This window comes from Bradyrhizobium sp. 956_D2_N1_4 (assembly GCF_052076025.1).
GTDB lineage: Bacteria > Pseudomonadota > Alphaproteobacteria > Rhizobiales > Xanthobacteraceae > Bradyrhizobium > Bradyrhizobium barranii.
In genome coordinates this window covers 2,973,591-3,082,338 of record NZ_CP197237.1, presented here as the reverse complement: position 1 = coordinate 3,082,338, position 108,748 = coordinate 2,973,591, and the positions used below count along the sequence as shown (strand labels likewise).

The 108,748-nt window shown below is 64.4% G+C and carries 119 protein-coding genes, 3 tRNA genes and 1 pseudogene (1 of these 123 running past the window's edge); 54 read left to right on the top strand and 69 right to left on the bottom strand.

Annotation, left to right across the window (positions count from 1 at the left end; translation table 11 throughout):
• The 4 genes in view from AB7535_RS14240 to AB7535_RS14225 are tightly spaced (at most 36 nt apart) and all read right to left on the bottom strand, a layout consistent with a single transcriptional unit that may run on beyond the window.
• Positions 1 to 385, bottom strand: partial view of an efflux RND transporter permease subunit gene (locus tag AB7535_RS14240; RefSeq protein ID WP_354265826.1) — the 5' end (the start) only. 2,720 nt of this gene lie to the left of the window's left edge; 385 of the gene's 3,105 nt are visible here — the first part of the coding sequence; it begins with the start codon at positions 383 to 385; its stop codon lies beyond the left edge, outside the window.
• Positions 385 to 3,534 (bottom strand): efflux RND transporter permease subunit, encoded by a 3,150-nt coding sequence (locus AB7535_RS14235; protein WP_354265825.1) that lies wholly within the window; start codon positions 3,532 to 3,534, stop codon positions 385 to 387. Before AB7535_RS14235 ends, AB7535_RS14240 begins: the two co-directional genes overlap by 1 nt.
• 36 nt (positions 3,535 to 3,570) lie before the next feature.
• Positions 3,571 to 4,971, bottom strand: a complete 1,401-nt coding sequence (locus AB7535_RS14230; protein ID WP_439036522.1) for an efflux RND transporter periplasmic adaptor subunit — start codon at positions 4,969 to 4,971, stop codon at positions 3,571 to 3,573.
• Positions 4,961 to 6,412, bottom strand: coding sequence for an efflux transporter outer membrane subunit (locus AB7535_RS14225; RefSeq protein ID WP_354265824.1), 1,452 nt, complete (start codon positions 6,410 to 6,412; stop codon positions 4,961 to 4,963). The genes AB7535_RS14230 and AB7535_RS14225 overlap by 11 nt, the downstream gene beginning before the upstream one ends.
• A 648-nt stretch (positions 6,413 to 7,060) precedes the next feature.
• On the opposite strand from AB7535_RS14225, the gene AB7535_RS14220 reads away from it, so the two are divergent.
• Positions 7,061 to 8,290 carry a cyclopropane-fatty-acyl-phospholipid synthase family protein gene (locus AB7535_RS14220; RefSeq protein WP_354265823.1) on the top strand — a complete coding sequence of 410 codons (1,230 nt, stop codon included), beginning with the start codon at positions 7,061 to 7,063 and terminating at the stop codon, positions 8,288 to 8,290.
• A 109-nt stretch (positions 8,291 to 8,399) separates the two neighbouring features.
• Positions 8,400 to 9,434, top strand: coding sequence for a cysteine synthase A (locus tag AB7535_RS14215; RefSeq protein WP_028161359.1), 1,035 nt, complete (start codon positions 8,400 to 8,402; stop codon positions 9,432 to 9,434).
• A 167-nt stretch (positions 9,435 to 9,601) separates the two neighbouring features.
• On the opposite strand, the gene AB7535_RS14210 is transcribed toward AB7535_RS14215, so the two are convergent.
• The 4 genes from AB7535_RS14210 to AB7535_RS14195 are packed head-to-tail and all read right to left on the bottom strand — an operon-like array spanning position 9,602 to position 14,109.
• Positions 9,602 to 10,339 (bottom strand): amino acid ABC transporter ATP-binding protein, encoded by a 738-nt coding sequence (locus AB7535_RS14210; protein ID WP_063983419.1) that lies wholly within the window; start codon positions 10,337 to 10,339, stop codon positions 9,602 to 9,604.
• 11 nt (positions 10,340 to 10,350) lie between these two features.
• Positions 10,351 to 11,871, bottom strand: coding sequence for an amino acid ABC transporter permease (locus AB7535_RS14205; RefSeq protein WP_439036521.1), 1,521 nt, complete (start codon positions 11,869 to 11,871; stop codon positions 10,351 to 10,353).
• Positions 11,868 to 13,073, bottom strand: a complete 1,206-nt coding sequence (locus tag AB7535_RS14200; RefSeq protein ID WP_247310409.1) for an amino acid ABC transporter permease — start codon at positions 13,071 to 13,073, stop codon at positions 11,868 to 11,870. The genes AB7535_RS14205 and AB7535_RS14200 overlap by 4 nt, the downstream gene beginning before the upstream one ends.
• Positions 13,074 to 13,092: 19 nt before the next feature.
• On the bottom strand, positions 13,093 to 14,109 hold the full coding sequence (locus AB7535_RS14195) for an amino acid ABC transporter substrate-binding protein (RefSeq protein ID WP_085401451.1): 1,017 nt from the start codon (positions 14,107 to 14,109) through the stop codon (positions 13,093 to 13,095).
• A gap of 394 nt (positions 14,110 to 14,503) precedes the next feature.
• On the opposite strand from AB7535_RS14195, the gene metC reads away from it, so the two are divergent.
• On the top strand, positions 14,504 to 15,688 hold the full coding sequence (gene metC / locus AB7535_RS14190; RefSeq protein ID WP_135213582.1) for a cystathionine beta-lyase: 1,185 nt from the start codon (positions 14,504 to 14,506) through the stop codon (positions 15,686 to 15,688).
• Positions 15,689 to 15,867: 179 nt separating this feature from the next.
• The gene (locus AB7535_RS14185) at positions 15,868 to 17,556 is read left to right on the top strand and encodes a Na/Pi cotransporter family protein (protein ID WP_439036520.1); all 1,689 of its coding nucleotides are present in this window, start codon (positions 15,868 to 15,870) and stop codon (positions 17,554 to 17,556) included.
• 9 nt (positions 17,557 to 17,565) lie between these two features.
• Here the strand turns inward: AB7535_RS14185 and AB7535_RS14180 are convergent, their stop codons facing one another.
• The 7 genes from AB7535_RS14180 to AB7535_RS14150 all read right to left on the bottom strand — a co-directional run bounded on the left by AB7535_RS14180 (position 17,566) and on the right by AB7535_RS14150 (position 28,990).
• Positions 17,566 to 17,904: a lipid-A-disaccharide synthase N-terminal domain-containing protein gene (locus tag AB7535_RS14180; protein WP_071914138.1), complete on the bottom strand. Its 339-nt coding sequence runs from the start codon at positions 17,902 to 17,904 to the stop codon at positions 17,566 to 17,568.
• Positions 17,901 to 18,638 (bottom strand): glycosyltransferase family 2 protein, encoded by a 738-nt coding sequence (locus AB7535_RS14175; RefSeq protein WP_085401448.1) that lies wholly within the window; start codon positions 18,636 to 18,638, stop codon positions 17,901 to 17,903. Before AB7535_RS14175 ends, AB7535_RS14180 begins: the two co-directional genes overlap by 4 nt.
• A 65-nt stretch (positions 18,639 to 18,703) precedes the next feature.
• The gene (locus AB7535_RS14170; protein ID WP_439036519.1) at positions 18,704 to 19,549 is read right to left on the bottom strand and encodes a phosphatase PAP2 family protein; all 846 of its coding nucleotides are present in this window, start codon (positions 19,547 to 19,549) and stop codon (positions 18,704 to 18,706) included.
• A complete protein-coding gene (locus tag AB7535_RS14165) occupies positions 19,550 to 21,292 on the bottom strand; it encodes an ArnT family glycosyltransferase (protein ID WP_439036518.1) in 1,743 nt (580 codons plus the stop codon).
• Between the two features lie 50 nt (positions 21,293 to 21,342).
• Positions 21,343 to 23,451 carry a penicillin-binding protein 1C gene (pbpC, locus tag AB7535_RS14160; RefSeq protein WP_439036517.1) on the bottom strand — a complete coding sequence of 703 codons (2,109 nt, stop codon included), beginning with the start codon at positions 23,449 to 23,451 and terminating at the stop codon, positions 21,343 to 21,345.
• Between the two features lie 95 nt (positions 23,452 to 23,546).
• Positions 23,547 to 28,751, bottom strand: coding sequence for an alpha-2-macroglobulin family protein (locus tag AB7535_RS14155; protein ID WP_439036516.1), 5,205 nt, complete (start codon positions 28,749 to 28,751; stop codon positions 23,547 to 23,549).
• On the bottom strand, positions 28,748 to 28,990 hold the full coding sequence (locus AB7535_RS14150) for a hypothetical protein (protein ID WP_166341529.1): 243 nt from the start codon (positions 28,988 to 28,990) through the stop codon (positions 28,748 to 28,750). Before AB7535_RS14150 ends, AB7535_RS14155 begins: the two co-directional genes overlap by 4 nt.
• 161 nt (positions 28,991 to 29,151) lie before the next feature.
• Here AB7535_RS14150 and AB7535_RS14145 point away from each other — a divergent pair.
• A tRNA-Arg gene (locus AB7535_RS14145) sits at positions 29,152 to 29,228 on the top strand.
• A 162-nt stretch (positions 29,229 to 29,390) separates the two neighbouring features.
• Here the strand turns inward: AB7535_RS14145 and AB7535_RS14140 are convergent.
• Positions 29,391 to 29,816, bottom strand: coding sequence for a hypothetical protein (locus AB7535_RS14140; protein WP_439036515.1), 426 nt, complete (start codon positions 29,814 to 29,816; stop codon positions 29,391 to 29,393).
• 150 nt (positions 29,817 to 29,966) lie between these two features.
• Here AB7535_RS14140 and AB7535_RS14135 point away from each other — a divergent pair, with 150 nt between their 5' ends.
• A complete protein-coding gene (locus AB7535_RS14135; protein ID WP_439036514.1) occupies positions 29,967 to 30,638 on the top strand; it encodes a DUF4145 domain-containing protein in 672 nt (223 codons plus the stop codon).
• 672 nt (positions 30,639 to 31,310) lie between these two features.
• The gene (locus tag AB7535_RS14130; RefSeq protein WP_228411358.1) at positions 31,311 to 31,565 is read left to right on the top strand and encodes a hypothetical protein; all 255 of its coding nucleotides are present in this window, start codon (positions 31,311 to 31,313) and stop codon (positions 31,563 to 31,565) included.
• 147 nt (positions 31,566 to 31,712) lie between these two features.
• On the opposite strand, the gene AB7535_RS14125 is transcribed toward AB7535_RS14130, so the two are convergent.
• Positions 31,713 to 31,931: a hypothetical protein gene (locus AB7535_RS14125; RefSeq protein ID WP_166341428.1), complete on the bottom strand. Its 219-nt coding sequence runs from the start codon at positions 31,929 to 31,931 to the stop codon at positions 31,713 to 31,715.
• 267 nt (positions 31,932 to 32,198) lie between these two features.
• Positions 32,199 to 32,351 carry a hypothetical protein gene (locus AB7535_RS14120; RefSeq protein ID WP_014495428.1) on the bottom strand — a complete coding sequence of 51 codons (153 nt, stop codon included), beginning with the start codon at positions 32,349 to 32,351 and terminating at the stop codon, positions 32,199 to 32,201.
• A gap of 188 nt (positions 32,352 to 32,539) precedes the next feature.
• On the opposite strand from AB7535_RS14120, the gene AB7535_RS14115 reads away from it, so the two are divergent.
• Complete coding sequence (locus tag AB7535_RS14115) at positions 32,540 to 32,698, top strand: hypothetical protein (protein ID WP_028161343.1); 159 nt, start codon at positions 32,540 to 32,542, stop codon at positions 32,696 to 32,698.
• Between the two features lie 100 nt (positions 32,699 to 32,798).
• Here the strand turns inward: AB7535_RS14115 and AB7535_RS14110 are convergent, their stop codons facing one another.
• The 3 genes from AB7535_RS14110 to AB7535_RS14100 form a co-directional block, all read right to left on the bottom strand.
• Positions 32,799 to 33,581 carry a hypothetical protein gene (locus AB7535_RS14110; RefSeq protein WP_247310434.1) on the bottom strand — a complete coding sequence of 261 codons (783 nt, stop codon included), beginning with the start codon at positions 33,579 to 33,581 and terminating at the stop codon, positions 32,799 to 32,801.
• A gap of 174 nt (positions 33,582 to 33,755) precedes the next feature.
• Positions 33,756 to 33,992, bottom strand: coding sequence for a hypothetical protein (locus tag AB7535_RS14105; RefSeq protein WP_085401256.1), 237 nt, complete (start codon positions 33,990 to 33,992; stop codon positions 33,756 to 33,758).
• Between the two features lie 71 nt (positions 33,993 to 34,063).
• A complete protein-coding gene (locus tag AB7535_RS14100; RefSeq protein WP_028150973.1) occupies positions 34,064 to 34,291 on the bottom strand; it encodes a hypothetical protein in 228 nt (75 codons plus the stop codon).
• A gap of 263 nt (positions 34,292 to 34,554) precedes the next feature.
• On the opposite strand from AB7535_RS14100, the gene AB7535_RS14095 reads away from it, so the two are divergent.
• Positions 34,555 to 34,902 carry a DUF6481 family protein gene (locus AB7535_RS14095; protein ID WP_071914157.1) on the top strand — a complete coding sequence of 116 codons (348 nt, stop codon included), beginning with the start codon at positions 34,555 to 34,557 and terminating at the stop codon, positions 34,900 to 34,902.
• A gap of 137 nt (positions 34,903 to 35,039) precedes the next feature.
• Here the strand turns inward: AB7535_RS14095 and AB7535_RS14090 are convergent, their stop codons facing one another.
• Positions 35,040 to 35,282: a pentapeptide MXKDX repeat protein gene (locus AB7535_RS14090; protein ID WP_028150975.1), complete on the bottom strand. Its 243-nt coding sequence runs from the start codon at positions 35,280 to 35,282 to the stop codon at positions 35,040 to 35,042.
• 297 nt (positions 35,283 to 35,579) lie between these two features.
• Here AB7535_RS14090 and AB7535_RS14085 point away from each other — a divergent pair, with 297 nt between their 5' ends.
• The 3 genes from AB7535_RS14085 to AB7535_RS14075 are packed head-to-tail and all read left to right on the top strand — an operon-like array spanning position 35,580 to position 38,508.
• The gene (locus tag AB7535_RS14085; RefSeq protein WP_439036513.1) at positions 35,580 to 36,602 is read left to right on the top strand and encodes a TRAP transporter substrate-binding protein; all 1,023 of its coding nucleotides are present in this window, start codon (positions 35,580 to 35,582) and stop codon (positions 36,600 to 36,602) included.
• On the top strand, positions 36,599 to 37,153 hold the full coding sequence (locus AB7535_RS14080; RefSeq protein WP_063983436.1) for a TRAP transporter small permease: 555 nt from the start codon (positions 36,599 to 36,601) through the stop codon (positions 37,151 to 37,153). Before AB7535_RS14085 ends, AB7535_RS14080 begins: the two co-directional genes overlap by 4 nt.
• On the top strand, positions 37,150 to 38,508 hold the full coding sequence (locus AB7535_RS14075) for a TRAP transporter large permease (RefSeq protein WP_063983437.1): 1,359 nt from the start codon (positions 37,150 to 37,152) through the stop codon (positions 38,506 to 38,508). The genes AB7535_RS14080 and AB7535_RS14075 overlap by 4 nt, the downstream gene beginning before the upstream one ends.
• Before the next feature lie 126 nt (positions 38,509 to 38,634).
• On the opposite strand, the gene AB7535_RS14070 is transcribed toward AB7535_RS14075, so the two are convergent.
• Positions 38,635 to 39,327 carry a GntR family transcriptional regulator gene (locus AB7535_RS14070; protein WP_166096503.1) on the bottom strand — a complete coding sequence of 231 codons (693 nt, stop codon included), beginning with the start codon at positions 39,325 to 39,327 and terminating at the stop codon, positions 38,635 to 38,637.
• Positions 39,328 to 39,558: 231 nt separating this feature from the next.
• On the opposite strand from AB7535_RS14070, the gene AB7535_RS14065 reads away from it, so the two are divergent.
• From AB7535_RS14065 to AB7535_RS14050, 4 genes are all read left to right on the top strand, one after another.
• On the top strand, positions 39,559 to 40,167 hold the full coding sequence (locus AB7535_RS14065; protein ID WP_135213851.1) for a TRAP transporter small permease: 609 nt from the start codon (positions 39,559 to 39,561) through the stop codon (positions 40,165 to 40,167).
• Entirely contained in the window at positions 40,167 to 41,432 is a 1,266-nt protein-coding gene (locus AB7535_RS14060) for a TRAP transporter large permease (protein WP_439036512.1), read from the top strand. The genes AB7535_RS14065 and AB7535_RS14060 overlap by 1 nt, the downstream gene beginning before the upstream one ends.
• A 24-nt stretch (positions 41,433 to 41,456) precedes the next feature.
• Positions 41,457 to 42,440, top strand: coding sequence for a TRAP transporter substrate-binding protein (locus AB7535_RS14055; protein ID WP_038936090.1), 984 nt, complete (start codon positions 41,457 to 41,459; stop codon positions 42,438 to 42,440).
• A gap of 73 nt (positions 42,441 to 42,513) precedes the next feature.
• Entirely contained in the window at positions 42,514 to 43,440 is a 927-nt protein-coding gene (locus AB7535_RS14050) for a dihydrodipicolinate synthase family protein (protein ID WP_166096502.1), read from the top strand.
• A gap of 108 nt (positions 43,441 to 43,548) precedes the next feature.
• Here AB7535_RS14050 and AB7535_RS14045 read toward each other — a convergent pair whose 3' ends face one another.
• The 4 genes from AB7535_RS14045 to AB7535_RS14030 are packed head-to-tail and all read right to left on the bottom strand — an operon-like array spanning position 43,549 to position 49,226.
• A complete protein-coding gene (locus AB7535_RS14045) occupies positions 43,549 to 44,460 on the bottom strand; it encodes a hydroxymethylglutaryl-CoA lyase (RefSeq protein ID WP_439036511.1) in 912 nt (303 codons plus the stop codon).
• A gap of 1 nt (position 44,461) precedes the next feature.
• Positions 44,462 to 46,465: an acetyl/propionyl/methylcrotonyl-CoA carboxylase subunit alpha gene (locus AB7535_RS14040; protein WP_439036510.1), complete on the bottom strand. Its 2,004-nt coding sequence runs from the start codon at positions 46,463 to 46,465 to the stop codon at positions 44,462 to 44,464.
• A gap of 4 nt (positions 46,466 to 46,469) precedes the next feature.
• Complete coding sequence (locus AB7535_RS14035) at positions 46,470 to 48,074, bottom strand: carboxyl transferase domain-containing protein (RefSeq protein ID WP_166096500.1); 1,605 nt, start codon at positions 48,072 to 48,074, stop codon at positions 46,470 to 46,472.
• A gap of 24 nt (positions 48,075 to 48,098) precedes the next feature.
• On the bottom strand, positions 48,099 to 49,226 hold the full coding sequence (locus AB7535_RS14030) for an isovaleryl-CoA dehydrogenase (RefSeq protein WP_135213850.1): 1,128 nt from the start codon (positions 49,224 to 49,226) through the stop codon (positions 48,099 to 48,101).
• Positions 49,227 to 49,373: 147 nt separating this feature from the next.
• Here AB7535_RS14030 and AB7535_RS14025 point away from each other — a divergent pair, with 147 nt between their 5' ends.
• Entirely contained in the window at positions 49,374 to 50,402 is a 1,029-nt protein-coding gene (locus tag AB7535_RS14025; RefSeq protein ID WP_439036509.1) for an AraC family transcriptional regulator, read from the top strand.
• Between the two features lie 91 nt (positions 50,403 to 50,493).
• Here AB7535_RS14025 and AB7535_RS14020 read toward each other — a convergent pair whose 3' ends face one another.
• The 3 genes from AB7535_RS14020 to AB7535_RS14010 form a co-directional block, all read right to left on the bottom strand.
• On the bottom strand, positions 50,494 to 50,781 hold the full coding sequence (locus tag AB7535_RS14020; RefSeq protein ID WP_439036508.1) for a DUF3551 domain-containing protein: 288 nt from the start codon (positions 50,779 to 50,781) through the stop codon (positions 50,494 to 50,496).
• 241 nt (positions 50,782 to 51,022) lie between these two features.
• Positions 51,023 to 51,514 carry an Lrp/AsnC family transcriptional regulator gene (locus AB7535_RS14015; protein ID WP_439036507.1) on the bottom strand — a complete coding sequence of 164 codons (492 nt, stop codon included), beginning with the start codon at positions 51,512 to 51,514 and terminating at the stop codon, positions 51,023 to 51,025.
• Positions 51,515 to 51,825: 311 nt separating this feature from the next.
• Positions 51,826 to 52,131, bottom strand: coding sequence for an ETC complex I subunit (locus tag AB7535_RS14010; RefSeq protein WP_014495449.1), 306 nt, complete (start codon positions 52,129 to 52,131; stop codon positions 51,826 to 51,828).
• A gap of 258 nt (positions 52,132 to 52,389) precedes the next feature.
• On the opposite strand from AB7535_RS14010, the gene opgC reads away from it, so the two are divergent.
• Positions 52,390 to 53,568 (top strand): OpgC domain-containing protein, encoded by a 1,179-nt coding sequence (gene opgC, locus AB7535_RS14005; protein ID WP_439036506.1) that lies wholly within the window; start codon positions 52,390 to 52,392, stop codon positions 53,566 to 53,568.
• Positions 53,569 to 53,634: 66 nt separating this feature from the next.
• On the opposite strand, the gene AB7535_RS14000 is transcribed toward opgC, so the two are convergent.
• Positions 53,635 to 53,826 (bottom strand): hypothetical protein, encoded by a 192-nt coding sequence (locus AB7535_RS14000; RefSeq protein WP_063983450.1) that lies wholly within the window; start codon positions 53,824 to 53,826, stop codon positions 53,635 to 53,637.
• 1,019 nt (positions 53,827 to 54,845) lie between these two features.
• Between AB7535_RS14000 and AB7535_RS13995 the strand changes: the two genes are divergently transcribed.
• Positions 54,846 to 55,007, top strand: coding sequence for an RNA-binding protein (locus AB7535_RS13995; protein ID WP_439036505.1), 162 nt, complete (start codon positions 54,846 to 54,848; stop codon positions 55,005 to 55,007).
• Positions 55,008 to 55,160: 153 nt separating this feature from the next.
• Here the strand turns inward: AB7535_RS13995 and AB7535_RS13990 are convergent.
• The 4 genes from AB7535_RS13990 to AB7535_RS13975 form a co-directional block, all read right to left on the bottom strand.
• Positions 55,161 to 55,237 (bottom strand) — tRNA-Pro (locus tag AB7535_RS13990).
• A gap of 92 nt (positions 55,238 to 55,329) precedes the next feature.
• Positions 55,330 to 55,812, bottom strand: a complete 483-nt coding sequence (locus AB7535_RS13985) for a DUF192 domain-containing protein (RefSeq protein WP_038959501.1) — start codon at positions 55,810 to 55,812, stop codon at positions 55,330 to 55,332.
• Positions 55,813 to 55,935: 123 nt separating this feature from the next.
• Positions 55,936 to 56,568, bottom strand: coding sequence for a cold-shock protein (locus AB7535_RS13980; protein ID WP_028150990.1), 633 nt, complete (start codon positions 56,566 to 56,568; stop codon positions 55,936 to 55,938).
• Between the two features lie 199 nt (positions 56,569 to 56,767).
• Positions 56,768 to 57,529 carry an SIR2 family NAD-dependent protein deacylase gene (locus tag AB7535_RS13975; protein ID WP_439036504.1) on the bottom strand — a complete coding sequence of 254 codons (762 nt, stop codon included), beginning with the start codon at positions 57,527 to 57,529 and terminating at the stop codon, positions 56,768 to 56,770.
• Between the two features lie 284 nt (positions 57,530 to 57,813).
• On the opposite strand from AB7535_RS13975, the gene AB7535_RS13970 reads away from it, so the two are divergent.
• On the top strand, positions 57,814 to 57,978 hold the full coding sequence (locus AB7535_RS13970) for a hypothetical protein (protein WP_439036503.1): 165 nt from the start codon (positions 57,814 to 57,816) through the stop codon (positions 57,976 to 57,978).
• A gap of 69 nt (positions 57,979 to 58,047) precedes the next feature.
• Here AB7535_RS13970 and AB7535_RS13965 read toward each other — a convergent pair whose 3' ends face one another.
• Complete coding sequence (locus AB7535_RS13965) at positions 58,048 to 58,335, bottom strand: hypothetical protein (RefSeq protein ID WP_439036502.1); 288 nt, start codon at positions 58,333 to 58,335, stop codon at positions 58,048 to 58,050.
• A 243-nt stretch (positions 58,336 to 58,578) separates the two neighbouring features.
• On the opposite strand from AB7535_RS13965, the gene AB7535_RS13960 reads away from it, so the two are divergent.
• Positions 58,579 to 58,845 carry a hypothetical protein gene (locus tag AB7535_RS13960; protein WP_175627352.1) on the top strand — a complete coding sequence of 89 codons (267 nt, stop codon included), beginning with the start codon at positions 58,579 to 58,581 and terminating at the stop codon, positions 58,843 to 58,845.
• A gap of 78 nt (positions 58,846 to 58,923) precedes the next feature.
• Positions 58,924 to 59,052 carry a hypothetical protein gene (locus AB7535_RS13955; RefSeq protein WP_439036501.1) on the top strand — a complete coding sequence of 43 codons (129 nt, stop codon included), beginning with the start codon at positions 58,924 to 58,926 and terminating at the stop codon, positions 59,050 to 59,052.
• Here AB7535_RS13955 and AB7535_RS13950 read toward each other — a convergent pair.
• The 3 genes from AB7535_RS13950 to AB7535_RS13940 all read right to left on the bottom strand — a co-directional run bounded on the left by AB7535_RS13950 (position 59,049) and on the right by AB7535_RS13940 (position 60,163).
• Positions 59,049 to 59,246: a hypothetical protein gene (locus AB7535_RS13950; RefSeq protein ID WP_248883244.1), complete on the bottom strand. Its 198-nt coding sequence runs from the start codon at positions 59,244 to 59,246 to the stop codon at positions 59,049 to 59,051. The genes AB7535_RS13955 and AB7535_RS13950 overlap by 4 nt on opposite strands.
• A 369-nt stretch (positions 59,247 to 59,615) precedes the next feature.
• Positions 59,616 to 59,744: a hypothetical protein gene (locus AB7535_RS13945; RefSeq protein ID WP_439036500.1), complete on the bottom strand. Its 129-nt coding sequence runs from the start codon at positions 59,742 to 59,744 to the stop codon at positions 59,616 to 59,618.
• 281 nt (positions 59,745 to 60,025) lie between these two features.
• Entirely contained in the window at positions 60,026 to 60,163 is a 138-nt protein-coding gene (locus AB7535_RS13940) for a hypothetical protein (RefSeq protein WP_166096469.1), read from the bottom strand.
• 344 nt (positions 60,164 to 60,507) lie between these two features.
• Here AB7535_RS13940 and AB7535_RS13935 point away from each other — a divergent pair, with 344 nt between their 5' ends.
• The gene (locus AB7535_RS13935; RefSeq protein WP_063983455.1) at positions 60,508 to 60,735 is read left to right on the top strand and encodes a hypothetical protein; all 228 of its coding nucleotides are present in this window, start codon (positions 60,508 to 60,510) and stop codon (positions 60,733 to 60,735) included.
• Between the two features lie 294 nt (positions 60,736 to 61,029).
• Here the strand turns inward: AB7535_RS13935 and AB7535_RS13930 are convergent, their stop codons facing one another.
• Positions 61,030 to 61,206, bottom strand: a complete 177-nt coding sequence (locus tag AB7535_RS13930; RefSeq protein WP_071914188.1) for a DUF2934 domain-containing protein — start codon at positions 61,204 to 61,206, stop codon at positions 61,030 to 61,032.
• 128 nt (positions 61,207 to 61,334) lie between these two features.
• On the bottom strand, positions 61,335 to 61,631 hold the full coding sequence (locus tag AB7535_RS13925; RefSeq protein WP_071914190.1) for an HU family DNA-binding protein: 297 nt from the start codon (positions 61,629 to 61,631) through the stop codon (positions 61,335 to 61,337).
• A 350-nt stretch (positions 61,632 to 61,981) separates the two neighbouring features.
• Here AB7535_RS13925 and AB7535_RS13920 point away from each other — a divergent pair, with 350 nt between their 5' ends.
• The 3 genes from AB7535_RS13920 to AB7535_RS13910 all read left to right on the top strand — a co-directional run bounded on the left by AB7535_RS13920 (position 61,982) and on the right by AB7535_RS13910 (position 63,211).
• A complete protein-coding gene (locus AB7535_RS13920; protein ID WP_085401245.1) occupies positions 61,982 to 62,476 on the top strand; it encodes a hypothetical protein in 495 nt (164 codons plus the stop codon).
• A 163-nt stretch (positions 62,477 to 62,639) separates the two neighbouring features.
• Positions 62,640 to 62,942 carry a hypothetical protein gene (locus AB7535_RS13915; protein WP_028150997.1) on the top strand — a complete coding sequence of 101 codons (303 nt, stop codon included), beginning with the start codon at positions 62,640 to 62,642 and terminating at the stop codon, positions 62,940 to 62,942.
• Positions 62,943 to 63,034: 92 nt separating this feature from the next.
• Entirely contained in the window at positions 63,035 to 63,211 is a 177-nt protein-coding gene (locus AB7535_RS13910; RefSeq protein WP_014495468.1) for a hypothetical protein, read from the top strand.
• Positions 63,212 to 63,677: 466 nt separating this feature from the next.
• Here AB7535_RS13910 and AB7535_RS13905 read toward each other — a convergent pair whose 3' ends face one another.
• From AB7535_RS13905 to AB7535_RS13895, 3 genes are all read right to left on the bottom strand, one after another.
• Positions 63,678 to 63,956, bottom strand: coding sequence for a hypothetical protein (locus AB7535_RS13905; protein ID WP_439036499.1), 279 nt, complete (start codon positions 63,954 to 63,956; stop codon positions 63,678 to 63,680).
• The gene (locus AB7535_RS13900) at positions 63,956 to 64,156 is read right to left on the bottom strand and encodes a hypothetical protein (RefSeq protein WP_439036498.1); all 201 of its coding nucleotides are present in this window, start codon (positions 64,154 to 64,156) and stop codon (positions 63,956 to 63,958) included. The genes AB7535_RS13905 and AB7535_RS13900 overlap by 1 nt, the downstream gene beginning before the upstream one ends.
• Positions 64,157 to 64,254: 98 nt before the next feature.
• A complete protein-coding gene (locus tag AB7535_RS13895) occupies positions 64,255 to 64,989 on the bottom strand; it encodes a hypothetical protein (protein WP_439036497.1) in 735 nt (244 codons plus the stop codon).
• Positions 64,990 to 65,803: 814 nt separating this feature from the next.
• Between AB7535_RS13895 and AB7535_RS13890 the strand changes: the two genes are divergently transcribed.
• Positions 65,804 to 65,989: a hypothetical protein gene (locus tag AB7535_RS13890; protein WP_439036496.1), complete on the top strand. Its 186-nt coding sequence runs from the start codon at positions 65,804 to 65,806 to the stop codon at positions 65,987 to 65,989.
• Between the two features lie 807 nt (positions 65,990 to 66,796).
• Here the strand turns inward: AB7535_RS13890 and AB7535_RS13885 are convergent.
• Both AB7535_RS13885 and AB7535_RS13880 read right to left on the bottom strand, forming a co-directional pair.
• On the bottom strand, positions 66,797 to 67,510 hold the full coding sequence (locus AB7535_RS13885) for a hypothetical protein (RefSeq protein WP_439036495.1): 714 nt from the start codon (positions 67,508 to 67,510) through the stop codon (positions 66,797 to 66,799).
• A 5-nt stretch (positions 67,511 to 67,515) separates the two neighbouring features.
• Positions 67,516 to 67,722: a hypothetical protein gene (locus tag AB7535_RS13880; protein ID WP_439036494.1), complete on the bottom strand. Its 207-nt coding sequence runs from the start codon at positions 67,720 to 67,722 to the stop codon at positions 67,516 to 67,518.
• Positions 67,723 to 68,024: 302 nt separating this feature from the next.
• On the opposite strand from AB7535_RS13880, the gene AB7535_RS13875 reads away from it, so the two are divergent.
• Positions 68,025 to 68,477 carry a VOC family protein gene (locus tag AB7535_RS13875; protein WP_439036493.1) on the top strand — a complete coding sequence of 151 codons (453 nt, stop codon included), beginning with the start codon at positions 68,025 to 68,027 and terminating at the stop codon, positions 68,475 to 68,477.
• Positions 68,478 to 68,818: 341 nt separating this feature from the next.
• Positions 68,819 to 69,457, top strand: a complete 639-nt coding sequence (locus AB7535_RS13870) for a glutathione S-transferase family protein (protein WP_439036492.1) — start codon at positions 68,819 to 68,821, stop codon at positions 69,455 to 69,457.
• 131 nt (positions 69,458 to 69,588) lie between these two features.
• Here AB7535_RS13870 and AB7535_RS13865 read toward each other — a convergent pair whose 3' ends face one another.
• From AB7535_RS13865 to AB7535_RS13855, 3 genes are read right to left on the bottom strand one after another with little or no spacing between them, the layout of a single operon-like run.
• Positions 69,589 to 69,756 (bottom strand): hypothetical protein, encoded by a 168-nt coding sequence (locus AB7535_RS13865; protein ID WP_014495480.1) that lies wholly within the window; start codon positions 69,754 to 69,756, stop codon positions 69,589 to 69,591.
• A gap of 5 nt (positions 69,757 to 69,761) precedes the next feature.
• A complete protein-coding gene (locus tag AB7535_RS13860; RefSeq protein WP_283016370.1) occupies positions 69,762 to 70,007 on the bottom strand; it encodes a hypothetical protein in 246 nt (81 codons plus the stop codon).
• A 56-nt stretch (positions 70,008 to 70,063) separates the two neighbouring features.
• Positions 70,064 to 70,318, bottom strand: coding sequence for a PilZ domain-containing protein (locus AB7535_RS13855; protein ID WP_071914215.1), 255 nt, complete (start codon positions 70,316 to 70,318; stop codon positions 70,064 to 70,066).
• A 225-nt stretch (positions 70,319 to 70,543) separates the two neighbouring features.
• Between AB7535_RS13855 and AB7535_RS13850 the strand changes: the two genes are divergently transcribed.
• From AB7535_RS13850 to AB7535_RS13810, 9 genes are all read left to right on the top strand, one after another.
• A tRNA-Glu gene (locus AB7535_RS13850) sits at positions 70,544 to 70,618 on the top strand.
• Positions 70,619 to 71,362: 744 nt separating this feature from the next.
• On the top strand, positions 71,363 to 71,593 hold the full coding sequence (locus AB7535_RS13845; RefSeq protein ID WP_081369264.1) for a photosystem reaction center subunit H: 231 nt from the start codon (positions 71,363 to 71,365) through the stop codon (positions 71,591 to 71,593).
• A gap of 1,217 nt (positions 71,594 to 72,810) precedes the next feature.
• Entirely contained in the window at positions 72,811 to 73,470 is a 660-nt protein-coding gene (locus tag AB7535_RS13840) for a hypothetical protein (protein ID WP_439036491.1), read from the top strand.
• Positions 73,471 to 73,611: 141 nt separating this feature from the next.
• Positions 73,612 to 74,238, top strand: coding sequence for a PilZ domain-containing protein (locus AB7535_RS13835; protein WP_282519402.1), 627 nt, complete (start codon positions 73,612 to 73,614; stop codon positions 74,236 to 74,238).
• A gap of 122 nt (positions 74,239 to 74,360) precedes the next feature.
• Positions 74,361 to 75,368: an acyl-CoA desaturase gene (locus tag AB7535_RS13830; protein WP_135213544.1), complete on the top strand. Its 1,008-nt coding sequence runs from the start codon at positions 74,361 to 74,363 to the stop codon at positions 75,366 to 75,368.
• A 138-nt stretch (positions 75,369 to 75,506) separates the two neighbouring features.
• Positions 75,507 to 75,764 (top strand): hypothetical protein, encoded by a 258-nt coding sequence (locus AB7535_RS13825; protein ID WP_063983473.1) that lies wholly within the window; start codon positions 75,507 to 75,509, stop codon positions 75,762 to 75,764.
• A 578-nt stretch (positions 75,765 to 76,342) separates the two neighbouring features.
• On the top strand, positions 76,343 to 77,383 hold the full coding sequence (locus AB7535_RS13820) for a PrsW family glutamic-type intramembrane protease (protein WP_439036490.1): 1,041 nt from the start codon (positions 76,343 to 76,345) through the stop codon (positions 77,381 to 77,383).
• A 69-nt stretch (positions 77,384 to 77,452) separates the two neighbouring features.
• Positions 77,453 to 78,031, top strand: a complete 579-nt coding sequence (locus AB7535_RS13815; RefSeq protein WP_063983474.1) for an HdeD family acid-resistance protein — start codon at positions 77,453 to 77,455, stop codon at positions 78,029 to 78,031.
• A 232-nt stretch (positions 78,032 to 78,263) separates the two neighbouring features.
• On the top strand, positions 78,264 to 79,349 hold the full coding sequence (locus AB7535_RS13810) for a 3-deoxy-7-phosphoheptulonate synthase (RefSeq protein ID WP_135213543.1): 1,086 nt from the start codon (positions 78,264 to 78,266) through the stop codon (positions 79,347 to 79,349).
• A gap of 58 nt (positions 79,350 to 79,407) precedes the next feature.
• Here the strand turns inward: AB7535_RS13810 and AB7535_RS13805 are convergent, their stop codons facing one another.
• The 3 genes from AB7535_RS13805 to epmA are packed head-to-tail and all read right to left on the bottom strand — an operon-like array spanning position 79,408 to position 81,864.
• Positions 79,408 to 79,665, bottom strand: coding sequence for a hypothetical protein (locus AB7535_RS13805; RefSeq protein ID WP_085401231.1), 258 nt, complete (start codon positions 79,663 to 79,665; stop codon positions 79,408 to 79,410).
• 43 nt (positions 79,666 to 79,708) lie between these two features.
• Positions 79,709 to 80,803 carry a lysine-2,3-aminomutase-like protein gene (locus AB7535_RS13800; RefSeq protein ID WP_135213542.1) on the bottom strand — a complete coding sequence of 365 codons (1,095 nt, stop codon included), beginning with the start codon at positions 80,801 to 80,803 and terminating at the stop codon, positions 79,709 to 79,711.
• Positions 80,800 to 81,864: an EF-P lysine aminoacylase EpmA gene (epmA, locus tag AB7535_RS13795; protein WP_439036489.1), complete on the bottom strand. Its 1,065-nt coding sequence runs from the start codon at positions 81,862 to 81,864 to the stop codon at positions 80,800 to 80,802. Before epmA ends, AB7535_RS13800 begins: the two co-directional genes overlap by 4 nt.
• Before the next feature lie 162 nt (positions 81,865 to 82,026).
• Here epmA and efp point away from each other — a divergent pair, with 162 nt between their 5' ends.
• Positions 82,027 to 82,593: an elongation factor P gene (gene efp / locus AB7535_RS13790; protein WP_063983478.1), complete on the top strand. Its 567-nt coding sequence runs from the start codon at positions 82,027 to 82,029 to the stop codon at positions 82,591 to 82,593.
• Positions 82,594 to 82,610: 17 nt separating this feature from the next.
• Entirely contained in the window at positions 82,611 to 84,233 is a 1,623-nt protein-coding gene (locus tag AB7535_RS13785) for a M23 family peptidase (RefSeq protein ID WP_439036488.1), read from the top strand.
• A 31-nt stretch (positions 84,234 to 84,264) separates the two neighbouring features.
• On the opposite strand, the gene AB7535_RS13780 is transcribed toward AB7535_RS13785, so the two are convergent.
• On the bottom strand, positions 84,265 to 84,768 hold the full coding sequence (locus AB7535_RS13780) for a cupin domain-containing protein (RefSeq protein WP_439036487.1): 504 nt from the start codon (positions 84,766 to 84,768) through the stop codon (positions 84,265 to 84,267).
• A gap of 32 nt (positions 84,769 to 84,800) precedes the next feature.
• The gene (locus AB7535_RS13775) at positions 84,801 to 85,280 is read right to left on the bottom strand and encodes a carboxymuconolactone decarboxylase family protein (protein WP_439036486.1); all 480 of its coding nucleotides are present in this window, start codon (positions 85,278 to 85,280) and stop codon (positions 84,801 to 84,803) included.
• A 53-nt stretch (positions 85,281 to 85,333) separates the two neighbouring features.
• Between AB7535_RS13775 and AB7535_RS13770 the strand changes: the two genes are divergently transcribed.
• Complete coding sequence (locus tag AB7535_RS13770; protein ID WP_439036485.1) at positions 85,334 to 85,864, top strand: MarR family winged helix-turn-helix transcriptional regulator; 531 nt, start codon at positions 85,334 to 85,336, stop codon at positions 85,862 to 85,864.
• Positions 85,865 to 85,870: 6 nt separating this feature from the next.
• Here the strand turns inward: AB7535_RS13770 and AB7535_RS13765 are convergent, their stop codons facing one another.
• The 3 genes from AB7535_RS13765 to AB7535_RS13755 form a co-directional block, all read right to left on the bottom strand.
• Positions 85,871 to 86,059, bottom strand: coding sequence for a hypothetical protein (locus tag AB7535_RS13765; protein ID WP_439036484.1), 189 nt, complete (start codon positions 86,057 to 86,059; stop codon positions 85,871 to 85,873).
• Positions 86,060 to 86,143: 84 nt separating this feature from the next.
• The gene (locus AB7535_RS13760; RefSeq protein ID WP_439036483.1) at positions 86,144 to 86,395 is read right to left on the bottom strand and encodes a hypothetical protein; all 252 of its coding nucleotides are present in this window, start codon (positions 86,393 to 86,395) and stop codon (positions 86,144 to 86,146) included.
• Positions 86,396 to 86,468: 73 nt separating this feature from the next.
• A complete protein-coding gene (locus AB7535_RS13755; RefSeq protein ID WP_439036482.1) occupies positions 86,469 to 86,729 on the bottom strand; it encodes a hypothetical protein in 261 nt (86 codons plus the stop codon).
• A gap of 127 nt (positions 86,730 to 86,856) precedes the next feature.
• On the opposite strand from AB7535_RS13755, the gene AB7535_RS13750 reads away from it, so the two are divergent.
• Positions 86,857 to 88,086 carry a lytic murein transglycosylase gene (locus AB7535_RS13750; RefSeq protein WP_439036481.1) on the top strand — a complete coding sequence of 410 codons (1,230 nt, stop codon included), beginning with the start codon at positions 86,857 to 86,859 and terminating at the stop codon, positions 88,084 to 88,086.
• A 70-nt stretch (positions 88,087 to 88,156) separates the two neighbouring features.
• On the opposite strand, the gene AB7535_RS13745 is transcribed toward AB7535_RS13750, so the two are convergent.
• From AB7535_RS13745 to recJ, 3 genes are all read right to left on the bottom strand, one after another.
• The gene (locus AB7535_RS13745; RefSeq protein ID WP_439036480.1) at positions 88,157 to 88,954 is read right to left on the bottom strand and encodes an aldolase; all 798 of its coding nucleotides are present in this window, start codon (positions 88,952 to 88,954) and stop codon (positions 88,157 to 88,159) included.
• A gap of 108 nt (positions 88,955 to 89,062) precedes the next feature.
• Entirely contained in the window at positions 89,063 to 89,872 is an 810-nt protein-coding gene (locus tag AB7535_RS13740; RefSeq protein ID WP_439036479.1) for an SDR family NAD(P)-dependent oxidoreductase, read from the bottom strand.
• A 91-nt stretch (positions 89,873 to 89,963) separates the two neighbouring features.
• Entirely contained in the window at positions 89,964 to 91,805 is a 1,842-nt protein-coding gene (gene recJ, locus AB7535_RS13735) for a single-stranded-DNA-specific exonuclease RecJ (protein WP_439036478.1), read from the bottom strand.
• A 283-nt stretch (positions 91,806 to 92,088) separates the two neighbouring features.
• Here recJ and AB7535_RS13730 point away from each other — a divergent pair, with 283 nt between their 5' ends.
• The gene (locus AB7535_RS13730; RefSeq protein ID WP_439036477.1) at positions 92,089 to 93,165 is read left to right on the top strand and encodes a methyl-accepting chemotaxis protein; all 1,077 of its coding nucleotides are present in this window, start codon (positions 92,089 to 92,091) and stop codon (positions 93,163 to 93,165) included.
• A gap of 80 nt (positions 93,166 to 93,245) precedes the next feature.
• Here the strand turns inward: AB7535_RS13730 and AB7535_RS13725 are convergent, their stop codons facing one another.
• Together AB7535_RS13725 and AB7535_RS13720 are read right to left on the bottom strand one after the other, a co-directional pair.
• Positions 93,246 to 94,004 carry a sulfite exporter TauE/SafE family protein gene (locus AB7535_RS13725; protein ID WP_439036476.1) on the bottom strand — a complete coding sequence of 253 codons (759 nt, stop codon included), beginning with the start codon at positions 94,002 to 94,004 and terminating at the stop codon, positions 93,246 to 93,248.
• Positions 94,005 to 94,077: 73 nt separating this feature from the next.
• Positions 94,078 to 94,251, bottom strand: a complete 174-nt coding sequence (locus AB7535_RS13720; RefSeq protein ID WP_166096445.1) for a hypothetical protein — start codon at positions 94,249 to 94,251, stop codon at positions 94,078 to 94,080.
• 353 nt (positions 94,252 to 94,604) lie between these two features.
• Between AB7535_RS13720 and AB7535_RS13715 the strand changes: the two genes are divergently transcribed.
• Positions 94,605 to 95,348 carry an SDR family oxidoreductase gene (locus tag AB7535_RS13715; protein ID WP_028161286.1) on the top strand — a complete coding sequence of 248 codons (744 nt, stop codon included), beginning with the start codon at positions 94,605 to 94,607 and terminating at the stop codon, positions 95,346 to 95,348.
• A gap of 50 nt (positions 95,349 to 95,398) precedes the next feature.
• Positions 95,399 to 95,812, top strand: a complete 414-nt coding sequence (locus AB7535_RS13710) for a cupin domain-containing protein (protein WP_071914269.1) — start codon at positions 95,399 to 95,401, stop codon at positions 95,810 to 95,812.
• Between the two features lie 10 nt (positions 95,813 to 95,822).
• Here AB7535_RS13710 and AB7535_RS13705 read toward each other — a convergent pair.
• Positions 95,823 to 95,960, bottom strand: a pseudogene (locus AB7535_RS13705) (4-hydroxythreonine-4-phosphate dehydrogenase PdxA); the annotation flags it as partial.
• Between AB7535_RS13705 and AB7535_RS13700 the strand changes: the two are divergent.
• From AB7535_RS13700 to AB7535_RS13670, 7 genes are all read left to right on the top strand, one after another.
• A complete protein-coding gene (locus tag AB7535_RS13700; RefSeq protein WP_439036475.1) occupies positions 95,920 to 96,399 on the top strand; it encodes a GntR family transcriptional regulator in 480 nt (159 codons plus the stop codon). The pseudogene AB7535_RS13705 and the gene AB7535_RS13700 sit on opposite strands and share 41 nt — an antisense overlap.
• A 105-nt stretch (positions 96,400 to 96,504) precedes the next feature.
• Positions 96,505 to 96,987, top strand: a complete 483-nt coding sequence (locus tag AB7535_RS13695) for a bleomycin resistance protein (protein ID WP_439036474.1) — start codon at positions 96,505 to 96,507, stop codon at positions 96,985 to 96,987.
• A gap of 276 nt (positions 96,988 to 97,263) precedes the next feature.
• Positions 97,264 to 97,950 carry an alpha/beta fold hydrolase gene (locus tag AB7535_RS13690; protein WP_208071058.1) on the top strand — a complete coding sequence of 229 codons (687 nt, stop codon included), beginning with the start codon at positions 97,264 to 97,266 and terminating at the stop codon, positions 97,948 to 97,950.
• 265 nt (positions 97,951 to 98,215) lie between these two features.
• On the top strand, positions 98,216 to 99,637 hold the full coding sequence (locus tag AB7535_RS13685) for an L-lactate MFS transporter (protein WP_439036473.1): 1,422 nt from the start codon (positions 98,216 to 98,218) through the stop codon (positions 99,635 to 99,637).
• Positions 99,638 to 99,664: 27 nt separating this feature from the next.
• Complete coding sequence (locus AB7535_RS13680; protein ID WP_157790313.1) at positions 99,665 to 99,823, top strand: hypothetical protein; 159 nt, start codon at positions 99,665 to 99,667, stop codon at positions 99,821 to 99,823.
• 4 nt (positions 99,824 to 99,827) lie between these two features.
• Positions 99,828 to 99,953: an MFS transporter small subunit gene (locus tag AB7535_RS13675; protein WP_014495518.1), complete on the top strand. Its 126-nt coding sequence runs from the start codon at positions 99,828 to 99,830 to the stop codon at positions 99,951 to 99,953.
• A 21-nt stretch (positions 99,954 to 99,974) separates the two neighbouring features.
• Entirely contained in the window at positions 99,975 to 100,169 is a 195-nt protein-coding gene (locus AB7535_RS13670; protein WP_439036472.1) for a hypothetical protein, read from the top strand.
• A gap of 18 nt (positions 100,170 to 100,187) precedes the next feature.
• Here AB7535_RS13670 and AB7535_RS13665 read toward each other — a convergent pair whose 3' ends face one another.
• The 6 genes from AB7535_RS13665 to AB7535_RS13640 form a co-directional block, all read right to left on the bottom strand.
• On the bottom strand, positions 100,188 to 101,081 hold the full coding sequence (locus AB7535_RS13665) for a LysR family transcriptional regulator (RefSeq protein ID WP_439036471.1): 894 nt from the start codon (positions 101,079 to 101,081) through the stop codon (positions 100,188 to 100,190).
• Positions 101,082 to 101,158: 77 nt separating this feature from the next.
• Positions 101,159 to 101,878, bottom strand: coding sequence for a haloacid dehalogenase type II (locus AB7535_RS13660; RefSeq protein WP_439036470.1), 720 nt, complete (start codon positions 101,876 to 101,878; stop codon positions 101,159 to 101,161).
• A gap of 142 nt (positions 101,879 to 102,020) precedes the next feature.
• Complete coding sequence (gene glpX, locus AB7535_RS13655; protein ID WP_063983497.1) at positions 102,021 to 103,022, bottom strand: class II fructose-bisphosphatase; 1,002 nt, start codon at positions 103,020 to 103,022, stop codon at positions 102,021 to 102,023.
• Positions 103,023 to 103,161: 139 nt separating this feature from the next.
• Positions 103,162 to 104,478: a homoserine dehydrogenase gene (locus AB7535_RS13650; RefSeq protein ID WP_135213524.1), complete on the bottom strand. Its 1,317-nt coding sequence runs from the start codon at positions 104,476 to 104,478 to the stop codon at positions 103,162 to 103,164.
• 30 nt (positions 104,479 to 104,508) lie between these two features.
• Positions 104,509 to 105,729 carry an LL-diaminopimelate aminotransferase gene (locus AB7535_RS13645; protein WP_014495524.1) on the bottom strand — a complete coding sequence of 407 codons (1,221 nt, stop codon included), beginning with the start codon at positions 105,727 to 105,729 and terminating at the stop codon, positions 104,509 to 104,511.
• A gap of 209 nt (positions 105,730 to 105,938) precedes the next feature.
• The gene (locus AB7535_RS13640) at positions 105,939 to 106,214 is read right to left on the bottom strand and encodes a hypothetical protein (protein WP_135213523.1); all 276 of its coding nucleotides are present in this window, start codon (positions 106,212 to 106,214) and stop codon (positions 105,939 to 105,941) included.
• 253 nt (positions 106,215 to 106,467) lie between these two features.
• Here AB7535_RS13640 and AB7535_RS13635 point away from each other — a divergent pair, with 253 nt between their 5' ends.
• Positions 106,468 to 108,276 (top strand): PHA/PHB synthase family protein, encoded by a 1,809-nt coding sequence (locus AB7535_RS13635; protein WP_354234062.1) that lies wholly within the window; start codon positions 106,468 to 106,470, stop codon positions 108,274 to 108,276.
• 63 nt (positions 108,277 to 108,339) lie between these two features.
• A complete protein-coding gene (locus tag AB7535_RS13630) occupies positions 108,340 to 108,738 on the top strand; it encodes an MAPEG family protein (RefSeq protein ID WP_063983501.1) in 399 nt (132 codons plus the stop codon).
• Positions 108,739 to 108,748 lie beyond the last annotated feature (10 nt).

The window sequence follows — 108,748 nt, the reverse complement described above, 5'->3', positions numbered from 1 at the left end:
GCGGCAGCGTCGGCAGGTCGCTCGGCAGGTCGATCAGCGCCGCGTTGATCGCCGCCTGCACGTCGCGTGCGGCCTTGTCGATGTTGCGGCCGATGTCGAACTGGAGCTGGATGCTGGTCGTGCCGAGCGACGACGTCGAGGTGATCTGGTTGATGCCCGCGATCTCGCCGAGCCGGCGCTCCAGTGGCGAGGCCACCGTCGCCGCCATCACGGACGGGTCGGCGCCGGGCCGGCTGGCCGACACGAAGATGGCGGGGAAGTCGACGTTCGGGACCGAGGCGACGGGAAGGAACTCGTAGGCGACGACACCCAGCAGGAACAACCCGATCGACAGCAGCGTGGTCGCGACCGGCCGGCGGATGAAGGGCTCCGAGATCGATGCCATCACTGCATCCCCTCGGTCGCGCCCGCGACCGGCGGGCCGCCGGATTCGGCCGGCGGCAGCGCCTGCTCGAGGCGGCGATTGATGCGGTCGAGCGCCAGGTAGATCACGGGCGTGGTGTAGAGCGTCAGAAGCTGGCTCAGCAGCAGGCCGCCGATGATGGAGATACCGAGCGGAAAGCGCAGCTCGGCGCCGGTGCCGCTCTCGATTGCGAGCGGCAGCGCGCCGAACAGCGCCGCCAGCGTCGTCATCATGATCGGACGGAAGCGCAAGAGACAGGCCTGCACGATCGCCTCGTTCGGCGACATCCCCTGCCTGCGCTCGGCCTCGAGCGCGAAGTCGATCATCATGATCGCGTTCTTCTTGACGATGCCCATCAGCAGGATGATGCCGATCAGGCCGATCACCGAGAGGTCCTGACCGCACAGCATCAGTGCCAGGATCGCGCCGACGCCGGCCGAGGGCAGCGTCGACAGGATGGTGATCGGGTGGATGTAGCTCTCATAGAGCACGCCCAGCACGATGTAGATCGTGATGACGGCGGCGAGCAGCAGCCAGGGCTGGCCCGCGAGCGCCTTGGCGAATTCGGCGGCATCGCCGGCATAGACGCCGACGATGCTGTTGGGCATCTCGATCCGGGTCTCGATCGTCTTCACCGCCTCGACGGCATCGCCGAGCGCGGCGCCCGGGGCGAGGTTGAAGCTGAGCGAGATCGACGGGAATTGCGCCTGGTGCGAGATCGCGAGCGGCGCCGTGGTGCGCTTCAGGGTCGCCACGGCCGAGAGCGGCACCTGGGCGTTGGGCGCGCCCACGATGCTGCTCGCCGCGCCCGGCAGATACAGCTTCGACAGGATCGAGGGATCGCGCTGGTACATCGGCAGCGCCTCCAGCACCACGCGGTACTGGTTGGCCTGGCCGTAGATGGTCGAGATCTGCCGCTGCGCGAACGCGTCGTTGAGCGTGTCGGTGATTCCCTGCAGGCTTACGCCGAGCTGTCCGGCCCGGGTCCGGTCCACGTCGAGCTGCGCCCGCAGGCCGCCCTCCTGCGCCTCCGAGGAGACGTCGCGGAACAGCGGATCGCGCCGCATCTCGGCAACAAGCTTGCGCGCCCATTCCGACACCAGCGTCGCATCAGTGCCGGTCAGCGTGTACTGGTATTGCGAGCGGCTCGACTGGGTCGAGATCTGCACGTCCTGCACCGGCTGGAAATAGACGGTCATGCCGGGGATGGCCGACACCCGTTCCTTCAGCCGGGTCACGACCGCGCTGACGTCGTCGCGCCGCTCGCCGCGCGGCTTCAAGGTCATGACCAGGCGTCCGACATTGGTGGTCGGGTTGACCGAGCCCGCCCCGATCACCGAGACCACGCCGACCACGTCAGGGTCGGCCTTGATGGCATCGGCCGCCTCGGCCTGGCGCTTCTGCATCTCGGTGAACGACACGTCAGGTCCCGCCTCAGTCACCGCCGTGATCGAGGCGGTGTCCTGAAGCGGCAAAAAGCCCTTTGGCGCGACGACATAGAGGACGAGGGTCGCGACCAGGGTCGCAAATGTCACGAGCAGCGTGGCGCGCTGGCGTTCCAGGACCCAGAGCAGCGTCCGGTGATAGAACTCGACGGTGCTATCGATGAAGCGGCTGATCGCGGCCAATCCCGGCACCGCCAGTTCCTCATGGGCGTGCTTGAGCAGCCGCGAGCACATCATCGGCGTCAGCGTCAGCGAGACCACGGCCGAGGTCACGACCGCGATCGTCAGCGTCAACGCGAATTCGCGGAACATGCGCCCGACGAGGCCGGACATGAACAGCAGCGGGATGAACACCGCGATCAACGACACCGTCAGCGAGATCACGGTGAAGCCGATTTCGCTGGCCCCCTTCAGCGAGGCCTCCATCGCGCTGTCGCCGTTCTCCATGTGGCGGACGATGTTCTCGATCATGACGATGGCGTCGTCGACGACGAAGCCGGTGCCGATGGTGAGCGCCATCAGCGACAGATTGTCGAGGCTGAAGCCGGCGAAATACATGATGCCGAAGCTCGTGATCAGCGACAGCGGCAGCGCGACGCCCGCGATCAGCGTGGCCCGCAGCGAGCGCAGGAACAGCAGCACCACCAGCGTCACCAAGACGACGCTGAGGATCAGGGTGAACTGCACGTCGCGGACCGAGGCGCGGATCGTGACGGTGCGGTCGGAGACGATGGTGAGTTTCACGCCGGCCGGAATGGCGCGCTGGACTTTTGGGATTTCCGCCCGGATCTGGCTGACGACATCAATGACGTTGGCGCCGGGCTGGCGCTGGATGTCGATGATGACCGCCGGCGTGCCCTGGTACCAGCCGCCGGTGCGGTCGTTCTCGAGGCCATCCACGATCTGCGCGACGTCGCCGATCGTGACCGGGGAGCCGTTGCGGTAGGCGATGATAACAGGCTTGTAGGCGTCGGCAGCGGTGATCTGGTCGTTGGCGGCGATGAGGTAGGATTGCTGCGCGCCGTCGAGCGAGCCTTTTGGCCCGGAGACGTTGGCATTGGAGATCGCAGTGCGCAGATCCTCCATGGCGATGCCATAGGCGGCAAGGCGCGCCAGATCCGCCTGGATGCGCACGGCCGGCTTCAGCCCACCTAGCACCGAGACCCGGCCGACGCCGGAGATCTGGCTCAGCCGCTGCGCCAGAAGCGTGTCGGCGATGTCGCTCATCGCCCGCAGCGAGATCGTGTCGGAGCGAAGCGCCAGGGTCATCACCGGTGCGTCCGCCGGGTTCACCTTGGCGTAGGTCGGCGGATAGGGCAGCGTCTTGGGCAGCACGCCGGCCGCCGCGTTGATCGCGGCCTGCACGTCCTGAGTCGCGCCGTCGATGTCGCGGTTGAGATCGAACTGGAGCGAGATCTGGCTGACGCCGAACGAGCTCGTCGAGTTCATCGCCGTCAGCGACGGGATCTGGCCGAGCTGCCGTTCCAGCGGCGCGGTGATCAGCGAGGCGATCACGTCGGGGCTCGCGCCCGGAAGCTGCGTCGACACCTGCACGGTCGGGAAATCGACCTGCGGCAGCGCCGAGACCGGCAGCGAGAAATAGCCGAGCGCGCCCCCGATCAGCAGGGCGATGCCGAGCAGCGAGGTCGCGATCGGGCGGCGGATGAAGGGTTCGGAGACGCCCATGGGATGTGCCTGCCGCTCAGGCGGCTGTTGTCGGGATCATGGCTGCTTGGCTCCAGGTCCCGATGCCCCCGGCCCCGGTGCCGGTCCGGTCTGCCCCTTCTGGTCGCCTTCGCTGCTGCTCCGTTTGGCGCGGTGCTCGCCGTCCTTGCCCTGTCCGTCCTTTTGCCCGTCCTTGGCCTGCCCGTCCTTCTTCTGCCCATCCGGGCCCCGCGTGCGCTTGCGCGGGGCGAGATCGGCCGACGGTGTCTGGTCATCGCGGCCGACGACCACCTTGGAGCCGTCGGACAGATTGGCAAAGCCCGTCGTGACGACCTTGTCGGTCGGCGACAAGCCGTTGGCAATGACGGCGTCATGCTCGTTCTGCTGGGTCACCGTGACCGGCTTGGCCGAGACGACATTGTCCTCGCCGATGACGTAGCTGAAGGTGCCGATCGGTCCGCGCTGCACCGCCGATGTCGGCACCACCAGCGCCTGCATCAAGGTCTCGACCTTGAGGCGGACATTGACGAACTGGCCCGGCCAGAGCTGATAATTGGCGTTGGGGAATTCCGCCTTGAGCTTGAGCGTGCCCGTGGTCTGGTCGACCTGGTTGTCGATGCCGGTGAGCTTGCCGGTGTCGATCACGGTGATGCCGTCATTGCCGAACACGTCGACGGCGAGCGTGCCCTTCGACGCCGCTGCGTTGACGCGCATGATCTGCTGCTGCGGCAGGCTGAACCACACCGCGATCGGCTGCAATTGCGTGATCACCAGGAGGCCCGTGGCGTCGGCGGCGTGGATGATGTTGCCTTGGTCGACCTGGCGCAGGCCGGCGCGGCCGGAGAGCGGCGCCACGATCTTGGTGTAGCTCAACGTCGCCGCCGCATTGTCGATCGCGGCCTGGTCGGCTTTGACCAGCGCCTCGGTCTGCGCGACCGCGGCGCGCTGGGTGTCGGCCTGTTGTTTGGAGCCCGCGTTGGAGGCAGCCAACTGCTCGTAGCGCGTAAGGTCGATGCGCTGGTTGGCGAGTTGCGCCTCGTCCTGCGCTTTCTTGGCGACGGCCTGATCATACGTCGCCTGGTAGAGCGCGGGATCGATCTCGCCGAGCACGTCGCCCTTCTTGACGTCCTGGCCCTCGGTGAATTTCACGGCGATCAGCTTGCCGTCGACCTGCGAGCGCACGGTCACTGTGTTGAGCGCGCGGATCGCACCCACGCCGTCGAGATAGACCGGGACGTCCTGGATGCGGGGTGTCGCCGCCAGCACCGGCACCGGCAGATCGGGCCGCTGGTTGCGGCCATTCGCCTGCTGCGGCTGCTGGTGCCAGACGGTCCAGCCGAAATAGCCGAGCCCGCCAAGGATGGCGAGCGTGATCAGGGTCATGACGAAGCCGCGGCCGCGCGATTTCTTCGCCGTCCCTTCTTTCGCGCCTTCCTTCGTATCCGGCTTAAAGAGCATTGACCGGTTTCTCCATTCGCGGCTCCCAGCCGCCGCCGAGCGCCTGATACAGGCTGACGATGGCGAGAAGCCGTGCGAGTTGGGCCTGCCACAACGCATCTTCGGCCTGAAATAGTGTCTGCTGGACGTTCAGCACAGTCACGATGTCGGCCGTGCCGGCGCGCAATTGCTGCTCGGCGAGATCGAAGGCGCGCTTCGACGAGGTAACGACATCGCGCTGCAATTGTAGCTTGATCGTGGTCTGCTTGATCGAATACAGCGCGTTGTCGACGTCCGCAAACGACTGGATGATGGTCTTGCGGTAGGTCTGGAGCAACTCGTCCTGCCGCGCCTTGGCGAATTCGAAATTGCCGAGGATCTTGCCGCCGTCGAAGATCGGCTGCGTGGCGCTGCCGACGAGCTGGAAGAAGGCCGCATGCGGCTGGAACAGCGAGACCAGCGCCGAGCTCTGATAGCCGCCATTGCCGGTGAGCTGGATCGTCGGAAAGAACTGCGCGCGGGCATTGCCGATGTTCGCGGTCGCCGAGGCGAGCTGTGCCTCCTGGCGGCGGATGTCGGGCCGCTGCGTCAAAAGCTCCGACGGCAGGCCGGGCGTGACGCGCGGGATGGCGATCTTGTTCAGCGAGCCGCCGAGCACGCGGACGCTCTCCGGCGGCCGCGATACCAGCACGGCGAGTGCGTTGACGTTCTGGTCGAGCGTCTGGCGCAGCGGCGGCACCAGCGCCTTCTGGTTGGCGACCACGCTCTCCTGCTGGGCGACGTCGAGATCGGTCCCGGTGCCGGCCTTGCGGCGCTCGCGGATCGCATCGAGGATCCGCTGCGCGCTGGCGATATTGCTCTGGGCGGTGCGCAGCCGGTCCTGCGAGGCCAGCACCTGGAAATAGGCGTTGGCGACGCCGGCGAGCGTCGTCAGCGCGACGACGTCGCGATCGAATCGGTTGGCATTCGCCGTCTCTTCTGCGGCTTGCAGCGCATCGCGGTTCTGGCCCCAGAAGTCGAGCTGGTAGCTCGCGCTCAGCGAGGCCGAATAGTTGACGACTTCGCGGCCGCCGATGGACAGGCCCGAGGCGCTCGAACCCGAGGTGCGTGAATAGGTTTCCGATCCGCCGCCCGACAGGCTCGGCAGCAGCGCCGCGCCCGCCTGCCGCGCCTGGGCGTCGGCCTGGACGATGCGCGCGACGGCGGCGGCGATGTCGAGATTGACGATCTGCGCCTCCTCCATCAGTTGCGTCAGCTCCGCAGAGCGAAAGCCGCGCCACCAATCCAGCGACGGCGGCGCATCCGGCTTGCCCGCGTATTTGTACTGCGTGGGAACATCGAGTGCGGGATCGGGCAAATCCTGCGTCAGCACGCAGGCGCCTGAACTGGCGGCAAGGCACGCCACGGCAGCCCATCGCGCCGCGCGCGACGTCCGGAACGTAAGGCCGGGAGATCGCCTCATGGCGACCGCAGGACCATCCTGTGTCACATCCACCCCCCGCCGGGCAGATAGATCCGCCACCGCAGAGCCGGATTAACCGATTCGTGGCGGAACGGCCGGGGGCGTTTGTGTAACTCGTTCACAGCCGTGATGCTTTCTGCGGAACCTGAAGTTCATACTAGCGGGGCGCGGAACAGGGGGACAGTCCCGCACCTGCGAAATGCGGCCTCGAATGCGTCGATGTCGAACTCACGCAAATACACAATATACCTGTGTCACAGGGCTTTTTTGTATTCCAACCTCGCTCCGGGGCGCATTCAAGCTTACCAAGATTTCATGTGATATTGCTGCCACGCCGACGCCAGCGCCACCGGTCCCGGCAGGCGCTCCACCGAAACCTGCATCGCGGCGCACCGCAGCTTCCCCGGCCTTGGCTGAGCGCACGGCGCGCTTTGATCGGGTGCTGGCCTGCAATTGCGCTGTGCACACGGCGGTGGATTGCCGGAGGTACCCCGCCAGCCCCTTGGCGACCGGCGCAGCGCGCACCTATATCATTCGCATGATTCGACGCTGACCGTTTGCGGGGCGCCCTCGGGTCCAGCGATATGAGGCGTATGGGGGCGCCTGGCTCGCGGTCGGACAGTATCCGTTCAGGTGATGGATCTGCCGATGTCGCATACCATCTCGGTGACGTCAGACACCATAGACACAGTGCTCGCCGATCTGCCGCGCATCGTTCGGCTCGCACTCAGTTTTGGCGCGCGGCTGCGGCGAGGAACGCTCGACGTCACCCTGCCCGACGGACGCGTGATCCGTCTCGGCGGCCAGGAGCCGGGCCCGAATGCGGCGATGCGACTGCACAATTACGGCTTCGCGTCGCGCCTCATCAACAGCGGCGACATCGGCATCGCGGAGGCCTATCTCGCCGGCGACTGGGATACGCCGGACCTGACGCAATTCCTCTACCTGTTCTGCGTCAATCACGATCTGATCCAGGCCATGCTGAACGACAAGCCGCTGATGCGGTTCGTCCAGCTGCTGCAGCACTGGTTCAACCGCAACACCCGCCGTCAGGCGCGGCGCAACATCCATGCCCATTACGACATCGGCAACGCGTTCTATTCAGCCTGGCTCGATCCCGGCATGACCTATTCCTCGGCGCTGTTCGAGGAGAGCACCTCCGATCTCACGGCAGCCCAGACCAACAAATACCGCCGGCTCGCCGAGGCGCTCGACCTGAAGCCGGACCAGACGCTGCTCGAGATCGGCTGCGGTTGGGGCGGCTTCGCCGAGTTCGCCGCAAAGACCTTCGGCACGCGCGTAGTCGGCCTCACGATCTCGACCGAGCAGCGCGATTTTGCGCAGAAGCGCATTCACGAGGCGGGCCTTGCCGACAAGGTCGAGATCCGTCTTCAGGATTATCGCGACGAACGCGACCGCTACGACCGCATCGCCTCGATCGAGATGATCGAGGCCGTCGGCGAGCAGTTCTGGCCGAAATATTTCGCCCAGTTGCGGGACCGGCTGCTGCCCGGCGGCCTCGCCGGCATCCAGGCGATCACGATCCAGGACAGGCTGTTCCAGAGCTACCGGCGCGAGGTGGACTTCATCCAGCGCTACGTCTTTCCCGGCGGCATGCTGCCCTCGCCCGCCGTGCTCAAGTCGCTCGGTGACAGGTTCGGCCTGCCCGTCATTCGCGAGCGCATCTTCGGGCAGGATTATGCCAAGACGCTGGCCACTTGGCGGAATAACTTCCAGACGGCCTGGCCGGGCCTCGTGCCGCTCGGCTTCGACGACCGGTTCCGGCGGCTGTGGGAGTATTACCTGTCCTATTGCGAGGCCGGATTCCTGTCCGGAAATATCGACGTCCGGCAAGTCATCTTCGCAAAGCAGCAATAAGGGTTTGCGGGGTCGGCTTGCAGGGGTCGCTTGCAAGGGTCGCTTGTAAGGCCCGCCACCCTACTTTAGGGTCGCGCCCACCCTATGATCCAGCCGGTAATTGCCTGACATGACCATCAAAAATGACGTTGTCGAAGCCATCGGCAACACCCCGCTCATCAAGCTCAAGCGCGCCTCCGAACTGACCGGCTGCACCATTCTGGGCAAGGCCGAGTTCATGAATCCGGGCCAGTCGGTGAAGGACCGCGCCGGCAAATGGATGATCCTGGAGGCCGAGAAGCGCGGCGAGCTCAAGCCGGGCGGTCTCGTGGTGGAGGCGACCGCCGGCAACACCGGCATCGGCCTCGCGGTCGTGGCGAGCGCGCGCGGCTACCGCACGCTGATCGTGATCCCGGAGACGCAGAGCCAGGAGAAGAAGGATTTTCTGAAGCTGTGCGGCGCCGAGCTGATCGAGGTGCCGGCCCTGCCCTATGCCAATCCCAACAATTATCAGCATGTCGGTCGCCGGCTCGCCGACGAGCTGCGCAAGACCGAGCCCAATGGCGTGCTGTTCGCAGACCAGTGGAACAACCTCGACAATGCGAAGGCGCACTACGAGTCGACGGGCCCCGAGATCTGGGAGCAGACCGGCGGCAAGGTCGACGGCTTCGTCTGCTCGGTCGGCAGCGGCGGCACGCTCGCCGGCGTCAGCCGCTATCTGAAAGAAAAGAACAAGGACGTCCGGATCGCCTGCGCCGATCCGCATGGCGCCGGCATGTTCGAATATTTTCGGAGCGGCGACGCCAAGGCGACGCCGGGCGGCTCGATCACGGAAGGTATCGGCCTCAACCGTGCGACCGCAATCGTCGAGAGCGCGAAGGTGGATGACGCCTATCTTGTTCCCGATGCAGAAGCCGTCACGGTGATCTACGAGTTGCTCCAGCACGAAGGCCTGTGCCTCGGCGGTTCCACCGGCATCAACATCGCCGGCGCGATACGACTCGCGAAACAGCTCGGGCCCGGCAAGACCATCGTCACCGTGCTCTGCGATTCCGGCAGCCGCTATCAGTCGAAGCTGTTCAACGCGGATTTCATGCGCGCCAAGAACCTGCCGGTGCCGGAATGGCTGGAGAAGCGCAGCAACATCAAGCCGCCGTTCGTCTAGGCCGGGAGGGTTGCAGCCGCCCGGACTACGAAGTCCGGCTCAAGTTGAGGCAAGCCGCGGTGCCGTAGCCGTAGGGTGGGCAAAGCGAAGCGTGCCCACCTTGCTTGCCGGAGACTGCGGACGGATGGTGGGCACGGCGCAAAGGCGCCTTTGCTCACCCTACGGGGTCACCGCAAGATCTGGCTCAAGAACAGCTTCGTCCGCGCGTGCTGGGGAGCGGCGAAGAACTCGTTCGGCGTGTTGGCCTCGATGATCTGGCCCGCATCCATGAACACGACGCGGTTGGCGACCTCGCGGGCGAAGCCCATTTCGTGGGTAACAACCAGCATGGTCATGCCCTCCTCGGCGAGGTCGACCATGGTGTCGAGCACTTCCTTGACCATTTCGGGGTCGAGCGCCGAGGTCGGCTCGTCGAACAGCATCACCTTGGGGTTCATCGTCAGCGCGCGTGCGATCGCGACGCGCTGCTGCTGGCCGCCGGACATCTGTCCGGGAAACTTGTTGGCCTGATGCGGGATCTTGACCCGCTCCAGGAATTTCATCGCGTTGACCTCGGCGTCCCTCTTCGGGATGTTCCGCACCCAGATCGGCGCCAGCGTGCAATTCTCCAGGACAGTCAGATGCGGGAACAGGTTGAAGCTCTGGAACACCATGCCGACCTCGCGGCGGACCGCATCGACGTGCTTCAGGTTCGGCCCGAGCTCGATGCCGTCGACGACGATCTCGCCCTCCTGGAATTCCTCGAGCGCGTTGATGCAGCGGATCAAGGTCGACTTGCCCGAGCCTGAGGGGCCGCAGATCACGATGCGCTCGCCCTTCTTGACCTCGAGGTCGATGTCGCGCAGCACGTGGAACTCGCCGTACCATTTGTTGAGGCCGGAAATCTTGACGATGGGGTCGGACATGATGACCTCGATCAGTTGCGACGGTGAGCGTTGAGGCGGTGCTCGACGAAGAGCGAGTAGCGCGACATTCCAAAGCAGAAGATGAAGTAGATGATCCCGGCGAAGGCAAAGCCGGTGAACGCGGTCGACGGCGTCGACCATTTCGGATCCGAGAACGACGCCCTGAGCGAGCCCAGCAGGTCGAACAGCGCCACGATCGAGACCAGCGACGTGTCCTTGAACAGCGAGATGAAGCTGTTGACGAGGTTCGGAATGACGTGGCGCAGCGCCTGCGGCAGCACGATCAGCGAGGTCGTCTTCCACCAGGACAGGCCCAGGGCGGCGGCCGCCTCGCCCTGCCCGCGCGGGATCGCGGCCAGCCCGCCGCGGACGTTCTCGGCCTGATAGGCGCCCGTGAATAGCGAAATGCCGATCAGCGCGCGTACCAGACCGTCGACCGTAAAATTGCCCGGCAGAAACAAGGGCAGCATGTAGGTCGCGAAGAACAGCACGGTGATCAGCGGCACGCCGCGCCAGAACTCGATGAAGGCGATCGAGAAGATCCGGATCAGCGGAATGGTCGAGCGGCGGCCGAGCGCCAGCGCGATGCCGATCGGCAGCGAGGTGACGATGCCGGTCACGGAGACCACCAGCGTCACCAGAAGCCCGCCCCACAGATTTGTGGTCACGACCGGCAAGCCGCCGTGATCGAGCCCCATCAGCTTGATCACGGCCGCGATGCCGATGAAGGTGCCGACGCTGGATGTCAGAGCCCGGCCGCCGGTGCGAACGCCGCCACCGACAGCGAAGGCGATCAGGGAGACGACCGCCGCCGTGATGGCGAAATCGGCCCAGACCGACTGGCCCGTTCCCTGGAGCTGGTCACGGAGCCAGGTCAGCGGAAAGATCAGCCAGTAGATCGCGCTGCCGACCAGCACGATGAGATTGCCGGCCAGCCAGAAGAGCGGTGCGACGGCCGAGGTCTTGGCGAGACTGAGCAGAGCCTGCCCGGCGCCGATGATGCTGTCGTCGAACAATTGCAGCAGGCCGGCCGTCCAGCTCAGGCCGAACCCGGTGATGCCGCCGCCGTGCAGCAGAAAGAACGCAACCACTGGAAAGGCGAAGAAGAAGAGACTTGCGTTCAGTCCTTTCGCCGGCAGGCGCGGAATGAGCAGCGGCAGCAGCAGAGCCGCCGACAGGATCAGCGCGAGATTGACCCGCCAGCGCTCGGCCTCGGGAAAGAAGCCGTAGATCAGTTGCGGCAGCTTGGCCTGGATGAAGGGCCAGCAGGCGCCGACCGTAAAGCCGGCATTCTCGGTCAGGCACGCCGTGCGATCCTTGCCGGTCCAGACCGCATCGACCATCAGGAACTTCACGGCAGGAATGACGGTGAACCAGAGCAGCAAGGCGCCGACGATCGTGAGCAAAATGTTGGTCGGCGAATTGAACAGGCGCGTGCGCATCAGGCCGATGAAGCCCGTGGTCTTGACCGGCGCGGGACGCTCGGTGAGCAGGTCCCGGCGGACATAGGCGGACGAGATGATGTCGCTCATGCGCCCAGACTCCGGCTGACGCGCCAACCGTAGACGCTCATGACGGCGCTCGTGAGCAGCGAGATCAGGAGGTAGACGCCCATCGTCATGGCAATGATCTCGATCGCCTGCCCGGTCTGGCTCAGCGAGGTGCCGGCGAACACCGAGACGAGGTCGGGATAGCCGATCGCGACCGCCAGCGAAGAGTTCTTGGTGAGGTTGAGATACTGGTTGGTCAGCGGCGGCACGATCACGCGCATCGCCTGCGGCACGACGATCAGGCGCAACGTGGTGCCGCGGCTCAGCCCCAGCGAGGATCCCGCTTCCATCTGACCGGAGTGGACAGACAGGATGCCGGCGCGCACGATCTCGGCGATGAAGGCCGCGGTATAGGTCGACAGCGCCAGCGTCAGCGCCACGAATTCCGGGATGACTCTTGAGCCGCCGGCAAAATTGAACCCCTTGAGCTGCGGCAGCTCGAAGGTGAAGGGCAGGCCGAACACCAGCACGGCCGCGAGCGGCAGCCCGAACAGCAGGCCCAGCACATAGGGCCAGATCCGGATCATCTGACCGCGCTGAAATAGCGCCCGCCGCGCATAGAAGCGCAAAACCAGCGAAGCGACGATGCCGAGGACCAGCATCGCCAGGAACGGCTCGAAGCCGCCCTCGCCGATCGGGCGCGGAATGACGAGCCCACGGTTGCTGATGAAGGCGATGCCCAGCAGCGAAATGCTCTGCCGCGGATTGGGCAAGGCCGCGAGAACCGCCAGGTACCAGAACAGGATCTGGAACAGCACCGGCAGATTTCGGCAGATCTCGACATAGATCTCGCCGACGCGCGACAACAGCCAGTTGGGCGACAGCCGGCACAGCGCGACGATGAAGCCGATCACGGTGGCGAAGAAGATGCCCACCACCGAGACCACGAGCGTGTTCAAAAGCCCGACCACGAACACGCGCAGGAATGTGTCCGAGCCGGTGTAGGAGATCAGGGTCTGGTTGACGTCGAAGCCGGCATTGTTCCGGAGGAAGCCGAAGCCGGCGGCAATGTGCTGGTTTTCGAGGTTCGTCCGGGCGTTGGAAACGATCTCATAGCCAATCCAGCCCAGGATCGCCGCGAAGGCAAACTGGACGGCGACGCCGTTCCAGCCTGCCTTGCCGCCCAGAACACGCCTGATCTTCAGCGCGATCTGGGCCGGCGGTTTTCGAGCCTCGGTGCTCATCGCCGCGGATCAGGCGGGATCAGCGGATCGGCGGCGCGTACTGAAGACCGCCCTTATTCCAGAGATTGTTGAGGCCACGGCTGATGCCGAGCGGCGAACCGGCGCCGACGTTGCGATCGAACACCTCGCCGTAATTGCCGGTGGCCTTCACGATCCGCACCACCCAGTCCTTGGTCAGGCCGAGCTGTTCGCCGAAATTGCCGTCGCTGCCGAGCACGCGCTTCAGCTCCGGATTTTCCAGTTTCGCCTTCTCGTCGACGTTCTTCGAGGTCACGCCCAGCTCTTCGGCGGTAACCATGGCGAACAGCGTCCATTTCACGATGTCGAACCACTGGTCGTCGCCGTGACGCACCATCGGCCCGAGCGGCTCCTTCGAGATGATTTCGGGGAGCACCATATGGTCGTTGGGATTGGCAAGCTTGAGGCGGTTGGCGTACAGGCCCGACTGGTCGGTGGTGAAGACGTCGCAGCGCCCGGCTTCATAGGCCTTGACGGTCTCGTCGTTGGTGCCGAACGCGATCACCTCGTACTTCATGTTGTTGGCCTTGAAGTAGTCGGCGAGGTTCTGCTCGGTGGTGGTGCCGGTCTGGACGCAGACCGAGGCGCTGTTGAGCTCGAGCGCCGAATTCACCTTGAGCGACTTCTTCACCATGAAGCCCTGCCCGTCATAATAGGTCACGCCGGTGAAGTTGGCGCCGAGCGAGGTGTCGCGCGAGATGGTCCAGGTGGTGTTGCGCGAGAGCACGTCGATTTCGCCGGATTGCAGCGCCGTGAAACGATCCTTGGCGGACAACGGCACGTACTTGACCTTGGTCGGATCGTTGAAGATCGCGCCTGCGATCGCGCGGCAGAGGTCGACGTCAAGCCCCGTCCAGTTGCCCTTGTCGTCGGGCGAGGAGAAGCCGGGCAGGCCTTGGCTGACGCCGCAGGACAGCATGCCCCGGTCCTTGATGGTCTTGAGCGTTTGCGCATCGGCGGCCTGGGCGGAGAGGCCGGCGGCGACAGCGAGAGTGAGAGCCAGGGTTACGCGTTTCATGGGCTGAAGGCCTTTCAAAGTCGTCTCAAGGTCAGGAATGGCGTCTTTGGGATCGTCTCCGCCAGGGCTAGCCGCATCAAGACTAGCCTTGCAAGAGTCATGCTGGAAAACCTTGCCGAACACTCGCCCATCCCGGGAGGCCATACCTTAATCCCCGCCGCAGGCGTCCGCCGTTATGGCTGTGACGCAAGGTCCGGTCAGACGATGGATCGAAGGTCGCGGCAGCCCCTCAACATGCGGCGACTGAATAGCACCCGCGCATCTCAGAACGACTGGCGAGCCGGGTCAAGGGGTTGACGGGACTCTTCTGTGTTCTGTTATTAACGGCAGCGGCCTTCGGCCGGCCCGCGGGCGCGGCGCGCCCGGTGGAAACGCGCTTTTTGAAAGCAGACGCATGGATTCCTCGCATCCCGCCCAACAGCACGCCGAAACCCGGCTGGTGACCTCCGGCCGCGACACCAAGGCGCAGAAGGGGTTCGTCAATCCGCCGGTGTTTCACGGTTCGACCGTGCTCTATCCGACCGCTGAGGACCTGCACGCCCATCGCGGCGAGTTCCAGTACGGCCGCCACGGCACCCCCACCACCAGGGCGTTCCAGGAGACGCTGATGGCACTGGAGGGGCCGCAATGCGCCGGCGTCGGCATCGTGCCGTCAGGCCTGTCGGCGATCTCCACCACCCTGCTCTCGGTGCTGAAGACCGGCGACCATCTGCTCGTCTGCGACAACGTCTATCGGCCCTCGCGCAATTTCTGCAACGGCATGCTCGCGCGCCTCGGCATCGAGACCACCTATTTCGATCCGCTGATCGGCGCGAGCATCGACAAGCTGTTCAAGCCCAACACCCGCGCGGTGCTGGTGGAGGCGCCGGGCTCGCAGTCGTTCGAGATGCCTGACATCCGCGCCATCGCCGAGGTCGCGCATGCGCGCGATGCGCTCGTCATCGACGACAACACCTGGGCGACGCCGCTCTATCATCGCTCGCTCGACCAGGGTGTCGACATCAGCATGCAGGCCGCCACCAAGTATATCGGCGGCCATTCCGACATCATGTTCGGCACCATCTCGGCCAACGCCAAGGCGTGGCCGCAGATTGCCGAAGGCATCCGCCTGCTCGGCGTCTGCGCCGGCCCTGACGACGTCTTCCTGGCGCTGCGCGGCCTGCGCACGCTGTCGGTACGATTGGCGCAGCATCACCGCTCGGGGCTCGACATGGCGCGCTGGCTCGCGGCCCGCCCCGAGGTCGCGCGCGTGCTGCATCCGGCGCTCGAGACCGATCCCGGCCATGCCATCTGGAAGCGCGATTTCACCGGCGCGTCGGGCCTGTTCAGCATCGTGTTGAAGCCGGCGCCGCAGAAGGCCGTCGACACCATGCTCGACACGCTCAAGCTGTTCGGCATGGGCTTCTCCTGGGGCGGCTTCGAGAGCCTCGTGATTCCCTTCGATTGCGACGCCTATCGCACCGCCACGAAGTGGTCGCCGGGCGGCCCGACCCTGCGACTGCACATCGGCCTCGAAAGCGTCGACGATCTCAAGTCCGATCTCGATCGCGGCTTCGCTGCCCTCAAGGCGGCAATGTGAGCCTGCTCACAAGGCATCGCGCCTCGGGACGCGGCAATCGCGCGCCGGCGGACGCGCAAAACGCGCGCCGCGGGAACGCGCAACCGCCGCAAACGTTAACGCGGATGCGCCAACAAAGGGTTTGAACCGCTGACGTTTGGCGCTAGCCTCACCAATCGACTCCAATCCGGACGCGGAGCATGGGAACGTTGGTTCTGCTCGATCTGATGGGCGGCGTGGCGCTGTTGCTGTGGGGCCTGCACATGGTCCACAGCGGGATTCTGCGCGCCTTCGGCCCGGACCTGCGGCGGCTGCTCGGCAAGGCGCTCGGCAACCGATTCAACGCGTTCGCCGCCGGGCTAGGCCTTACCGCGCTGCTCCAGAGCAGCACGGCGACGGCGCTGATCACCAGCTCATTCGCGGCAGAAGGCCTCGTCAGCCTGGCCGCCGCGCTCGCCATCATGTTGGGGGCCAATGTCGGCACGACGCTGATCGTGCAGGTGCTGTCGTTCAACATCGCAGCCGTTGCGCCTGTCCTGTTCGTGCTCGGGCTCGTCGCCTTCCGCTCCGGCCCACGGTCGCGGATCAAGGATATCGGGCGCGTATTCATCGGTCTCGGCTTGATGCTGCTGTCGCTGCACATCCTGCTCGACACGCTGGCTCCGGCGGAGAACGCGCCGGGTGTTCGTGTCATGATGTCCGCGATCACGGGCGATCCCGTGCTCTGCATCGTCATCGCCGCGCTCGTCACCTGGGCGGTGCATTCGAGCGTCGCCAGCGTGCTGCTGATCATGTCGCTGGCCTATTCGCAGTTCATCACACCTTACGCGGCCCTCGCGCTGGTGTTGGGGGCCAATCTCGGCAGCGCCATCAATCCCGTGTTCGAGGGCGCCCGGCGCGACGATCCCGCAAGCTACCGCCTGCCGCTCGGCAATCTCGCCAACCGCGTGATCGGGGTCGCGCTGGTGCTGCCGTTCCTGAATGGGATCGCTGAGCACATGCACGCCTGGCAGCCTGATCTCGCCAGGATGACGGCGGCCTTCCACATCGCCTTCAACGTAGGCACGGCCGTCATCTTCATCGGTCTGCTCGACATCATGTCCCGGCTCCTGACCCGGCTGCTGCCTGATCGCGTCCGGGAAGACGATCCGGCCCGGCCGCGCTATCTCGACGAGAGCGCGCTGGAGACGCCGTCACTGGCGCTCGCCGACGCCGCGCGTGAGACCTTGCGCATGGGCGATCTGGTCGAGGTCATGCTGCGCAAGGTAATGGCGGCGATGATGACCGGCGACCGCGCGCTGGTCGACCAGGTCACGAAGATGGACAATGTCGTTGACAGCCTCGACGAAGCCATCAAGCTCTATGTGACGAAGCTGATGCGGGGCAGCCTCGACGAGAGCGAGGGCCGGCGCGCGATGGAGATCATCTCCTTCGCCATCAACCTCGAGCATATCGGCGACATCATCGACAAGAGCCTGAGCGAGCTCGCGACCAAGAAGATCAAGCGCCGCTTCCAGTTCTCGGCCGAGGGCGCCGAGGAGCTCGCCGCCTTCCACAAGCGCACGATGGACTCGCTGCGGATCGCCTTCGGCGTCTTCATGTCGGGCGATGCCAACGAAGCGCGCAAGCTGCTGGTGGAGAAGACCACGCTGAAGAACACCGAGCTCGCCGCCGTCGAGCGTCATCTCGACCGCTTGCGCGAGGGCCGCCCCGAGACCATCGAGACCACCTCGCTGCATCTCGACGTGCTGCGCGACCTACGCCGCATCCACTCGCATATCTGCTCGGTCGCCTATCCCGTGCTCGATGCCGCCGGCGAGCCTTATCGCAGGAGCGAGGCGGATGCCGCCCTGCCCGCCTCCGGCGCGGCGTCGGCGTTACCGCGCTAGCGGCGCGTCTCAGCGTTCCAGCGTCCTCGAGGCGCGGCCGCGGTTCTTGATGATCAGCATGATGTTGCGGATATAGATGATGGTCGCGAGCGCCTGTCCGAGGATGATGACGGGCTCGCGCTTCACGACGCCGTAGACCAGCGTCATCAGCCCGCCGCCCATCGAGCAGAACCAGAACGCCATCGGCACCACGCTGTTGCCGGCCCGCTCGCTCGCGATCCACTGCACCAGGAAGCGTGCGGTGAAGAACAGCTGCGCGACGAGGCCGAACGCCAGCCAGAAATCGAACTTGGCGACGAAGACGTCGTAGAGATAGTTATTCAACGCCTGACCGTATTGGATGATCATGCCTTCACCTCAGTCACATCTGGTGTCGGCTTCTTGCGGCGGATCAGCCACCACACGCCGACGAGATCCATGATGCCGATCCACAGCCGGTCGAAGAAACCATAGTTTGACACGCCGGAATGGCGCGGCCGGTCGATCACGTCGACATAGGCGATCTCGTAGCCTTCGCGGCGCACCAGCGCCGGCAGGAAGCGATGCAGCCCGTCGAAATAGGGCATCATCAGGAACACGTCGCGCCGGAACGCCTTCAGGCCGCAACCGGTATCGCGCGTTCCGTCCTTCAGGATAGCATTGCGGACGCCGTTCGCCACGCGCGACTGGAATTTCTTGAAGCCGGTATCCTTGCGTCCGACACGCTGACCGGCCGCGAGACCGACGCGCCCCGCCCCCTTCTCGACCGCCGCGATCAGGTCCGGCAGGAAGGCGGGATTGTTCTGCCCGTCGCCGTCGAGCGTCGCCACGATCGCGCCGCGCGCTGCGCGCACGCCGCTGCGCACTGCTGCCGACTGGCCGCCTGATCTGGCATGGCGAAGCTGCCGGAGATTGTCCCGCTGCTGCATGATCGCGCCGAGCCGTTCGCCGGTCGCGTCCGTCGAGCCGTCATTGACGTAGATGATTTCATAGGCCCAGCGGCCGTCGAGCGCCGCGCCGATCTCCTCGATCAGCGGCGCGATGTTGTCGGCTTCGTTGCGCACGGGAACGACGATGGAAACCGAAGGCTGGGACGACGACAAATCGAAAGCTCGTGGTTGGAATTGGCCTGCCCCGGGGAACCGGCGGTCCCGGCAGGCAGCCGCTTTTATGGGGCGGATGCCCCGTGGGCAACCCTTTTGAGGCGGCCCGAGACCGCCCCTGCAAGAGGCACAATGGTGCCGTCGGCGCGGATGGCAAAGCCGAGCCTCCGGGCCGCGAACCAGTAGCGCACTGCCATGGCGCCGACCATGCCGACCAGAGCGCCGGCGACGACGTCGCTCGGATGATGCGCGAGCAGCACCAGCCGGGTCAGCAGGATCACGATTGCGTAAGTGAACATGAACACGCGCAGGCGCGGCCACAGCGCCGAGACAGCAAACGCCAGCGCAAACGCCGTCACCGCATGACCCGACGGCAGGCTGGCATAAGCCCCCGTTCCCTCGAACGGGATGAAGTTGAACGGATCGGCCTTGCCGCTCACGAACGGACGGCCGCGGCCGATGAGATATTTCAGGATCTCGGCAACGAACACGGACAGGGCGACAGACAGAAACATGAACTGCAGCCGCGTACCGATGCCGAGCAGCAGCCCACGACGGGTGCCGTGCAATCCCGCTGCAACGAGCGCCAGGACCACCAGCGTCCCCCCGAGCACCGAGAGCACATACTCGTCCTTGCCGAAATCGGTGAGGATGCGGATCGGCCACAGGCTCGGCGTGCCACGCACCGGCATCAGCTGGATCTCGGTCTGATCGAACGCGAGCATCAGCACGATAATCAAGGCCGCACCGGCCGCGCTGAGCCACAGCGAATGCCGCGCCAGCTTTCGCGCGGCTTCGGCGCGGCGCGAATGCGAAGGCGTACGGACGAGCTGCGCCAAGGCACGGCCCGACACCGCGAGCAATTGCGCGGGATAGCCCGGGCGCGGCGTGATGTCGGCTGGCGCCGGCATCTACTCAGTGCCTTCCGAGCGGAAGATCGAGATCGAGATCGCGCGCCCTTGCGAGAAATTATAGCCGTCGATGCGCGTACCGACCTTGTAGCGCAGCCCGATCGCCTCGGCCCGCTGCACGAAGCTGCGCTCCGAGCGCTGCTCGATCAGCGCGAAGCGACAGCTCCCCTGGCGCAGGAAATCCGCCGCGCCCGAGCCGTCGGTGAGCAGCGTCTGCGTGCCCGTCAGGAACACGAGGCTCGGCTCGTGATAGCCGGCAGCGGCTGCCTTCGGCCCGACGCAGGTGACGTTGCGAAGCGCGCGTGCGATCTCGATGCTCGGGAACAGCGGGGTCAGCGACGGCAGCACGATGCCGTAGACCACGACCGCGAGCATCAGCGCTGCAACCAGTGCGTTGAGCAGCGACCGCTCGGCGCGATTGGTGTCGAACAGCCACCAGGCGAACAGACCGAAAATGAGCGAGGCCGCAATGAACGGCCAGGCCACGAACGCCGGTTGCCGCGTCAGCATGACCGCGCCGATCACGGCGATGATCGAGGCGGCAGCGGGAATCGCGAACCACCAGGCCGAGCCGCGCGCGAGCCACGAGCGCGACAGCACGTTGCGCTCCAGCGCACCGACGGTGAGGATCGCGATCGCCGGATACAGTGGCAGCACGTAATGCGGCAGCTTGGTCAGCACCGCCTCGAACACGATCCAGGACGGGATCAGCCAGGCCAGCAGGAACTGCGCGCCGGGCTCGCGCCGCGCCCGCCACACCGCCGGCGCCGCCATCGCCGCAAGCGGCGCGCCGGGCCAGAATGTGATCCAGAACAGCGCCAGATACAGTCCGGGCGGCGCACCATGGGATTCCTGGGCGCCGATTTTGCTCAGCATGTCGCCGCCGACGGAATCGGCGAAGAAGGCATCGCCCGCGCGCCAGAAGATCGCGACGAACCAGGGCAGCACCAGCACCAGCATCCACATCAGGCCCCAGAGCGGACGCAGCTTCCATAGCCACGAGGCATCGCGGTCCTGGATCGCGAGCGCGACGATGGTCAGGCCTGCGAACATCAGGATCAGCGGGCCCTTGATCAGGATGCCGACCGCGAGCGCGGTCCAGAAGATCGCGGGCCAGCTCCAGGGCGGATGCGTCTCATCCTCTGCGCGCTGCCACGACAGATAGGCGCGCGACATCGCGCCCATCGCGGCGGTCACGCAGAACAGCAGCATTGCATCGGTTTTCGCGAGGCGTGCTTCGACGCCGAGCAGCACCGAGGCGCACATCAGGAGCGCGGCGAGCACCGCGGCGCGCCGCGTGACGAAGCCGAGCGCGGCCCAATAGGTCATGAGCACGGCGCCGATTGCGCCGATCAGTGACGGCAGCCGGTACACCCAGATCCGCAATTCGGCCTTCGGCAGCTTGAGCGCGGATGCGGCTTCAACCGCGGCCGACTGCAACCAGTAGATGCCGACTGGCTTCTTGTAGCGGACGTCTTCCTGGAAGCGGATGTCGACATAATCGCCGCTCTCGACCATCTGCTTGGTGGCCTGCGCGAAGCGCGCCTCGTCGCGGTCAACGGGCGGAATCGTGAAGAAGCCCGGCAGGAATAGCAGCAGCGCACACAGCAGCAGGAAGCCGACCGCGCGGGCGTGACTGGCGGTGGCGTAGTCCAGCATAAGCACGAGCCGGCTGCCCGGATTCACGGGCGCTTTCGGCTCGCGGGGTGCTCCAAAACGGGGGCTGGGATAGGTCTCGGCCATTGGTTCCGCTTACGCTGAAACCGTCATTCGGACAACCGGTTAAGGCGGGGTCATTGAATTCGAATGACAACTGTGTCCGCGGCGCCAGTGGCGTCGATCACGGTGAGCCGCGCAAAGCCCGGACTGGGCGGATCGATCAGGCGCTGGCGGCGCCCGTCGATCTCGCCGAGCGAAGTTCCGTTAACCATGATGGTCATGGGAAGGACGCCGCCGGCGACCTTCACCGGCATGGCTGCGCTCCCCTCGCCGCCGGAACGGTCGACATCGATCCGCGAGCCGTTCAGCGGGAACTGGATATGCAGCGCCTGCTCGCTGCCGGTCCGCACCAGGTCCCCGACCGGGCGGAACCGCTTCAGCGGCAATGGCAACTTGGCGTTGCTGGCGACCAGGGTTCCCTTCGGCGGCTTCGGCAACGGGGCCAGCGTCTTGCCGGTGCGCGCGACGGCGTCGAACAGGATCGGGGCTGCGGCCACGCGGCCGATCAGCCCGGGAACCGGCGCGCCGTCGGGCCGGCCGACCCAGACGCCGATGGTCATGCGGCCGTCGAAGCCGACCGACCAAGCGTCGCGATAGCCGTAGGAGGTGCCGGTCTTGAACGCGATGCGGTTGTGGGCGGCATTTTCGGGGGGCGGCGTGCCCAGAAGCACGTTGCCGACCTGCCAGGCCGCGACCTGGTCCAGCAGCCGCAGCGGTTCCCGATCGTCCCGGCCGGTCATGAGGTCGCGCAACGGCATGGTGGTGCCGAGCCGGGCGAAACCCGTATAGAGCTGGGTGAGGTCCTGGAGTGTCACACCAACGCCGCCGAGTCCCATCGCGAGCCCCGGTGCCTCGTCCTTGGGCAGGACCAGATTGCCACCGGCCTGCCGCAGCCGCGACGACAGCCGGCTCGCGCCGACGCGGTCGAGCAGCACGATCGCCGGCACGTTCAGTGACAATTGCAGCGCCTTCTTCACCGGCACCGTGCCCTGAAACGTCATGTCGAAATTTTCCGGCGCGTAAGAGCCGAAGCGGACGGGCCGGTCGTCGATCAAGCTGTCGGGGTGGACGAAGCCGTCCTCGAAGGCGAGCCCATAGATGAAGGGTTTTAGCGTCGACCCCGGCGAGCGGACGGCGCGGGTCATGTCGACCTGCCCCGCCCGGCTCTCGTCGAAATAATCGGCCGAACCGACGCGGGCGAGCACGTCGCCGCTCTCATTGTCGACCACGATGATGCCGACCGAGATGTTGGGCCCGAGCGCAATGGCGCGGTCGCGCGCCAGCGGTTCCAGCACCTTCTGCAGATTGGCGTCGAGCGTCAGCTTGATGACCGGCGTATCCTTGACCGTCGAAAGCGCCGTGTCGGAGGCATGCGGCGCGAGGATCGGCATCGGCTTGCGCAGTTTTGGCACGGGCACGGCCTTGGCCTGCTTCGCGTCCTCGAGGCTGACCACATGTTCCTCGACCATGCGGTCCAGCACGCGGTCGCGCGCCTTGCGTGCAGCCTCGGGATAGCGATCGAGCCGGCGCGTCTCCGGCGATTGCGGCAGCGCCACCAGCAGCGCGGCCTCGGCCAGAGAGAGCCGCTTCGGCTCCTTGCCGAGATAGGCGATCGAGGCTGAGCGGATGCCTTCGAGATTGCCGCCGTAGGGCGCCAGCGCGAGATAGAGGTCCAGGATCGCATCCTTGCTCATGCTGCGCTCGATCTCGATCGCCCGCACGATCTGCCGCAGCTTTGCATAGAGCGAGCGTTGCCGCCGCGGCTCTATCAGCCGCGCCAGCTGCATCGAGATGGTCGAGCCGCCCGAGACGATGTGGCCGCGCGTGGTGAGCTGTAGTGCGGCGCGCCCGAGAGCGAGCGGGTCGAGACCGTTATGCGCGTAGAAGCGCTGGTCCTCATAGGCAAGCAGCAGCTTGAGATAGGTCGGATCGACATTGGCCTTGGCATCGACCGGCAGCCGCCAGCGGCCGTCGGCCATGGCATAAGCGCGCAGCAGCTTTCCGTTGCGATCGACGACCGTGGTGGAGACCTGGCGCGCCTCGTCGAGCGGCAGCGGGCCGAGCGCGTAGACCCAGGCGACGAAGCCGATGATGGTGAGGATCAGCGTGAGCGCGAGGCCCGAGAGGACGCGAAAGCCCCTGCCCCTTGCCCCGTCATGGCCGGGCTTGTCCCGGCCATCCACGTTCTTGGCCGCGGCACCAACGTCCGTGGATGCCCGGGACAAGCCCGGGCATGACGACGGAGCTTGAGGAGGCGCCGCGTTTCTCATCTCTCTACTCACTTCGCCGCCCGCACCTCGACGTTACCCGTCCCGGTCCGGCCGTAGCGCGAGGGATTGTACATGTCCTCGACATAGGCCTGCGGCAGCACGTATTTGCCGGGCGAGACCGCGCGCACGACGTAGGCGACGGTGAAGACCGACTTGGAGTCCGAGGCGCGATCGACCGCCGCCGTGAAGCGGTCGTCACGGAACTCGGTATCTTCAGGCTCCTCGCCGTCCTCGATCCAGTCCAGCGTGCCGCTGTCGCCCGACGACACCAGCTTCGGATTGTCGATCTCGAGGCCCGCGGGCAGATAGTCGGACACCATGATGTGGCCGTACTCAGGCTTCGCCTCGGTGATCTTCAGCACCACGGCGAAACGCTGGTTCTGCTTGACCTTGCTGATGTCGGCGGGCTTGCCGTCGAGCGTGAAGTAATTGCGCTCGATCTTGAAGCCGTTCGATGCAGCCGGCTCCGGCGTGACCGGCGAGCCCGACACCGAGACCACCGCCTGCACCGGCGCATCGCCGGTGTTGGTGATCTTCAGCGGCTTGCCCTCCAGCGTCACAGCCTTGTAGCTGCGGTACAGCGCGGTCTTGACCGGCTGGCCGTCGACTTCCATCGACAGGTTCTCCTTGGCCAACGCGCGCGCCGCCAGCACCAGCCACGCATTCTCCTGCGTCGAGGTGTAGGGCGTCAGACCGCGCGCGGTCTCGACCCGCGATACCGCCTGCGTCAGCGTCGCCTTCGGCGCATTGCCTTCGCTGGCGAGCGAGACGAGCGCGGCGGCATCGCGCAGCTGCGAGCCGTAGTCGGTGCGGCCGAACTCCAGCACCGGTTTTGGCGCAAGGCTCTCGAGCGCGGCACCGTAGACGCGTTCCGCGCGGTTGCGGTCGCCGACCAGTGCGAGCGCCGCCGCAAGCTGCGACTTCGCGATCGGCGTTGCGAGGTTGGCGAGCTTGGTGTCGGCGAGGTAGCGCAGATCGCCGATCGGCGCCGCCCCATTGCGCGCGAGCACGTAGAGGCCGTAGGCGATATCGCGCCCGCCGTCCTTCTCGGGCTCGTTGCCGTTCACGACCGAGTTGCGGATACGGTCGAGCGCGTTCTTGAACAGCACGTCCGGCACCGCAAAGCCCTTTTCGCGGGCGCGGGTCAGGAAGTCCGTCACGTAGGCGTCGAGCCAGGCGTCGTCGCCTCCGGCCGACCACAGGCCGAACGAGCCGTTGGAGCCCTGGCGCGCCAGCAGCCGCTCGATCGCATCGCGGATGCGCTGGTCGACCTCGGTGTCCATGGCCAGATGCGCGCCGGCGGCGAGCTCGTTGACATAGAGCAACGGCAAGGCACGGCTCGTGATCTGTTCCGAGCAGCCATAGGGGTAGCGGTCGAGCGCCTTCAGGATCGTTGCGGCGTCGAGCGCCGTCGACAGGCTGGCCGACACCGAGACGCTGCCGGTGCCCGGGACGAGATCGGAGAACATGTCCGAGGTCAGCGTCAGGCTTTCACCCTTCGCCAGCGTCCGGATCGAACGCCGCGCCAGCACCTGCGTTGCCGCCTTGACGTCGAGCGCATAGTGACGTGCCAGCGCAAGGCCGTTCGGACCCTTGATGTCGACGTCGAGCGTCGCCTGCCCCGCCGCGGTTGCGTCGATTGCGAGCGTAAACGCGTTGCGCTGCTTGGCGGCGAGCTTGACCGTGGTTGCGGGATTGCCGGTCATCTTCACCGGGCCGCCGGTCTTCACGTTGATGACGTAGTCGCCAGCCTGGCCCTCGACATTGTCGATCTCGAGGTTGACCGTGCCGTGGTCGCCATTGAGCAGGAAGCGCGGCAAGGTCGTGGTCAGCACCACGGGGTCGCGGATCACGACATCCGTGTTGGCACGGCCGAGTTTCGTGGCGGTCCACGCCACCGCCATGACGCGCGCGGTGCCGGCGAACTCGGGGATATCGAAGCTCACTTCGGCGGTGCCGTCGGCGGCGACCGTGACGATGCCCGAGTAGAGCGCGAGCGGCTTTTGCGCGGGCGGAGAGCCCTGCAATTCGCCGGCGCCGGCATCGCCGCCGGACTTGATCTGTCCGCGCGTGCCCGACATGCCGTCGATCAGTTGCCCATAGAGATCGCGGATCTCCGCGCTCAGGCGGCGCTGGCCGAGATAGTAATCGTCAGGCGCCGGCGGCTTGTAATTGGTGAGGTTGAGGATGCCGACATCGACCGCGGCGATCACGACCTTGGCGTCCTCACCCGGATTGAGCCCGTCGAGCTTGACCGGGATCTTCAACGTCGCATTCGGCCGGACCAGTGCCGGCGGCGTCAGCTTCACCTGGAGCGTGCGGGTCTGCTTGTCGATGCCGAACCATTTCAGGCCGATCGCCCGGCCCGGCATGCGTTGCGCAGCCGCATCGAGCGGGCGGCGCAGCGTCGCCACCACATAGGCGCCGGTGCCCCAGTCCTTGCCGACTGGCAGCCTCACCTGCGCGGTACCTTCCTTGACGTCGATGGTCTGCGTCGTCAGCAGGCGGTCGCCGAGCACGTTGACGGTGAGCTTGCCGGCGCTGCGGACGTTCACCGACACCGTCATGGTGTCGCCGGAGGCGTATTGCGGCTTGTCGATCGAGGTCTCCAGCAGGTCCGGCGTATCGGCGCTGCCGTCGGAATACCAACCGACGTCGAACTGCACCGAGGTCACCGGACCGTCGGCGTCGTTCGACTTCACATCGAGCCGGTAGCGGCCGGGCTGCGGGCTCAGCGAAATCCGCGACGGCTTGTCGGCAGCGATCGTCACGTCGCCGTCGGAAACGCGCGAGGTCGATTTGACCGGCTCGTACTCCCAGTAATTGTTCTGGCGATACCACTGGTAGCGCGACTCCATCTTCAGGAGCTCGTAGCGCAGGCCATCGCGGCGCAGCCTCTCACCTTCGGGCGAGACGAACACGAGGTCGAACTCCGCCTTGTCGCCCTCGGCGACGTTCTTGTCGCCGAACAGCGGCTTGATGCCGATCATGGCGTTGGCGGGCGCGACCGGCAGCACGATCTTGCGCTCGACGGCGCGGCCGCCGGTCTCGACCATGCGCACGAAGATCTGCGCCTCCTGCGGGCGCGTCGAGGCAGGCTGCTTGTCCAGCGTCACCGGGAAGGTGGCAACGCCATTGGCGTCGGCCTCCGGCAAATTCTCCAGCGGCGTGCGCTCGTTCGAGGTGGTCTCCTCGTCCGCGACGCCGAACTGGTAGCCGGCAAAGCCTGGGCGTTCGCTCGCGGGCGCGACCAGCATGTCGCCTTCGAGTTGGAGACCGGAGGCCGGCGCGCCATAGAGGAAATGGCCATCCGCCTTAAGCTCCACCGGAGCGTTAGCTTTGATCAGCTTGTCCTTGGCGGACAGGTCGAATTCGATCCTGTCAGGAACGTAATCCTCGACCATGAAGGTGGTTTCGCCGACCGACGAGCCCTTCGGATCGGTGAAGGCGCGGACCCGCCAGGTCCCGGTCGGGACGGCCGAATTGAGCGGCACGGACAGCGTGCGGCCGCCGGTGCCCTGGTCGGCCAGCACGGCGCGGCGGAATTCGACGCCGTCGGGGCGCTCGATCACCAGCGTCAGCGGCCCGCCGGCAACGGCGTTGCCCTGCCCGTCGCGCAAGAGCGCGGTGAGATAGACGGTCTCGCTGGAGCGATAGACGCCGCGCTCGGCATAGACGAAGGCATCGGCGCCCGATGGCACCGCCCGGCCCGAAACGCCGCGGTCGGACAGGTCGAAAGCCGAGGTCTTCAGGCTCAGGAAGGCGTAGTCGGCCTTCTCGCCCGTGACCGTCAGCATCGCCGGCGACAGGCCGCCTTCGCCGCGCGCGAGCCCCGCCTCGAACAGCACATGGCCGCTGTCGTCGGTCTTACGGGTCGCCAAAATCTCGTTGTTGCGGGCGACCAGCCGGACCTCGGCTTTGCCGACCGGGTCGGTCGACGCCAGTGAATTGACGAAGACGTGGATGCCGTCATTGCCGGAATAGGCGGTGACCCCGAGGTCGGAGACGATGAACCATTGTGTCGCGAGCTGGTAATCGTCGTCCGAGCCCGGCCCCTTGGCCGCGGCGGTCATCACGTAGACGCCGGGCTGGAGCTCGCCGAGCGCCTGGTCGACCGGGAATGCGGTGGTGACGTCCTGGTTCAGCGTCATCGCGGTCGCGAGCTCGCCGGTCCAGACCTTGACGCCGCGCTCGCCGCCGAGATCGGCGAGCTGGTAGCGCGACAGCGTCTTCTGGAAATCGCTGTCGACCACCGTATTGATCAGATTGCGGTCGCCGATCCTGAAGACGTTGACGTTGACCGCGGGCGTGTTGACGCTGACCACGGGAATGCCGCGTTGGCCGGTCCGCGGCAGCACATAGGCACGGCTGGTGAAGCGCACGAAGGGCTTGCGGTCGCGCACATAGACGTTGAACTCGGCCGATTTCGGCAGGCCCTCCTTCACGGTGGACGGCAGACCGGCGCGCAGATTGATGTTGTAGCGCTCGCCGTGCTTCAGCCCGTCGACGCAGAGCTGCTTGCCTTCGGCCGACAGCGCCGGCTTGTCCTGGCCTGCCAGCGCGAGGTACGGCGCGAAATCGGTGCGCTTGGCCAGCTCCTCCGAGAACTGGAAGCAGGCGCGTGGGCTCGCCGAATCCGAGTCCACGGTATAGTCGAGCAGCCGGAAGCCGTGCTCGTCGCGCATCTTCTCGTATTGGCCGCGGACGTCGGCGACCTCGCGCATGTCGAGCGACAGCCGCAGCGCATCCAGCGCCGGCCGCCACAGCTTGCGTTCGGCCAGCGACTTGCCGAGCACGGCGAGCGCATCCGCCTCCTCGCCCGGATTGCCGGCGCGCTGGTAGGCGATGTAGGCGGCGGTCGAGGCCCGCTCCAGCAGGAACGTCTGTTCGCTCGAGCTTTTCGGCGAGATCTGGAAGATCACCTTGGCGAGCCGCAGCCAGTTGCCGGTATCCTCCGGCGTGGTCGCGGCGATCTGGCCGAGCACCGACAGCCCGGTGCGGAAATCATTGCGCCGGAAGGCGGCGTCGGCGTCGGTGCGCAGCGTCGCGCTGGTCTTGGCGACCGGCCCCGCTTCGCTCTTGATCTGGGCCTCCAGCTTGATCGCGGAATCGGCGAGGTCGTCGCGCTTGAACGCCTTGTCGGCGGCCAGCGCGGCGCTAAGGCCGAGCGCCAGCGTGGCGCAGAGTGTGACGGCGCGAACAAGACCGATCATAATGGACTCCCGGAAATCGCGGCGAACGCCGCGTGAGCATGAAATGCGCGGAAAGGTGACGGACTCAAGGCGATGGAACCAAAGGTGCAAATCGTCGCATTCGCCATGACAAGGCAAGCCCTGAGGAGACCGATCGAGATATCACCGCGCACGCCGTCCTGATGGCGCAGCCATACCTGACCGATCGACCGGCGGCCGTGTCCCGGAAGCTGGCCAGCGTTCCCGGCGATGTAATCCATCGTCCAGTCCGCTGCCGCTCAACCCGGCACCCTGACACCCCACCGTTCCGCTTAGTCGCGGCGTTGAGGAAAACGGTTCGGTTCAGACTTGGCGGGAGCGAGGATTTTTCATATTTGGCGTGATAGAAGACCGGCAGGCGGCGGCCGAGGCCGGCCCAGACGGTCCCGTAGCTCAACTGGATAGAGCATCAGATTTCTACTCTGAGGGTTGCAGGTTCGATTCCTGCCGGGATCGCCAGTATTCGGCTCATAAGTTAATCGCCTTGGGAAGCCGGAGCCGGTTCGCACCGAACTTCGTTGAGCTGCGCCGGCGTAAGGTTCGGTGGACCGCTCTAGGAGGAACGCCGCAGGCGACGACGAGACAACCGCAGTAGCTTGCTTATGGTGTCGCGGCTTTATCCTAGATCAGCGTTACTTTCAGCGCCTTCTTCGCTTCCTTTATGGCCGACTTTCTTCCTCCACCTTCTTGCCCCAAGTTATTTGACAACTGCATTAGGGCCGTCCCTATGCCTTGCGCGTCCAACGCTAGGTGCTTCAACACAAAATGCGCCGCCCTATCCGTTTGGGCGAAGGCGTAGAACTCAGCGGACAACCGCCGATACTTCTTTTCGGCTTCGGCTAGGCGTGCTTCCGCATCGTCGGAGAGGCTTGTCGATTTTCCGCGAGAGTCAAACCTAGCCGAAACATTGGCGTAGTCGATAAGGCTCGCTCTAGCGTCGGCTGCCAATTCCAAGGCGCGGCGAATGGGTTTTGCTATGAATTCTGTTAGGAGCCATCCGACAGCTCCAGAAAAAAGGCCGACAAGTACGCTCGTAACTGTCACCATAGCCCCCCAATCGTCCCGGATCGGCGGATTGGAAGCGTCCAGGATCGCCCATGATAGGCCTGTGAATATCCGGGACAAGCGAAGGTTGTCTCCCCCACTCGCAATGAGGGTGTCATGCTTCGTGCCTGATTCGAGTTAGGGTAGGTCCGAATGAAGTGCCCGCATTGCAGCATTCACTTCCACGACAATTGGTATAACGACTATTTTCGAAGGGGCCAAAATTCCTCGAAAGGCCGCATCGGCGCCGTCGAGGGGTACTGGATGTATCGCAACAGCGTTTGTCCCAACTGCGGGGAATTGACCATCGAAGTAACTGTCGGTACTGATAAGGAACCGCTCGTTCCTTGGCGCCAAATTTTTCCGATCGGAGCGAATCGCGGCCCCGTCCCTGCTGCAGTCCTCGCCGCCATAGCCAACGACTATATCGAGGCCTGCAACGTCCTTCCAATAAGCGCAAAAGCATCGGCTGCGCTATCGCGACGCTGCTTGCAAAACATGCTGCGGGCCGGGGGTTATAAGGACAAGGATCTCGCGAAAGAAATCGACCAGCTATTAGCTGAAACCGACCCAAAAAAAGCGCTCCCGCATAAACTTCGCGAGACGATCGACGCGATTCGAAATTTCGGCAATTTTTCCGCTCACCCGATAGACGACAAGACGACCCTTCAAGTCATCGACGTCGAGCCGGAAGAGGCAGAGTGGTGCTTGGAGGTTATCGAAGAATTGTTCGACCATTTTTATGTAGGGCCAGCAGCTGCAGCCGCTAAGAAGGCCGCCCTCAATGCTAAACTCGCCGCGGGGGGAAAACCGCCAGCAAAGTAGCCGGGAGACGTTTAATGGCCGGGGAGTCCGATCAGGGTAACATCCGTTGCCTAGGGCCATCGGGTCGCAGACGGCAGACAAGCAGGCTACCGTCACAAGCAGGCTACCGTCTAGACCGGACTCGTAGCGGGGGCACAGTGTCGACCGATTTCTTTGCGCGCGTAGCTCGTGACATAGCGACCACGAAGGAAAGGCCAGCCATCTCCCTACGCAAGCACCGCGACGAGCTCCGATCCGAGTTGCAGGTAGTAGAGAGAGACATCATCACCGCAGAAAGCGCCGCAACCAGGGCCTCGATCTATCCAATCACTGCGGGCCAAAGCATGTGTCCGGTGTGCTGGATGGCTGGTAGGGATGGAGCCTACTTAGGCCCCATGGGGGGTGGTACGGACAATGCCGACTTCTTCCGCTGCAGCACCTGTGGCAATCAGTTTGAGGTCCCTTTTCGGTAGAGGCGTAACTGCGCCGCTGCTAACGTTAATTCCAATAGATGGCCGCAAGGTCTGCTAGGATCGTCAGGCGACATTCTATCGCGCCAACGTTGGCGCCGACATACGCCCCTGTAAGGTCTATCGTCCTTCACGAATACGTGGGTACCCTCGCCCCGGTCTTTGAACCGGGCAGACGAACCCTATCTATGCGCCGGGCGACGTGCGCCCGATAGGGAATTCGATGCTGCCAACCGAGTGGACGAGAATGGCTATCGCATCTGCGGTTGCCGTGATCGCGATGTCGTATTTGGCAATCGACGCTGGCGTCGTGAACTCCAGCGTGATCACACGGCGCATCGAGACGGCGCGGGCTTCCATTGCGGACGCGGCGGCCAGTCAGCATCAATTCGCCTTCGCTATTCAGGCCTGGGCGCGTCCAAGCCGCGAGAAGGCGGACTCGGAGCCACATTTGGAGCACTGCCTGGCGATCGATTGAGTCAGGCGCAGCACCAGATCAGCCGACGCCTAAGCGGCCTTTCTTTTGTTCACGGTCCGACTCCGCTTCGTTCCAAAAGCACGAATCGTCATCGCAAAAATCGGCAGCGCGCATTCATTAATGCCGCGTTTCGCTGGCTCGGTTCGTTCATGCATCCAAGGTCACGAGCACGGGCCGCAATCGGTACGCATCGATCGCGGCGTTCGACAGCAGCAGCCTGCGCCGCTCGCCGCGCAGCATCAACCGGTCGATCCTGTTCAGGATGAAGCGGGCTGAATCATTGGGCTCACCGGTGAGCAGGCCGGATTGGTCGAGATATTTCCAGGCGATCTCGAAAGACTGCGCGCGCAATTCGGGGTCTGTCATAGCCGGCCAACGTCGACGGGGAACGGATGTTCCTAACCGCGCAACGTCTGTCGCAGCGAACCACGGCGCGACGAAATGCGTAGCGCCGCGAACGAGATCACGACCAGCACGTTGGCTGCGACGAAATGGAGTGGTGCCGACCCGCCAGCCCCGGTCGGCTTTGAAGGGCCCCGTGCTTGTCCCCCCGAGCACGGGGCTTTCTCATGCAGGCCAACCAGCGTCCCGACCTCGGCCGGCCATTGGCGCGAGATCTCGCCGAGGATGCGATTAGTCCGTCTGCTCGTCGCGCCGGTCGCGGGCGAGCTGATGCCAGGCCAGAGCCAGTTGGATCAGTCTCTGCCGGTCGGCGCCGTCGGCGGACGCCGCGGCCCGCTTCATCGCCGCCTCGGCTTCGTGCTGTGGGTCGTACTTGGGGCACATGAGGCCGAACCTAACCGACCGATATGGACGGACCGATGGCAATTTCGTCCGTATGAATGCGGGGTGGCTTCGCGTCGTCCGAACCCACCCTGACGCATCTGTGAACTGCGTCACAGCCTGCAACCGGCGTCTCGGCTAAACAGAACTCAACCGCTCGCACCGCCGCGAGAGGGCATGGGTGGTCCATCATGACACAGGAAGCAGCAGCCGAGGCTCACGTCCCAACGCGACGCGCAAGGCCCGACCTGTTCGGCGCCACGTTTCTTGCCACCATCGGTATCGTGATGCTGGCCTGGATCGCAGGCCTGGTCTGGGCCGCGATCGCGTTCTTCAACTGGCTGGTGTGACGCGCGAAGCGATCAGTATCGCGTCAGCAAGCAATACGTTGCCCAGACAAAAAGAGGCGGGCCTGCGCCCGCCTCCTTGTTTCAGACCTTGCCTGAAGCCTCAGTAACACGCGCGAGGATCGGCCTGCACATACTGGCCGCTCGGATAGCGGTAGTAGCAATTGCCCTGGGCGAAATAATAGCCGGGCCGCGAGGCAGCCGTGGCGCCGGCGATCGCGCCGGTGGCGCCGCCGATCACGGCACCCGCGGCCGCGCCCGAGGCGTTGCCCGAGATCAGGCCGCCCAGCACGCCGCCGACGATGGCGCCGCCAAGTGCGCTTGCGCCGGGATCAGCCGGTGGCGGAGGCGGCGGCGGTTCGTAGGCGACGGGAGGCGGCGCCGGAGCATAGGCCACCGGCATGTCGTCGAAGTAATCCTCGGAGATGTAGGCCGGCGGGCCGGCCATCCGCTGCGGATAATAGTACCAGACGCCGCCGACGTCCCACCACCAGCCGGAGCGGCCGTTGCGGACCTCGTGGCGCCAGCGCCCGCCATCCCAGGCGCGATTGCCGCGATAGGCGTGTCCGCCCCAGTCGCGCTCCGGTGCGGGGCCCCTGGCGTAATTGCGTCCGGGCGGCGGGCCACCTGCTCCGTGTGGGCCGGGACCGGGGCCGCCGGCGTGGGGCTGGCCGCCGGGCTGTTGCGCGGGCCGGGCCGCCTGCTGCGGCGGGGGGCCCTTGCGCATGTTCTGATTGTTCTGGGGCGGCGCGCCCGCGCCGGGCCCCGCAGGCGTCTGGGCCTGGGGTCTTGGCGGCAATGAGTCCTGTGCCTGCGCCGAAAGCGCGACAAGGGACATGGCCGAAACCAAGGGAATAATGATCTTCATGCGGCTGGACGCACTCATGCGTGCTTGACCCCCTACTCTCGCGATTGCCGTGGTGCCTAGCGCGATAGACGATTCGCCTCGCGCCTGGCTGATGCCGGCGGACATAACTGACCTGCTTTGGTCGGCTAAGTCCCGTTACAAATGATTAAGATCACGGCAATTTTCGGCCCCGGGGGGCGCGGCGGAACCGTTCTAGCGCGCCGGCTCGATCACATTGCAGTTGGTCCGCCCCGACATCAGGCAGTCCTGCATCTTGCTGGCCGCGGTGAGATCGCGGGCGAGCCACCAGCCGACACCGAGGATCACGAGCGCGATGATCAATCCGGCAATCGCGCCGCGACGGTTGTCGCCGGATTGAGGTTTTGCGAGGGATTTGGGCTTTTTGCCCGGTTCGGGCTTGGATTCGGGCTTGGACTCAGACTTGGACATGACTGGCCGATCGCAGGGGTGAGCCGGCTTTACCACCTCTGCGACGTCGCGTCACATCCCGGTCGATCGTTTCAGCCCCGGGTCTGCCGGATCGCATCCTTGCGCGAGGTTTCGACCGCCGGAGTGGCCCGAGGTGCGCAGGTCGTCAGCAAGAATGCGGTCTGGGTGCATTCCCAATCCGCGCCGAGGACGGCACTTTCGATCGGCTTAGGGCGGGCGAGCAACAGTGCGACGCCAGCCAAGGCGACCACCGCGACGGCGATTGCGAGCGCCTTCGGGCTCAGTCTTGAGATCATCATGCCCGTGCTCCGTCTCGTACCGGGCGGACGCTAGGCGCCGCTCCGTGTGGTCCTCTATGAAGGACATCACAATTCGGCAGTTTTTCGGGGCTACGAGAGATCGTCGGTGGTGGCGATTTTTCGTCTACCTGATCGGCTGCGATTATGGGTGGCTTCGCGACGCGCGCCGATGTACACGCTTCTGCGTCGCGTGGTGCCTGCTATGCCCAGCCGACGTACCAACAGTCACCGATGTAGGATTGAAAGCGAGGAAGGCAAGGCCCGTGAGTGGATTTAGGGAACCCGGGTTTTCAGACCGGCAAAAGGCGGCGCAGGAAGCGCGCAAAAATCTTTTGAACAAATTCAAGTCGCAGCCCGGGCTGGATGATCCGGCGGTGGCGGCACGTCGTGCTGAGCGCGAGGCGCTCGCGGCCAAGCGCGCAGAGGCAAAGGCCGCGCGCGAAGCCGAGAAGGCCGAGCAGAAGCGTATTGCGGAAGAAGCTGCAGCGGCCGAAGCCGCTCGTATCGCCCGCGAAGCGGAAGAAGCGATCGCCAAGCAGGCTGAAGTCGAGGCCGAGCAAAAGGCCAAGCGCGACGCCCGCTACGCTGCCCGAAAGGCCAAGCGGAAGTAACGTTCGCAAGTCACGTTCAACTCACGTCGCGTTCAAGTGAAGTTGAACTGAAACATCGCTGGGGGCGGTCCATGTGACCGCCCTCGGACTTCCAAGCGCGCGTCTGCCTTCGCAGACGCCGCGACGACGGCGGAAGATCAGTTCTTCTTCATCATCCCGTCGTCTTTCTTCATCCCGTCCTTCGACATGTGGTCCTTCTTCATGCCGTCGTCCTTGGACATGGTGTCCTTCTTCATGCCGTCCTTGGACATCGTGTCCTTCTTCATCATGCCGTCGTCCTTGCCCATCTTGTCCTGGGCAAAAGCGGCCGGCGACAGCGCGAGGCCAAGCGACAGAGCGGCAGCCGAGACGCCGAGCACGATGCGGGTGCGAATGGTCATGAGTGATTTCCCTTCGAGATGGTGTTTGTCAGCGACGGACGCCGCTATCTGATCTCGACGGATTGCCCGCTGGCGTTGTTACGCGCCCACTGACAAAATTTCTGCGGGCCGGCTGCGAGGATGTTCCGTGTGCACTGCAGCAAGGCCGGCACTTGCCCCGGCATTCGGTCTCGAACTATCAGATGAGAGAATATTGGGTGAGAGACCGGCTAGGATGGACCTATGCGCTGGTCTCAAGGACCCAGCCCACCTCACACCAAACAAGAACCGGCCAAGGGCCGTCCAAGGGGATACACCATGCTCACGCGCCGTCATCTGATCGCGACCGCCGTCGCCGCACCCGCCATTCTTCGCTTCGGCACTGGTACCGCGCATGCCGCGACCACGCTGAAGATCTCGCATCAATTCCCGGGAGGGACCATCGACAAGGGCGACTTCCGCGACCGGCTCTGCCGCATGTTCGCGGCTGAAGTCGGCAAGCGCAGCAAAGGCGACATCGCCGCGGAAATCTATCCGAACTCCTCGCTGATCAAGACCAACGCGCAGTTCTCCGCGATGCGCAAGGGCGCGCTCGACATCAGCCTCTATCCGATGCCTTACGCCGGTGGTGAGCTACCGGAGACCAATATCGGCCTGATGCCGGGCCTCGTGACCACCTACGACCAGGGCATGCGCTGGAAGAAGGCGCCGGTCGGCAAGGCGCTGACTGACTTCCTCGCCGACAAGGGCATCATCCTGCTCACCTGGGTGTGGCAGGCCGGCGGCGTCGCCAGCCGCTCCAAACCGATCGTCGCCCCTGAAGATGCCAAGGGCATGAAGGTGCGCGGCGGCTCGCGCGAGATGGACATGGTGCTCCAGACCGCCGGCGCCTCGGTGCTCTCGGTGCCGTCGAACGAAATCTACGCGGCGATGCAGACCGGCGCCTGCGATGCCGGCATCACCTCCTCGACCAGCCTGATCTCGTTCCGGCTCGAAGAGGTCGCGAAGTCGCTGACCTCGGGTGCGGGTGCCTCCTACTGGTTCATGCTCGAGCCGCTGATGATGTCGAAGGCGATCTTCGACAAGCTGCCGAAGAACCAGCAGGACGTCCTGCTCGCGGTCGGCACCGAGCTCGAAGCCTTCGGCCGCAAGGGCGCGCAGGACGACGACGTCGAGGTCGCCAAGGTCTACGAGAAGGCCGGCGCCAAGGTCAGTGCGCTCGATGCCGCCACCGTCGGCAAATGGCGCGACATCGCCCGCGACACCGCGTGGAAGGATTACGGCGCCAAGACCGCGACCGCCGCCAACCTGCTCAAGCTCGCCTCCGACGTCGGCGCATGAGCCACGGTCCGCTTCCGGATCGTGACGACCAGGCGAACGCTGCCGCAGGGACCGGCCTTGCGGCGGCGATCGATCGCGGTCTCGCCGTCCTCAACACCATCATCGTCGTGTTCGCAGCGATCGCGCTGATCGCGGCCTGCGCCATCCTGAGCTACAGCGTGCTCAGCCGCGCCCTGTTCAAGGCCGCCAATTACTGGCAGGACGAGGCCGCCGTATTCCTCTTGGTCGGCGCCACCTTCATGACGGCGGCCTATGTGCAGCAGAACCGCGGCCATATCGGCATCGAGGCCTTTGTCGGCCTGCTGTCACCGCTCGCGAACCGGATCAGGCTCTGGCTGGTCGATGCCGCGACGTTCCTGTTCTGCGCCTTTTTCGCCTGGAAGTCCTGGACGCTGACCCATGAAGCCTATGTCGACGGTCAGGTCTCAAACTCGATGTGGTCGCCGCCGCTCGCCATTCCCTATTCGCTGATGGCGCTCGGGATGAGCCTGCTCTGCATCCAGATCCTCGTGCAGCTTGCGCTGCCTTTCGCAGGAGCCAGGCGTCCATGAGCGTTTTCGGTATCGGCCTCGCCTACGGTATCGCGACGCTGGTCGTGATGTTCTCAGGCATGCCGATCGCGTTCGCGCTCGGCGCGGTCGCGGTCGTGTTCATGGGCATCTACATGCCGGCCGCGTCCCTGGATACGGTGACGCAGAACGTCTACGAGGAAATGGCCTCGATCACGCTGCTGTCGATCCCGCTCTTCATCCTGAAGGGCGCCGCGATCGGCAAATCGCGCGCCGGCCAGGATCTCTATTCGGCCCTGCATGCCTGGCTGCATCGCGTCCCCGGCGGCCTCGGCGTCGCCAACGTGTTCGCCTGCGCGCTGTTTGCGGCGATGGCGGGCTCCAGCCCTGCGACCTGCTCGGCGATCGGATCGGCCGGCATCCCCGAGATGCGCAAGCGCGGCTATTCCGGCGGATTTGCTGCCGGCATCATCGCCGCCGGCGGCACGCTCGGCATTCTGCTGCCGCCCTCGATCACCATGATCCTGTTCGCGGTCGCCGCGGAAAAATCGCTCGGCCGTCTCTTCCTCGCCGGCATCGGGCCCGGCCTGCTGCTGGTGTCCCTGTTCGGCGCCTATGCGGTGATCCGCTTCCGCCAGGAATATGCCGCGGCGCAGGCGATCTTTGAGAAAGGCGGGCCTGAGGCTGCGATCCTGGCCCGCGACGAATACACGCTGGCCGAACGCTTCAGCGTGCTGCCGCGTGTAATCCCCTTCGTGCTGCTGCTCACCGGCGTCATGATCGCGCTCTATGGCGGCTACGCGACGCCGTCGGAAACCGCCGGCCTCGGCGGCCTCCTCGCGCTGGCGCTGATCGCGGCGATCTACAGCGTGTGGCGGCCGAGCGACCTCGCCCCGATCTTGAAGTCGACGATCCGGGAATCGACCATGCTGATGATGATCATCGGCATGTCGCTGCTCTATTCCTACGTGATGAGCTATCTGCACATCTCGCAATCGGTCGCCGAATCCATCGTCGCGATGCACCTGCCGCGCTGGGAGCTGCTGTTCGCGATCCTCGTCATGGTCGTCGTGCTCGGCTTCTTCCTGCCGCCGGTCTCCATTATTCTCATGACCGCGCCGATCATCCTGCCGCCGCTCCGCGCCGCCAATTTCGACATCATCTGGTTCGGCGTAGTCATGACCATCGTGATGGAGATGGGGCTGATCCATCCGCCGGTCGGCCTCAACATCTTCGTCATCCGCAACGTCGCGCCGGATATTCCCCTGCGCGAGGTGATCTGGGGCACCCTGCCTTTCGTGCTGCTGATGATGCTCGCGGTGCTGCTGCTGTGCTTCTTCCCGGGAATCTCGACCGGCCTGCCGGACCTGGTGATGGGGCCGGACGGGAGCAGGTAGAGGCGATCGCAATTGCCGTAGGGTGGGCAAAGGCGCGCAGCGCCGTGCCCACCATCTCTCCTCGATCCCGATAAAAGTGGTGGGCACGCTTCGCTTTGCCCACCCTACGAGCTAACCCTAAGATCTCTACGATTTATCCTTCCGCCGTGACTTCGGCGCGATCGTGCTGCCGGCCACCACCTGCAACAGATCCTTGCGCACGGCCTCGATGTGCCGCTCCAGGAACCGGCAGGCCTCCTCGACCTTCTGCGCGCGGCAGAGCGCGATCAGATGGGCGTGCTCCTTTTCGGCGGTCCCCATCGCCTTGGTGTTGGAGAGCTGGAGGCGCGTGTAGCGGTCGCTGGTCTGGAGCAGTGACAGCACGATCGCGCGCGTACGCGGCTGCGGGGCGTGAACGTAGAGTGCCATGTGAAAATCGGCGTTGAGCTGGCCCCATTCGCTGACATTACGCGCCTTGATCGCCTTCTCGAAGCTCTTGTGGATGTCATCGAGCCCGCTGAAATCATCGGCGGTGAAACGCGGCGCCGATTGCGCCAGGAGGCGTGGCTCCAGGATTCCGCGCAGGTCGAACACATCGTTGATCTCGTCCAGCGACAGCTCCGAGACGATCGCGCCCTTCTGCGGGACGATGCGCACCAGGCCTTCGGCTTCGAGCTGGAACAGCGCTTCGCGCACCGGGATGCGACTGACGCCATAGGCCTCGCCAAGTGCGTCCTGCCGTAGCTGCGATCCGGCCGGATAGGTGCCGTCGAGGATCGCCTGCCTGAGCTGGTCGACGATCGCGGCCGACAGCGTGCGATGCTTCAGAGGCTGTTTCATCTGACCTTCTGTTGTCCTTCCCGACTCATCCGGCCGAAGCGGTCTCTCTCTTGCATGTTGAGGGGCCCAACAAAAGTGTGCGGCCCGGCAAAAGCCAGTGCCCAGCAAAAGCGCGTCCTGCCGCCGAAATGACCGCAATCTCCGTTTGACACGCAAAATGTATAAATTATACATTTGCCGATAGCACGAGATTTCTCAGGGGTCGGGGCCTCTTTCATGATCGAGCAGACGATGCCGGCCACGCGCGCACTCAGCGTTCGACACATGGTCGTCCGCGCGTCCAGTGCCCTGCTCGCCGTCGAGCGCGTCGCGCTGATGGGCCTGATGTACCTGCTCACCGGGCTGATCCTGGTGAACGTCGTCACCCGCTACGCGCGTTTCCCGATCTACTGGATCGATGAATCCGCGGTCTATTGCGTTGTCTGGCTGACCTTCGTCGGCGCCTCGGCGATGACGCGGCTGCGGCTCGATTTCGCCGTCACCATGCTGACGGAACGTCTTTCGCCGCGGCACCAGAAGATCGCAAAGGTGATCTCGACCGGCATGGTCGTCGCGTTCGGAATCGCACTGATCGTGACCTGCGTGCTCTGGATGGACCCGATTGGTCTCGCGCGCGCCGGCTTCGACGGGCGCAAGCTCGCGGCTGAGACCTTCAACTTTCTCTACACCGAGCACACCCAGACGCTGAACTGGCCGACCTGGGTGCTCTATTTGACGCTGCCGATCTTCGCGGTCTCGATGACCATCCACGGCCTCGCCAACCTGCTGGAAGATCTCGAACTGGTCCCGCGCACGCCGCCGAAGGGCTTTGCGCTCTCCGAACTCGACGGGGTCAACTGATGATCACGTCAGCCGCCTTCGTCGCGATCATGCTGGTCGGCGTGCCGATCGGCCTCTGCCTATGCCTCGCCGGCCTCGTCTACATCGCAGCATCCGGCAATCCGGTGCTGTTCCAGTCCTATCCGCTCCAGCTGTTCGGCGGCGTCAACAGCTACGGCCTGATCGCCATTCCGCTCTTCATCCTGATCGGCGAGATCATGAACGGCGGCGGCATCACGCGGCGCATCGTCGACATGGCGATGGCCTTCGTCGGCTCGCTCAAGGGCGGGCTCGCCTACGTCAACATCCTCGCCAACATGTTCATCTCCTCGATCCTGGGATCGGCGACCGCGCAGGTCGCGATCATGGCCCAGATCATGGTGCCGGAGATGGAGAAGAAGGGCTACGACAAGACCTTCGCGGCGGGATTGACCGCCTATGGCGGCATGCTCGGCCCGATCATTCCGCCGTCGGTGATGTTCGTGGTCTACAGCGTGCTCGCGCAGGTCTCGGTCAGCGACATGCTGATCGCCGGCATCGTGCCGGGCGTGATCCTCACGGTGATGTTCTGCCTCGTCATCGCGCTGATGGGATACGTCTACAACTATCCGCGCGCCGATTATCAGACGCCGCGCCAGCGCGTCATGACGATCCTGCGGACGTCACCCACCCTGCTGATCCCGATCGTCATCGTCGGCACTATCCTCAGCGGCCTCGCCAATGCGACGGAATCCGCTGCGGTCGGCGCGGTCGCCGCCGCACTCGTCGGGAAATACTGGACCAGGGAATTCGAGTTCTCGCAGCTGCCGCAGATGATGCTGCGCAGCGCCATCTATTCGGCGATCGTGCTGTTCCTGGTGGCGGCCGCGGCGGTGTTCTCCTGGGTCCTGATCTTCGGCAAGGTGCCGCAGGAAACCGCCGGCTGGATCCAGTCCGCCGCCAAGGACCCGGTCAGCTTCATGCTGATCTGCAACGTCATCCTGCTGATCATCGGCACTGTCATCGACGGCATTCCCGGCCTGATCATGACGGTGCCGATCCTGCTGCCGGTTGCAACCGACGTCTACCACATCGATCCCCGGCATTTCGGCGTGGTCGTCGTGATCAACCTCGTGCTCGGCCTGCTGTCGCCGCCGGTCGGGCTCTGCTTCTTCGTCGCGGCCGCCGTCACCGGCGCCAAGCCCGGCAAGATGTTCATGGTGACGCTGCCCTTCTTCGTCATCTCCTGCGTCCTGCTGGTGCTGCTCTCGCTCTACCCCTCGCTCTCGCTGATCCTCATCAAATAGGCCCGTTCAAAAGGAAGCCCGACCATGCCGCTTTCACGCCGCCGCTTTCTCGCCGCCAGTGCCGCCGCCTCGGTGTTCGCACCGTCGCTGGCGCTTGCCCAGGCCAAGGAATTCCGCCTCGGCCTGATCACGCCCAACGGCCATTCCTGGAACAAGGCGGCGCTCAAGTTCGGCGACGATCTCAAGGCGGCCACCAACGGCCGGCTCACCCTGACCGTGTTCCATTCCGGCCAGCTCGGCAACGAGCCCGCGATGATGCAGCAATTGCAGTCCGGCGCGCTCGACATGGGCTTCATCCAGGCCGCCGAGCTCGGCTCGCGCGTGCCGCACATCGCCGCGATCAATGCGCCCTACATCGTCCGCTCGACGCCTGCGGTCGCGAAATTCGTGCGGCATCCGGCGGCCGTGAAGCTGTTCGATGTGCTGCCGCAGGAGACCGGCACCATCGGCCTCGGCTGGGGCATCACCGGCATGCGCGCGGTGTTCTCGTCCAAGGACCTGAACTCGCTCGCCGACATCAAGGGCATGAAGCTGCGCATCAACCCGACGCCGGTCTATCGCGACTTCTATTCCTCGCTCGGTGCCGCACCGACGCCGATCCCGACGCCGCAGGTGTTCGACGCGATGGCCAACGGCCAGGTCGATGGCCTCGAGGCCGATCTCGAATTCTCCTGGAACCAGCGCTTCGACAAGGTCTCCAAAGTGATCCTGCAGATGAACGCCGTCTTCATGCCGATGGCCGCGGTCGTTTCCGGCCGGGTCTGGCAGACGCTCCCCGCAGCCGACCGCGAGCTGATTGCCAAGACGGTGAAGTCGACGCTGGACGCGCAGATCGACGAGTTGGCCTCCAACGAGCCCGCGCTGATCGAGAATTTCAAGAACGCGCCGATCCCGATCCGCCAGGTCCCGCCCGGCGACACCGAGGCTGTCATCGCCGAGTTCGACAAGATCTGGCTGCCCAAGGCACCTGTTCTCGCCGAGCTGCGCAAGGTCGGCGCGACGCTCTGATCCCATTCGCCATCCTCTTCACCACAGCCGGCGGATCCAGCCCCCCGCCGGCAAACTCACTTGGAGTCACATCATGAGCCGCCGCGTTTCCTGGGAAGGCGTCTTCCCGGCCGTCACCACGCAATTCCACGATGATCTCTCGCTCGACATCGACGCCACCGCCAAGGTCATGGACGGGTTGATCCGCGACGGCGTCTCCGGTCTGATCGTCTGCGGCTCGGTCGGCGAGAACACCTCGCTGGAGCGCAAGGAGAAGGTCGCGATCATGGAGACGGCGAAATCCGTCGCGGCCGGCCGCGTGCCCGTGCTATGCGGCATCGCCGAATTCACCACCGCCTTTGCGGTCGAAACCGCCAAGGAAGCCGCGCGCGTCGGCATCGACGGCGTGATGGTGATGCCGGCGCTGGTCTATTCGTCGAAACCGCACGAGACCGCCGCACATTTCCGCGCGGTTGCCAGCGCGACCGACCTGCCGGTGATGCTCTACAACAACCCGCCGATCTACAAGAACGACGTCACCCCCGACATCCTGGCCTCGCTCGTCGACGTCGAGACCGTGGTCTGCTTCAAGGATTCCTCGGGCGACACGCGGCGCTTCATCGACACCAGGAATATGGTCGGCGACCGCTTCGTGCTGTTCGCAGGGCTCGACGACGTCATCGTCGAGAGCATCGCCATGGGCGCGGTGGGCTGGGTCTCCGGCATGTCCAACGCCTTCCCGCGCGAGGGCGAGACGCTGTTTCGCCTTGCCAAGGCCGGCCGCTTCGCCGAGGCCATGCCGATCTACGAATGGTTCATGCCGCTGCTGCACCTCGACGCACGCCCCGACCTCGTCCAGTGCATCAAGCTGTGCGAGCACATCATGGGCCGCGGCACCGCGCTGACCCGCCCGCCCCGCCTCGCGCTGCTGCCGCAGGAAAAGGCCGAGGTCGAGGCGATGATGGCGAAGGCGCTCAAGAACCGGCCGCGCCTGCCGGATGTCGGGCTGAAGGCGGCGTAGGCGAAGGTCTCGTAGGGTGGGCAAAGCGGAAGCGTGCCCACCATTCGCAAATTCGGTCGCGGAGAGATGGTGGGCACGGCGCTACGCGCCTTTGCCCACCATACGAAGCTAGGAAGCAGCCCGCTTCTTCTTCGCGTTCAGCGCGGAGGCTACGCGGCTCACAGGCGGCTTGCCCAGCACGCCGCTCATCTCGTTCGTGGCCGCCAGCAGCTTGTCCATGTCGACACCGGTCCTGACGCCCATGCCTTCGAGCATGTAGACCACGTCCTCGGTCGCGACATTGCCCGTCGCGCCCGGCGCATAGGGGCAGCCGCCGAGGCCGCCGGCGGCGGAATCGATGACGCGGACGCCCTCCTCCAGGCCGGCATAGAGATTGGCGAGCGCCTGGCCGTAGGTGTCGTGGAAATGCATCGCGAGTTTTGTTGGCGGGATATTGGCGCTAACCGCGCGCAGCATCTCCTTGGCCTTATCAGACGTGCCGACACCGATGGTGTCGCCGAGCGAGATCTCGTAGCAGCCGAGCTCCCACAGCGTGTTGGCGAGATCGGCGACCGCCTTTGGCTTGATCTCGCCGTCGAACGGACAGCCCAGCACGCAGGAGATATAGCCGCGGACTCTGACGCCATCAGCCTTGGCGCGCGCCAGCACCGGCTTGAAGCGCTCGATGGACTCCGCGACCGTGCAGTTGATATTGGCGCGCGAAAACCCTTCCGAGGCCGCCGCGAACACGGAGACGACTTGCGCGCCGGCAGTGCGCGCGGCGTCATAGCCCTTCTCGTTCGGCACCAGCACGTGGAATTCGGCACCCTTGACGTGGCGGACGCCGCGCAGCACGGCGTCCGAGCTCGCCATTTGCGGGATCGCCTTGGGCGAGACGAAGGCGCCGACCTCGACCGTGGTGAGGCCAGCGGTGACGAGCGCCTCGATGAAGGCGATGCGGGCCTCGACGCTGACGGGCGTCTTCTCGTTCTGGAGGCCGTCGCGCGGCCCCATTTCGATGATGCGGACGGGATCGCTCATCTCACTCTCCCGATGGCTCGACCACGGCGAGCTCGACGCCCTCTTGGACGATGTCTCCGACCTTGCATTTGATTGATTTCAGCACGCCGGCGTAGGGCGCGCGCAGCGTCTGCTCCATCTTCATCACTTCCAGGGTGAGGATCGGCGCGCCCTTGTCGAGCTTGTCGCCCTCCTCGGCCAGCACGGCGACGACGGTGCCCGGCAGCGGCGCCGCGATCTTGTCCTCTCCGACATGCTCTTCGCTCTCGCCGCCGAACGGATCGACCCAATGCAGGTCGAAGCGGCCGTTGCGTGTGCGCAAATACAGCTCATGACCGTCGATCACGGCGGCGACCGAGGACTTGACGCCATCGAGCGTCAGATCGAAGCCGCCGTCACGCGGCGCGATCGTGAACGCCAACTCGCGGTCGCCGATCACCAGCGTCGACGGACCGCTGCCGTAGTTCAGCGTGATCTTCTGCTCAGGTCCATGGCCGATGCGGAAGGCAAAGTTGCGCTGGCGGCGACCGACCGGCATCCAGCCAAAGGTCTGCCAGGGCGAACTCGCCTCGTCTTGCGCGGCCTGCCGCTCGTCGTTGATAACAGCGGCGACTGCAGCGCACAGCTCGAGCTCGCCGGGCGCCGGCGAGGCCTGCGTCAAGCCCGCCAGCTCACGCTCGATGAAGCCGGTATCGATCGCATTGGTCCGCACCTTCGGATGCGTCATCAGCGCCGACAGGAACGGGATGTTGGTGACGATGCCGCGGACGTCGGAGTCTTGCAGCCCGCGGTTCAGCCGTTCGATCGCGACGTCCCGCGTCGGCGCCCACGCGATCATTTTTGCGAGCATCGCATCGTAATAGGGCGAGACCGTATCGCCTTCGCGATAGCCGGCGTCGATGCGCAGGCCGCCCGTTTCCGCCGGCAAGCGCCAGGTCGAGATCCTCCCGACCGACGGCATGAAGTTCTTGGTCGGGTTTTCCGCGTAGACGCGCGCCTCGACCGCATGGCCATTGAGCCGGAGCTCGTCCTGATTCAGCGGCAGTGCCTCGCCGAAGGCGACGCGCAGCTGCCACTCGACCAGATCGATGCCGGTGATCAGCTCGGTCACGGGATGCTCGACCTGAAGACGCGTGTTCATCTCGATGAAGAACACGTCCTTGCCGTCGGAGACGAACTCGATCGTGCCGGCGCCGACATAGTTCACGGCTCCGGCCGCCTTTCGCGCGGCGGCGCAGACGGTCTCGCGCTGGGCGGGATTGAGCGTCGGCGACGGCGCCTCCTCGATCACCTTCTGGTGCCGGCGCTGCAGCGTGCATTCGCGCTCGAACAGCGACAGCAGATTGCCGTGGCTGTCGCCGATGATCTGCACCTCGATGTGACGGGGATTGTCGACATATTTTTCGATCAGCATGCGGTCGTCGCCGAACGCGGCCTTGGCCTCGCGCTTGGCGCTGACAATCGCCGGTCCAAGCTCATCCGCCGAGCGAACGATGCGCATGCCGCGGCCGCCGCCGCCGGCGGACGCCTTCACCAGGATGGGAAAGCCGATCTTGTCCGCGGCCTTCGAAAGCGTCGCATCGTCCTGGGCCTCGCCGTGATAGCCGGGCACCAGCGGCACGCCGGCCTTCTCCATCAGCGCCTTGGAGCCGGACTTCGAGCCCATCGCCGTCATCATCGCGGCGGTCGGGCCGACGAACACCAGGCCCGCCTCCAGGCACGCCCGCGCGAACTCGGCATTTTCGGACAGGAAGCCGTAGCCGGGATGCACGGCCTCGGCGCCGGTCTTGCGCGCGGCCTCGATCAGCCGCTCGGCACTGAGGTAGCTGTCGCGCGCCCGCGCCGGACCGAGCAGCACGGCTTCATCCGCGAGCGCGACATGCATCGCGTCGCGGTCGGCCTCGGAATAGACCGCGACCGTGCGCAGGCCCATGGCTCGCGCGGTGCGGATGACGCGGCAGGCGATCTCGCCGCGGTTGGCGATCAGGAGCGTGCGAAAACGCCGGTAGAGCATTGAACGGTCCATCGCATCACATCCTGAACAGGCCGAATTTGGTAGGCTCGATCGGCGCATTCGACGCCGCGGAAAGGCCGAGGCCGAGCACGAGGCGCGTGTCGGCCGGGTCGATCACGCCGTCGTCCCACAGGCGGGCGGTCGCGTAATACGGATGTCCCTGGCTCTCATATTGCGCGCGGATAGGCTCGCGGAACTTGTCTTCCTCTTCCTTCGACCAGCTATCGCCCTTGGCCTCGATGTTGTCGCGCCGAACCTGGCTCAGCACCATCGAGGCTTGCTCGCCGCCCATCACCGAGATGCGCGCGTTCGGCCACATCCAGAGGAAGCGCGGCGAATAGGCGCGGCCGCACATGCCGTAATTGCCGGCGCCGTAGGAGCCGCCGATCACGACGGTGAATTTTGGCACCGAGGCGGTCGCCACCGCCGTGACGAGCTTGGCTCCGTCACGCGCGATGCCGCCGGCCTCGTACTTCTTGCCGACCATGAAGCCCGTGATGTTCTGCAGGAACACCAGGGGAATGCCGCGCTGGCAGCACAACTCGATGAAATGCGCCCCCTTCAGCGAGCTCTCGCTGAAGAGAATGCCGTTGTTGGCGATGATGCCGACCGGATGGCCCCAGACATGGGCGAAGCCGCACACCAGCGTCGTGCCGTAGAGTTTTTTGAACTCGTCGAACTCCGAGCCGTCGACGATGCGGGCGATGATATCGCGCACGTCAAACGGCTTTCGGCCGTCGACGGGCACCACGCCGTAGATCTCTTCCGCCGCAAACAGCGGATCGCGCGGCTTGTGCATGTTGAGGTTCGGCCGCACCGACGGCTTCAGCGTGCTGACGATGCGCCGGGCGATGCCGATCGCATGGGCGTCGTTCTGGGCGTAGTGGTCGGTCACCCCCGATTGCCGCGAATGCACGTCGGCGCCGCCGAGCTCCTCGGCACTCACCACCTCGCCGGTCGCGGCCTTCACCAGCGGCGGGCCGCCGAGAAAGATGGTGCCCTGGTTGCGGACGATGATGCTCTCGTCCGACATCGCGGGGACATAGGCGCCGCCGGCGGTGCAGGAGCCCATCACGATCGCGATCTGCGGGATGCCCTGCGACGACATCTGGGCCTGGTTGTAGAAGATGCGGCCGAAATGGCGCTCGTCCGGAAAGATTTCGTCCTGAAGCGGCAGGAAGGCGCCGCCGGAATCGACCATGTAGACGCAGGGAAGATTGTTCTGCCGCGCCACGTCCTGCGCGCGCAGATGCTTCTTCACCGTCATCGGATAGTAAGTGCCGCCCTTGATGGTGGCGTCGTTGGCGACGATCACGCATTCGCGGCCCGAGATGCGCCCGACGCCGGTGATGACGCTCGCCGAATGCACGTCACCGCCATAGAGGCCGTACGCCGCCAGCGGCGACAGCTCCATGAACGAGGTGCCGGGATCGACCAGCAGGTCGACGCGCTCGCGCGCCAGCATCTTGCCGCGCGAGGTGTGACGGTTGCGCGAGACCTCGCCGCCGCCGCCGGCGACCTGGCTCAGTTTTTCACGCAAGTCCGCGACAAGCCCGCGCATGGCCTCGGAATTGCGCGCAAAGTCTGATGAAGACGTATCGATGCTGGAATGGAGCGGCATGTTGATTCCAATGAGGTGAAGGTTTCAGGCCGTCTCTGACATCAGCTCGCGGCCGATCAGCATGCGACGCACCTCCGAGGTGCCGGCGCCGATCTCGTAGAGTTTTGCGTCGCGCCAGAGACGTCCGACCGGAAATTCGGAGGTATAACCGACGCCGCCCAGCGCCTGGATCGCCTCGCCCGCCATCCACGTCGCCTTCTCCGCGGAATAGAGGATCGCGGCGGCTGCATCCTTGCGCAGCGTGCGGGCGTGGTCGGCCCGGTCGCAGGCGCGCCCGACCGCATAGACATAGGCGCGCGCCGACTGCCAGGTCGCATACATGTCGGCGAGCTTGCCCTGCATCAGCTGGAAGTCGCCGATCGGCTGGCCGAACTGCTTGCGCTCATGCATGTAGGGCACCACGGCGTCCATGCAGGCCGCCATGATGCCGAGCGGGCCGCCCGACAGCACCGTGCGCTCGTAATCGAGGCCGGACATCAGCACCTTGACGCCCTCGCCGACCTTGCCGAGCACGTTCTCCTCGGGCACCTCGCACTCGTCGAAGAACAAGGGATAGGTGTTGGAGCCGCGCATGCCGAGCTTGTCGAGATGCTGGCCGTGGGTGAAACCCTTGAAGCCCTTTTCGATCAGGAAGGCAGTCATGCCGCGCGGGCCCGCCTCCGGATCGGTCTTGGCATAGACGACCAGCACGTCGGCGTCGCCGCCATTGGTGATCCACATCTTCGAGCCGTTGAGCACGTACCGGTCGCCGCGCTTGTCGGCGCGCAGCTTCATCGAGACGACGTCGGAGCCTGCGCCGGGCTCGGACATCGCGAGCGCGCCGACATATTCGCCGGAGATCAGTTTCGGCAGATAGCGCGCGCGCTGCGCGTCGTTGCCGTTGCGGCGGATCTGGTTGACGCAGAGGTTGGAATGGGCGCCGTAGGACAGCCCCACGGCGGCCGAGCCCCGCGAAATCTCCTCCATGGCGACGATATGGGCGAGATAGCCCATGCTGGAGCCGCCATATTGCTCCGGCGCGGTCATGCCGAGCAGGCCGAGGTCGCCAAAGCGCTTCCAGAGGTCGGCCGGGAACAGATTGGCCTTCTCGATCTCGGCGGCGCGCGGGGCGATCTCCGCCTCCACGAAGGCGCGCAGCGTGTCGCGCAGCATGCTGATGTCTTCGCCCAGATCGAAATCGATGCTCGGGATGTTCAAGGCGATTCCTCCGTATTCTTGTCGGGTCCGAACCTACCCCCGCCCGGGCGTCCCAGCGGTCGAAAAGGTTGCATTTTCCGCCAAGTTTGGCGAGGATTTTTCATGCCCTTTCAAGCCGCGACCGCGACGCCCCGCCGCGCCATGACCCCAGCCGCCTTCGTCCGCGGCGTGGTTGCCGCTTATGCCCTTTACGGACGGGATCCGGTCGAAGCCTTGGGCAAGGGGCAGGTCACCGAGGACCTTGTTCGATCCCGGGACGGACGGGTGACGGCGGCCCAGTTCGAGGCGCTGGCCGGCCATGCCATGCGCGAGCTCGACGACGAGGCGCTCGGCTGGTTCTCGCGCCGGCTGCCTTGGGGAACCTATGGCATGCTGTGCCGCGCCTCGATCACCGCCCCCAATCTCGAAGTCGCGCTAAAACGCTGGTGCCGGCATCATCGCCTGCTGACCGAGGACGTGCTGTTCGAGCTCTCGCTTGGTGATGAGACCGCGACGATCTCCATTCGCGAACAGCGCGACCTCGGCCCCTTGCGTGAATTCTGCCTGGTCACCCTGCTCCGCTATGTTCTCGGCTTCTCCTGCTGGGCCGTCGATTCCGCGATCGCGCTGCGTGCGGCCGAGTTTCCCTATTCCGAGCCGGGCCACGTCTCGGTCTATCCGACGATCTTCTGCAGGCATTTGAGCTTTGGTGCGGACGGCGCCCGCATCGTGTTCGACAAGCATTATCTCTCTCTGCCGCTGACCCGCAGCCCCGCCGATCTCGACAGCATGCTCAAGGGCGCGCTGCGGCTCACCGTGCTGCCCTACCGGCGCGACCGGCTGCTGGTCGAGCGCGTCCGCCGCGTGCTGCGCAATGCACGCGGGCGCATTCTCGGCGCCGAGGATGTCGCAAGCGAGTTGGCGCTCTCGACCCGCACCATGCACCGGCGCCTGCGCGAGGAAGCGACCTCGCTGCGCGATCTCAAGGAAGAGGCAAAGTTCGAGCTCGCCAAGCAGGAGCTGATGCGCGGCCGCGCCCCCATCAAGCGGATCGCGGAGATCGCCGGCTTCCGCAACGAGAAGAGCTTTTCGCGCGCCTTCCGCACCTGGACCGGCGCTAGCCCGCGCGAATTTCGCGAGCGCTATCGCTGAGGCGCGGCGTCACCTGCTTGTCATAAATTGACGTCCTCCGAGATCACTCTCGGAGGACGCAATCTCTCGGATCAGGTCGCGATCTCAGGCGTTAGTTCTGCGCGCCTTGGCGAGCCTTGGGCTGCTTCGTCTGCTTCGGCTGGAAGGCGAGCGCATCGTTGCTAGTCTTGGCGCCGCCGGCCTGCGAGCACGTGCCGCCGATGCCACCGGCCGCCTGACGGCAGGCTTCCATCGTCGGATAGCCGCAGCCGTGAGCGGCCTGGGCGCCGTTGGTGATGCAATAATCGTCGGCCTTCGCAGCCGGCGCCGACAGAACAAAAAACGCAGACGCAACCAGCGTCGCAGCAGAGGCTGCGATCGTCTTCGAAGTCGATGTCATGATGTCTTTTCCTGCTTAGGGTCCCACAAAAGCATCCCCGGCGTGCGACGCAGACCGAGGTTCACACCCTGCATCTAGGCAGCGCAAAGATGCCGACAATCACGGTTGCGCGCATTGCAGTCCTGCCTAAATCACATGTCACAGTTAGGTGAGTTACTAAGCTATTATAATTATCCGAATCGACCGCACCGCGCGCAAGCGCCCCCCGACTTCGGAACTTCAGTAGCGAGACTTGAACGCCCTATCCGACGGGTGCCGCCACTACATCCTGCAACGGCAGCGGCACATCCTTAGCGACGCCCAGCACCGGGAAGCTGCGGACGTTCTTCACGTCAGGCATCGCCGCGAAATGCAGCAGCTGCTGGCGCATGCTCTCGACGTTCGGCGCGACGCATTTCAGCAGGTAGTCGGTGTCGCCTGAAATCCGCCAGCACTGCTGGATGCGCGGAATCGCGGCAATCGAGCTCTCGAACGCCTCCAGCACCGGCTGGGCCTGGCTGGCGAGCTGGATCGAGACGAACGACACCACCTCATAGCCGAGCAGCCGCTCGTCGATGACGGCGCGAACCGCCCGGATCACGCCGCGGCTGAACAGCAATTTCAGCCGTCGCAGGCAATTGGGCGCGGACACGCCGACCCGCAGCGCCAGCTCGTTGTTGCGCACCCGCCCGTCCTGCTGCAGCTCGGCGAGTATCTTCAGATCGATGCCGTCGAGCTGGTCACGCCCGGCCATCCCCCACCTCGCCATGATCCCGTCATGACGTCAGCGAAGCACGCGGCGGAATCGCTGCCAAGGGGCCGGAGCCCGGCGCAACAGCTGGTCCGTGGATCGGGATCATCGGACGCGACGTCATGTCTGCGGGCGGGGTCCCCCCGCCGTCATGCCAGGGCTTGTCGCGGCCATCCGCGCTCTTTCACGCGGCCCCAAAGACGTCGATGCCCGGGCCTTCGCCTCGCCGAAGCGGCTTCGGCCGCGCAGGCGGGACAAGGCCCGGGCATGACGAGTAAATCACGTCGTATGAAGTCGGAGCAGCCAGCCGCCCCTCAATGCGTCCAGGGCTCGCCGCGCCGGAACGAGAAATTGTCGGCATAGGCGACCGGGCGGCGGATCGAATCCTGCGGCTCGATCACCTGGTAGGCGATGCCCTTGCGCTCGCAATAAGCGACCGCCTCTTCCTTGCTGTGGAAGCGCAGCGTGATCTGCTGCTTCATGTCGCCGGACGAGGTCCATCCCATCAGCGGCTCGACCGAACGCGGCTGCTCCGGCTCGTAATCCAGCTGCCATTCCTTGGTCTTGGACCGGCCGGATTGCATCGCGTTCTTGGCGGGCTTGAAAATGCGTGCGGTCATGGGTGGTCCGGGCCTCTTGGTCTTTTCGTTCGATTTCGATGCGTCACGGTAGCAGTTGGTGGAAACCGCGGGCATAGTATAGAGACACCTTTTGGGAACTGATCGGTGATTCCGGTCCCCCGGGGGTGCGTTGCCGACGGGTATAGTCATTATGCTGCACCGTGACAATTGCGTACCCGCCTTCCGCGCCGGGATCCCGCCCGGCGGCCCTGTCTCGCCGACACCAGCGTATCCGCCCCCTCCGAAAGCTTCCGTCGCATGGCCTTCCTGAACATCAACGCCACGCTTCCCGAAAAGGGCCGTGACCTCAGGCTCGACCTGTTTCGCGGCATCGCGAACTGGGCGATCTTCCTCGACCATATCCCCGACAACGTGGTGAACTGGATCACCACCCGCAACTACGGCTTTTCCGACGCCGCCGACCTGTTCGTCTTCATCTCCGGCTACACCGCTTCCTTCGTCTATGCGCGAATGATGCTCGAGCGCGGCTTCATCGTCGGCGCCACGAGGCTGACCAAGCGGGTCTGGCAGCTCTACGTCGCCCACATCATCCTGTTCGTGATCTACATCGCCTCGATCAGCTATCTGGCGCTGCGCTTCGGCGACTCTGACATGATCAACGAGTTCAACGTCGCCGGCCTCGTCGACAACGCCACCGAGACGCTGCGCCAGGGCCTGTTCCTGCGCTTCAAGCCGCTCAATCTCGACGTGCTGCCGCTCTACATCGTGCTGATGGGGCTGTTTCCGCCGGTGCTGTGGTTCATGTTGCGCAAGCCCGACCTGACGATGGCGCTGTCCATCGTGCTGTGGCTCGCCGCCCGCCATTACGGCCTGAACCTGACCGCCTATCCGGCCGGCCAGTGGTACTTCAACCCGTATGCCTGGCAGGTGCTGTTCGTGTTCGGCGCCTGGTGCGCGATGGGCGGCGCCCGGCGTTCGGGAGCCGTGATCAATTCGCCGATCACGCTGTGGCTGTGCCTCGGCTATCTCGCCTTCGCGCTGGTCATGACCATGGCCGGCCGCTTCCCCACCCTCGGCGGCATGTTCCCGGGATGGCTGTTCTCGGCCTTCAACCCCAACGACAAGACCAACCTTGCGCCCTACCGCTTCCTCCATTTCGTCGTGATCGTGATCCTGGTGATCCGCTTCGTGCCGAAGGACTGGCCGGGCCTGGAGTGGAAGGTGTTCGATCCCTTGATCGTCTGCGGCCAGCAATCGCTCGCCGTGTTCTGCGTCGGCGTGTTCCTGTCCTTCGTCGGCCATTTCGAGCTGTCGATGAGCTCGGGCTCGCTGTTCGCGCAGATCTTCGTCAGCATCGCCGGCATCGCGATCATGACGACGGTGGCCTATTACATTTCCTGGTCGAAAAAGCAGGACAAGCCGTTGAAGCCGCCGCCGACCAAGCCTGCGGCGGCAACGCCTGCAAAGGCCGCCTAGAGCCATTTCCGTTCCGATGAAATCGGAACGGGGCGCTGGATTCCAGTTGCGGGCAGCGGAGCCGGCTCAGGCCGCCTCGGTGTCGTACTCGGTGAACTTCTTGTAGATCCAGTCGCGGCCGTCGTGGCGGCGCCAGACCTTTCCATAGACGAGCTGCCCGTTGATAGAGCGGCGCGGCACGATCACGGTCCAGAGGTGCCAGATCTCGGTCCAGCTCGACTGCGGATGGACGGTTCGGACATTGCGATCGAAAGACATGACGCAAAACTCACAGGATATGAGCGCCGCGACGAACTGTGACCTGTGTGACCACCGATTGCAGGCAGCCCATCGCGAGCCTTGCCGACCTGATATCAGCCAGGAATACGGCCGCAACAACCACTCGGCCTTAACCTAACCGGTCAACCTTACCCCTCGTGGGTACCCGCCAAGACCCGTTGAAAGCCGGCGCCGATCTTTCTATGATGCGTGCACAATTTGAGAATGAGCGCACCGTTTTGGGCGCGTGGCAATTGCGAACTGATTTTCATTTTTCAAATGACTTGCTGACTGGGGCACCACAATGAAAATGCAATGTGGACGTTTGCGCCTGGCGGTGTGCTCGGTGCCGCCTGCGCCGCGCATCAAGACAGTCAAGACATCCGTCTCTGAACCGCCGAAGGCGGCCAACGACAATCATCTAGCGTGGCCGTTCCTGCCGTTTCCGCTCGGCTGGTACGCGACGAACTGATCCCCGGAATAGCGCGACGCCGCTCAAGCGGAATATCATCGCTTGGCGGCGTCCGTTTAGGCATTGGGCGCTGAAATCCCCAATGCTCATATGTCTATGGCGACAGCCAAAGGTTCGAAGCAATTTTGCGAATTCTGCGGCGGGCCGGCCGGCGCAATGCCTTGAAAAATCGCGCAGAAGTGGCGTTTGGTGAAGAACAAGCGCCAGGGCTTCAGGCAAGGCTTCAGGCAAGGTTCGCGCGCGCTTCAGGTCGCCATAGGCCCGCCTGCCCCGCCCCCACAATCATTGACGCCCAGCGTGCCCTGCGCGTTGTAGGCCTGTCCCGCCTGGTTGCCATGTTCCCGCCTCTGCGGTCGCAACCAATCACCGCGCCATGAGTTGCAGGTCCTTCCCGTCTGTCCGGGGAAGCCGCGTGGCTGCGATCCATGCCCGCGCGATGTACGGACGGTCATCTCGTCTCACGACCGTGTGAGCTGGAGCGCGGCCGGTGAATTTTCACGAGCGAGCAGAGACCAACGAACAGCAGGCCGCAAGCCAAGGGGATGCAGTGAGTCAAATCGATACGACCGAGAAGCTCTCGGGCACGCCGGAGCCTGAAAGTTCGCTGTTCGCGCTGTGCGGGCTTGGCGTCGCCGGGATCGCCATGCTGGGCTGGATCTGCGCGCTCGCCTGGATCGCCTGGCGCCTGGTCGATTGGCTGTTGTTCTGAAATTGAAATGCCGGAACGTCAACGCACGCAAGGGTTGCAGTTAGCGCAATTGCGCGGGGATCTTCCTGCTGGCGTGACCGTCGTCGGCGGCAGCGAAACGGGATGAGCGCGGCGCAATAAATAAGAGAGTTGAAGGAGCTTCAACCTCGGGACTGGTCGGGGCAGCTGGATTCGAACCAACGACCTGCAGTACCCAAAACTGCCGCGCTACCAGGCTGCGCTATACCCCGAATGTCCAGCGAGCCCCGTCGATACACGCTTCCCAAAGCGCCATCAAGCTTTCAAGCCGCCGGCAAGGCGGCAATAACCCCGCCGGGTCGCCCTACTTGGTGCCGAACAGCGGGTGGCCGACGCGGTCGCCGGGACGGATGCCGTATTTCTGCGCCGTTCCCGCCACCACCTCCAGCACGGCCCGCGCGGGCCCCTGGGACGAGATGATCTTGGTCGACAGCGGCTCGGTGTTTTCGGCGATGCGCAGGATGCGGCCGTCGGCGCGGATGAAGATCATGTCGAGCGAGACGTAGGTGTTCTTCATCCACATCGACACTTCCTGCTCGGGCTTGAAGTCGAACAGCATGCCTTTGCCGTCAGCCAGCTCCTTGCGGTACATCAGCCCGGTCTGCTTCTCCTCCTCGGTCGTCGCCATTTCCACCGAGAACACCTGCACGCCGTTCCTGGTGACGATCTCGAGCGGCTGGAAGCTGGCGGCGCGCACCGGCGCGCTCCCGACGGCACAGCCGACGACGAGGATGGCGGCCAGCCAGCCCCTCGCAATGGACCAGACGGCCTTTCGGTCAAAATTCATGGGACGGTACTCAAGGGGGCGTGGGACTGGACCAGTCCTTACGCGGCGATCGTGACAAAAGCCAGAGGCGCACCGGACGGCCTGCGCGCCTCTTGTCACGATTGCGGGAGTTGGCGATCGCCGCTAGTGCGACTGCAATCCCGGCGATCCCGTCTCGGGATGGATCTCGGCCGCCATCATGCCCTTGGAGCCGGGCCCGAAGCGGACCAGGACATATTGGCCGGGCCTGAGCTCGGTCATGCCGAAGCGGCGCAGCGTCTCCATGTGCACGAAGATGTCGGGCGTGCCCTCGCCGCAGGTCAGGAATCCGAAGCCGCGCAGGCGATTGAACCACTTGACCTGGGCCCGCTCAAGCCCGCTGGTCGCGGTGACCGTGACGTGGGTGCGCGGCGGCAGCATCTGCGCCGGATGGATCGCGGTCGACTCGTCCATCGAGACCACGCGGAAGGCTTGGTAGCCCTTGGCGCGCTGGATGCACTCGACGACGATGCGGGCGCCCTCATAGGCGGTCTGGAAGCCGTCGCGCCTGAGCACGGTGACGTGCAGCAGCACGTCCGGCCAGCCATTGTCCGGAACGATGAAGCCGTAGCCCTTTGAAGCGTCGAACCATTTGATGACGCCGTGAACCTCGACGAGGTTGGCACTGCCTTCACCAAGCCCGCTGAACGGGCTTAGCGCGTTATCGCGACCGCCGCCGTGCTCGCCCACAGCGGGAACTCCGATCTTCTTGGACTCAAATCCGTCCGACGACCCCATAACCCCGGACCCCACACTGCCCATTGCAACCCGCCTCAGCGGCGGCGTCGAATCACGCGTCTTAAGAGAATGTTCTCAATTCGACGCGACGCGAATCTTTCGACTCAAAAGATAACACTCCCGGTTGCGGCGCATAGATAAAAAAATGATTCGCCGGAACCTATGAACAGCTTGCACAGCCGCGAATCAAATTGATGCCTCAATTTCCGACAAAGGGCCCGAGAGTCTCGCCTATGTCGTGGCGGATAACGAGGTCGGCGATGTCGTCCTGATCGGTCGGCTCGCGATTGATGATCACCAGACGTGCACCGGCGTTCTTCGCCATCATCGGAAAGCCCGCCGCCGGCCACACCACGAGCGAGGAGCCGATCGCGATGAAGAGGTCGCAGGCTTGCGACAGCGCGGTCGCGCGCTGCATTTCGTCGTCGGGCATCATCTGGCCGAACGAGATCGTCGCGGTCTTCACCGGCTCGTCGCACGCGGTGCAGTTGGGTGCGCCGCCGTCTTCGTCGAAGCGGCGCTTCACCCAGTCAAGCTGATAGGCCTGCCCGCATCCGATGCAGCGCGCATAAGTGGTATTGCCGTGAAGCTCGATGACGTGCTCGGCGGCAAAGCCCGAATCCTGGTGCAGATTGTCGATGTTCTGGGTGATGACGGCGGGGACCTTGCCGGCGCGGTAGAGCGAGGCGAGCGCGCGATGACCGCGGCCGGGCCTGGCCGCGGCAAAGACCGCCTCCATCGCAAAGCGGCGGCGCCAGGATTCGTCGCGAGCTTCCTGGCTGGCGACGAATTCGTCGAACGGGATCGGACGGTTGCGCGTCCAAATTCCCCCCGGTGAGCGGAAGTCCGGGATGCCGCATTCGGTGGAGATGCCGGCGCCCGTGAACGGCACGATGGTCCTCGACTCGGCGATCATGTCGCCGAGTCGTTCGACGCCGCTGCGGAGATCCGATGCAATCACTCGCGGCCTCCCGTGTTGGCCTTGCGCTGGCCGCACCATGCGCAAGCGACAAGATCGTTGACGCTGTTATCCACTGCCGCGTGAGAATCGCGCAAGCGCGGTCGGCAATTTTTTCCGACCTTCGCTTATCACAATCCTGCAATGCCTCCTCCCCATTGACGCCCCAATCAGAAGCGCCAATGCATGTGTTAACGCGACTCAACGTGATTGCGGCGGCAGTGCGTGAGTTCGGCCGTGCACACATATTGGAGTGCACAGATACTGACGTGTAGAGGGGATTTGACATGACCGAAGACGAACAACGCAAAATCCGCGAACGCGAAGAGATCGCCGCCCGTGTCGCCGCCTTCCGTGCCACCCAGGAAAGATTCCAGCGCGAGCGCGAAGAGTATTTCGTGTCGACGCTCGACAATGCGCGCAAGGCGGAGCGGCCCTCGCTCTGGCCATAAAGGCACCTCCGATCGCCACGCATGAAAAAAGCCCGGAGCATCGCTCCGGGCTTTTCACTTGGTCAGCCGTTACCAGTGGCGGTAGTAGTAGTGGCGCCGGGGGTAGTACGGCCCATCGCCGTAATAGGCATACGGGCCGGGGCTGTAATAGGCGGGCCCGCCATAATAGCCGTAGCCCGGACCATAGCCGTACGGATGGGACGCAGCGATCGCGCCTGCTGTGATCGCGCCGGCGGCGAGGCCGAATGCGAGGCCCGGGCCAATGCCGCGACCGCGCGCCTCTGCAGGCGCAGGCGCCGCGACCGCGGTCACGCCGACGGCCGCAACGGTGGCCAGAACTGCCAATGTCTTCTTCATGACTCTCCTCCTTCGCGTCTCGCGGGGACAACGTCGCCGGCCCGCGATGGTTGCGCGCAGGAGTGGAACCCGGGCGGCAGAAAATATCGGCACGAGCGGAACGAAAGCCGGTTCGGCGGATTGCATCTGCGAGTGCGGAAGCCTCCGCTATCCGGTTGAGGCGACAGCACGATGCCCCGTCAGCATCTCCGCGATGCTGGCGGGGTTTTTGGTTTCACGGACAGAAAAGGGCAGCAGACATCAATGGCTGCCAACGGGACGGATGCCGAGGAGGACACATTGCCGCTATCCGCTTTGCTGGGGCGCATCCGCAGGCTCGTTCCCAAATCCCGCGACCAGCATTACGACGAGATCGTCCGCAACTTCGGTGTCGGCGCGCTGCGCCCGCCGCCGACGCCGATGAGCGACGGCGAGCTGGCGCGGGCCATCGCCGAGTTCCTCAAGGAGCAGCCCTCGAGCGCGTCCGTTGCGACCCTCGGCCGGCGGCTGGACCCCTCCTCTCCGCTGTAAGCGGGTTTGTTTCTGGCGAGCACGGAACAAATGTTTCCCGCGTACGTTGAACCCTCTTCACGCAAGAAGGGACCCGACATGCCCGCGTGGCTTGAAGTTCTGCTCAACCTGTCCGGCTATGCCGGCTTCGTCGCGCTTGCGCGCCGCGGCACCGCGTGCCCGGGCCATTCCGCCGACGACCGCACCACCTATGGTGACGAGCGCTAATTGGTGTGGGGCGCCTGGCCTGCCGTGCGCACCAGCCGGTCGGCCTTGACCGCGACGCGCGTGTCCTCGAGCTGCGGCCGCAGCGAGAAGCTGATCACCACGAAGGCGAGGCAGAACAGCGAGCCGACGACGGCGACGCGCCGGTAGGTGTGGCGGTCGCCCTGATAAAAGGATGGTTCTGAAAAAGGTGTCATGCAAAGTTGCTCGTTGGCAAAGTCGTTTCTTGTCCTTGCCAAGACACCTATCCCAAGCAGCCGCAAGCGCAACGCGATTGGGGTTTTAACCTAACCGAATAGGGTTATCGGCTTTCCCGCAAATTTTCGTTAGGAGTTTGCGCAAGGCTTGAAACATCTGCCCTTGAGATCCCGGCGCGCCGCTTCAGACCAGCGTCCGCACCAAAACTCGTAAACGCTCTGGCGGAGCCGCGGGTACGGCTTTGTTCCAGCTTCGCCTGCGTTTCGTTCTCGAAGAACGAATCGGAATCGAAGAAATCGGCACGGAGCAACTCTTAAAGTGGTGCGGATCGCCGCGAAAGCGAACGCGCGATCGCAACGAAGGACCGATCACTCCGTGTCGTCGGGCTTTACTGGCGGCGACACCTGCGGCACCGAGGGCCTGCCTTTGCGCAGTCGCTTGTGCCTGTCGGACCAGAACACTTTGACGATTTCGGCGAGAAACCAGCACGCATCCATGTCGCTCTCCCTCGCTCCATTCCGTAACGAGGACACGAGGGCTGGACCGTGCGAAGCATCACGCGCACGCGCGGCGACAAGGCCTGTCCCGCATCGACACAGAAGGCACGCCTTGTTCTGCATCCGACTCCATTTCGTTCGCAAAGAACGAATCGGAGTCGAGCAAATCAGCGCGGTGCGACTCCTAACGATCGATGAAGGCGCGCGCCGTCACGGCTTCATCGGCAAGATTTTCAACGGCAGACGAGATCGCGCTTACTGGATCGCCGTCCCGGCGCGCCTCACGCCGCTCGCTTGGCGTTGGCCTTCTCGGAAAAACATTCGAGGATCTGGATGCGGAGCTCTTCGGCGGCCGGACCCTCAACCTTCCTCAGCTGATTCCAGAGCCTGATCACTTCGCGCTGTTTCTCGACGGTCATGAGTCACCTCCAACGTGATGACCAACTAGAACAAAATGAGAACAAAAAGTCCAGCCCCTCGCGCGTGATTTCCCACGCACATCGCCTCAAGCCTTGCTCGCGCTGCGCGGCCCCCTGAAAGCTGGGGATTTCCGCGCCCGGCCACTGGCGGTGCCGCCTGACGAACATGCTCCGTCGCCACGGCGGGTTGCTTTTTGGATTTTCAACCTTAAGTTCGAGGCGCTGGCGGCCAGGCGCTGAAATCCCAACGCCGCCGGCCAAGAGAGCCCCGTGCGAAAGCGCGGGGTTTTTCTTTTGGGAACGCGCCGTCGTCCTCCTCGTTAGCCATTCCGGAGCGAGGGACCGTGACCAGGAAATTTTACGCCGTCGAAGTGGTTCGTCAGATCGAGGAGACCGTGGAGATCATGGTCGAGGCCCCCGACGAGACCACGGCGCACGATGCGGCGCTTGCGCACCTCAAGGCGCGCGGCTCCGAATATCAGTGGCTCAATCCCAAATGTGAATTCATCGTCTGGCGCGAGCGCCAGATCGATCCGCCGGCGATCATCGATGTGTCGGTGTCGACGGAGTAGCGGCCGGAACGAATGTCCCTGCCCCGCGTTGTCCGCTCGAATTCAGTGGTGCTGGCGGCTGTGCGACGCGGCCGTCCAGCTTTGAGAAGCCCCGGCCCCCAACGCCGGGGTTTTTCTTTGCGGCGTCTCGAACAACAAGGCAGCGAACAACAAAGCAGCCACACGGGCGTTACACCGGGTGGCTGCTTTGACGACTGTCAGCTTCGCGCAAGATTCCGTCGCCGTCATCTCAACCGCCGAACGCCGGACAACGTTCCGGCGCGCGGCAAATTTCCGCGCGGCCTTTGTTGATCGTCAGACCGGCAAATTGTCGTTCAGCCCCGGCGGGACTTCGCTTTGCGCCGCCCGCTCGGCGAGGAGCAACTTTTCGGCCTCATACCAGAAGGTGTCCATCCTTCCCGCGGGCTCGCCGGCTTCCCGCCAGAGATGATAGGCGCGGTCCCGGATCTGTTCCTCGCTCAGACTGGCCATGTGACGTCTCCCTTTGGGAAGCAAAGCCTGACGACGCCCGAGAGTTCCTTGTCCGCGTCCGGCACATCAGCCGGCGGTCGTTGCGGCGCTCCGCGACAGGGAGCCACCGCGACGACGTCGCTGGCTGCTTAGACGGAGTCCTTGGCCACCTTCAGCGGCGAGGCCTTCACCGACTTGCTCGCCGGCTTCGCCGCGAACTGCATCGGCTCCTTGGTGAAGGGATTGACGCCCATGCGGGCTTCGGTCGCCGGCTTGTTCACGACCGACATCTTGGCGAAGCCGGGAATGACGAACTCGCCGGACTCGTTGAGCTCCTTGTAGCCGACCGTCGCCATGTACTCGATGACCGACTTCACGTCGTTCTTCGACAGCTGCGTGCCCTCGGCAATTGCATCAATCAATTGAGTTTTCGTCATCTTCGCCATGTCTGAATTCCTTTTGTGCGGGTGAGCAAATCCTGCTCAGGACGCGGCTGAACCACGCAAGTGTGATGCCGATTCACGCCGGAGGTCATGAAGTCACGGGGCTTAGAACCCATTGAAGCCCAAAACACAAGCATGGCTTCGGCCGGGGTTCCACCCTTTCCCGCGAAAGTGTCGCAGCATGCGCCGCGCTGGCTTTGAACCATTCTGCCGCTGGCGCGTCTAACTAATTGAAGTCCCCAAGCTTCACCCCCATCAGAGAGCCCCGCCTCCCCCAGGCGGGGCTTTCGCTTTTGGAGGCCTGGTGGAGCGCGCCGGCTGTTATATGGTCGGATGTTTCTCGTGAGGGGCTGATGAAGATTGCCATTGTTATCGCCGGCCTGATCGTCGTTGCGGTCGCCGCCCTGGTCGCCATCCAGCCGGAGTTCTTGAAGCCTGCGTCTCTGGCACAGGTCAAGAAATCCGACATCTTCGGCTTTTCGCCCGGGATGACATTCGAGGAGACCAACAAGCTCGTCACGCAACGTCACTACCGCTGCCGACAGGGTCGCGGTTCGTACATCCTCGAATGCGAAATCAACGGCGCCAAGGTCACGGTCTATAATGACGACGTCGACGCCAGCCACCCCATCCGGCGCGTCAATGCCGCGTTGAACAATCCGGGGCCGCAGGACGCGGCCGTCAAGTCGATCTCCGACCAGTTCAACGCTCAACCGACCAGGGACGCTCGCGAGGGATGGACGTGGATCGTCGGCCGTGGGCTCAAGCTGAGCTACGACGGCAGCGCCTTGAAGCTCGTGGACGAGGCCTGGGATAACAGGCTTCGCAACGACGAAGCCAAGCGCTAGGCGCGCTGCGCCGAAATGAGCGGACCTTCACCGCAACCCGGTTATCCCCAGCCAACGCGTCACCTCATCGTGAAACCTGCGGCCCGGCACACCTTGTTGAGACTTCGGTAACCTAACCCATCCACTCTCTCCGCCAGTATCGTTGCGTTGGAGTAAACTCACAGTGCTGAATTTTGACGAGCTGCGTGAACTCGCGGCTGATGTTCGCGTGTTTGTTGACATCGCCGAGGACAAGGCGGAAGCGCTCAAGGCCGTCATCGCGGCCTACGACGTGGTGCTGGCGATCTTCCCCTCGCAGGAGGGCATGGGCCTCCACGTCATCAAGGGCAAAGAGATCCTGGACAGGATCGCCAATTCGCGGACCCATGCGATCTACAGCCACACGGCGATTGCGGTTCCCGACCTCGAGCATGCGCAGATGCTCAAATATCTGACGGCGCCTGTCGAACGGCGGATTGCTGCGTAGTGACCCACGGCAAGCGCATCCTCACAATGACCGGCGGATAGGAACGGTCGGCTCTCCCGCACATTGATCCATCTCCAGATGAGGAGATTGCAATGAGCGTTGAAGGTAAAGCCAAGGAAGCCGCCGGCTACGTCAAGGAAGAGCTGTACGAGCACGGCAAATCGCCCGAGAGCCAGAAGAAGGCTCAGGAGGGTCGCGACCTCAGGAACGAAGGCCGCGTCGAAGACGGCAAGCCGCCGAAGACGACGAAGCCCGGCACCGGTCACTAGACCGACTTTTCGAAGACCGCCCCTGGCCATGTCAGGGGCGGCTTTTCATGTGCGCTCCTGCCCCGGACGCAGCGCTCGCGGCGATGCGAAGCATGGTCCAACAGCGACGAACACGCTGCGGCTACGTCCCATCTCGCATGTCCCTGGTCGCGAAGTGACATCCAAACGCCACCAGGACCAGGGCAAACGTCGAGCCGAGCAGAATTCGCAGGGTCGATCCCGTCTCCTGGCTCACGTACCGGACATCGTGCCGGTGCGCGTAGCGTTCAGGATGCGCGGCATCAGGCTCTTGAGGCGAGCTCGTCAAAAGCACAAGCCACGCGACGGTCCCGCAAATCGCCGCAACCCGCGCAATCTTTCCGAGCCTTTGAAGCCAGCGCTTCATGCCGCCCTCATCATGGCGTGGATCTCCGCTGCGCCTTTGTCCGGATCAGCCTTCATGAGCTCCAGGAGGTCGCCGCGCGTCTCAAGTATTCGGACCGGCCAGCAGCCTGAGGGCACTGAGAACGATGAGAATGGCGAAAGCACCGAGACCGTAGGTGAGTGCATTCACGACCCAGGATATGGCGATGCCTGCGAAGCTGGAGCCTCCGACCGCTCCCCAGAACAAATACGCTGCGGTGATGCCAGGCCACTCCAGCGAAAGAAAAGCGAAGTCGGTCAGCGGCTCGATGGCGAGGAGCACCGACGAGATGAGCGCCCCGATGGCCAATGCGATGATGAGGTTTGCCTTCACGGAGAGCATCAAAACCCCAGCAGCCCGGCGAAAACAGGAATGAGGAAATAGGCGGCGAGCCCGAGAAGGCCGCCCACGACAAGGCGTGCAGCGCGGCCGTGAATCCTCGTATCGAGCCACGCACAAACCGCCACCGCAGCCCGTCTCAGCCAGTCACCGACGAGGATTCTGACGAGATCAAACAGGAGTTCTGCAAAGAAAGCGGCCATGGCGTTTTGTCGCTTCACCTCTGGCGGGGTTCAATTGGGCTACGAACTACGGGATTACGGTGACAGTCATGACCAAACCTGAAAGTAGAACTTCACAGTCAAGCCCGGATCGTTCCCGGCATCGGCTCCGGAAACACCGGGCCGACGAACTGGCAAACCTCGCACCCGCAGGTGGGGTCATGAAACATCGCCGTTACGATGATGCTGTCCCACAGGTGGAAGCCCCAATACTGAAAATTCCAGCCGTCAGGGGTGAAGCGGTCGAAGAAATAGGCAAAGATGAGCGGGTACTCGCCGTGGATCACTTCCCGCCCACTCTCGGTATAGAGCTTGAAGAACTCCTCCGGGGGCTCATAGGGCGCCGTGATCCAGTACCGCATTCCCCATTCAGGAGGCAGTATCTCACCCGTGTGGTGGTAGTGCAGCCCGCGGATGATCTTCCAGAGCACCCGGAAGAACCGGTTGTGGTCGATCATCTTTGCCACACGGTTCGCGGGTAGGTGTACCCCCTTCACGACGTGCTTGAACTCGTCCATCACCTTGTTGACCAAGGCGACGTTTTTCCCAGCCCGCATCTTCTCGCGGACGCGGAAGTGGTGAGCATCACCCGCTATGCTTCCTTTCGTCATCGGCAACAGCGTGTGCACGAAATACTCCTCGTCCAACTGGTACGAGAGATTGCAGCCAGGATGTACCGGTATCGTGAGCAGCTTGTCGATGTTGTACTTGCGCCTCAGTTCTTTCGGGAAGAACAACTGAGGAGGTACATGGTCAGCCGAGGTTGGCCTCTCTAAGGGCTTGCCGCAGAGATAGCAGCGGGTGTGTTTCACCATGGACGAGGCACCCACACCACCAAGGCGATGATCGCGACGGCGGCGATAATACCGAGCCCGGTCGCGCTGATGCTGAATCCCCAGCCCTTAAATTCCAGATGATGTTTCGACATGACGCAGTTCTCCATTGAGAGGCGAATCATGTCTTTCAGGGGGATGATTTATGTGCCCGGCTTTTCGGGACTCGTGCAAGGGGTCCGCAAGAATTATTTGCAACCGACAGTACTAGTCCATTGATTTTGCTTGGTCTCGTCAGTCACCCCGTCTGAGTTATCCACCGACCAGCTCTCCGGTCCACCCCGTACACCGGTAGTTTGCGGCCCCGGATTCGCACCAGATTCTCGACCTCTTCCACCAGCGACAGCGGCACCCTCAAGGGCACCGTGGGCTCACCATGCTTCCCGGTACCGGCGCCAGCACGGTATGGCGAGTGACGATATTCGGCCGTGCCGAAATTGCGGTGACAGTGCACTGGCCTCATTCGCCGTCTGGCGCAGATGGCTTGGGTCCGCGCTTGGCTGGCTTGAGGACGCGCCCGGTCTAGCGTTCGATACCGGCCAGAAAGCGGTCGTCGCCGAGCGTCCTTGGCTGCCCTCTGGCGGGGTTCAACTGCCAAGGGTTGGCCATTGCGGGTGCCGGTTCGATAGGTTGCTGGCAAGGTCACTGCTCGACACTCATAAACAGCCATCATCGCCGAGGAACGGGCCGATCGGGGCCGGATTGGTTTTTCACCGTGAGTGATGCCGATGCGGATTGACGAAAAGCCCGCCGCAAGGCGGGTTCTCATTTAAGAGAATTCCCTGCATAGTGCAGCATGGCTAAAGCAAAAGTGACCTTCAAAACCGTCCGCCTCTCAGACAGCGACTGGAAGATATTGGCGGACTACCCCGACCGCGAACAGCGCGAAATCACCGGATTCGCCAGCAAGGCAGATGCCGACGACTGGATCAACGGCGATCGCAAGATCGCATGGCTCCGTTCCCAGGGTTACGCCAAGTGAACTAGCCAAGTGAGCTAGCCAAGTAACGTAGCTGTCGCGCGCACACCGCGATCCCCCTTTTTGATGTTGCAGCCGCGTCGTGTCATGTCCTCGCGCGGACAGAAGGTCACGCATGCGCGGCCCACGCCTTGCGTCGGCAATAGGACCCTCTCGCGCCCCCTGCAACCAAAAGGTGCAACTTCAACCGGAGCCAATCAAGGGGAGATCGTCATATTGCCGGACCAGATCCCCTGGGGCCCGGTCGACGCGCGTGGCGCGCAAGTTGCCGTGGTGGTCGGCGATCCCAGCAAGCCCGGCTTGTACATGGTCTACAACAAGTGAACCAAGGGCAACCATTTCAGCCGTCCGCACTTCCATCCGAACGACCGCATCATCGTCGTGCTGCAAGGCACCTGGTGGGTCGGCTCAGGCCCGAAGTTCGATCCTGACAATGGCACCGTGCCTATGCCCGCAGGCAGCTTCGTCACCCACACCGGCGAGCAGGTGCACTAGGCCGTGTACCCATAAACCCGGCGGCGTGATGCGACGAAAAACAATGTCGGCTTTGCCCCTATAGCGACCAAGTTCGTGCGACAGACGGATTCAATCGCATCCGCAAACGTCGAACTTTTGATCCCGGCTGCTCATCACCTTGGGTCAGTTCGGCCGCTGCTTCGGGGGCATCGAAGCCAAAGTGGATGACCAAGTGCCATTGGCTTGCTTTCGCCGAAGGTGGTGGAGAAGCTGGGGTATGTGATGGGGCTGGTGCGGGAGCGAGCGTGACTCGTTCGCATCCGTCGCGAAGCGCGAACGCTGCTCGCAGCCACTTCAATTCGTCGTGGTCTTGCCGCCGCGCATGGACACGAGCTTGTCCTCACCAAATCCGAGAATGAGCCAAGCGGTCTCATCGAAACCGTCTGCGAGCTTTCCCTCGTGAGAATACACGATCTGAGCAGCTTCCGACTTCGACGGCGGTCCCAACGCTGTGATGACCTCCTGACGCGACATACCTAAATGCAGCTTGCTGTCGAGGACGACGGGCGAGAACTTTTCCGGGATGATGGCGCAATCGGCCGAGGCCCCGGCGTCTTTCTCGGTGAGCTCTTCAACGATCTCCGTGACGAGATGGTCCGGGCCGCCCATCTCTCCGCTGGACACCACCCATAATCGATGCTGCGCGCGCCGATAACACAGCCAATAGATGCTATCTCCAGCGTCGCCTTGGTGTCGGATGGTCCCTTCGCCCACGGCTTCGCGAACCGCGCCGAGCCGCGTCTCTTCGAAGCGGCCGGCGAATGCGCCTAGCGAAAAGCGGGTCGCCAATCTCTTCACGACTGTCGGCGGCACGCGCTCGAACGCATGTTCGTCGACTGGGGGCGGCGGTGTCTGCGCGAAGCAGTCGTCCGCCGGGATCGCGAAAAGGAGAAGGAGCAAGAAGAGCGTCTTTCGACCATCAACTCCGAATTGCCTATATATTTCTCGCCTCAGCAGGTCGCGCCTAGGCGTCGAGAGTGCGGGCATCGGTTTCTGGGTGTCGGACACGTCAGTCACCCCAGCTTCCCTTCATTGATCTTGTGCGCAACCTCGCCAACAGAGCTGCCAGCGATGACGGCGGTCACGATTGGCCAAAAACCCGCCACCATGACGATAGCACCCCAGCGCGTGTCTTCGCCGGGCCGTCTGTAGCCATCGTTGATGCCGCCGAGGATCAACCAGATCAGGCAGCCAATTGCATATCGCTTGAACCATTTCACGGCGAAATACCTTCCAGATATGGGCATTAGTGACCGTGACATTGAGGATGGTTCATCGGCAGGACCGGGCTTGCTCATTGACGAGAAGCGCTGAATTCCGCTGACAGCGCATTGAACTCATCCGCGAGTCCCGGCCGACGCTGCGGCTCGTCCGTCCACGCTTAGCTAGCTTGCCGCACCAACCGTCTCTCCCTCACGCACATTTGCCCCCGCCCCCTGCCCCTCCGCCCACTTTCCTGCTATCTCATCCCCCGCCGTCCCGGCCCAAAGCAAAACCCCATCCGTTCAAGGGAGCAACAACCATGCGTTATCTCCACACCATGCTGCGCGTGCGCAATCTCGATGTCGCGCTGAAGTTTTACCAGGATGCGCTGGGACTGAAGGAGGTGCGGCGGATCGAGAACGACAAGGGGCGCTTCACGCTCGTCTTCCTGTGCTCGGCGGACGATCTCGAGGCGCTGAAGAAGCAGCCGCAGACGCGCGGCGCGCCGCTGGTCGAGCTCACTTACAATTGGGACGAGGAGAAGTATGGCGAGGATCGCTTCTTCGGCCATCTCGCCTATGAGGTCGACGACATCTACGCAACCTGCGCGCAGCTGATTAAGGCCGGCGTCACCATCAACCGTCCGCCGCGCGACGGCAACATGGCCTTCGTCCGTTCGCCGGATCTGCACTCGATCGAGTTGCTGCAGAAGGGCGAGCCGAAGGCGCCGGCCGAGCCCTGGTCGTCGATGCCGAATACCGGCCACTGGTAGGGCCGCGACGCAGGAACTAGCCCTCGCTACCCGTGTTGTCCCTCCGACATAACTATTGGAGGAGGACGCAATGGGACGAGGACTGTTGCTGTGGATGCTTGGCGTGCCGATCCCGGTGATCATTCTCTTGTGGCTGTTCTTCGGCCACTGATCATCGGGCTCGATTTGCCGGGTTCGATTTGCCAGGCTCAACTTGCTAGGTTCAACTTGCCAAGTTTGGCTTGCAATGAAAGCTCCGCCGACGGCGGAGCTTTTTGCATGAGGGGCGCGCCGCAATCGCCGTCGCTCCCGCCAGGGAATTCCGCTATCACGCGCGCCAAAGCGAAATGCGGGAGGACTTCATGCCGGACACCAAGCGGACGATCTGGGGCCGCGCCAACTCGGTCAATGTGCAGAAGGTGCTGTGGTGCCTCGCCGAGCTCGACCTGCCCTATGAGCGCATCGACGCCGGCATGAGCTTTGGCAAGACCCGCGAGCCCGACTATCTCGCGATGAATCCCAATGCGCGGATCCCGACGCTGGTCGAGGGCGACTTCGTGCTGTGGGAGTCGAACTCCATCATGCGCTATCTCTGCCTCGCGCATGGCCGCGGCACGCCGCTCTATCCCGAAGCCGCGAAGCTGCGCACCAGCGTCGACCGCTGGCTCGACTGGACGCTGTCGATGGTCCAGCCGGTCGACCGCCCGGTGTTCTGGGGCATCGTGCGCACGGCCCCCGCCGAGCGCGACATGATCCAGGTGCAGCGGGATGCCGATGCCGCCGCCGAGGTCTGGGCCATCGCCGACCGCCTGCTGTCATCGCGCCGCTTCATGGATGGCGACCAGTTCACGCTGGCCGACATCGCGATCGGCGCCTATGCGCGGCGCTGGCTCGGCGTCGAGGGCATCACCCGTCCGGCGCAACCGCATTTGACCCGCTGGCTCGCCGAGCTCGGCAAGCGGCCCGGATTTGCCCAGTTCGTCGCACCGCCGATGTCGTGAGCCGGCGGCGCGGCGTAAGCTGTGCTGACTGCGCGATGAATCGTCGTCACGGCGCATGCATCAAGCGTCGCGCCGGCACTTGACGGCTACTGTGCATGGGGTTGTTTTCGCGTTTTTGCTCTGGGCGGTGCCTAGCGCCAGCCGCGCTCGACCAGCAGCACGCAGATGATCAGCACCAGCGTCACGGCGGCGGTGGCGAGCTTGGCCGTCCAGCTCAGGCCGCGCCCGACCCACAACAGCAGTGCGCAATACATCACGAAGGGGACGATGATGTCGGGCCGCATGAGATCCGGCGGCATCGGCTTCAGCGCCTGACCGTGGTCTCGACGCTGACCGAGCCGCCGATCTTCACGCAGGTGCCGGTACCCTCGACCATGACGAAGCGCGGGCCATAGGAGGCGCAGGAACCGGCCTTCGCCGTGCCACCCGTCCCCTTCAGCGGCAGAGCCTTGCCGGCCTGCGGCCCCTCGGCAGGCGGAAGGCGCAGGGCCTCGGCCGCGGCCGCGGACGTGGCCAGCAACGGGAGGAGGATGAGGAGCGGCGCGCGCATGCAACCGTTCTAGCCCGGACCGGCGCCCCGCGCCATCCGGGTCGCCTCGCCCGGGATCAGATGAACTTGACGCCCGCCGATTTGCCGCGGCGCCAGATCACCTGGCAGCTCCGCCCGGTGCGGGCATCACGCGCGAACGCCATCCGGATCACGCCCGGGAGCTGGCTCGCGTCCTCGTCCAGCATGATCTTCGCGCCGGTATCGGAGATGTCCTGGACCAGGCAATGCCGCGCCGCGAATCCGCCGTCGAGCGTGATCCAGGCGTGCCGCGACAGCGATTTGCGGGCTGCGCGCTTCTTGGGCTGGGGCATGGACAAATTTCTCCGGTTCCAGCGCTAGCTCAGGCCCCCCTAAGAAACCGTTGAAATCGCCCCCGAATGTAACGGGGGTGGAGGCTATCCACCGGTCCCAAAAGACCGTTCCCGAACGGCTTGCCCACGGCGCCAAAGGCCACTATACGTTCGCCCGCTGCAGCCGCCGGGCTCGACTCGGATGGCCGGCGGCCATGCCGTGAAAAGCGGCGGGGCCTTGTGTTTGCTCCCTTCGTCTATCGGTTAGGACGCCACCCTTTCACGGTGGAGAGAGCGGTTCGATTCCGCTAGGGAGCGCCAACAAAATCAATCACTTGCCGCCCTCCTCCGCCGCCGTGTCCAACACCTGTCCAATATACGGGTATGGACTCGTACACAGCGCCGGGTCGCGGAGCTGCGCGAAATGGAGCGCCTTTGCTCGGATTGGGCGGACGATGACGATCTCGTTCTCGCGCGCGATGGACTGAACGCGCTGGCGGCCGACTACCGCGCAGCTGCGGACGCGATGGTTCCCTCTGGTGCTGTTTGGGACCTTTAGGGCGCGGTGAGCGTTGAGGCGTTAGCACCGGGGCAGGATCGCGAACCCCGGAGTTCGGATCATGAGCACGATCCCTGCGGACCTCGAAAGAAAGTTCGAACAACGGTGGGCCGCCAGATTGGCGCGGCACATTCCGCCGGCTCCATTTGCGCGCCCAGCCTGTCCGAGGTGCAAGGCCCAGATGATGCTCGTCAGCATCGAGCCAAAAAGCCTAAGCGTGGACCTGCACATGTTTCGCTGCGCTGTCTGCAATCACGCACTTACGACATTCGCAACGCATGAAGATCCCATGCATTCCAATGGCCGCTGGCTTCAAGGCGATTTGCGCCCACCGAAGTAACCCGCGCTGCAAGTCGTGACCGAAGGCGAGATGCCGCGGCTGCCGGAAGGTTTCAGGGTCGAGCTCGACAAGGACGGTTGGCGGCACTGACTCGCGCGAAGCGGCGATGGCCTCAATGCATCTGCCGCTCTGACTGATCTTCACTAATCCGCCAGCCGCGTAGGGCATGACCATGTCCGATGACTGGACCAAACGAGCGACGAACATCCTTCGAGAACTTCATGCTGCCGAGACGGAGCTAATCGGCAGGGGTGTTATCCTGACCGACGGTAAGGCGGGGACGGTTGATCACGTCTTCCTTGACGAGGTGCACGGGCTCCGGATCTCGATCGGTGGCCACGACGGCAAGTGGCCGATTTCGACTCTGAAGCTTCTAGACTCCGGTTTCGCCAGATAGCTTGTCCGCCCGGTCACCGTCCGCGGTGATCACTCGGTGACCGGGCGCCCAGCGCGGACTTCGAAGGCCTGCTCGCCGGTGCCTGGCCGAGTAAGCCAGTCACAGTTTACCTGGAGTGGCAGCCATGATGCAGAACGTTGTAGCCGGATGCGTCGCAGTGGCTTTGATTATCCTGGCCTTGATTGGCTTCGCCCAAACGCACCATGAATGTTGGCACGGGCACGTGCTCCTAACCCATGAGCCCTGCGGATCCGTCAGCCCTTCAATATAGGAACAACCATTTTCCGCTGATCTAGGCGCGGGACCAAAGCCCCGCCGCTCGTGAAGTTCTGCCAGCACAGGTAAGCTTGCGGACGACTCAGCGCGAAAGCCCCCCTACCGCCCGGTAACCGCCTTCTGGCGCGCAGCGTTCAGGCCTGCCTTTGTCTGTGCAGTTGCGGCACTCGCGGGCTCTCGATTTGGGGGCGGCTCATTGAGGTCTCGGGCCCACGGCGCGCCAGATCGAGCAACTGACTTCGGAGCGGCATGTTCTGAGCTGGAGCAGGCAGAGACGAGAGAGACGACAACAAGGGACATCCCCGTCCGGCCCAACGTTTGAGTGATCCTGTTCATCAGGCAATCAACTTCTGGCGCGGTCTTACTGTTGGCGCCTGCGATCCGCTCTAGCATCGAAATAGATGACCACCGCGAATGTGGCGCCTAGAGCCAAAACGCTGACACAGCCGGTAATCAACGCCACCGCCATCATAGCTGGATCAGTATTTCTACGGCGTCAGGGCTGGGCAATTCACGAATGATTAGCGCATGCAACAAGGCTGGGGCCCGCCAGCGTGAACCGGCGGGGCCTTTGCTTTTCCACACCCACGATGCGCAGTAGCCCGCGTTCGTTCCGCGGCCCAAGGGATTGATAATTTGACTCTCGCGGCGCCAGGCTTCGATGGCGCAATGACCAAGGTAGAGAACCGAGCGGCCGCCAGGGCCTACCACCAGGAGCGGATGCGTAAGCTCGACGAGGAAGCCAAAGCAGCACGCATTTTTAGACGGGGATAAACGACCATGGACATCATCCCATCTCTTTCACGGTGGAGAGAGCGGTTCGATTCCGCCAGGGAGCGCCATCATCCGGGCCATCGGGTGATGCGGCGAAATCCGCCCCCCTCCATGAACCTCCCTGCCCCTGACCGACGACCAATGTCCCGTTGGAACCGGTACAGGCCATGGTGCTGCATAAATCCCCCTCGGACCGCCAGACCGGCGCCGCCTCGCCGGCACCGCCGTCCTGGATGCACCGTACAGCGCCCTACGCGCCGGAGCGGCGCGCCAGAATGCTGGAGCACATGGCGCGCGCCCGATCGCTTCCGCAGCCCCAGGCCGCAACCGCGATAGCGCCGTCGCGCACGAGCGGCGTGGACATACTCGGCGATGCCTTCGGCTACGCGGTCCTGTTCGGTGTCATCGCCCTGCTCTTCCAGTCGCGCATTCCGCTCTACCTCGGCGCCTATCTCTTCCTCACCGACGGCGAGCGCATCGAGCACGCACTCAGAGCGGTCGGCATCCGGTTCGAGCCCAACACGATCGGCCCCGACATCATCAAGGGCTTCGCTTCCCTGTTCGGATGGTTCGCGCTGCTCGCATCCTTGCGGGGCTCCGTGCCGGCCTGGCTTGCGGCATGGATGCCGCCGGACACATCCTGGTCCACCATTGCCGGCATCGCCGTCGTGTTCGCGACCGTCGAAGCGTCTGCGGGGCTGGCGATGCGGCACGCATTGCCGTGGTTCGGATTTCAGATCAGGCCGGACAGCCTGACCGCGACGGCGATCAAGCTCCTCATGGCCCTTGGCCTGCTCGCCTTGCTGGTGCTGCTCGGATCTCTCTGAGCGGCACGCAATGACGATGTCGTGAGACGGCCGGGGCGTTTACCGGAAATTTACCCCTACTATTTGATCGGCGTATCGTTTGCTTAGACGTTGCGCCCTACCGTGAATCTACGGAAACAATCCGAAACACGATTGGCGTTCATGTCCGTCTCAGAGTTCCTCCGGCAGCGTGCAGTGGAAGTCAGCGTGAGCGGCAGCTACTCGCTGCCGCGCTGGTACGATTGTGAGGGCCAGCTGCGCACCTTCGCCTGCCGCACCAAGCGTGTCTCCCCGTTCCGCATGATCGTCGACGTGCCTGTTGTCGGCAAGGTCGGCGAGCGCGTGACCTCCTATTTCCAGGACTTTGGCGAATTCCAGTGCACCATCAGCGCGACGCTGAAGGCGGGATTCCTGATGGAACTCGACATGACGCGGGAGCGGCGCGCCTGGATGTCGGAAAAGCTGACCTGGCTGGAGAAGAAGCAGAAGGACGCCAGCATTTTGGAACTGCGCAATGACGCGCGCTTCGTTCCCCAGGTCTCGCACACCTTTCTGACGCTCGCCGACGGCAGCACCCATGCCTGCTTCATCATCGACGTCTCCACGGCCGGGGTCGCGATATCCTGCGAATACGACCCGCCGATCGGAACCCCGCTTGCGGTCGGCGCCTGCGTCGGGCGCGTCATTCGCAAATTCGACAACGGCTTTGCGGTCAAGTTCGCCGAGAAGCAGCAGCGGGACGACCTCGTCCGCCTGGTCGTCCGTACGCCCATGCTGCAATCGGCCTGAATCGGCCCGATCGATTTTAACTCAATTTTAACTAAATACTGGAGGTGCTGATCCCCGCACGGTAGGGTGTGACCCAGCACGTCCGCAATCACTGCGGGCCCCGACTTATTGGAAGTCCCGGAATGTCCATCGCTGAGTTCGCCCCGGCAGAGACCGCCCAAAACGCGCCCGCCGTCGCAAAGCCGCAGCTCCCGCCCGGCGTCATCACTGAAGGCCCGCTCGTCCAGGCCAAGTTGCGCGAAAGCTATCTCCTCCTCGGTATTCTCTACGTCGGCGCCGTCGCGGGCATCATCTGGGCCATCACGCAAGGCGTCGGCAAGGTGGAGCTGTTTACCTTCGCCTGGATGTTCGCGCTGACGACGTTCGGCATCGGCGCAGGCATGCACCGCCTGTTCGTCCATCGCAGCTTCCGCACCGGCCCGATCATGCGCGTCTTCTTCTGCGCCATCGCCCAGATGGCGGTGCAGGGCTCGATCGCGAAATGGGTCGCCAACCACCGCCGCCATCACCTCTACGCCGACGACGTCGGCGATCCCCACAGCCCGCAATTCGACGGCTTCGGCAATCGCTATGTCAGCGCGCTCAAGGGCTTTTTGCACGCCCAGGGCAGCTGGGTGTTCGACCAGGCGACCACCGACAACGAATACTACGCCAAGGACATCCTCGCCGATCCGATCGCGATGTTCTTCGTGCGCACGCGCTGGGTCTGGTACGGGATGTCCGGCGTCTTCATTCCCGCCGTAATCGGCTACACCTTCGGCGGCGTGCACACCATGATCGGCTGCGTGCTGTTCTCCGGCCTGCTCCGCTGTTACCTGCTGATCCTCACCAGCCAGCTCACCGGCTCGGTCTGCCACGCCTACGGCTACCGCCGCTTCGAGGTCGAGGACGCCTCGACCAACGAGTTCGTGACCACGATCCTCACCTTCGGCGAGGGTCTGCACAACAACCATCACCGCTTCCCGCGGGACGCCTATATCTCGCACGCCTGGTGGGAGATCGATCTCAACGGCCTGATCATTCTGGGCATGGAGAAGATCGGCCTCGTCCACGACGTCTTCCACGCCTCGCACCGTCAGCTCGAGCTGGCGTCCGAAGCGGAGGCGCAGGCAGCCACGACGGCGCGCTAAAGGCGGCGGGCGGCGGCCGTTCCTCCGGCCGCCTTGCCTCCGCTCCGCTGCCCTATCGCGGCCCCATTGCGGGATCAGCTTTTGAGGGTCTGTGCCTCGTGCCGGACCTCATTTGCAGACTTGCGATCGGGGGACCGAATGGCAGTCAACAAGATTAGGATTGATAAGATCACTTGGGACAGGGTTGGCCGGGTCACCGAGCCCGGACGCTACATGTACACCTTTGGCTGGCTGACGATTACGGCCGGCGATCTCGATATCTGGAAGCAATATCCGCAAGCCGCCTTCACGCTGCTCGCGCACCACGCCGAGCCGGACGAGGCCGTCGGCGAGGAATTCCATCTCGGCGCCTTCGACATCGCGCCGGACACCCCACCGCCGTTCACCACGCATTGAAGGGCGGGAACGCCGGCCCAAATCGCCTTGCGGGCTGCGCGCGGCGCACGCGACCGCGGGAACGCATGGCATGCACGTTGCTTAATCAACGTCATGATGCACATCCCCGCCGTCGACCAGGCCTTCCTGCTGCTGCTCATCGTCTTCTGCCTTGGCACGTGCCTCGTACGCGCCTTCTGGGAGCTGGAGCAGGTGCGGGCACGCCGGGTCGCTGCGCCGCCCCGCGGGCGCACAACGAAGCGTGACTAGGCCGGTTGGCCCGGCCGCGCGTTGTCCAGGCGGCAGCCACGCCGCCTCTGGACACGCCGTTCGCACACGTGCATCGTGAATCGAAGAAACCTGCGCAGTGCATTGATCTGACTTGCCAATCGCGATCCGGTGACGAGCGCGGGCCGCTCCCATCAATGACGAATTGGTTCTGTCATGCGCTTGATTGCGCTCGCATCCTACACGTTCGGTGCCGATCCCGATGAACGCTGGCTGTCGCGCCTGTTAAGTGACGCGACAGCAAATGCATGACACATGGTCGCATCGGTAGACGTAGATAAGCAGATCAAGGGAACCTATTTTCGGCGCCGATGTACCTGATTGAAGCTTTGCCCACTGTCATCGGAACTGCCGCCATCGCCCCGGCGCTGCTGATGCTGTGGCTCGTCATTGCCGCCGAGGAGCGCCCGGGGCCGCCGGCCCAGGTCTGGACTGCGTTCCTGCTCGGCGCGGCCAGCATTTCGCTGCTGGGCCTCGCCCGCGCGCCCTTCGCCAAGATGGTTGCGGCCCCTGACAACCCTTGGGCGGCGCTCGCCATGCATTCGGTCTTCGGGGTCGCGCTGCCCGAGGAAGCCGTCAAGGTGATCGCCATCGTGCTGGTCTCCTCGACCAAGCGGCGGACCTTCGCCAATCCGATGGATACCGTGGTCTATGGCGCCGCCGTCGGCCTCGGCTTCGCCGCCTACGAGAACCTCGCCTACCTCGTCCAGCACGCCGAGATGTGGCGCTCGCTGGCCGCCCTGCGCAGCGTGCTGACCGTGCCGTTCCACGGCGCGCTCGGCATCATCGCCGGCGCCTACCTGACGATCGCGCGCGCCGGCACGGCGCTGGGTGCCAACCGCCACCATCGCGACTGGGCCCGCCTGTCCAGCCGCCTGCTGATCTTCGCAGGCCCGGTCGCGCTGCATTCGGCCTTCGACTTCCCGCTGCTGACCTTGCAGCGGATGCCCGATCTCGATCCGACGCTGCGGATGTGGCTGGGCGGAGCGAGCCTGCTGATCGGCTTCAGCTCGATCGCCTTCGCCATCCGCCTGGTGCGGCGGGTCGCGCGCCATCACGCGCCGAGGACCGATATCGCGCGGGAGCGGCTCAGCCAGCTGCGCCGGATGTGGGCGCTGCTGCTCGCCGGCGGCGGCGTCGGCTTCCTCGGCCTCGCCTTCGTGCTGACCTCGATCCATCACTGGCTGATCAACCCGGAGCGCAATCTGACGCTGGCCCTGATCCCGATCGGCTTCGTCTCGATCCTGCTCGGCCTCGCGCTCCTGATCGTCACGATCGCGATCTACATTCTCGGCCGCAACCGCGTTCGCACCAGCAGCGAAGGTTTTTCGTCAGCGCACGGCGGCGGTTGAGCCCCGGGATGGCAAGCGCGGTGTGTGCATACTAGATTGAGCACACATCTTTCGATCTGGAGCCTGCCGATGACATCGCCTGAGGATTTTTCCCGGCTGCAATCCGCCATGAGCGAAACGGTCAAGGCGCATTGGAAGGCTTTCCTGTTCGAAGGCATCCTGCTTGCCGTTCTCGGCGTCGCCGCGCTGATCCTGCCGCCGCTCGCGAGCCTTGCGATCACGATATTCCTCGGCTGGATGTTCCTGATCAGCGGCATTGGCGGACTGATCGTGACCTATTGGGCGCGCAGCTCGCCGGGTTTCTGGTGGTCGCTGATCTCGGCCGCGCTGGCCGTGCTCGCCGGCATGCTCCTGCTGGCCCGGCCGATGCAGGCCGTGCTGACGCTGACCATCGTGCTCGGCGCCTACTTCCTCGCCGAGGGCGTCGCCACCATCATGTATGCGCTGGAGCACCGCCGCGAGCTGAGCAGCCGCTGGTCCTGGCTCCTGATCTCCGGCCTCGTCGACATCGCCATCGCGTTCATGGTGATCACGGGGCTGCCGAGCTCGGCGGAATGGGCGATCGGCATCCTCGTCGGTATCAATTTGCTGTTCGGCGGCGCCACCCTGATCGGCATGGCGCTGGCGGCACGCAAGAGCAACAGTTGAGGGTGCCTCGTGGCCCCTCGCGCCGATTGGGGGGTGACAACCCGCCAATCGCACGCTATATGAGCGGCCATGATCACCCTCGTCACCAGCTATTTTTGGTACTTTAGCTACGACAGCTCGCTGGCGGCAGGAGGATCGCGCTCAATCTGAATATTGAAGCAAACGTCCGAACAAGCCGCCAGACCTGGCGGCTTTTTTATTGCCGGCAGGTTCAAACAGACAGGAGCCCGCCGTGCTGAGCACGACCGACGATCTTCGTATCCGCGAACTGAAAGAGCTGAGCACGCCGGAAGAGGTGATGCGGGAAGTCCCGCGCACGCTCACCGCAACGCGTGTGGTGATGGCGGCGCGCAACGCCATCCATGCCATCCTCAACGGCCAGGACGACCGCCTGCTGGTCGTGGTCGGCCCCTGCTCGGTGCACGATCCCAAGGCCGCGCTCGAATATGCCGAGCGCCTCGCGAGCTTGCGCGAAGACCTTGCCGACCAGCTCGAGATCGTGATGCGAGTCTATTTCGAGAAGCCGCGCACCACCGTCGGCTGGAAGGGCCTGATCAACGATCCCGACCTGGACGGCAGCTTCGACATCAACAAGGGCCTGCGGCTGGCGCGCAACGTGCTGTCCGCGGTAAACAATCTCGGCCTGCCCGCCGGCGCGGAATTTCTGGACATGACGACGCCACAATACATTGCGGACCTCGTGTCCTGGGCCGCGATCGGCGCGCGCACGACCGAGAGCCAGATCCACCGCGAGCTGGCCTCGGGGCTGTCGTGCCCGGTCGGGTTCAAGAACGGCACCGATGGCAATGTGCGCATCGCGGCGGACGCGGTGAAGTCGGCCTCGCATCCGCATCATTTCATGGCGGTGACCAAGCTCGGCCGCTCGGCGATTGCCTCGACCGCGGGCAACGAGGACTGCCACATCATCCTGCGCGGCGGCAGCAAGCCGAACTACGACGCGGCAAGCGTCGCGGCGGCCTGCAACGATCTGGCCAAATCCGGCGTCGCGCCGCTGGTGATGGTGGATGCGAGCCACGCCAATTCGAGCAAGAAGCCGGAAAACCAGCCGCTGGTCATGGCCGACATCGCCGGCCAGATCTCAGGTGGCGAGAACCGTATCATGGGTGTGATGATCGAGAGCAATCTCGTTGCCGGCCGCCAGGACGTGGTGCCGGGCAAACCGCTGACCTACGGCCAGAGCATCACGGACGGATGCATCGACTGGGCGACCACGGCAACCGCGCTCGAGCAACTCGCTGACGCGGTCGAGATCCGGCGCAACACGAAGCGCGCGGGGCTGCACGAACGCTCGGCGTAAGGCCAAAGCCAACGCGGGCGGGGCGAGCTGTCGCGCCCTGCCCGCCGCTAGCCACAAGCTAACAGCCGCGGCAGATGCTCTTGATCTTCTTGTCGAGCGCCGCGTCTTCCTTATTCACGGGATTATTCGGATCGCTCAGATTCTTCTCGTTCGGCACATCGCCGGCGCGCGGCTGGCGATGACCGATGGGTGCCTGCGGCACTGATCCCGACGTGGCGCCGCCGGATGTCGACCCCTTGGAGCCGCTGGGCTGTGCAACCGCCGCTCCGCCAAGCAAGACCACGAGCGACGCTGCCACCACCATGATCTTCTTCATGTCCGTTCCTCCATTCTCAAACCCACGTTCTCTGCATCGCCGCTCACGTCTCGGGCGGATAGAGATGAACGTCGCCGCAATAATCCACGATACGATAGCGCGTTTCCGTCTCCGCTTCACGCGCGTCGGCTGCGGTATTTTGCACCGCCAACACATAATTCGGCCCCACCGGCGATTTGCCGGCGCCGCCGGGAATGTCGATGACATAGTCCGGCTGACACAGTCCTGACACCCGTCCGCGCAACTGCCGCATCAAATCCTGCCCCTGGGCCAGCGTCGTTCGCAAATGCACGGTGCCCGGCGCGAGATCGCCGTGATGCAGATAATAGGGCTTGATCCGGCATTCGACGAAAGCTCGCATCAAATCCGACAAAGCGGCAATGCTGTCGTTGACGCCGCGCAAAAGCACGGACTGGCTCACCATGGGAATTCCGGCATCGGCAAGCCGCGCGCAGGCCGCGCGCGCAGGCCCCGTCAACTCGCGCGCATGGTTGGCATGCACCGCGACCCAGGTGGTCGCGCCCTCGACCTTCAACGCAGCCACCATCTCGTCGCTGATCCGCGCGGGATCGGCTACCGGCACGCGGGTGTGAAGACGGATGATCTTGACGTGATCGATTCCCGCGAGATCGGCCATGATCTCGCTCATCCGGCGCGGCGACAGCATCAAGGGATCGCCGCCGGTCAGGATCACTTCCCAGATCTCGCTGTGCGAACGGATGTAATCGATCGCCGCGCGATATGCGCCGTCCGAGAGCGCGTTCTCCTTGCCGGGCCCGACCATTTCGCGGCGGAAGCAGAAGCGGCAATAGACCGCGCAGACGTGGACGAGCTTGAACAGCACGCGGTCGGGATAGCGATGGACGATGCCCGGAACCGGCGAGTGCGGATGATCGCCGATCGGATCGGCGCTCTCGCCTGGCTGCATCTCCAGTTCCGCGACGGTCGGAACGAATTGCCGCGCGATCGGATCGTCGGGATCGGACGTGTCGATCAGCTCGACCAGCGCCGGCGTGATCGCCACCGCATAGCGCGCGGCGACACGCTCGAGCGCGGGCAGCGCTTCGGCAGGTGCAAGCTGTGCGGCCACAAGTTCGGCCGGCTCACGCAGGGTGCGTGCAAGGTTGGTCTTCGTCATGTCTCACTTAACGTTTCATTTGCAGGCGGTGTCCACACCACCTGATCGATCCGCGCTGCGCCGCTCGCCAGCATCACCAGCCGGTCGAAGCCGAGCGCGACACCGCTCGCCTCCGGCATTTGGGCGACCGCGGCCAGAAAATCTTCGTCCAGCGGATAGGCCTCGCCATAGCGGCGCTGCTTCTCCGCCATCGATTCCGTGAAGCGCTTGCGCTGTTCCTCGGCGTCGGTCAACTCGCCAAAGCCGTTGGCGAGCTCGACGCCGCAGGCATAGACCTCGAACCGCTCGGCGACCCGCGGGTCATCGGCCTTCACCCGCGCCAACGCCGCCTCTGGAGATGGGTATTCGAACAGAATGGTCAAACGCCCCTGCCCCAGCTGCGGCTCGACATGCTCGACCAGGACCTTGCTGAAGATGTCGGACCAGGTGTCGTCCTCCGTCACCCGGACCTTGGCGCCGGCCGCCTGCGCGAGCGCGGCACGGTTACCCTCGCCGCCCGAGATTGTCGACAGCAGGTCGATCCCTGCGAACCGCTCGAAGGCGCCGGCGACCGTCACCAGCTCCGGCTCGGCGAAGGGGTCGGCGGTTCGGCCGCGGAACGAGAAACTCCCGATTCCGGTCGCCTGCGCGGCGCGGGCGATGACGACGACGGTGTCCGCCATGATGGCATCGTAGGGGGCGCGAGCCCGGTACCATTCCAGCATGGTGAATTCGGGCAGATGCAGGTCGCCGCGCTCGCGATCACGGAACACCCGTGCGAATTCGAAAATCCGCTCCTCGCCGGCCGCCAGCAGCTTCTTGCAGGCGAATTCCGGCGAGGTCCGCAAGTACCGGCTGGCACGGCTGCCATCGGGCCGCATGATCTCGGTCCGGGGGGCGTGCAGATGGGTTTCGTTACCCGGGGAGACCTGAAGGACCGAGGTTTCGACCTCGAGGAACCCCTGCTCGGCGAAAAAGCCCCTGAGAGACCCGGTAATGGCCCCCCTGGCCTGGAGGAACGGCCGCCGGTCGAGGTGCCGCGAGGGCGACCAGAACGGCGAAATCGGCTTGTCCCCAACCATCAACCGGCCGCCCCGCAGGCCAGCAAAATGCTGGCATTCAATGACAAAATGCGTATGTTGCGGCCCGAAACGGGTGCCGCGGTCTGATTTGAGGCCCCAGGTCCCCCATCAATTTGACCACGTCCTGGCCGGAGCCGGGCCAAGCAAGCAGGAAATATAGCTTTGAGAGTCATCGCCAGTTCTATTCGCAAGGGCAACGTGATCGAGCAAGACGGCAAGCTTTATGTCGTTGTGACCGCCGAGAACATCCATCCCGGCAAGGGCACTCCGGTCAGCCAGATCGAAATGCGCCGAATCTCGGACGGGGTAAAGATCTCCGAGCGCTACAAGACCACCGACCAGGTCGAGAAGGCCACGATCGAAGAGCGCAACTTCACCTTCCTCTATGAAGATGGCGACGGCTTCCATTTCATGAACCCGGAAACCTATGACCAGGTCCAGGTGTCCAAGGACGTCATCGGCGATGCGGCCGCTTATCTCCAGGAGAGTATGACGGTCAAGCTGTCGACGCATGACGTCAACGTGGTGTCGATCGCGTTGCCGCAGCGCGTGACGCTGGAAGTGGTCGAGACCGAGCCCGTGACCAAGGGCCAGACCGCCTCCTCCTCCTACAAGCCTGCGGTGCTCTCCAACGGCCTGCGCACCACTGTGCCGCCGCACATCGCCGTCGGCACCCGTATCGTGGTGATGACCGAAGACGGCTCCTACTCCGAGCGCGCCAAGGACTAAGCGAGAAATCAGAGCAGGTGCCGCCGGGGGCCGAGGCAGTGGTTGGGAAAAGTTTCCGCTTCGTCTCGCTGTTTCTGGCGGCGCTTTCGCTCCTCACCGCCACGCCGCTCGCTGCGGACGAAATCCGCAGCCCTTCGCTCACGGCGCTGCGCGTCGATTGGCGCGTAGCGCTCGACCAGCTCCGCACCGAGGTCAACAGCCGTCCCCCGATCGCGGGCGACTTCATCTTCGCACCCCGCCGTTCGGTGCCACGCTTCGATCCGCGCGCGATGCCTGCGCTGGTGCAGCTCAACGCGGTCTCATCGCAATTCTTCACCGGTATCGCCCGCAGCTCCGTGCCCGTGCTGCTGCCGTTCGATGCTGCCGCCTATCTCGAGGCGCAGCGCAATCGCGCGCCGGGGACACTCGCGCTCTCGCACTATCAGGCCGATTTCAATCCCGTCGACATGTTTGATGCCGGCCCCTCAGGTTACAGTGCCAGCTTCTCGCTCGAACCCGGTGCCGGCGACGGCCTGCCGAGCCGCGTCTACACAAGGCCGGTCGAGGTGCAGATCACGGGCTCGGCACTCGTTTACGACGTCGCCGATCCCGCCGGCGGCAAGGGCGAGCAGGTCAAGCCGCTTGCGGCAACCTATCCGGACCTGCGCAGGTTCATCCGGGAAGGCTATGTGCGCTACGCCTTCACCCGCTTCGGCGTTGCCTATGTCGTCTCCATCCAGTGCCTGGACAGCATCGCAAAGCCGCGGAGGCTCGCCTGCAAGGAAGCCTATCCGGTTGCCGAGCGCTTCCTGAAAGGGCTCCGCATCGCCGGCGGCCAGCGCATGCGGCCGCTGACGGACATGGCCTCCAGCATCATCGATCGTCCTTCAGCGCGGTCGCCGGATTTCACCTACCGACCGAGCGGCGACATCATCCCGAACACCGGCTATCGCAACAAGGCCGGCCATCCGGATGTGATGGCCTATGCGCAGATCCGTTTTCCGCTCGAAAAGGCGCCCGCCTTCGTGCGTTCGCAATCCTACGGCAAGCGCGACAAGAGCGACGGCCCGACGGCCTATCCCTGGCGCGACAATTTCTGCGAGTCCCGCAGTTTCGAGGTCTGGCAGTGCGGCGGCGGTTATGGCCACCAGGGCGAGGACATCCGCGCCGCCGAATGCCCACCGCCCGGCGAAGGCCACGAACCCTGCGATCGCAAGCAGCGCGGCGTCGTCGCGGTGCGCGACGCCATCGTGATCCGCGGCGCCAAGGATCAGGCCGCGACGCTCGAGGTCAACAGCCGCACCGAGCATATTCGCTTCCGCTATATGCACATGAACCCGCAGGCGCTGACCGCCGACGGCATGCTCAACGGCCGCATCGTCACCGAAGGCGAGAAGATCGGCGTGGTCTCCAACTATCTCGACCATCCCGCCGGCACATCGATGCATTTGCATTTCGACGTGCAGGTATTTACTCGCGACGGTTGGATCTGGGTCAGTCCTTACGTCACGCTGGTCTCGGCCTATGAACGCCTGATCCACGCCCGCGGCCGCGAAGTCGGCCCGGAGATCGCCGGCACGCCGCAGCCGGTGGCGCACGCGTTGCCGGAGGACGTGATCAAGCCGGACCTGCGCGAAGGATCGAGCGGCGAGGAGAATTGAGGGGCGAGTTCGCTCATGCGGCCGCTACGGACTACTCCAACAGCGTCGTCAGTTGCGCGCCCTCGTCCGCCACGAATACCGCGATCAATTCCGCCGGCTCGGTCGTGCTGGCATTGGCCGAGACCAGATGCGTCGATCCCGGCGGCTCGAAGAAGGACTGGCCGACACCAAATGTTTCGACAGGACCGCCGCCAAGCTGGGAACGGATTTCACCCTTGGTGATGTAGGCGGTCACCGAACCCGCGTGACGATGCGGCCGCGAAAATCCGCCGGGACCGTAGAACACACGCACGATGGTGACGCGCTTGCCCGGGACGTTCGGCAGCGCGTAGGAGCCGATCGGTTCGACCTTGTCGAGCGGCGAGCTCTCCGCCGCGGTCGCGCAGAGCGGCGCCAACGCGCCGGATACGGCGTCCATCGTCACCGGCAACGCCTTGCCGATCGCAAGCGCGCAGGCGAGCCCGCCGACAACGGCCAGCGCCATCGAGCGCGATGGCGCCGGACGCTGCGCATGGGTCAAACTCATTGCAGTCATGATAACCTCCCCTTGTTTTCTCGTTGTTGCACTCAAGATGCCGCGGCGCTCGCTGCGACCGGCCGCTTCGCCGGCGTCCAGCGATACGCGGCGCCAAAGCGGTTCCAGACGTTGATCGAGGCGACCGCCGAGGTCAGGTACATCAGCTCGGTCTCGGAGAATTCGCGGGAAGTCTTCGCATAGACCTCTTCACTGACGCCATCGGGCAGGAAGGTCAGCGCCTCGGCCCAGGCCAGCGCGGCCCGCTCGCGCGCGGAAAAGACCGGCGCCTCGCGCCAGACCGCGACCAGATTGAGCTTGTCCACGGGCACGCCAATCCGCTCCGACAACAGGACGTGGTGCTGCACGCAGAAGGCGCAGCCGTTGATCTGCGAGGCGCGCAGCTTGACCAGCTCGAGCAGCTGCTTGTCGAGGCCCGCCTTGGCCGCCACCTGACCGAGCGCCAGCACCAGCTCATACGCATCGGGCGCGATCTTCTTGAAATCCTCGTACTCGCTGCGGGCGTGTGACATTGGCGTTCACCTCGTGTATTGTAAGACTACTTACATCTTATAAGAGCTCTTATATGACGCGCAAGACCGCCGCCATCACGAAATCGAAGGCCTCGCGGAAGCCGGCCGTGCCTGCCGAAATCGCTGCCGTTCGCGTGCCCGCGCCCGGAGAAGGCAAGCGCGGTGAGCAAGGTTATCTCGGCTATCTGCTGCGACAAGCCCACGCCGCGGTCCGCCTGACGATGGAACGGACGCTCGCCGACCTCGGCGTGACGTCGCCGCAATTTGCCGTGCTGACCATGCTGAACGCCTATCCGGGCCTCTCCGGCGCCGACGTCGCCCGGCTCACCTTCCTGACCCCGCAGACGGTCGGCGTGATCATTCGCAACCTCGATCGCGACGGTGCGATCGTGATGACGCCTCATCCGGTCCACGGCCGGATCCAGCAATGGACGCTGACGCAGCGGGGAACGACGCTGTTGAAGGCTTGCAGGGAGCGCGTGATCGCGCTGGAGAAGCGCCTTGCCGCAAGTCTGGACGCCAAGGCAGAGACCGCGATCCGGCGCTGGCTCGCCGGCATTGCCGCCGATTTGCAGGAGGACTAACCGGCTCTAGTCGCCGCCGCCTCCGTCACCACCGCAGCCGCCGTCGCCTCCATCGGCATCCGAGAAATCGCTGACGGCGCCGTCGCCCCGAATGCCGCGGCCAAAGTTCTCGGCGATGATCATCAGGATCACGACAAACAGCCCGGCGCCGAACGGCCAGGGATTGGTACGGATGATGTCGAACAGCTCCCGCATGCGCGCATTCTGGGCAGACGGAAGCAAACCGACCGTAAAGCGACAGGCTTGAAATTGGGGATATCCACGCGAGCGCAAGGACGCTCAGCCGCCCTTCAACGCTTTCTTAACCTCGCCGTCGGGCCAGGCATCGCCCGCCGCGCTCACGCGTACGCGGCTCTGATCGGCGGCATTCACCAGCACATGCGAACTCGTCCGATCACCGTTCGGCTCGAGCCGCAAATCGGTTTCGGGCTTCCAGCTCAACGGGGTCGCGAGATCGCCGGGATAGATCCGCCATTGCGATCCGTCGTCGAGCTCGACGACGTGGCTTTCCGCATGTGCCCGTATCTTCATTCCACCCCGAATTCTTGATGAGCAGACTGCGTGTAGAAGGCGAGCCCCGGCGCTCGGCCGGGGCCCTGCTCCGTCAGTCGTTGTCGTGATGAATCACGGTCTTGCTGCGATTGCCGAATTCATCTTCCTTCTTGATCACCGTGGTGCGGTTGGCAGGCTCGCGCTCCCTGATGACCGTGGTGCGGTCGCGATCGCGATCCCGCTCACGATATTCGTGGGACTGTCCGACCGTTACGCCGGCACCGACCGGACCGACGTGAACGCCGACTTCGTCGGCGAAGGCAGGGGCGGCGATGGCCGTGACCATGGCGGCGGCAAGCAGATATCTTTTCATCTTCATCCTCCAGTGTATGCGGAGGGAATGCGGGACTGCGACACTTTGTTCCGGAGGAACAGACTGTTCCCCCCCCGCGTCCCAGGAACCCGCTCACACGGGCGATGATTCCCGCTAGAATGGGTTCATGAAACAACCTGATTCCTCGGCCCATCACACCCGTCGCGCCCTGCTGAAATCCGCGCTCGGTGCGGCGGCCGTACTCGCGTCACCCACACAGCTTCTCGCCGCGCCTCCGGGCTTCGACGAATGGCGCGAGGGTTTTCGTGCACGCGCCATGGCGAAGGGCATTTCGGCCGCGACCTGGCAGCGTGCGATGGCACGGGTCGAGCCCGACATGAGCGTGTTCAAGCAGATGCGCAACCAGCCCGAATTCCACGAGCAGGTCTGGCAATACATCAACCGCCGCGTCTCGGACTGGCGCATCATCAATGGCAAGATCGCGCTGAAAAACAACGAGGCGCTGCTCGCGCGCATCGAGCGTGATTTCGGCGTCGAGCGCGGTACGCTGCTGGCGCTGTGGGGCGTGGAGTCCGCCTATGGCGATCCGCTGGTGCAACAAAACCACATGACGCCGGTATTCCCCTCGCTCGCCGCGCTCGCCTGGAACGAGCCGCGCCGCAAGGCCTATTGGGAGACCGAGCTGATCAACGCGCTGCGCATCGTCGACAAGGGCTGGAGCACGCCGGAGCAGATGCAGGGATCCTGGGCCGGCGCGATGGGGCATTCGCAATGGATGCCGGAGGTCTGGCTCAATGTCGGCATCGACTACGACGGCGACGGCAAGGTCTCGCCGTTCGGCAAGCCCGACGACGCGCTGGGATCGACGGCAAAGTACCTGGTCAATCGCGGCAAGTGGCGCCGTGGCGAGCATTGGGGCTACGAAGTGCGCGCGTCCGGCGATATGGGCGGCAACCGGACCTACGCGGCCTGGGCATCGGCCGGTGTCACCCGTGCCGACGGCCAGCCCTTTCCGCAACCGAATGCATCCGCGCAGATGTGGACGCCGGTTGCGGGCGGGCCGACATTCCTGCTGGGGCCGAATTTCTATTCGGTGAAGAGCTACAATCCCTCGATGAACTATGCGCTTGCGATCTGCCATCTCGGCGACCGCTGCCTCGGCGCGCCGCCCTTCATCCAGCCCTTCCCCGGCTCAGAGCGCGCGCTGACGCTCGCCGAGGTGCAGGAGATGCAGACGCGCCTGACCAAGGCCGGGTTCGACACCGGCGGCACCGACGGCCGCGTCGGCAACGACACCATGAAGGCGATCAAGGATTTCCAGCAGCGCGCTGGGATCACGCCCGCGGATGGCTATGGCGGGCTGAAGGTGCTGGCGAAGTTGCGGCAGGGATCGTAGGGCCCGCTCTCTCACTTTGTCGTTCCGGGGCGCGCCACTTGGCGCGAGCCCGGAATGACGGCGGTTGGGGTCAGTGCCGGTACTGCGGCTCTTCCGCGTCGAGCTGCCGCCGGATCGCGGCGAGATGCAATCGCGCGGATTCGGAATCGCCTTCGCGCATCTGTCTGTAGGTTTCCGCCGCGATCGCGGGATCGACCGGCAGCACCTTTCGTCCCGTCGACATCGCCAGCACCTGCACCTCGGCGGCGCGCTCGAGATAGTAGAGATCGTCCCAGGCCTCCGCGACGGTCGGCGCCAGCACCATCACGCCATGATGCTTCATGAAGACGATGTCGGCATCGCCGACGGCCGATGCGATGCGCGCGCCTTCGCGGTTGTCGAGTGCGAGGCCGTTGTAATCGCGGTCCACTGCGGTGCGGCCGTAGAACTTTAGCGCGGTCTGGCCAGCCCAGATCAGGGGATCGCCCTCGGTCATCGACAACGCCGTGGCGTAGGGCATGTGGGTGTGGAAGGCGACCTTCGCGCGCGGCAGGCGCTTGTGCATCTCTGCATGGATGTAGAACGCGGTCGCCTCGGGCGCGCCCTCGCCGTCGAGCACGTTGCCGTGGAAATCGCAGATCAGCAGCTTTGACGCCGTCAGCTCGCGGAAGGCGTAGCCGTAGGGATTGACCAGGAAGAGATCGTCATGGCCAGGCACCACGGCCGAGAAATGGTTGCAGATGCCCTCCTCAAAACCATTGCGCGCGGCCATGCGGAAGCAGGCGGCGAGGTCCTCGCGCGCGGTGCGGATCGCGTCGGTGGCGAGATCAGGCCGGTTCGAGCGGAACGGCGCAGGTGCGGATGAGGAAGATTGAAGGCTGTGCGCCATGGCGAAGGAAACCTCTATCGGCCGGAAGAGGCCCGCGTTGTACAGGGCCGACGCCTCTGCGTCAGCCCCTGCGGGCGCCACCCTGCCCTTCGCGTCTTGCGCGGCGGCTTATTGCCGCCGCGGCACGCCGCCGGCATTCATGCCGCCGTCGATGACGAGCTCGCTGCCGGTGACGTAGCGCGAGGCATCGGAGGCCAGATACAGCACACCGGAAGCGATCTCCGCGGCCTGCCCGGCGCGGCCGAGCGGGGTTGCGACCTTGGCTCGCTCCTCGGGGTCGATCGGGGCGTTCTGGCCGGCGCCCGTTGCACCCGTCGGGATCTTGCCCCAGATCGGGGTGTCGATGATGCCGGGGTGCACGGAGTTGACACGAATGCCGTCGCCGGCGGCCGCGCACTCCATCGCGATCGATTTGGCGAACAGCCGCACGCCGCCTTTGGTCAGCGAATAGGCCGACAGGCCCGGTGCACCGCGCAAGCCCGCGAGCGAGGACATTATGACGATCGAGCCGCCGCCGGTCTTGCGCATCAGGGGCAGGCAATGCTTCACGGAGAGAAACACGCCGTCGAGATTGATGGCGTTCTGCTTGTGCCAATCAGCGAGCGTCATGTCGACGATCGACGGCACGGCAATGCCGATGCCGGCATTGGAGACCATGATGTCGAGCCGGCCATAGCGCTTGGCGATCTCGGCGACGATCTCGATCCAGCGCTCCTCGCTGGTGACGTCCTGCTCCAGGAAAATCGCCTTGCCGCCGGCTTTGGTCACGCGCTTGGCGAGCTCGGGGCCGCGCAGCTCGTCGATATCGGTGACGGCGACGGTGGCGCCTTCGCGGGCGAACAGCTCGACGATGGCTTCGCCAATGCCCGAGGCGCCGCCCGTCACCAGCGCGACCTTGCCCTCAACCTGCCCTGCCATGTTCACTCCCTTTTTTGTTGTTTGAGCGGCTTATTTTTGACGCATGATCTCCGCGCAAACGCGTACCGCGTTTGTCGCGAGGGATCTTGCGTTATCTAATCACGGATGGCCCCTGGTCCGGTAGCGCGACGTCGACGACGCGGAATTGCACGCGCTCGGCGCCCTGGTACCGGTCGACCGACAACGATCCCGCGACATGCAATTGCTGACCGCGATTGGCGAGCAGCGCGTTGCCGAGCTTCTGGCCGACCGAACGGAACGCAATGCCGTTGACGATCGAGCCGTCGCCAGACTTGAAGCGTAGCCTCAAATGCGCCTGTCCGACCTCATCGGCATAGACGAGCTGATGCGATGGCAGCGCCAGCACGACTTCCGGATTGCCGCTGCCGAAGGGACCGGCGCGGTTGAGCGTGGTCGCAAGCTCCGTCGTCACCGCGCGCGCGGACACCGCGCCGTCGACATAGAGCTCGTTGACATGGCGCGCCTCGGCAACGTCGCGCGCCAGCGCGTTTTCGAGATAGGCGCGGAATTCGGCGAGCTTCTCCTTCCGCAACGTCACGCCCGCGGCCATCGCGTGGCCGCCGCCCTTCAGCAAGATACCGTCAGTCACCGCCTGCCGCACCGCCTTGCCGAGATCGACGCCCGCGATGGAGCGGCCCGAGCCGGTGCCGATGCCGCCGGGCTCCAGCGCAATCGCAAAGGCCGGCCGTGAAAACTTCTCCTTCAGGCGGGACGCGACGAGGCCGACCACGCCGGGATGCCAGCCTTCGGAGGCCGTGACGATCACGCCAATCTTGTCCTCGAGCCCGATCGAGGCCAGCGCCTCGGCTTCGGCCTGCGCTTCGGCCGCCTGCTCGATGACGCGGCGCTCGCTGTTGAGGCGATCGAGTTCGGCCGCAATCCGCGCCGCCTCGACGCTGTCGCCTTCGAGCAAGAGCCGCACGCCGAGATCGGCGCGGCCGATGCGGCCGCCGGCATTGACGCGCGGCCCCAGCATGAAGCCGAGATGCCAGGCCTCCGGCGGGCCGTTGAGCCGCGCCACGTCCATCAGCGCGGTGTGGCCGACATGGTCGCGCCGCCGCATCGCGATCAGGCCTTTTGCGACGAAGGCACGATTGAGCCCGATCAGCGGCGCGACATCCGCAACCGTGCCGAGCGCGACGTGGTGCAGCATGCCGAGCAGATCGGGCTCGGGCATCTCGCTGGTCCAGAAGCCGCGCTGGCGCAGTTCGCGGTTGACGGCGACCAGCGTCACCAGCACGAGCCCGACGGCGGCGAGATGGCCAAGGCCCGAGAGGTCGTCGAGCCGGTTCGGATTGACCAGCGCATCGACCTCCGGCAGCTCCGTGCCGGCCTGGTGATGATCGATCACGACCACGGACATGCCGAGGCGCTTGGCTTCCGCGAGCGGCTCGATGCTGGTGGTGCCGCAATCGACGGTGACGAGCAGCGTGGCGCCCTTGGCGGCCAGCGCGCGGATCGCTTCGGTGTTCGGGCCGTAGCCTTCGAAAATCCGGTCGGGAATATGGATCAGCGGATCGAGCCCGCAATGGCGCAGATGCCAGGCGAGCAGCGCCGCAGAGGTCGCGCCGTCGACGTCGTAGTCGCCGAAGATCGCGACCTTCTCGCCGCGCATCACTGCGTCCGCGATCCGCTTCGCGGCGGCCTCCATCTCGGTCACAGTGTACGGGTCCGGCAACAGCTTGCGGATGGTCGGATCCAGGAAGTCGCTGACGCCATCGATGTCGATGCCGCGGCCCGCCAGCACCCGTGCCAGCAACTCCGGCAGCTGGTGCCGCTGCACGATGGCGAGCGCCTTGGCAGCCCCGCGCGCATCCAGCCGGTCGAGCCAGAGCTTGTCGGTGAGCGAGCGCGCGACGCCCAGAAACGCCTGGGGCACTTCGACGGGCAAGGCGGTTGCGGGCGGCGTCATGAGTCGAGACTGGCTTGAGGAACCCGGGAATCGGACTGGGCGTTGCGGCGATCGGCCGGCAATGACGATTGACCTGGAATCCCCCGGGATTTGCAATGTCCGCGCCGCACAAAGCGGTGGATTGCCACTTTGCTGCGCGGATTGACTATCATTTGGGCATTCCGTGGAACAGCAAATTAAGCGGGCGTTAGGCGGAATCTTCGAAAAAGACTCGTATTCGATCTGTAATTAGTTGTTCCGGGTTCGTTGCAGATCAGGCCTCATTGCCAAGGGAAGCTCCCCGATGTCTGCTGCGCTGGGTCTGAAAGCCAAGCCGATCGCCACCGAACCCGCTGATGACGATTCCGATATCTCCGCACTGATCAATCGCTTGACCGCGGAGGTCAACCAGATCGCAGTCGACAAGACCAAGGCGATTCAGCAGATCACCAACCAGATGAAGATGCTGGCGCTGAACGCGCTGATCGAGAGCTCGCGCGCCGGCGCGCAGGGCGCCGGCTTCGCAGTGGTGGCGCAGGAGGTGCGCGGCGTCGGCCAGCAGGTCGAAACCATCGCGCGCGAGCTTGAAACCCAGCTGACGAAGCGCACCGGCGATCTCGTCGCCTCGATCGACCGCATGAGCCAGCGCTCGCGCGGCGAGCGCATGGTCGACCTGTCGCTCAACGCCATCGAGCTGATCGATCGCAACCTCTATGAACGCACTTGCGACGTGCGCTGGTGGGCGACCGATTCCGCCGTGGTCGATTGCGCGGCCTCGCCCAACGCTGCTGCCGTCTCCCATGCCTCGCAGCGCCTCGGCGTGATCCTCGGCGCCTACACCGTCTATCTCGACCTCTGGCTCTGCGACCTCGACGGCAATGTCATCGCCAACGGCCGCGCCGACCGCTTTCGCGTCGTCGGCCAGAACGTCGCCCACACAAAGTGGTTTCGCGAGGCGCGAACCTTGCGCTCCGGCGACGACTATGTCGCCGGTGACGTCGAGAACCAGCCGCTGCTCGGCAATGCCCAGGTCGCGACCTATTGTGCCAGCGTCCGCGCCGGCGGACAGGCCAACGGCGCGCCGATCGGCGTGCTCGCCATCCATTTCGACTGGGAGGCGCAGGCCCGCGCCATCGTGCAGGGCGTGCGCATCGGCGACAGCGACAAGGCGCGCGTGCTGCTGGTCGACTCCAATCTGCGTGTCATCGCAGCTTCCGACGGCCAGGGCATTTTGAGCGAGCGCATCTCGATCTCGCTGAACGGCCAGCGCTCCGGCTTCTACCACGATCGCACGGGCGCGCTGGTCGCGTTCCATGCGACGCCAGGCTACGAGACTTATCGCGGCCTCGGCTGGTACGGCGTGATCGTCTGCGGGGCGTGACGACATCATCGCGAAATCCGTGAGCACGGCAGCGTGACCGTCGAACGATGGTCGCGCCGTGATGCGGCGCGACTTACAAACTATCCGAGATAACCAGACACTCCGTCCCACAACAGCTTCAACGCCGTCACGGCCAGCAAGCCATGGCACGCCCGGTAGATCTGCCGCTGGTCCAGCTTTCCGTGCAGCCGCCAGCCGAGCCAGACGCCGCTGGGAATGGCAAAGAGGCACGCCGCCATCACGATCCAGACGTTGCCCGCCGGCCGCACCAGCAACAGCCAAGGCACCGCCTTGATCGCGTTGCCGACGGTGAAGAACAGGCTCGTCGTTCCCGCGTAGACCTCCTTGCTGAGGCCAAGCGGCAGGAGGTACATCGCCAGCGGCGGTCCGCCGGAATGCGCGACCATGGTCGTGACACCCGAGGCAAGACCGGCAGCAACCGCCTTCGGCGAGGAGCGCGGACGAATGACCACCTTCGGATCACGCACGAGCCATATGCCAACGAAGCTCAACGTCACGACCGCCATCACGATCGCGACGGCGCGATGGTCCAATACGCGGAACAAGAGATAGCCGAGGGCAATGCCGATCACGAGCCCGGGCAACAGCAGCACCAGGTCCGGCTTCGACCACGTCGAGGGCTTCCAGTAGCGCAACGCGAACAGGTCCATAGCGATGAAGAGCGGCGCGAGCAGGCCGCCGGCCGTGACCGGATCCATGACGAGGGACAGCAACGGAATGCCGACGATGGAGAAGCCGCCGCCGAATGCGCCCTTCATGAAGCAGATCAGGAAGACGCCGGAAAAGGCGATGATCACCGTGGCGGCCGTCAAATCCATCTGCGCATCTCCATGACCGTCACGCTCGCGCCTCGGCGCGCGTCACGCCGAAACATCGCGGGCGAGACCCGGTTCAGGTCGCCGTGACGTCGTCATCGGTTGCTGTTGGGCCGGCGTCGGTCGACGTCGCTTGCGAGGTTCGAGGCGGCTCGGCCTTCGGCTGGAAAAAGAGACCGGGCAGCACTGATGGCAGGCCAAAGGTCATTCCAAGGAATGCCAGAAACACATCAAGATAACTCACGCTCATTCTGTTGCTCCGCTTTGTCGGGCGCGACCACCTCTCGGTGCATTTGAGGGTCGATGCGGCACAATATGAACCGGTACATTACTCAGTACAATACTAACATTGATCTCGGTGCAATTTTGCAGAGCAGATGCAGCAAACTTTTTGCGTTGGGCTTCGATCCGACCACGGCGGGCGCGGCGCCTACCCCGTCGCAACGAGTCTTCTGAGCATTTTCCGGCAAGGCAGGCCGGTTACAGGCAAGAGCCCGCCGCATTGCTCGGCTAAGCTGCGCTTCGCATCACGTTGGGCGACGTGACGTGATCGGCTCACGGATTGGGATCACTCACGCTCGTCACATGCCGAGGAGACATGCCATGAAGATCGTCGTGATCGGCGGGACCGGATTGATCGGATCCAAGCTCGTGACGAAGTTGAAACAACACGGCCACGAGGCCGTTGCGGCCTCGCCGAAATCAGGCGTGAACGCCGTGACCGGGGAAGGCCTCGCAGCAGCGCTGGCTGGCGCGGATGTCGTCGTCGACGTTGCCAACGCGCCGTCCTGGGAGCCCGCCGCCGTGCTCGATTTCTTCCAGCGCTCGAGCACGAACCTCGTCGCGGCAGAGGCGGCCGCGGGCGTGAAGCATCACGTGGCGCTGTCGATCGTGGGGACCGAACGGTCGCCCGACAATTCCTATTTTCGGGCCAAGCTCGCCCAGGAGACCATCATCAAATCCTCTTCGGTCCCCTACTCCATCGTTCGTGCCACCCAGTTCTTCGAATTCCTCGGCGCCATTGCCGAAACGGCTGTGGTCGAAGGAAAGATCGTCGTCCCGTCCGCACTGTTTCAGCCGATCGCCGCCGAAGACGTAGCTGATCGCCTCGCGGAGGTCGCCATGGGCCGGCCGCTCAACGGCACCATCGATATCGCAGGACCCGAGAAGGCCCCCTTCAATGAATTCATTGCGCGGCGCCTCAAGGCGTCCGGCGACGCCCGACCGGTGGTGGGAGACCCGAAGGCACCGTACTACGGCGCCCCCATTGACGACACATCACTGAACCCGCTCGGCGAGGCGCGGCTTGGAAAAACGCCGCTCGCAACGTGGCTCGCAAGACTCTGAGGGACCGCAAGAGCTTCCATCACGACAACCACTGCAATGAAGGAAATCCCATGCGCAGATTGCTGATCGCAACGGCGGTTTATGCCGCATCAGTCCTGACGGGTCATGCGGCCGAACCGGCACCTCTGGCAAAAGTGACGGTCGTGTTCGACCAGGCGCTGCCGAACGTCCCAGGCAAGAGCATGAAGGGCGTGCTGGTCGAGTATGGTCCCGGAGGCTCCTCGCCGGCCCACATGCATCCGCGCTCCGCATTCATCTATGCGACCATCCTGGAAGGAGCGATCCGCAGTCAGGTCAATGACGAGCCCGCCAAGGTCTATCGCAAAGGAGAGAATTTCTTCGAAAAGCCCGGCGACCGTCACGCCATAAGCGCGAATGCCAGCGATACCGAACCTGCGAAGCTGCTGGCCGTCTTCGTCGTGGATTCAGCAGACAAGGAGCTGGTCACGCCGATCACGAAGTAGCGCCGGCTCGTCACGCAGCGCGGCGCGCGGCCATCTCCGCGGCCAGCAGCAACGCGGCGCGGCTGGCGCCGATCGACGCGATGCCTTGCCCTGCGATGTCGTAGGCGGTGCCGTGCGCGGGCGTGCAGATCGGGAATGGGAAGCCACCGAAGGTCTGCCAGGGTCTCGAGGCGCTCGCCGGCGAGCTCGCCTGCGAGCGCATCAGCGACGCCGGGATCGGCGAAATCGCCGCCGCACATGACGACATGGTTCGGCATTATCGCGAGGGCGATCTGATCCAGTATTATCGCGGCAACCGCGCCATTCACGAGGCCATCGTCGCCGCAGCCGAAAATCCCGCGCTGACCGGGCTCTATGCTTCCGTGACCGCGCGCATCCGGCGCGCGCGCTACGTCACGCCGATGACACCGCAGCGCTGGGCGTTCGCCGTGAAGGAGCACGAGGCGATCCTGAACGCGCTGCAGCGGCGTGATGGCGCCGGCCTCTCCCACATCCTGCGTGCGCATCTGCGCCACAAGCGCGAAGAGGTCTTGCAGGCGGGCTTTGCCGAGACGGAAGGAAGCGACCTCGCGCTGCGGATCGCGTGAGGCGGGCTCGCCCGGCGAGCATTCGTTCATTCCGCGTCTGGCCTTGGCGCCTCTTCGCTGCGATAACCGCATCGAAGATCGGTCATAAGATCAGGCGACGCCGCAATGAACAAACCGCTGCCCTCAGACCCCGTCGCGCGTGCGACCTCCGACAGCACGGGAAGCGCGCCGCAAGGCGGCTTTGCCGATCTCGTTCCCGAACTCAGCGTTTCCAGCCTTCAAGCCAGCCTGCCGTTCTGGCGCGACTTGCTCGGCTTCGAGCTCGCTTATGATCGCCCCAATGCGCGATTTGCGTATCTCGTCAGGGGGCGTTTGCAGGTCATGCTCTGCGAATTGAATGGACGCTGGGAGACGGCCGAGATGCAGCGGCCATTCGGACGCGGCGTCAATTTCCAGATGGTCGTCGATCGCATTGATCCCATGCTGAGGGCTCTCGGCGATGCCAAATGGCCGCTCTACGAGCAGCCGAACGAAGCCTGGTATCGGGTCGGCGACGAGGAATTCGGCCAGCGCGAATTCCTCGTCCAGGATCCGGACGGTTACCTCGTGCGCTTCGTCGAACGCCTGGGCATGCGCACGCCATCCTGACGCAAAGATTCGTCCAGTCCTGCCGCATCGCGCAATCAGGAGACACAATCGCGACGGTGCACGCTGCCCGGACCATTGAACTGATGCACGCTCTCTGTCGTGTGGGACGTAAGCTGCATTCGGCTCGCGAGCCGAACTTGCTCAATTTCGCATTCGCCCGATTATCCTTGCGACCCTCTGTCAGCTGACGTGGTCGCGCGTTAGACGTGAAGCACCCCCGCTTCACGCTCCGCGAGCACCTCGGCTCGCCGTTGCGCAGCCAACGGAGACCATCTCATGACCAAACCAAGCATCGTTTTCGCGCACGGCCTCTGGGCTGACGGATCGTGCTTCGGCAAGCTGATCCCGGCGCTGCAAGCCGAAGGCCACGAGGTCATGGCAAGCCAGCACGGGCTCGATTCACTCGCAACCGACGTCGCCTGCGTGACGGCGTGTTTTGGCCGTGTTCCCGGACCCGTGGTCCTCGTCGGCCACTCCTATGGCGGCACACTGATCACGCATGCCGGAACCGATCCGCGGGTCGCCGCGCTGGTCTACATCGCGGCGCTCGCGCCCGCTGCCGACGAAACTTCGCAGAGCCAGATTGCAAAATTTCCGACGACGCAGGTGTTCGGCCACATCGACGCGCCGGCGGGCCGTGTCTGGCTCAAGCCAAGCGGCCTGACGCACTTTGCCGGCGACCTGCCCGAAGCCGAGCAAAAGCTGGTCTACGCAACGCAAGGGGCGCCGGTTGCGGATCTCCTGACCCAAAAGGTCGATGGCACAGCGTGGACCTCGAAGCCGAGCTGGTACATCCTCGCCAGCAAGGACCAGACGGTTCACCCCGATCTGCAACACTTCGTCTCGAAGCGCATGAACGCCACCGTGACCGAAGTGCCTTCGTCCCACGTCCCCATGCTGTCGAAGCCGGATGTAGTGCTGGATGTGATCCGTAAGGCTGCGAATGCGGTCACAGCGAAGTAGCATCGACTGACATACCATACCGAACCAAGGCAGATGACGTTGTCATTCTTCAGATCAGGTCCGGGCGGCGCGAGACCGCCCGGACCTTTTGTCCATCGCGAAAACGCCATGCCGATTTCTGCTTTTTCTAATATCGATTAATCCGATTGAAAAAGCGCATATTATTCGTTTGTCAAAATCATCCTTCTGCGTAGCCTGATCCAGCGCCATCGCCCGGCTGCCCGCAAAGGCCGCCCCCGAGAACAGCGAGGCACCGGAGGATTGGATGACGACGACGCTCGACGCATCGGGAATGCCTGCACGTTCGCTGCTGCCCTTCCTTGATCGCGAGCACACGATCGCAAGGCCGGGCTACAGCCGATGGATGGTGCCGCCCGCGGCGCTCTGCGTGCATCTGTGCATCGGGCAGGCCTACGCCTTCAGCGTCTTCAACCTGCCGATGACCAAGCTGATCGGCGTTACCCAATCGGCCTCCGGCGACTGGAAGCTCACCGAGCTCGGCTGGATTTTCTCCATCGCGATGGTGTTCCTCGGACTGTCGGCCGCAGTGTTCGGACGCTGGGTCGAGGAAGGCGGCCCGCGCAAGGCGATGTTCACCGCCGGCGTTGCCTGGGCGAGTGCGTTCGTGATCTCGGCCCTCGGCGTCTATCTCCACAATCTCTGGATCATCTATCTCGGCTACGGCGTGATCGGCGGCTGCGCGCTCGGCATCGGCTACATCTCCCCGGTTTCGACGCTCATGAAGTGGTTTCCCGACCGGCCGGGCATGGCCACCGGCATGGCGATCATGGGCTTTGGCGGCGGCTCGCTGATCGCCTCCCCCCTCTCCGTCTGGCTGATGAGCAAGTTTGCGACCACGAGCGACGTCGGCGTGCTCGGCGCCTTCATCACGCTCGGCTGTGTCTACTTCGTCTTCATGATGGTCGGCTCCGCCATCGCGCGCGTGCCGGCGCAGGGCTGGAAGCCGGAGGGTTATGTGCCGCCTGCGGCCGCCACCAAGCTGATGACCAGGAACGACGTGTTCGTCTACCAGGCGGTCAAGACGCCGCAGTTCTGGCTGATCTGGATCGTGCTGTTCTGCAACACCACCGCCGGCATCGGCGTGCTCGGCCAGGCCTCGGCGATGAGCCAGGAGATGTTCCCCGCCCACATCACCGCGGTGGCGGCCGCAGGTCTCGTCGGCCTGATGAGCCTGTTCAACATGGGCGGACGTTTCAGCTGGGCCTCGCTATCCGACTTCATCGGACGCAAGAGCACCTATTTCGTCTACATGGTGCTCGGAATCGCCCTCTACGTGACCGTGCCCTATGCCGGCGCGAGCGGCAATGTCGTGCTGTTCGTGCTGTGCTTCCTGATCATCGTCAGCATGTATGGCGGCGGCTTTTCCACCGTTCCGGCCTATCTGCGCGACATGTTCGGCACGCGCTATGTCGGCGCCATCCACGGCATCCTGCTGACGGCCTGGTCGATGGCCGGAATCGCCGGGCCTGTGCTGATCAACTACATCCGCGAATATAACGTCACGCACGGCGTGCCAAAGGCGCAGGCCTACAACACGACCATGTACATCATGGCCGGACTGCTCGTGGTCGGCTTCCTCGCCAATCTCTGCGTCCGTGCCGTCGACAAGCGTCATCACATGAAAGACGAGGACAGTTCAGGACTCGAGGCGGCGCGCGCTGCCTGACGTTCGGACGAACACAAGGAGGCGACCATGACCACGACCTCACGGAGCGAAGCGTCATTCTCCCAATCGCTGCTGAGCTGGATCGCCTGGCGGGTATCCCGGACGATGGCGGCGATGCGGCCGGTGCATCGTGCCACCGAGATCGCGGCCGCAGCCGCGGCGAGCAACAATCCCTCGGGGGCGTGACATCATGCAGACCGCTCAGACGGCAAAGACCACCCCGCTGCAATTGGCGCTGGCCTGGAGCTTTGCGGGCATCCCCCTGCTTGCGGGCGTGATCCAGACCCTGCTCAACGCCATGAAGCTGTTTCAGTAGGCGGCGATGCGTCCCACGAACATGCGTGCAACGCTTCTCAGCGGCACGCGACAGTTGATAACCGACGAAGGCTTCGCCATCACCGTGCTGGCCGCGGTGATCGCCGCTGCAGTTCTCGCCGTCGGCTTCGACGCGACTGCGGACATCGTCGTCGCGACGCTCGCACTTGGCGCGGTGACGGCGCTCGCCGAGACCCGCCTGCACCGGCGCGGATAGATCCAATCAAACGAGCCGTCAGCGGCGCTTGCGCGCGCCACGCGCCGGCGTTTCCGTCACCCGCCGGGTCTGCTCGGCGGCGAGGTCGCGCATGATCGCTATCGCGCTCTGCACGTGGTCGCCGGGCTGGTCGACCGAATAGACGACATAGGCAGGCATCGAGAATTTCGGCGCTCCCACCACCAGGTGAAGCCGCCGTGCCTTCAGCAGCGGCTCGACGATCCGGTGCGCAAAATAGCCGGAGCCGCCGTTGGCGAGGACGTGCTGCAGCCCGAGCCAGCCGATGTTGGCGGTCAGCGCAGGCCCCGCGAAATTGGGAAAGACGGCGCTGTGGCGGGCGTAGAATTCGGGCCCCCAGTCGACATAGACGTAGCCATCCTGCGGCTCCGGATCGCTCCTGGGATTGGTCGACACCAGCACAAGCTGCTCCTCGATCAGCAACTCGACCTTGAGGCCGGGGCGGCTTTGCGGGGTGTACATCACGCCGATGTCGATGCGTCCCTCGACCAGCCCCTGCATCAACTCGGGCTCAAGGGCGCTCTCGGCCCGGATGGAGATCTGAGGATTGGCCTCCTGCATGCGCGGCACCCAAAGCAGCAGGAACTCCTCCCACAGGCCGATGCGGCCGCCGACCACCAGCGCCCCGCTAAAGCCCTTGGGGAGGCCGACGTCGTGGCGGGCCTGCTCGACGGTGCGAACAAGCGTCGAGGCATGGCGCTGAAATTGCCGCCCGGCCACCGTGAGCGTCGCGCCCGCCTTGTTGCGCACGAACAGCGTGCAGCCGAGCAGCTCCTCGAGCGAGTGGATCCGCGTGCTGACGGTGGACTGGCTGACGTGAAGCCGGTCGGCGGCGGTGATGAAATTGCCGGTCGCGACCACGGTCAGAAATGTACGCGCGAGCTCGGTATCCAAGGGCGCCCACCTCACACATCGACATCGTCGATATGAAAGGCGCTGTCTTGAAGGATGTCAAACAGAAGCAGTGCCGCTCAGCAGCCCAGCTTGTCGGCGACCCCGCCAAAATCCTTGGCGACGATGTCCCAATTGCCGGTCGCCTCGAAATCGACCTTCTGAAGCGGGCCGTATTCGGTTGGCCGCGCCACGAACGCGGTCTTCAGCCCGTTCTTCTGCGCGGCGGCGAGATCGCCGTTGTGGGCGGCGACCATCATCACCTGCTCCGGCTTGAGGCCGAGCAGGCGCGCGGCGCCGAGATAGGTCTCGGGATCGGGCTTGTAGTGCTCGAACAGTTCGGCCGACATGATGAGGTCCCACGGCAGGCCCGCGAACTTCGCCATGTTGGTGAGCAGCGCGACGTTGCCGTTCGACAGCGGCGAGATCACGAATTTGGTCTTGAGGCGCGTCAGGCCGGCGACGCTGTCGGGCCAGGGATTGAGGCGGTGCCAACCCTTGGTGAGATAGTCGAGGTCGGCCTCGGTCAAACCCTTGATCGCGAACTTCTCGACCAGCTTGTCCAGCGAGCGGCGGTGCAGGACGTCGAGGATGACATAGCCACGTTCGGGGTGCTTGCGCACGTCATCCATGGCGGCCGTGTACATGCCGCGCCAGCCGTCGACCAAAGCGGTCCAGTCGGCGGAGATGCCGCGGCCCTTGCCCCACCACATGAGGTCGGTGATCAGGCTGGTGCGCCAGTCCACGACGGTGCCGAACACGTCGAAGACCAGCGCTTTGACGGAGGAGAGATCGGACATGTGCGCTTCCTCTTTTGTTGTTCTTGTCATTCCGGGGGGCGCGTCAGCACCAACCCGGAATCCAGAAGTTATGGCGCGAGATTCCGGTTTCTCCGGGCCGCGCGCTTTGCGCGGTCCCGTCGCCCCGGAATGACGAAGCGCGTCAGCCCAGGTAAAACTTCTCCAACTGCCGGTGCTCGGCCTTGATGTAACGCACGGTGCCGGTGACGGAGCGCATCACGACCGTCTCGGTCTCGATCACGCCGTCCTTGCGGAACTTGACGCCCGACAGCAGCGAGCCGGTGGTAACGCCGGTGGCGGCGAACAGGCAGTCGCCGCGCGCCATGTCCTCGATGCCGTAGATCATCTTGGGATCGTTGACGCCCATCTTGGCGGCGCGCTCGCGCTTCTCGTCGGAATCCAGGATCAGGCGGCACTGCATCTGGCCACCGATGCAGCGCAGCGCCACGGCCGCGAGCACGCCTTCCGGCGCGCCGCCGGTGCCGAGATACATGTCGACGCCGGTGTTATCAGGATCGGCGCAGTGGATCACGCCGGCCACGTCGCCGTCGGTGATGAGGCGGACGGCGGCGCCGGTCGAGCGCACGCTCTCGATGATGCTGGCATGGCGCGGGCGGTCGAGCACGAGAACGGTGATGCCTTCCGGCTGGACACCCTTGGCCTTGGCGAGGCGGCGGACGTTGTCGGCGGGCGAGGCATCAATTTCGACAACACCCTTGTCGTAGCCGGGACCGATCGCGAGCTTCTCCATGTAGACGTCAGGAGCGTGCAGCAGCGTGCCGCCGTCGGCCATCGCCATGGTGGCAATCGAGCCCGGCATGTTCTTGGCGCACAGCGTGGTGCCTTCGAGCGGGTCGACCGCGATGTCGACCTGCGGGCCGGCGTTCATGCCAACCTTCTCGCCGATGAACAGCATCGGCGCCTCGTCGCGCTCGCCCTCGCCGATCACAATGGTGCCCTCGATCGGCAGCTTGTTGAGCTCGCGCCGCATGGCGTCCACCGCGGCCTGGTCGGCCGCCTTCTCATTGCCGTGCCCGCGCAGCCGCGCCGAAGACACCGCCGCCCGCTCCGTCACCCGCACGATCTCCAGCGTGAGGATGCGCTCGAGCAACGCGTGCGGCGGGACTGAAATATGGGTCGACATCGGCTAACTCCTTCGGAACAGTTTTGGACGGAAATCTCCGCCCGCATCAACTCGTAACACCCACAGTTCGTTCGAACCGTGTCCTATTGTTTGAGCATGACCTTTCCGGAAAACCTCTTCACACTTTTCCGGGTCATGCTCAGTTCTTCTCGATCCGGATCACCTGTGGCCGTCCGCTGATCACCTTGTCCTTCTGCACGGCCGCGAGCGCGCGTCGCACGGCGTCCTCATGCGTCGCATAGGTGATCAGGATGACGGGCACGGGCACCGCCTTGCCGTTCGCCGGCGCAGCGCCGCCATTGGGATGACGCTGCACGATCGACTCGATCGAAATCTTCTGCTCCGCGAGCCGGGTCGCGATCGCGGCCGCAGTGCCCGGGAAGTCGCGCGCCAGCAGGCGGATATAGTAGCCGCCCTCGTGCCGCTCCATCGGCGCTTTCTTGGTGTCGCGCAGATGCGAGATCGGCCGGCCGAACGGATTGGCGCGGATGCCGCGCGCAACGTCGGCGATGTCGGCGACGACGGCGGATGCGGTCGCAGCACCGCCGGCGCCGGGGCCGACCAGCGTGATCGGAGGGATGCCCTCGCCATCGATCGTGACCGCATTGGTGACACCCATCACCTGCGCGATCGAGGAGGATTTTGGAACCATGGTCGGATGTACGCGCTGCTCGATGCCCTTGGCGGTGCGAACGGCAACACCGAGCAGCTTGAGCCGGTAACCGAGATCGTCGGCCGCGCGCAGATCTTCCGGCGCGATGGATGAGATACCTTCGACATACACCGCGCTTTGAGCAACTTTCGTGCCGAAAGCGAGGCTGGCGAGAATGGCAAGTTTTTGCGCCGTGTCGTGGCCATCGACGTCGAAGGACGGATTGGCCTCGGCGTAGCCGAGCCGCTGCGCATCCTTGAGACATTCGGCGAAGGACAGGCCCTCCTGCTCCATCCGCGTCAGGATGTAATTGCAGGTGCCGTTGAGGATGCCGTAGACGCGGGTGACGCCGGTTCCGGCAAGCCCTTCGCGTAACGTTTTGATGACAGGGATCGCGGCGCCGACCGCTGCCTCGAAATTCAGCGCGCCGCCGTGCTTTTCGGCGGCCTTGGCAAGCTTCAGGCCGTGCTTGGCGAGCAGCGCCTTGTTGGCGGTGACGACCGACTTGCCCGCATTCAGTGCCGCTTCGACCGCAGAGAGAGCGGGATCACCGGCGCCGCCCATCAGCTCGACGAAGCAGTCGATGCCGGGATGCGTGGCCAGTGCCATGGGGTCCCTGACCCATTCGACGCCACGCAGATCGACGCCGCGCTTCTTCGCCTTCGAGCGCGCGGTGACGGCGACGACGCGAATGCCGCGGCCGCTGCGGCCCGCGAGCACGCGGGCCTGGGTCTCGATCAAACGGACAACTTCGGCGCCCACGGTGCCGAGCCCCGCTATGCCCACTTTCAGGGGTGCAACCATGATGCCTTAGAAAACCTGCCGAAGAGAAACTTAACGCCGATTGGCGAGCGGAACGACGTTGTGCAACGTTTCGATGCCGCTTTCAAGGAAGCGCCGCACGCCGCGCGCGGCCTGCCTGATCCGCTGCTCGTTTTCCACCATGGCGATGCGGACATATCCTTCACCGTGCTCGCCGAAGCCGACGCCGGGCGAGACCGCGACGCCGGATTTCTCCACCATCAGGGTTGCGAACTGCATGCTGCCGACGCTGCGGAAGGCCTCCGGCAGCGGCACCCAGGCGAACATCGAGGCTTCCGGCGGCGGGATCTCCCAGCCGGCGCGGCCGAATGACTCCACCAGCGCGTCGCGGCGCTTGCGGTAGGTGTCGCGCATCTCCTTGATGCAATCGTCGGGGCCGTTCAGCGCGGCAGTCGCGGCGACCTGCACCGGCGTGAAGGCGCCGTAGTCGAGGTAGGATTTGACGCGGGCGAGCGCGGCGATCACGCGGTCGTTGCCGACCGCAAAGCCCATGCGCCAGCCGGCCATCGAATAGGTCTTCGACATCGAGGTGAACTCGACGGTGACGTCGATCGCGCCGGGCACCTGGAGCACCGAGGGCGGCGGGTTGTTCTCGTCGAAATAGACTTCGGCATAGGCGAGATCGGACAGGATCAGGATCTCGTGCTTCTTCGCGAACGCGACGAGGTCCTTGTAGAAGTCGAGGCTCGCGACATAGGCGGTTGGGTTCGAGGGGTAGCAGACGACGAGCGCGAGCGGCTTCGGGATCGAATGCACGATCGCCCGTTCCACCGCCTCGAAGAATTGCGGCGTCGGCTCCGAGGGCACCGAACGGATCACGCCGCCCGCCATCAGGAAGCCGAAGGCATGAATCGGGTAGCTCGGATTCGGGCAGAGGATGACGTCGCCGGGCGCGGTGATCGCCTGCGCCACATTGGCAAAGCCCTCCTTCGAACCGAGTGTCGCCACGACCTGGGTGTCGGGGTTGAGCTTCACGCCGAAGCGGCGGGCGTAATAAGCGGCCTGAGCCCGGCGCAGCCCGGGGATGCCGCGGGAGGCCGAGTAGCGGTCGGTGCGCGGCTTGCCCAGCGTCTCCTTCAGCTTCTCCAGCACATGCGCCGGCGCCGGCAGGTCCGGATTGCCCATGCCGAGGTCGATGATGTCGGCGCCGGCATTCCGCGCGGCCGCCTTGGCCCGGTTGACCTGCTCGAACACGTAAGGCGGAAGGCGGCGGATGCGGTAAAACTCTTCCATGGCTCTCTGGGCTCCGGGCAACCGGTCAGGACAGAATCGACCGGCCATGACAGCCGCTCGGGAAAGCTCTCGCCCCCTCGCGAAAATCACTCAAAATCAAACGCTTAGAGTAATATTCGACGGCAGGAGCTGAAGTCGTTCGCCCTGACTCTCGGCTGAACTGAGGTCTTTTAGCACGGCATGGCGGGGGCGCCAGCGATTACGCCGCGTTACTTGGCGTCTTTTGCGGCAACCGATTGGCGTTCGCGCGCGGCGGCCAGCTCGGCTTCAATCTTGGCGCGCTGGTCCGGCGGGATGATCGCCTGATCACGATCCGGCGGCAGATCGTGCACCGGAAGGTAGGAGCCGGGCTCCCTGGGATGGGCCTGCGCGTCGGTGGGCGTATAGTCAGCCAGCTGACTCGAGCAGCCGCCCAAGGCAAGCGCCGCCATCAGCAGCGCGCCACAGATCGGCAGCGACTTTTGCAGGTCCCTCAACGCCAACACTTGGGAAATCCCCTACTCGTCCCAATGCAAGGCTGCCGGAACTTAACCCGACAACCTGCCCAAGCTCAAACCATTGCTGCCCACAAATGGTACGAGCGAGAATACTTCCAAGGCCCACTGCGGAAGAGGTGCACGCTGATTGTGACAAAACCAAGGGGCTTTGTCGCAGTGCAGCACATGTTGGAGCTTGTTTAACGCCAAACATGCGAGCTTCGCGGTGACGAATACGGAATGAATCGTTACTGTTCTGCTCATGAGTAGCGCCACGACCGACACACCCAAATCCGAAACGAAGTTCGATGCGGAAGCCTTCGCGATGAATGTCGCGCAGGCGATGGAGAGCGGCGGCAAGGCGCTCGCCGCGTATCTCAAGCCACGCGAGAGCGGCGAGGTGCAGGATCGCCCGCCGGCCGAGCTGACGGAAGTGGTCAAGGCCTTCACGTCGGTCGCCGAATACTGGCTGTCGGACACATCCCGCGCGTCGGATCTGCAGACCAAGCTCGCCAAGGATTATCTCGACCTCTGGGGCTCGGCGGCGCGCCGCATGGCCGGCCAGGACGCCCCGCCCGCGATCGCGCCCTCGCCGCGTGACAAGCGCTTTGCCGATCCGGAATGGAAGTCGAACCAGTTCTTCGATTTCATGATGCAGCTCTATCTGCTCACGACCAAATGGGCGCAGGAGCTGGTGCGCGACGCCGACGGGCTCGACCCGCAGACCCGCCGCAAGGCGGAGTTCTACATCCAGCAGATCACCAACGCGATCTCGCCGTCCAACTTCGTGCTGACCAATCCGGAAGTGCTGCGCGAGACGGTCGCCAGCAGCGGCGAGAACCTCGCGCGCGGCCTGAAGATGCTGGCCGAGGACATCGCGGCCGGCAAGGGCATGCTGAAGATCCGCCAGTCCAATCCGGACAATCTCGTCGTCGGGGTCAATATGGCGACGACGCCGGGCAAGGTGATCTACCAGAACGAGATGATGCAGCTGATCCAGTATTCGCCGACCACGGAGAACGTGCTGCGCACGCCGCTCCTGATCGTGCCGCCCTGGATCAACAAGTTCTACATCCTCGATCTCAAGCCGGAGAAATCCTACATCAAGTGGTGCGTCGACCAGGGCATCACCGTGTTTGTGATCTCATGGGTCAATCCCGACAAGCGGCTCGGCAACAAGAGCTGGGAAGACTACATGAAGGAAGGCCCGCTCACAGCGATGGACGTGATCGAGAAGGTCACCGGCGAGTTGAAGGTGCACACCGCCGGCTATTGCGTCGGCGGCACCATGCTCGCGACCACGCTGGCCTGGCTCGCCGAGAAGCGCCGCCAGCGCGTCGCGTCGGCGACGTTCTTCGCCGCGCAGGTCGACTTCACCCATGCCGGCGATCTCCTCGTGTTCGTCGACGAGGACCAGATCGCGGCCCTCGAGCAGGACATGAAGGCGGCCGGCGTGCTCGAAGGCTCGAAGATGGCGATGGCCTTCAACATGCTGCGCTCCAACGATCTGATCTGGTCCTATGTCGTCAGCAACTATCTGAAGGGCCAGCAGCCGAGCGCGTTCGACCTCCTGCACTGGAATTCGGATGCGACGCGCATGACCGCATCGAACCACTCCTATTACCTGCGCAATTGCTACCTGGAGAACCGGCTCTCCACCGGCACCATGGTGCTCGACAACACGCTGCTCGACCTCTCCAAGGTCAAGGTGCCCGTCTACAACCTCGCCACCCGCGAGGACCACATCGCGCCGGCCGAATCGGTGCTGTACGGCTCGCAGTTCTTCGGCGGCCCGGTGAAATACGTCCTGTCCGGCTCGGGCCACATCGCCGGCGTGGTCAACCCGCCCGCCTCGAACAAGTACCAGTACTGGACCAACGACAACGTCAAGGATGTCAACGTCGCCGAATGGATGAAGGGCGCGGTGGAGCACAAGGGCTCGTGGTGGCCGGACTGGCGGCAATGGCTGGGCGAGCTCGATCCGGAGGAAGTCCCGGCGCGCGTGGTCGGCAGCGAGGCCCTGCCCCCGATCGAGGACGCGCCCGGCAGCTATGTCAGGGTTCGCGCATAGCGGACTCGCCCGCGCTTTCGTATAGACTCGCTCTCAACGCAGCGAAGACACAGGGGACGGACCATGACGCGCGAATTGTTCTGGCTGACACTGACGGTGATCCTGACCGGGATCCTCTGGATTCCCTACACCATCAACCGCTGCCAGGTTCGGGGGCTCAGTGGCGCCTTGGCCAATCCCTCGCGCGCCGACAAGCCGCAGGCGGAGTGGGCGAACCGCCTGATGTTCGCGCATGACAACGCCGTCGAAAACCTCGTGCTCTTCGCGCCGCTGGTGCTGATCCTGAACGCGATCGACTATTCCTCGAAATGGACCGTGCTCGCCTGTGCGGTCTATTTCTGGTCGCGTGTCGCGCATCTGATCGTCTATGCGCTCGGAATCCCGGTGTTCCGGACTCTCGCCTTCACCGTCGGCTTCCTCGCCCAGGCCGTGCTTGCGCTGGCAATCTTCAAGGTGCTCTAGAAATCGGGTC

Bases quoted from the DNA above. Each gene is read 5' to 3' on its own strand.
- AB7535_RS14015 (WP_439036507.1), bottom strand. From the start codon at position 51,514: ATGGCCGGGCGTGACCAGCTCGACGGCATCGATCTGAAGATACTCGCC.
- AB7535_RS13870 (WP_439036492.1), top strand. From the start codon at position 68,819: ATGCCGGACACCAAGCGGACGATCTGGGGCCGCGCCAACTCGGTCAAT.
- AB7535_RS13805 (WP_085401231.1), bottom strand. From the start codon at position 79,665: ATGAAGAAGATCATGGTGGTGGCAGCGTCGCTCGTGGTCTTGCTTGGC.
- AB7535_RS14150 (WP_166341529.1), bottom strand. From the start codon at position 28,990: ATGGATTACATCGCCGGGAACGCTGGCCAGCTTCCGGGACACGGCCGC.
- AB7535_RS14135 (WP_439036514.1), top strand. From the start codon at position 29,967: ATGAAGTGCCCGCATTGCAGCATTCACTTCCACGACAATTGGTATAAC.
- AB7535_RS14040 (WP_439036510.1), bottom strand. From the start codon at position 46,465: ATGGACCGTTCAATGCTCTACCGGCGTTTTCGCACGCTCCTGATCGCC.
- AB7535_RS14025 (WP_439036509.1), top strand. From the start codon at position 49,374: ATGCCCTTTCAAGCCGCGACCGCGACGCCCCGCCGCGCCATGACCCCA.
- opgC (WP_439036506.1), top strand. From the start codon at position 52,390: ATGGCCTTCCTGAACATCAACGCCACGCTTCCCGAAAAGGGCCGTGAC.
- AB7535_RS13985 (WP_038959501.1), bottom strand. From the start codon at position 55,812: ATGAATTTTGACCGAAAGGCCGTCTGGTCCATTGCGAGGGGCTGGCTG.
- AB7535_RS13835 (WP_282519402.1), top strand. From the start codon at position 73,612: ATGTCCGTCTCAGAGTTCCTCCGGCAGCGTGCAGTGGAAGTCAGCGTG.
- AB7535_RS14060 (WP_439036512.1), top strand. From the start codon at position 40,167: ATGATCACGTCAGCCGCCTTCGTCGCGATCATGCTGGTCGGCGTGCCG.
- AB7535_RS14140 (WP_439036515.1), bottom strand. From the start codon at position 29,816: ATGGTGACAGTTACGAGCGTACTTGTCGGCCTTTTTTCTGGAGCTGTC.
- AB7535_RS13815 (WP_063983474.1), top strand. From the start codon at position 77,453: ATGACATCGCCTGAGGATTTTTCCCGGCTGCAATCCGCCATGAGCGAA.
- AB7535_RS13630 (WP_063983501.1), top strand. From the start codon at position 108,340: ATGACGCGCGAATTGTTCTGGCTGACACTGACGGTGATCCTGACCGGG.
- AB7535_RS13760 (WP_439036483.1), bottom strand. From the start codon at position 86,395: ATGAAGATACGGGCACATGCGGAAAGCCACGTCGTCGAGCTCGACGAC.
- AB7535_RS14180 (WP_071914138.1), bottom strand. From the start codon at position 17,904: ATGATCATCCAATACGGTCAGGCGTTGAATAACTATCTCTACGACGTC.
- AB7535_RS14200 (WP_247310409.1), bottom strand. From the start codon at position 13,073: ATGAGCACCGAGGCTCGAAAACCGCCGGCCCAGATCGCGCTGAAGATC.
- AB7535_RS13720 (WP_166096445.1), bottom strand. From the start codon at position 94,251: ATGAGCGTGAGTTATCTTGATGTGTTTCTGGCATTCCTTGGAATGACC.
- AB7535_RS14085 (WP_439036513.1), top strand. From the start codon at position 35,580: ATGCTCACGCGCCGTCATCTGATCGCGACCGCCGTCGCCGCACCCGCC.
- AB7535_RS14170 (WP_439036519.1), bottom strand. From the start codon at position 19,549: ATGCCGGCGCCAGCCGACATCACGCCGCGCCCGGGCTATCCCGCGCAA.
- AB7535_RS14120 (WP_014495428.1), bottom strand. From the start codon at position 32,351: ATGTGCCCCAAGTACGACCCACAGCACGAAGCCGAGGCGGCGATGAAG.
- AB7535_RS14105 (WP_085401256.1), bottom strand. From the start codon at position 33,992: ATGTCCAAGTCTGAGTCCAAGCCCGAATCCAAGCCCGAACCGGGCAAA.
- AB7535_RS13965 (WP_439036502.1), bottom strand. From the start codon at position 58,335: ATGAAGAAGACATTGGCAGTTCTGGCCACCGTTGCGGCCGTCGGCGTG.
- AB7535_RS14050 (WP_166096502.1), top strand. From the start codon at position 42,514: ATGAGCCGCCGCGTTTCCTGGGAAGGCGTCTTCCCGGCCGTCACCACG.
- AB7535_RS14205 (WP_439036521.1), bottom strand. From the start codon at position 11,871: ATGAGCGACATCATCTCGTCCGCCTATGTCCGCCGGGACCTGCTCACC.
- recJ (WP_439036478.1), bottom strand. From the start codon at position 91,805: ATGACGCCGCCCGCAACCGCCTTGCCCGTCGAAGTGCCCCAGGCGTTT.
- AB7535_RS13685 (WP_439036473.1), top strand. From the start codon at position 98,216: ATGACGACGACGCTCGACGCATCGGGAATGCCTGCACGTTCGCTGCTG.
- AB7535_RS13730 (WP_439036477.1), top strand. From the start codon at position 92,089: ATGTCTGCTGCGCTGGGTCTGAAAGCCAAGCCGATCGCCACCGAACCC.
- AB7535_RS13825 (WP_063983473.1), top strand. From the start codon at position 75,507: ATGGCAGTCAACAAGATTAGGATTGATAAGATCACTTGGGACAGGGTT.
- AB7535_RS13925 (WP_071914190.1), bottom strand. From the start codon at position 61,631: ATGGCGAAGATGACGAAAACTCAATTGATTGATGCAATTGCCGAGGGC.
- epmA (WP_439036489.1), bottom strand. From the start codon at position 81,864: ATGGTTGGGGACAAGCCGATTTCGCCGTTCTGGTCGCCCTCGCGGCAC.
- AB7535_RS13930 (WP_071914188.1), bottom strand. From the start codon at position 61,206: ATGGCCAGTCTGAGCGAGGAACAGATCCGGGACCGCGCCTATCATCTC.
- AB7535_RS13690 (WP_208071058.1), top strand. From the start codon at position 97,264: ATGACCAAACCAAGCATCGTTTTCGCGCACGGCCTCTGGGCTGACGGA.
- AB7535_RS14130 (WP_228411358.1), top strand. From the start codon at position 31,311: ATGCTGCCAACCGAGTGGACGAGAATGGCTATCGCATCTGCGGTTGCC.
- AB7535_RS13890 (WP_439036496.1), top strand. From the start codon at position 65,804: ATGGCTAAAGCAAAAGTGACCTTCAAAACCGTCCGCCTCTCAGACAGC.
- AB7535_RS13875 (WP_439036493.1), top strand. From the start codon at position 68,025: ATGCGTTATCTCCACACCATGCTGCGCGTGCGCAATCTCGATGTCGCG.
- AB7535_RS14165 (WP_439036518.1), bottom strand. From the start codon at position 21,292: ATGGCCGAGACCTATCCCAGCCCCCGTTTTGGAGCACCCCGCGAGCCG.
- AB7535_RS13960 (WP_175627352.1), top strand. From the start codon at position 58,579: ATGGCTGCCAACGGGACGGATGCCGAGGAGGACACATTGCCGCTATCC.
- AB7535_RS13710 (WP_071914269.1), top strand. From the start codon at position 95,399: ATGCGCAGATTGCTGATCGCAACGGCGGTTTATGCCGCATCAGTCCTG.
- AB7535_RS13745 (WP_439036480.1), bottom strand. From the start codon at position 88,954: ATGGCGCACAGCCTTCAATCTTCCTCATCCGCACCTGCGCCGTTCCGC.
- AB7535_RS14090 (WP_028150975.1), bottom strand. From the start codon at position 35,282: ATGACCATTCGCACCCGCATCGTGCTCGGCGTCTCGGCTGCCGCTCTG.
- AB7535_RS14195 (WP_085401451.1), bottom strand. From the start codon at position 14,109: ATGAAACGCGTAACCCTGGCTCTCACTCTCGCTGTCGCCGCCGGCCTC.
- AB7535_RS13725 (WP_439036476.1), bottom strand. From the start codon at position 94,004: ATGGATTTGACGGCCGCCACGGTGATCATCGCCTTTTCCGGCGTCTTC.
- AB7535_RS14210 (WP_063983419.1), bottom strand. From the start codon at position 10,339: ATGTCCGACCCCATCGTCAAGATTTCCGGCCTCAACAAATGGTACGGC.
- AB7535_RS14030 (WP_135213850.1), bottom strand. From the start codon at position 49,226: ATGCTGCGCGACACGCTGCGCGCCTTCGTGGAGGCGGAGATCGCCCCG.
- AB7535_RS14110 (WP_247310434.1), bottom strand. From the start codon at position 33,581: ATGAGTGCGTCCAGCCGCATGAAGATCATTATTCCCTTGGTTTCGGCC.
- AB7535_RS13660 (WP_439036470.1), bottom strand. From the start codon at position 101,878: ATGTCCGATCTCTCCTCCGTCAAAGCGCTGGTCTTCGACGTGTTCGGC.
- AB7535_RS14155 (WP_439036516.1), bottom strand. From the start codon at position 28,751: ATGATCGGTCTTGTTCGCGCCGTCACACTCTGCGCCACGCTGGCGCTC.
- AB7535_RS13860 (WP_283016370.1), bottom strand. From the start codon at position 70,007: ATGCGCGCGCCGCTCCTCATCCTCCTCCCGTTGCTGGCCACGTCCGCG.
- AB7535_RS13920 (WP_085401245.1), top strand. From the start codon at position 61,982: ATGAAGATTGCCATTGTTATCGCCGGCCTGATCGTCGTTGCGGTCGCC.
- AB7535_RS13695 (WP_439036474.1), top strand. From the start codon at position 96,505: ATGAACAAACCGCTGCCCTCAGACCCCGTCGCGCGTGCGACCTCCGAC.
- AB7535_RS13895 (WP_439036497.1), bottom strand. From the start codon at position 64,989: ATGGTGAAACACACCCGCTGCTATCTCTGCGGCAAGCCCTTAGAGAGG.
- AB7535_RS13865 (WP_014495480.1), bottom strand. From the start codon at position 69,756: ATGCCGCCGGATCTCATGCGGCCCGACATCATCGTCCCCTTCGTGATG.
- AB7535_RS13840 (WP_439036491.1), top strand. From the start codon at position 72,811: ATGGTGCTGCATAAATCCCCCTCGGACCGCCAGACCGGCGCCGCCTCG.
- AB7535_RS14065 (WP_135213851.1), top strand. From the start codon at position 39,559: ATGCCGGCCACGCGCGCACTCAGCGTTCGACACATGGTCGTCCGCGCG.
- AB7535_RS13780 (WP_439036487.1), bottom strand. From the start codon at position 84,768: ATGACTGCAATGAGTTTGACCCATGCGCAGCGTCCGGCGCCATCGCGC.
- AB7535_RS13970 (WP_439036503.1), top strand. From the start codon at position 57,814: ATGACCGAAGACGAACAACGCAAAATCCGCGAACGCGAAGAGATCGCC.
- AB7535_RS14080 (WP_063983436.1), top strand. From the start codon at position 36,599: ATGAGCCACGGTCCGCTTCCGGATCGTGACGACCAGGCGAACGCTGCC.
- AB7535_RS13945 (WP_439036500.1), bottom strand. From the start codon at position 59,744: ATGGATGCGTGCTGGTTTCTCGCCGAAATCGTCAAAGTGTTCTGGTCC.
- AB7535_RS14100 (WP_028150973.1), bottom strand. From the start codon at position 34,291: ATGATGATCTCAAGACTGAGCCCGAAGGCGCTCGCAATCGCCGTCGCG.
- AB7535_RS14235 (WP_354265825.1), bottom strand. From the start codon at position 3,534: ATGGGCGTCTCCGAACCCTTCATCCGCCGCCCGATCGCGACCTCGCTG.
- AB7535_RS14215 (WP_028161359.1), top strand. From the start codon at position 8,400: ATGACCATCAAAAATGACGTTGTCGAAGCCATCGGCAACACCCCGCTC.
- AB7535_RS14115 (WP_028161343.1), top strand. From the start codon at position 32,540: ATGACACAGGAAGCAGCAGCCGAGGCTCACGTCCCAACGCGACGCGCA.
- AB7535_RS13650 (WP_135213524.1), bottom strand. From the start codon at position 104,478: ATGGTTGCACCCCTGAAAGTGGGCATAGCGGGGCTCGGCACCGTGGGC.
- AB7535_RS13910 (WP_014495468.1), top strand. From the start codon at position 63,035: ATGAGCGTTGAAGGTAAAGCCAAGGAAGCCGCCGGCTACGTCAAGGAA.
- AB7535_RS13855 (WP_071914215.1), bottom strand. From the start codon at position 70,318: ATGCCCCAGCCCAAGAAGCGCGCAGCCCGCAAATCGCTGTCGCGGCAC.
- AB7535_RS14045 (WP_439036511.1), bottom strand. From the start codon at position 44,460: ATGAGCGATCCCGTCCGCATCATCGAAATGGGGCCGCGCGACGGCCTC.
- AB7535_RS13950 (WP_248883244.1), bottom strand. From the start codon at position 59,246: ATGACACCTTTTTCAGAACCATCCTTTTATCAGGGCGACCGCCACACC.
- AB7535_RS13645 (WP_014495524.1), bottom strand. From the start codon at position 105,729: ATGGAAGAGTTTTACCGCATCCGCCGCCTTCCGCCTTACGTGTTCGAG.
- AB7535_RS14055 (WP_038936090.1), top strand. From the start codon at position 41,457: ATGCCGCTTTCACGCCGCCGCTTTCTCGCCGCCAGTGCCGCCGCCTCG.
- AB7535_RS13830 (WP_135213544.1), top strand. From the start codon at position 74,361: ATGTCCATCGCTGAGTTCGCCCCGGCAGAGACCGCCCAAAACGCGCCC.
- AB7535_RS13900 (WP_439036498.1), bottom strand. From the start codon at position 64,156: ATGGCCGCTTTCTTTGCAGAACTCCTGTTTGATCTCGTCAGAATCCTC.
- AB7535_RS14000 (WP_063983450.1), bottom strand. From the start codon at position 53,826: ATGTCTTTCGATCGCAATGTCCGAACCGTCCATCCGCAGTCGAGCTGG.
- AB7535_RS13845 (WP_081369264.1), top strand. From the start codon at position 71,363: ATGACCATGTCCGATGACTGGACCAAACGAGCGACGAACATCCTTCGA.
- AB7535_RS13770 (WP_439036485.1), top strand. From the start codon at position 85,334: ATGACGCGCAAGACCGCCGCCATCACGAAATCGAAGGCCTCGCGGAAG.
- AB7535_RS13940 (WP_166096469.1), bottom strand. From the start codon at position 60,163: ATGACCGTCGAGAAACAGCGCGAAGTGATCAGGCTCTGGAATCAGCTG.
- AB7535_RS14225 (WP_354265824.1), bottom strand. From the start codon at position 6,412: ATGAGGCGATCTCCCGGCCTTACGTTCCGGACGTCGCGCGCGGCGCGA.
- AB7535_RS14185 (WP_439036520.1), top strand. From the start codon at position 15,868: ATGGGAACGTTGGTTCTGCTCGATCTGATGGGCGGCGTGGCGCTGTTG.
- AB7535_RS14075 (WP_063983437.1), top strand. From the start codon at position 37,150: ATGAGCGTTTTCGGTATCGGCCTCGCCTACGGTATCGCGACGCTGGTC.
- AB7535_RS13680 (WP_157790313.1), top strand. From the start codon at position 99,665: ATGACCACGACCTCACGGAGCGAAGCGTCATTCTCCCAATCGCTGCTG.
- glpX (WP_063983497.1), bottom strand. From the start codon at position 103,022: ATGTCGACCCATATTTCAGTCCCGCCGCACGCGTTGCTCGAGCGCATC.
- AB7535_RS13955 (WP_439036501.1), top strand. From the start codon at position 58,924: ATGCCCGCGTGGCTTGAAGTTCTGCTCAACCTGTCCGGCTATGCCGGC.
- AB7535_RS14035 (WP_166096500.1), bottom strand. From the start codon at position 48,074: ATGCCGCTCCATTCCAGCATCGATACGTCTTCATCAGACTTTGCGCGC.
- AB7535_RS13980 (WP_028150990.1), bottom strand. From the start codon at position 56,568: ATGGGGTCGTCGGACGGATTTGAGTCCAAGAAGATCGGAGTTCCCGCT.
- AB7535_RS13905 (WP_439036499.1), bottom strand. From the start codon at position 63,956: ATGCTCTCCGTGAAGGCAAACCTCATCATCGCATTGGCCATCGGGGCG.
- AB7535_RS13670 (WP_439036472.1), top strand. From the start codon at position 99,975: ATGCGTGCAACGCTTCTCAGCGGCACGCGACAGTTGATAACCGACGAA.
- AB7535_RS13765 (WP_439036484.1), bottom strand. From the start codon at position 86,059: ATGCGGGAGCTGTTCGACATCATCCGTACCAATCCCTGGCCGTTCGGC.
- AB7535_RS14125 (WP_166341428.1), bottom strand. From the start codon at position 31,931: ATGACAGACCCCGAATTGCGCGCGCAGTCTTTCGAGATCGCCTGGAAA.
- AB7535_RS14230 (WP_439036522.1), bottom strand. From the start codon at position 4,971: ATGCTCTTTAAGCCGGATACGAAGGAAGGCGCGAAAGAAGGGACGGCG.
- AB7535_RS13750 (WP_439036481.1), top strand. From the start codon at position 86,857: ATGAAACAACCTGATTCCTCGGCCCATCACACCCGTCGCGCCCTGCTG.
- AB7535_RS14010 (WP_014495449.1), bottom strand. From the start codon at position 52,131: ATGACCGCACGCATTTTCAAGCCCGCCAAGAACGCGATGCAATCCGGC.
- AB7535_RS14070 (WP_166096503.1), bottom strand. From the start codon at position 39,327: ATGAAACAGCCTCTGAAGCATCGCACGCTGTCGGCCGCGATCGTCGAC.
- AB7535_RS13635 (WP_354234062.1), top strand. From the start codon at position 106,468: ATGAGTAGCGCCACGACCGACACACCCAAATCCGAAACGAAGTTCGAT.
- AB7535_RS13675 (WP_014495518.1), top strand. From the start codon at position 99,828: ATGCAGACCGCTCAGACGGCAAAGACCACCCCGCTGCAATTGGCGCTG.
- AB7535_RS13800 (WP_135213542.1), bottom strand. From the start codon at position 80,803: ATGACGAAGACCAACCTTGCACGCACCCTGCGTGAGCCGGCCGAACTT.
- AB7535_RS14220 (WP_354265823.1), top strand. From the start codon at position 7,061: ATGTCGCATACCATCTCGGTGACGTCAGACACCATAGACACAGTGCTC.
- AB7535_RS13820 (WP_439036490.1), top strand. From the start codon at position 76,343: ATGTACCTGATTGAAGCTTTGCCCACTGTCATCGGAACTGCCGCCATC.
- metC (WP_135213582.1), top strand. From the start codon at position 14,504: ATGGATTCCTCGCATCCCGCCCAACAGCACGCCGAAACCCGGCTGGTG.
- AB7535_RS13775 (WP_439036486.1), bottom strand. From the start codon at position 85,280: ATGTCACACGCCCGCAGCGAGTACGAGGATTTCAAGAAGATCGCGCCC.
- AB7535_RS13755 (WP_439036482.1), bottom strand. From the start codon at position 86,729: ATGAAAAGATATCTGCTTGCCGCCGCCATGGTCACGGCCATCGCCGCC.
- AB7535_RS14020 (WP_439036508.1), bottom strand. From the start codon at position 50,781: ATGACATCGACTTCGAAGACGATCGCAGCCTCTGCTGCGACGCTGGTT.
- AB7535_RS13740 (WP_439036479.1), bottom strand. From the start codon at position 89,872: ATGGCAGGGCAGGTTGAGGGCAAGGTCGCGCTGGTGACGGGCGGCGCC.
- AB7535_RS13715 (WP_028161286.1), top strand. From the start codon at position 94,605: ATGAAGATCGTCGTGATCGGCGGGACCGGATTGATCGGATCCAAGCTC.